Origin of the sequence: Nostoc sp. LEGE 06077, from assembly GCF_015207705.1 — a bacterium.
In the GTDB taxonomy this organism is placed as follows: Bacteria; Cyanobacteriota; Cyanobacteriia; order Cyanobacteriales; family Nostocaceae; genus Nostoc_B.
This window is the reverse complement of record NZ_JADEWI010000011.1, coordinates 1-115,343: the sequence shown is the minus strand read 5'-3', so window position 1 is coordinate 115,343 and position 115,343 is coordinate 1. Positions and strand designations below refer to the sequence as shown.

The window sequence follows — 115,343 nt, the reverse complement described above, 5'->3', positions numbered from 1 at the left end:
TGTGATAGCCAAAAAAGGAATTAATATAATTCCAGCCATTGCGCCAAATTACTAAGGCATACCAAGGAACTGATAAAGCCAAAATTATTAGTAATCCTAGCAGCGGCCGCATTTCTCGCAGCACTTCGCCTAATTTGCCTAAATACAGCAAAAAAGCCAGAATTACTATCCCCGGTAAAACTATACCCACAGGGCCTTTAGTTAAAATCGCCCCAGCAATTAATACATAACAAGCTAAATACCATTTATTTGGGAGTAGGGAATGGGAGACTTTTGTGCCATTTTCCTCTTTACTCGCATATCCGAGGAAAAAACATAACAAGGAAGAGGCGATGCACCCAGTTAGTAGCATATCCGAGACACCGGTTCTCCCCCAGACAATCATTTCTGGATTGAGCGCCATAACAGCGGCGGCGATCGCAGCTGTTATGTAGCGCCGGGTGGGGCGTTCAACTTGTTCGGCAATGTCTTGCTGGCCCAGATGCCACTGTACAGTATAAAAAGCCAAACTAATGACGGCGATCGCCGCGATCGCTGAGGGGAGACGCACCGCCCACTCATTCACGCCCATAATTGAATAAGCGATCGCCTGACACCAGTAAATTAAAGCAGGTTTATCAAACCGAGTTACACCATTAAAAAACGGCGTAATCCAGTCACCAGTGATAAACATTTGTCGGGATGCTTCCGCAAACAATGGCTCTGTTTCATCAACTAAGCCAACACTACCTAAATTCCACCCGTAGCCTATCCACCCAATCAGCATCAACCACAAAACTGATAAAGTCACTGCTAGGGATGGACGCTGTGCTATCTTGTTGAACCATCGGTCAACAGTGTGGAAATTACTCAATTTCATCTTCATTTAGTTTTTAGTCAGCGCTCAATAGTTAATCGTCAATAGTTATGAGTCAACAGTCAATAGTTATTAGTCGTTAAATAGCCAGATTTTGTTCTGGATTATTGCTAATTCGCACTATTGATCAACTCAAAACTATCAACCTGAGAGTAATTGGGAATTGCTCTCAGGTACATACTAACTAGCCTCTAGCCCATAACCAAATAAGAACCGCGATAACTATTGACTAAGTACCAACAGCCATTCTTTTGTTTGAGCATTCCACGTCGGTAGGGAAGTTTCGCCAACAACATACGGCCCCCAGTAGCGTCGAGAACCATCCTGGGCAAAAGCAACTAAAATATCTCCTTTTTCTAGCTGTAAGTTGCCATTAGGTAAAGAAAGTAACAAACCTTTGCTACTCCCTTCCTGGGGCGCAAAATCCCAATGGGCTGGAAGATCATAGTTAATCTTGCTAGTAGTCGAGCTTTTACCCTTTAATTGCCGTGCGAGTAAGGCCAGGCGCACAGGCTGATCCGTTTGATTACTCATTCGCAAAATTCCTGGTTTTTTGGCACTACTAGCTCCATTTGGCCGATTTACCAGGATAGACTGAACTTTGCTAGTGCTTTGTTCTACTTGGGTGACTGGTATTGTTGTGGTACTGGAAACATTTGTCGAAGTAGCTGTAGCATCTAAAATAGGCAATTCTGAATTACTTTTTGACTGAGGAATATTAGTAGATGCTGTATCCGATGTATCAGGATTAGTAGTCTCAAATGAAACACTTAAATCTAAACATCCTACCAGCAATCCAAGCAGCCCCAAGCAACAAGCTGTAACAGCAGCCTTACGATACACCTGAGATTTCATTTTGATATTGGTTAGAAATAATTTTTTGTTTAGTCTTGGCCAAATATTAGCCTATTCTCTGCCGTCAGGATTAGAGAAATTTACTGATTTCTCTACACTAGACTCTCGTGAAATCAAGCTATGCAATGTATCATACTTATCATTTTTCTAAAATAACCATTGGAATGATTAGTTACCTTAATTTTACTTAAAGAAGCTTTCTATAGGTTATTGTTCCATTGGGTTTTACAGTAGGTTAGCAACCTTAGGCAAATAATATTACATAAAAATAAACATTCAACCGTATAATTACATCTAAATATTTTTAGCCTTGGCGTAATCTGAACAACAAGATGTCTGTTGTTAAACCCTGAGAGATATGAACGCAAAAATATTTATATTTATTAACAATCCATGATTAATCATGCCAAGATTCTGCTGCTCATGAGGCAATGAAATAAAATATACATCTAAGTAAGTATTCAGGAGTCAGAATCCAGGAGTCAGGAGTGTTAAAAAATCAGGAGAAATATTTGATAAATAAATTTATTAATTCTATAAATACTTGGGTACTGAATTCTTACCATCTAAATTTAGCAGTATTGATTTTTTTTAATCTCAGTAGGGATGTAGGCTATGGGAATCCGATTTGATTATTGAAATTACTTGTGTAGGTAAGGAACAGGGAACAGGACAAGAAATAACATAGGTATACTGAGTTTTTTCTCCAAATCAAATATGATTCCTATATGTATGATTTTTTGATAAAAGTAATTTGAATAATTGAGAATATTTGATTGATGCAGAACACTAGAATTAACAATTTATTAGATGCAATTGCCAAGAGTTTAGGACAATTATTTCGCAATCCTTGGCGGCGACTATCACTATTGATTATTAGTTTTTTATTCGGCTTTTTTCTGGGTACAGCTATTTCTACTATAGCGGGACAAAAGGCAGAATTAGATATTGTTGTAGCCGCATTTTTAGTATTATTAACTGAGTTAACAAGCAGGATATTTTATAGTCGTAACTTGTTTGCTAAAAGAGCGCTGTGGCTGGAATGTTTGAATATTTTGAAAGTGGGATTTACTTACAGTTTGTTTGTGGAAGCTTTTAAGTTAGGCTCTTAGAAAATTTGTGCATAGTGGTGGTGAGGAAAATTAGCAATGTATTCTTGGCTCGGAGAAATTATCGCAGAGGATATTCCAGAGTTGACTTGGCAGCAAATACGAGTTGCAGCACTGGCTGATCCTTTAAAAGCAAAGGCTTTTGGGATTACACAGACAAATGTTGATGAAATGATCCAAGAGCGATCGCAGTTACTCAAATTTGTTTTACCAGCTTTTCGGCAATTCTGCCAAACTAATCTGCGTGCCAACTTTGAAGAAATGTTAGAGGTGTTGTGGGATTTATGGCTACCTCTAGGAATGAAATTAGCCGCACACCGCCACAGCTTAAACCGTCCTTTGATTCAAGGAATCTTAGGAGTACAAGGTACAGGCAAAACTACAATGTGCCAAGTTTTATCCTTAATTCTTCAGCAGTTGGGATATCGCACTCTCAGTTGGTCATTAGATGACTTATATAAAACTTACAGCGATCGCCTAATTTTATTACAACAAGACCCCCGCTTGATTTGGCGAGGGCCACCAGGAACCCATGATCTAGATTTAGGCTTAAATGTGTTAGAGCAAATTCGCCAAGGAGAAACGTCTGTAACTGTTCCTCGGTTTGATAAATCGCTTCATACAGGTGCAGGCGATCGCACCACTCCAGAAATTATGACAAATATAGATATCCTATTATTTGAAGGCTGGTTTGTGGGTGTGCGACCAATTGATCCAATGTTTTTTGATTTAGCACCGCCACCGATTATTACCGATGCAGACAAAGCATTTGCCCGTGATATAAATCGTCAATTGAGCAATTATCTTCCATTGTGGGAGCAATTAGATAGCTTGATTTTGCTGTATCCCACAGATTATCGCAGTTCCCTAGAATGGCGTAAGCAAGCGGAACAACAGATGGTGACTGCTGGTAAATCAGGAATGAGTGATTCAGAAATTGAAGATTTTGTCAACTATTTTTGGCGATCGCTCCATCCAGAATTATTTCTCAAACCCATGCTGCGATCGCCATCGGTTGCTGATTTGGTAATTGAAATTTCTCCAGATCGGACTTTTGGTGCAATTTACAGTTTATAGAGCATCAGAATGAATTTGTTGTAATCGTGGTTGAATCGAATCAGTCAACAGAATACTTTGAGGATGCTCCTGAAAATTTTCCCAAAACTGCCATCAGATTCTGGTAGTTGGGTATGCTCTGGTAGGACAAGGCGGACAACTTCACTAGTCATCGTGTTCTCTCCCTGATGCCTGACAGTACAAAGATATCATGTACCCCAACGAGGAATAGAGAAATTGTAAGTTGATTGCTTGTTAGACTGCTGAAAGCGATCGCGCCCTTCAATTTTGGCTTGATATAATGCGCGATCGGCAGCAGAAATCATATCTTGAAAGTCAGAACCAGGTTGAGGAATATCCGCTGCTACCCCACCACTAATGGTCACATAACCACTGACTTGCGAATTGCTATGGGGAATGGCCAATTTTCTCACCACTGAGCAAATTTTTTCTGCTAAATTCGCGGCTCCCTGCATCTCTGTTTTGGGTAAAATCACAGCGAATTCTTCACCACCATAACGAGCAACTAAATCCGCCGGACGTTTAACTGTATCTTTGATGGCTTGTGCTACCTTTTGCAAACAGCGATCGCCTGCCCGATGTCCATAAGTATCGTTGTAAGATTTAAAGTAATCAACATCACACAAAATCAAAGACAAAGGTAATTGTTCTCGCGCCATCCGTTGCCATTCTTGGGAAAAATATTCTTCAAAGCGTCTGCGACTAGCTACTTGAGTTAAACCATCAATAGTCACCAATCTTTGCAATTCTTGATTAGCAGCTTCTAGTTGTTTTTGAAGCTGAGATTGCTGAATTAAGCGTTTGACCCGCTGGCGTAAGACTGGCCAGTGAATTGGTTTAGTCACATAATCAATTGCACCCGCATCAAAGGCTTGGTCAACGGACTCTTGATCTTCTAATCCCGTAATCATCAACACTGGCGTATACTTGCCTTGGTCTAAAGATTGTAACTGCATACAACACTCAAATCCGTCCATCCCCGGCATAATGGCATCCAACAGGACAATCTGGGGTTGCAATTGCTGAAACATAATTAACGCTTCGATGCCATCTCGTGCCTCCGCTATCTGATATCCATCTCGCTCTAAGGCTAGTCGCAGCTGGGTGCGGATAAATGCTTCATCGTCAACAATCAAAACTAGAGATTGGTTTTTGTAAAAGTTAGTTTTCATTATCCCCCTCCTCCAGTTCTAATTGCAATCCCGTTTTGACTTGCTCATACTCTTGCTGAAGTTGTGACAAGATATCTGCACACCCGACAGGATCATTACTTCTACCCTTTGCTTCTAACTGCTTACACAGTTGAGCAAGGCTGGTGGCTCCGACAGAAGCACTACTAGACTTGAGTTTATGAGCCGTCTTCCATAAAGTTTCGGCATCTTCTGCTGCCACAGATGACTGAATTTCTTGTATGAGTTTTGGAGCTTCTAAAAAATAACAGTGCAGTAGTTCTATAAATGCTACCTGATCCCAGGCCAACATCTGACGCAAAGATTGCAAAACTTTGTGATCAATTGCAGATATTACTAAATTTGGCGTTTTAGATTGACTCTGGGATGGCAGAAATGTTTGTATTGGTGGTTTTTCCGTAGGGATAAAAGGCTGACATTTCCGCAGTGCTTTGACTAACTCTGCCATCTGGATGGGTTTGCTGATGTAATCATCCATCCCAGCGGCTAAACAAGCTTCGCGATCGCCGCGCATAGCGTTGGCTGTGATGGCAATAATATAAGGACGAGTACTCGCTTCCCATTGTTGAGAAATAATTTGGCTGGTTTCTAGCCCATCCATTTCGGGCATATGTATGTCCATCAACACTACATTATATGGTTGACGTTGCAATGCTTGAATGACTTCTCGTCCGTCAGCTACTACATCTGCTTGGTAGCCAATTTTCTGCAACATTAATAGTGCCACTTTCTGGTTCACCAAGCTATCTTCTGCCACGAGAATCTTGAGGGGTATTTTCTCGGCTAAATGAACATCAAAGGGAGAAATATGTGAACGAGAAATATAGGACGGGAGTAAATGATGTCCGCAGGTATGAGTTAGAACGTAGTGGAGTTGAGATTGTTTGATGGGTTTAGTTAAACAGACAACTAGTTCCAGATGATTAAACTCTCTCACTATTTCTGGGGTGCTTAAAGAAGCCAACAGGATTAATGGCAGATTTTGACCACCCAGCTGCTGACGAATAGCTTGAGCTAATTGCAGTCCGTCAGTTTTGGCCATTGGCAGATCGAGAATGGCAATATCAAACTCCATTCCTTGTGCCAGTAAAGCTAAAGCTGCTTCACCTGATTCAGCAATGTATGTTTGCATTTGCCAGAACTGTACTTGCAAGCTGAGAATTTTGCTGTTGGTAGGATTCTCATCCACGATTAGCAGTCGCTTACCAGCCAATTGAGCAAAAGAAGTAGTCACTTCTGATGATGCGGGCTGGGTCAGGACTTTGCTGGTAATTGTAAAGTAAAAAGTAGAACCATCAGGGGAGAAAGTTGCAGACACAGGCTTGTGATTTTGCCAGCCAGGATCAGGATTGCCACCAATACAGCCACGACTCTCAACCCACAAACTACCATACATCATCTCACTCAAGCGTTGGCTAATAACGAGTCCCAGTCCCGTACCGCCGTAAAGTCTAGTCATGGAGGCATCTGCTTGGATGAAGGGTTGGAATAGCCGGGCCATTTTCTCTGGAGTGATACCAATACCTGTGTCCTGGATGCTAAAGAGAATTTTGCAGGTGGTTTCGAGATGGGGCGTTTCTAATTGGTTAGCGTATACAGAGAGGACAACTTCGCCTTGCTGGGTGAATTTAATTGCATTGTTGAGCAAGTTCATCAACACTTGGCGCAAGCGTGTGATGTCGCCGATAATATGTGTCGGCACTTGGGGATGGATGAGGTAAATTAGTTCAATCTGTTTTTGGGCAGCTTTTGGCGCTAATAGGTCAATTACCTGTTCTACACAGGCTTTTAAATCAAAGGATTTTTCTTCTAGTTCCAGCCTACCGGACTCAATTTTGGAGAAGTCGAGGATGTCATTAATGATGGTGAGTAAGGCATCGCCACTAGTATGCACGGTTTCTACAAGGTCTCGCTGTTGGGGAGTCAAGTCTGTATCCAATAACAGTTCTGTCATCCCAATCACAGCATTCATCGGGGTGCGAATTTCATGGCTCATCATGGCCAAGAATTCACTTTTGGCGCGGTTAGCTGCCTCTGCTTGACGTTTGGCCTGTTCTAGGGCAAAGTTCTTTAAGGTTAGTTCTTCCCGTTGACGAGTTTCTTGTTCTAATAAATGGGCTTGGGCGAGAGCAATGCCGACTTGGGCTGCGACTGCTTCTAATAATTCAATTTCTGCTGTTGTCCATTGGCGAAAATAGCTGCACTGATGTAAGCCGATCGCACCATTCGCTTCTCCTTGATAAGATGTGCGGACTGCTAACATAGACTTTAAGCCCATTTCTCGGCAAATTGCTTGCGATCCTTGGAGTAAAGGGTCAGCATATACATTATTAGACGCGATCGCTTTATCCTGGGTCATCATTTGCTCGGCATGGGGATTACCGATTACAGGAATTTTCACTGTTTCCCGACTGGCGTAGGTGGGAAAATTATTATACTCTGCCACCAAGGGAATGTAGGGTATGGTATCGCTAATATAAGAGTGAATTAGGCAGCGTTCAGCTTGAAATGCTTGCCCAATTTGGACGGCGGCAGTGGCAAAAATTTCTTTGCTATCCAGACTTTGCCGGATTTGCTGGGTAATTTGTTTTAATAGTAGTGTTTGATGTAATTGTCGCTGCAATGCTTGTTGTGCTAGTACTCGTTCTGTGATATCGTGATTAAAAATTACACTGGCAATAGGTTGGCCTTGTTCATCTTGTAAAAGAATGACTGTAGTTTCACAAATTCCTTGACTGCCATCTTTGCGGATAAATTTAATTTCCCCAGCCCAACGTCCTTGCCGCTGAATCTCTGGCAAAATCTGGGGTATGAGTTTAGTAACTGCCTCCGGTGTATATAAAATACTCGTAGTTCTGCCCAATATTTCGGCTTTGCTATAGCCAAACATCCACTCAGCCGCACCATTCCAGTCAATAATTGTGCCGGTTAAATCAGTGATAATTACGCCATCATACATATTCTCAAAGATCAGGGCTTGGCGTTGCAAAGTTAATTCTGCTTGTTGGCGATCGCTAATATCTTTATGAATCCCAATAAAATGGCTTAATCTCCCAGTGTCATCATGAATTGGAGAGATGCTCAATTCATTCCAAAATAAACTGCCATCTTTGCGGTAGTTACGCAACAATACTTGGCAAATCTTCCCAGCTTTCATGGATGATTGCAGTTGTTGAATTGCTGGTTGTAGAGGATCTGTTCCTGGCAAAAAAGCACAGTTATAGCCAATAATTTCCGCAGCACTATAGCCTGTGATTAATTCAAAGGCAGGGTTAACATAAATAATTGGTTGATGCGGAAGTCTGGCATCAGCAATTGTGATTCCATCACTAGCTGCGGCTAGGGCGCGTTCTCGCAATCGGAGAGTTTCTTCAACTAGCTTCAAATCTGTAATCTCAAACATAAACCCCCTGAGCATCATGGGGGTTGCATTATTCTTGACAACATTTACAATGTCCCGCAACCACACTACTCGTCCACTAGCGGTTAACATCCGATATTCAAATTCGTGGTTTTCTGCTTTTGCAGCGGCTTCTTGGCAAACTCGCATCGCCTGTTCTCGGTCGTGGGGATGCAGATGATTCAGCCAAAAATTTTCTTGATACCATTCTTCTAGAGGATAATCTAATAAAGCTTCTGCTTGTGGGCCAATATATGTAAATCGCCAAGTTTTGACATCGAATTCCCAAGGAATTACTTTTACTGTTTCTAATAATTCTCGCAAGTGAGTTTCACTAGCACGCAGAGCAATTTCAGTTTTTTTATGCTCATAAATGCGGTCTGCTAATTCTTGATTAATGGCAGCTATCCGTTTGTTTCTGCGTTCGGTACTCTGAGCAAAATAAATACATAATGCTAATATGCTGGCGATAAATAACCCAGAAACTAAAACCACTAATGGCAGCGGCGATCGCAAGTTGGTTAATAATTCTAAAGAAGGATAGACTGCTATTTGCCAGTTGCTTCCATATAAATCAAGGCTTACTTGCTGTTGCCAATTTAATAGCTGGGTTGGTAATAGGTTCTGTCCGTAAATTAATTGTCCATCCTCAAAGACTCTAATTTGATACCCTGGTGGCAAATGCACCAAAGAATCTAATAATGGTTGAATCTGAAAAACTCCGACGATCAAGCCATTAAACTGTTCGCCAATCCATAATGGCAGGTATGCAAAAAATCCTTTCTTACCTTGAAGCAGTTCAAATGTGGGCGTAAAAGTTGTTTGCCGGCGGTTGCGTGCTGTTTCTAGTGCTGTGCGTAGTTGAGGTTTTTGAGTTAGCTCTAAAGTCTGGGTGATTTGATAGTTAACTTCAGGTACAGTCCATCTAACACGCAATGATGGATCTATCCATCCCAGAGTTTGATATCCTCCAAAATCTTGGATGTAGGCGGCTGCTTCAGTGCGCCATTTTCTCTGATCAAAGTTATCATGCAATTGCCAGTTTTTGCCCATCCGCTCTAGTGCCAGAATCCGCATCTTGACTTGGGCTGTTAATTCTGTTCTAATGGCGATCGCTTGTTGTTGAACCAGTTGTTTAATATTATATTGCTCTTCAATTACTAGCTTCTGCCAAAGCAGAACTACGGCAACTGCAACAATAATACCAACCAGTAATGGCAGCAACTCTCGTTTGCTGAAAATTTCTCTTGCTGGGAACTGATGATATCTGTGCTGCCTAACCACTTATTCATCCTCTAGCACTTTCAGCATTTGTCTGAATGATTATTACTGTTAATTAAAATTATGAATATTTATTTTACAATATCGAGATTTTTAAAATTAATTTTTTCTTGTATTTTTTGCAGAAAATGCTTAAATTTTACTTATATTTTTTCTTTTGTAACTATCTAATGCCTATTTAGAAACAAAAATGATTTATTTTTGGCAAATAAATATTAATAAAAGTTTATGTTTGCTACTGGCATTTTTGCTGGCTGTTAAATTGTGAGTTTTCAACTAATACATCTATCATGTTGTTAACTGGCTATTTGATGGTTTTTAAAGCTCTCATTTATCCATTTCTGACTATCATCGTAATAACTGCTCTTTATTTAATGAAAAACATGACAACAAAATTTAAAAGCTAATAGCCAAAATCTATAGCAGTCTTATTTTATATCTGAATAAAAGAGACAAGGAGGAGAAATGTTGGGAAATCATTGAGGATTGCTATGGAAGTAAAAAAGCTGTGATGATTGGCTTTGACTCCAAATACCATTTAGAGGAGTTTTCTTGTTTATAAAACCTAAATTTTTAGGGTATGAAGTATAGCGCAGAAGCATAATTCCTGTTTTGAATTTTTAGATTTTTATCGCATTAATTTGCAAAATACTGTAAAGTTAATAACAATATCTCAGACTCATCTTTGATTTTAGCCAAAAATCAGTAAATTTCTAGCCAACTTCTTGGCTGTAGACTATTCTCCCTTCCCTGCCTACGCAAATAATTTTCAGCATCAAACCGGATTTCTCTACAAAATTTGGATTTAGCATTGCTCAAAAATAAGTATGAATATAGGTACAGACATGAAAATATCTGTACCTATCCCAATAATGTTTGATCAAAATTAAATTCGGTGCGGATAGTGAATAGCTTCTGAATTCTTCTCCAAGTGAAAGTTATGCTACTGTTTCGATTGAATTTGATGAATTAAATCCATAAAATCTTGCCAGTCATCAGCCTCAGTAATGGGTTGCCAAATTGATTCAATTACGGGTCTAATCGGTACAGTTTTAGGGTTATGATTGGATAAGCTTTGGGCGATAACTGCCATCTCATCTAAATCAAAATGATTTAGGATTTTATGGTAGGTTATGCACCAATTATCAAAAATGGCAGAAGTACCTGCGGCTGGAACAATTTCTGAATTGTTGAGTACACAACCGGGATCATCTCGCCACTTAGAAGAAAAAGTCCGAGCCATTTCTGAGAAAAAGAGATGATAACCAACTTGGCTTTCTTTTAAGAATGTAATGGTTAATTCTAAAAGTTCGTCTGCTTCTGGATGGTTCAACTGCTCAAAACCCAATTTTTTCAGCATTAAATAGCGATATTCTGCACCATAATAGTTATCAAAGCTGGCTAATCCAGCTTGCATATCAGTTAACTCAATAATTGCCTTGAGTGGTTCCTGAAGCATTTCTAAATTCCATTGGCAAATATTGGGTTGATGTCCATAACAATAACGTTTGTAATAGTCGAAATAAGCAGCTGTGAAATAAGGGTCATAAGTAGGAATAAAAGCATAAGGGCCATAATCAAAGCTTTCCCCAGTAATTGACATATTGTCAGTATTGAGAACTCCATGACAAAAACCTGCGGCCATCCACTGTGCGACTAGTTCGGCAACTCGCTGGACTAATTCGGCATAGAATAAGGCGTATTTATCTTGTTCGGTGACTAAATGGTGGTAATAATATTCAATTACATGATCTAACAACTTTTTACTTAGATCAGGACGCTGCAAATAATGGAAACGCTCAAAATTACCAAAACGAATATGAGAATTGCTCATTCTCACCATAACGGATGAACGTGTGGGGGAAGGTTCATCACCCCGCCATAGAGATAACCCAGTTTCAATCATGCTGAAACAGCGAGAGGTGCGGACTCCCATTTGGTGTAATGCTTCAGCGGCCAAAACTTCCCGTACCCCGCCTTTGAGTGTCAGCATCCCATCACCACCACGAGAGTAAGGTGTTCGACCAGAACCTTTGGTACCAAAATCGTATAATTCACCATCACTGGCGCGGACTTGACCGTACAAAAAGCCTCTACCATCACCTAAATAAGGGTTATAGTTACCAAACTGATAACCGTGGTAACGCAGTGCTAACAAAGGCTTGCGTCCCTGGAATTTGCCAAAAGCGGTAATAAAATGCTCATCTGTAACTGCTTGGGGGTTTAGTCCTAAATCAGATAACAGTGCATCATTACGCCAGCGCAAAATATGCTGAGGGAATTCCTCTGCGGCTACTTCATCGTAGTAATCATCCCCCAAAGATTCTAAGGCTGGTTCATAGTTGAGGGTGAGCAAAGGATTGAGGGAGTTTTCGTGGTTGGGAGTTTCAGCCAGAGTCATTACGCGCCAATTTAAAAGGATTATTCCCTTCATCCTACCTCTGACATCAGCAGAGCGCCTTATCTCGTTGCTTTGAGAACTGCACGAAGACCAAAATGATCGGATGGATAAATTTTCCCCTCTGTACCGGTTACTGGTTCACAACCGAACAAGTCAATTGACTGCGCTTGCCAATCATGGTTTTGACTTCGTAATAAAATGCGATCAAGCCTAGCTGGTATTCCCTGTAAACTCATCAACGCCGCTAAGGAGTTGCGTTGGGGGTCAAATGTATAACCTGCTGCATCTGGATGTAGTTTTTGCCAGATATCGATATATCCAGCACCTGTTAATATCTTTTCTTGTTCGTTACCTCGCGGATTGAAATCACCAGCTATCAAGCTATTTCCTGGTAGTTGTTGGAGATATCCAACTATGGTAGTTAGCTGATGCTGGCGTTTTTCTAGGGCATTTTGAGAGCGATGGCTGGTTAAATGCACTGCGGCAATGTGCAATAATTGACCATTAATTTCATAACTGCCTACCAATACCCGCTTGCGTCCAAAAAATTGATGGTCAACGAGTGTAAAAGGCAGACGCGACAATAATAAATTACCGTAAGGTCGCACTGTTGCAGCTGTGCTGGATTCGCAGATGTAATAATTGCGTAACCAAGTTTGCGATAAAAGTAAATCTAATAAATTTGGTGTGGCTTCTTGGATGGCGATAATATCGGCGTTACATTGACGTAACTGCTCAACAATTGCGGGTAATCTTTTTTCAGTGGCGATTTTCTCCTTTTCGTAGAGGTCACAAAGGACGTTAAAATTAGCGATTGTCAAAGTTGCTAAATTGACAGATGCCACAGGTTGTGTATTTGCTTGCCAACCTTGGATATCGTATTTATAAACGGGTCGCGGAGTGAATATTTGCTTTGCTGATTTTGACATCTGCGCTTTTTCTTGATTATCTATAGGCTAAAAGCAATACTTAGCATAAGTAATTATCAATTATTTCCATTACATTTTATTTTGAAGACAAAATATAAGATTTAGATAATCGTATACATAGTAAATTATTGATGGTTGATTGCATAAATCGAGTTTTTCTCAATCAATCATTGTATAAAGTTAATTGTTATCATCAATAACCCACCATATATTGTCATTCTTCGTTGATTTTGCAGCCTAGAATAAATTTTTACTTATATGATCAATCTAATATTTATTTAAGAATTATGGGTTGGGAGTTAACCAATTTGACGTTAAAACCTGTAAACTAAATTTCAACGAATTAAGTGATCCCCAAACAAAGCCCTGAAACCCAAGTAATTATTTTTAGTTATCTCAGCCTTTTATGAGAAGTAATTGGGATGAGTTAACTATTTTGAAAATAGCTTGAAATTATTTTGTGATTCCCACAAGCGAAATTATATTCGACTTGCGTTAATTTTCATGCCTAAAAAAATTTAAATTCAAATTTGAGGAGACATTTATGTCAGATTTTTTTAACCAAGTTTCTCGCCGTAAATTCATCTTAACAGCTGGAGTATCTGCGAGTGCGGTATTTCTTAAAGGCTGTTTAGGCAACCCCCCGGAAAATCTGACTGGTGGTAATTCTCAAGCTGCACCTACTGCTCAATCTGTGGCTAATATCAGCCCAGAGCAAGCACCAGAAACCACTACAGTGAAGTTGGGATATGTGCCGATTGTAGAAGCAGCACCGTTAATTATTGCTCAAGAAAAAGGCTTTTTTGCTAAGTATGGTATGACCAAGGTAGAGCTTGCAAAACAAGCTTCTTGGGGTTCAGCGCGAGATAACGTAGAAATTGGTTCGGCTGGTGGTGGGATTGATGGTGGACAATGGCAGATGCCTATGCCGCATTTAATTACCGAAGGTTTAATTACTAAAGGTAATCAAAAAATCCCGATGTATGTGTTGGCGCAGTTAATTACACATGGAAATGGGATTGCGATCGCCAACAAACATAAAGGTAAAATTGGTTTGCAACTTGCTCAAGCCAAGTCTTTATTCAAAGAACTAAAGTCTTCTACACCCTTCACCGCAGCCCAAACTTTCCCTCACGTTAACCAAGACTTTTGGATTCGCTATTGGTTAGCAGCTGGTGGTATTGATCCTGATGCAGATGTGAAATTATTGACTGTACCTGCGGCGCAAACCGTAGCCAACATGAAAACCGGGACAATGGATGCTTTCAGCACTGGTGATCCTTGGCCTTACAGAATTGTGACAGATAAAATCGGCTTTATGGCTGCATTAACCGCAGAGATTTGGAAGAATCACCCTGAAGAATACTTGGCGATGCGGGCTGACTGGGTTGATAAAAATCCCAAAGCCACCAAAGCACTTTTAAAAGGCATTATGGAAGCGCAACAGTGGTTGGATAACTTTGATAACCGCAAAGAAGCCGCGCAAATTCTCGCTGCTAGAAATTATTTCAACTTACCTACGGCTGAAATTCTAGCTGAACCTTTCCAAGGGAAATATGATATGGGTGATGGGCGCAAAATTGATGATAAATCAATGGCTGCTTATTACTGGAAAGATGAAAAAGGTAGCGTGTCTTATCCCTATAAGAGTCATGATTTGTGGTTCATTACTGAAAGTGTTCGCTGGGGATTCTTACCGAAAGATTATCTGGCTAATAATGCAGCTAAGGCTAAAGAACTCATTAATAAAGTTAACCGCGAAGATATTTGGAAAGAAGCTGCAAAAGAAGCGGGAATTGCTACGGCTGATATTCCGACCAGTACATCTCGTGGCGTAGAAGAATTTTTTGATGGAGTTAAATTTGACCCCGAAAAACCAGAAGCATATCTCAAGAGTCTCACGATTAAAAAAGCGGGTGTTTAATCTAGAACGAAGGCAGGAGTCAGGAGGCAGAAGGCAGGAGGAAAGATAATTTTTCCTCCCCAACTTACTTGCGTTTATCTCTGTTTATCTGCGGTTCATTATTCATTTAAGGGAAACAAAATTTATGACGATCGCACAAAAAAGACCAGCTAGTCCAAGGTTAGATAACAGTTTTATTGCACAGATACAAAAACAAATTCCGAATATTGTACCGCCAGCGATCGCGATCGCAATATTTCTCGTAATTTGGCAATTATTTGCTTGGATTCCTGGTGCAACCTTACCAGGGCCGATTCAAGTTATCAGCGATACTTGGATTTTGATTTTGTATCCTTTCTACGATAAAGGCGGTATCGATAAAGGTCTTTTTTGGCAGATTTTAGCTAGTTTGCAACGGGTGGCGATTAGTTACACTTTAGCGGCGATCGTTGGTATTGGTGTAGGTGTTTTGATTGGTGTGAATCAAACCATGTCTAAAGCTTTAGACCCACTATTTCAACTATTGCGGACTGTCCCTCCTTTGGCTTGGGTTCCTATTTCTTTAGCAGCATTGCGTCAAAACGAACCAGCAGCATTATTCGTAATTTTCATCACCGCAATTTGGCCGATTTTAATTAACACTGCGGTGGGTGTAACCCAAATTCCCCAAGATTACAATAACGTTGCCAAAGTTCTGCAACTCAGCCGCAAAGAATACTTCCTCAACATTTTAATTCCCTCGGCTTTACCTTACATTTTCACGGGCTTAAGAATTGCGATCGGTTTGGCTTGGTTAGCAATTATCGCCGCGGAAATCGTCATGTCTGGGATTGTCGGTATCGGCTTCTTTATCTGGGATGCTTACCAAAATAACAACGTCAGTGAAGTAATTTTGGCTCTAGTTTATATCGGTGTCGTTGGTTTAATTCTCGATAAATTCATGGCTTGGTTGCAAAACCTGATTTTACCAGCAGAACAAAAGTAGGTTAGAGGTTACAGGTTATAGAGCTATATATAGCAATTCCCAAGCACATGAAATACACCCCACCCGCGCTGTCGCGCACCCTCCCCTTGCCAAGGGGAGGGTTGGGGAGGGGTGATTTTGTACCTCACTGGAGTTGGAAACGCTATATATCCTGTCACCTGTCCCTGTCACCTGTCCCCTGTCATCCCCACTTCACACTTTAGAATCCCCACTTTAAAGCCATGTCAGTATTTGTTGCTGTTGATCAAATTGATAAAGTATTTAACTTAACTGGCGGCGGTCAATATATTGCTTTAAAAGGTATTGACCTGGAAATTAAAAAAGGTGAATTTGTTTCTTTAATTGGTCACTCTGGTTGCGGTAAATCCACATTATTAAATATGATTGCGGGTTTGGATTTACCAACCGAAGGTATTGTGACGCTGCAAGGACAAAAAATCACCAAGCCAGGGCCAGACCGGATGGTGGTATTTCAAAATTATTCCCTATTGCCTTGGCGGACGGTGAGAGAGAATATTGCTTTGGCGGTAGACTCAGTGATGAATGGTTTACCCGCGGCTGAACGCAAAGCAATTGTTGATAAACATATAGATATGGTGGGTTTGCGTCCCCACGCTGACAAACAACCAGGAATGTTATCCGGTGGACAAAAACAACGGGTAGCGATCGCTCGTGCCTTGGCAATTCGTCCTAAACTATTACTGTTAGATGAACCCTTCGGTGCGTTAGATGCCTTGACACGTGGTAATTTGCAAGAACAGTTAATGCAAATCTGTGAAGAAAATGAAGTCACAGCGGTTATGGTGACTCATGACGTAGATGAAGCAGTGCTGTTGTCAGACAGAATTGTCATGTTGACCAACGGCCCCGAATCCAAAATTGGCGACATCTTAGAAGTTGATATCCCCAGACCCCGCAAACGCATGGAAGTAGTGGAACATCCCAGCTATTACAGCCTGCGGAGTGAAATGATTTACTTCCTTAACCAGCAAAAACGCATTAAGAAACTGCGGGCGAGAAAAACAGCGGATGTTGCCCGTCATGGTTTAGAAAAAGTTAACTTAGAAATTGGCTTCTTACCTCTCACCGCCTGCGCCCCTCTGGCTGTAGCGCAAGAAAAAGGTTTCTTTGCCAAGCATGGGTTAGATGAAGTCACCCTCGTGCGGGAAAGTAGCTGGCGGGGTATCGTTGACGGTATCTCTGGGGGTTATTTAGATGCAGCCCAAATGCCTTCCGGGATGCCAATGTGGTTAACCTTGGGCGGGAATAAAAACCAACCTTTACCCGTAGTTACCGCCCTCACCATGACCCGTAACGGGAACGCAATCACCTTAGCCAGACGCTTTTATGATGAAGGTGTCCGCACCTTATCTGACTTTAAAAATTACTTACTCCGCACCCGTGACCAACGCCACACAATGGGCGTAGTCCATCCCGCATCGATGCACAACTTATTGTTGCGTTATTGGTTAGCGGCTGGTGGTATTGACCCAGATACTGATGTGGATATGCACACCATTCCACCCGCCCAGATGGTCGCGGACTTGCAAAACAAAAGTATTGACGGTTATTGTGTGGGTGAACCTTGGAACTACCGCGCCGCCGTGGAAAATGTCGGCTTTACCATCGCTACTGACTTAGAAGTTTGGCTAGGACACCCCGGTAAAGTTCTCGGTGTGCGGGAAGATTGGGCAGAAAAATATCCCAACACCCACATTGCTTTAACTAAAGCTTTATTAGAAGCTTGCCAATACTGTGCAGATCCTCAAAATGCAGAAGAAGTCAGAAGAATTGTGGCGGGGAGAGATTACGTCAGCACTGATTTAGAGTACATCCAACTCGAAGATCCAGATAACCTAACTTGTGACTTAGACCATCCGCTGCGGGACTACGCCCATCACCAGTTTTACTCTGAATCTGCCATTAACCGCCCCAGTCGCACAGAACAAATCTGGATTATGAGTCAGTTGGCGCGTTGGGGTGATACTCCCTTCCCCAGAAATTGGGTAGAAGTTGTGGAACGAGTTTGTCGGGTGCGCGTTTTCAGTACCGCCGCACGGGAATTAGGTCTAGATATCAGCTATACTCGCCAACCCATTCAGTTATTTGATGGTACTCCCTTTAATGCTGATGACCCCATCGCCTATCTCAACAGTTTAGACATTAAACGCGACTTTTCCATTGCTGAAGTCATTCTTGATTCGCCCACTAGAAGAGTTGCATAACTGACAGTTGAGCCTCGGAACTCCATTGTTGAGCCTCAAAGGTTGAATGTTGAACCTCAAAGGTTGAATGTTGAACCTCAAAGGCTGAATGTTGAGCCTCAAAGGTTGAATGTTGAGCCTCAAAGGTTGAATGTTGAGCCTCAAAGGCTGAATGTTGAACCTCAAAGGCTGAACGATGAGCCTCAAAGGCTGAATGATGAGCCTCAAAGGCTGAATGATGAGCCTCAAAGGTTGAATGATGAGCTTCCAAGGTTCATTCACGAAGCTGAGAACCTCATTGATGTCAAATTACCCCCCTTAATCCCCCCTTGGAAATGGGGGAAACCTGAAGAGCAAGTTTCCTCCCCTTTCCAAGGGGAGGGTTAGGGAGGAGTAAAACTAAAATTTCACACTTCACCCCCCATTCCCCGCCATGCAAAACCGCAATTTGTCCACAGCTACCAACACCTCCAGAAGACCATTACCAACTCTGACAGACAATAGCAGACATTTCCTCGAATTCAGAGACGTTAGCAAAGTTTATCCCACCAAGCAAGGCCCTTTCACGGTTCTTGATGGTGTTAACTTGAATGTCAACCAAGGTGAATTTATTTGTGTAATTGGTCACTCTGGCTGTGGTAAATCTACACTGCTAAATATGGTCTCTGGGTTTAACTTTCCTACAACTGGGCAAGTGTTACTCGAAGGTCAACCCATCACCCAGCCAGGCCCAGACCGGATGGTTGTGTTTCAAAACTATGCGCTGTTACCTTGGCGGACTGCATTTGAAAATATCTACTTAGCTGTCAATGCAGTTTACCCCAACAAAATGGAAGCCGAGAAAAGGGCTATTGTGCGGGAAAACTTGGCAATGGTGGGGCTGGGTGATGCGATGGACAAAAAGCCGATGCAAATGTCTGGCGGGATGAGACAGCGGGTTTCCATCGCGCGGGCTTTGGCAATTCGCCCGAAAGTTCTAATTTTAGATGAACCTTTTGGGGCGCTAGATGCGATTACCAAAGAAGAATTACAAGAAGAACTGCTGAAAATTTGGAATGATAACCGCTGCACAGTGTTAATGATTACCCATGACATTGATGAGGCGCTGTTTTTAGCCGATAAATTAGTGATGATGACTAATGGCCCTCATGCCAAAATTGGCGAAGTCATGGAAATTCCCTTTTCTCGTCCCCGCGATCGCGCCCGCATTATGGAAGATCCACAATATTACAAGCTGCGTAACTATGCCTTAGATTTCCTCTTCAACCGTTTCGCCCATGATGACGTAGGTTAAGAAAATTTTCCCGACGACAAAGGTTAGCCTGACAGCAAAAGATAAAAGGTATAGTATTTTTACCTTTTGCCTTTTGCTTTCTTTTTTACCCAGTCTCTACTGCCAAATACTATGTCTCCAGCCTTTGATTCATCTTTAGCGAGTGCCAGAATTAATAAGTTTTGGGAACTATCGGCCACATTTGGACAAGAAGATAGTGCCAAAAATATCTACTTAAATGAGATTGTCAGCGATCGCTATACTCTAGTGAATGGTCTACAAGTACTTCGAGATGAATTACAATTCGCTGGGGCGAGTATTTCGGATTTAAAAGCTTGTGCCGCAGATTTGAGTTTGCCCAGTGTCATCACCACATTGGCATATACCAACTGTGGCGATCGCATTCACCAAGGAGAGTCAACCAGAACCTATCGTGATGTGGTGGCTACTCGGTTTGCGACCTTATCGGAAATTGGTGAGTTAAAAACAGAGACTTTTTTCCCCACTGGTGGCGGTACTGATGATGGTGCAACTTTAGCCCATGTCACCATAGCCCATCAATTAGACGACACTTGGCGCACCCAAATCTATGCAGGTAATCCCCAGTCTTTTATTCTCGCCGCGATAGATTTAAAAACCCATGTCGGCCGGTTAGATATGGGCGAACAACTCATCTACGGCAAAACTCAAGAATCTTTATGGCGGGAACCCCGCGCAGCTTGTGGGGCAATTGTCGGCGCACTCACCCATTACAATCCCCGTAACATCGTCCATCAACGCCTGCGCCGCGACTTAGGCGAAGAAAATTATGAGTTTCTCTCTTCCCAGCAAATTTTAGCTGACGATGGTACAGATATTACAATGGCTGTTGCTGCGGCGATCGTTGCCATTCGCGGATTAGAAAAAACAGCGATCGCTTTAGGTAAAGAAATGGACGAAAGAGGTATGGCGCATCTCACCGCTACAACTACCGTCAATGTTCCTTTCCGTGATGACCCAGTAATTTATTTAGCTAGGGCTACCGTATTCAATGGCCTAATACGCATCCAAGGTTTAGGCGCAGATGCCAGTAAATACAACGGTAAGATCATTCATCATCTGGGCGAAAAACATTTGCGGCTAATTTATGATGACCTCGATAACGATAACTTGCCCATTGAAGAAATTCCTTATAGAACCCGGAAATCTGTTTTAACAACAGATAATCAACACTTGGAAACTACTGTTTTAGATATAGGGAATGGCTGTGAGGGTGTAGGGGTGTAGGGATGAGATTACATATCATGATTAATCCTTGACAGGCTTTATTTGTAATATATATACTACAAAGAGATTGAGTAAGGAAGTTTCTCATGATACAACCTAAACTACAAATTACAGAACCACCTTTTTACTAGCTGGCGGCGTTGAATTTTCTGAATACGTATCACTACACAGGCACATTTGAAGCACACATCACCATCTGTGCAGAGTCGTCAGCTACAGTACAGCGCTTTCAACAGATTTGTCAGCAGTTAAATCTTAAATGTATTCTGATTAAATTACCCAGTGGCTTAGTGCGATCGCAACCGATGACTGCATCCCATCATTGGGGAACTCTACCTCAAGTTTGTACAGAAGTTCACAGCCTAGCCCAACAACTTTGGCAAGCAGGTTATCAGGTGAATCGGGTGAAAATTGAGGCGATGGTTTATAACCAAGATATCCCGGTGACAGATAGCGCAGTTTTGCAGCATCCAACGACAAATTACTTTGAGTTTCACATCAAAGCCTTGCTGGCAAAGAATACCGACTTGGAAGCTTTGCGTCAATATTGTGCAACCCAAGGCGCACATCTATCTACGAATGCTTTTAAGCGGAAAGCTAACGGTCAGCACCAGCGATTTATTACCTTGCGGTTGTATGGAGTGGGACGAAACTCGGCACAAGACCGCTTTCACACACTGCTGACATCACTACGCGCACAGGGCATTCCTCTACTACAACCACAGCAAGAATATACAGTTTTCGATAGCAACATCGAGCTTGATGCTGGTTGGTTAGAAAAACTTGGAGGTGTGAATGACAATGCTTGAGCAAAGTTTACAGGACATCTCTCAAACAAGCGATCGCCCAATTGATGAAGTCCTAACTTATCACATCTTAGAAAGTTTGCTACGCCGTGTTGCTTACTCTGCTGACACCGCAGATTTAGTCCTGCGTGGGGGAATGTTGACACGGTTATGGGTTCCCCCAGGACATCGTATTGCGGTGGATGTTGATTTTCTAGGCTTATATCCCTTTGATATTGAGTCAAGTACTAAACGCTTTCGGGAATTATTGGCTACTGATGGTTTCAGCGATGGCGTTGTTTTTCATCTGGAATCTTTAGAATCTCATGGTATCTGGTTGGAAGATCCATTTCCTGGTGTGCGCCTCCAAGTTGATGCTTCGGTACTAAATTACCGCCAACAACTGCAAATCGATGTCGGCTTTAACGATCCTCTAGTTCCCCCCGCTCAGTGGCTAGACTATCCTACCCTAGTGACAGCAGAACCTGTAAAACTTCAAGCGGCTCGACCAGAACTGATGGCGGCTTGGAAACTGCACGGTTTAATTGAGCAGGGTGCTAAACGCTGGCGTGGCAAGGATTTGTATGACCTTATGTTGTTGGCGACAGTAGTTCCGTTAGATAAAATATTATTGCCAGAAGCCATCAAAGTCGCTTTTAGCAGTCACAATGATGACATCTTGGAAGTACAGACTATTCTCAGCCAGCCCCAATGGTGGGATACAGGTAAAAATCGCCGTAATTGGCGATATTACTGCCGCAAAGTGCCTACGCAAATCATGCCTGATGATTTTTTGAGTGTAGTAGAAACTGTCATTAATTATTGGCGGCCGATTGTCGATCAACTGTCTTGAAAAGAGAGGGTAGGGGTTAGAGATGATGTTGGGTTCCGTTCCTACTCCCTACTCACCACTATATTTTGCCGTTCAGCAACTAGTCGCAAGTCTTCTTGGTGCTGCCAAGCCCATTCTGCCAAAGTAGCGATCGGCTCAATTAGCTTTTCACCAAAAGCAGTGAGTTTATATTCCACCTTTGGCGGCACAACTGCATACACAGTTCGTTCCACAACACCAGCTGACTCCAACCTTCTCAGGGTTTGTGTCAGCATTTTTTTTGATACACCAGGAATTTGACGTTGAAAATCGGTATATCGCTTAGTACCAGAAGATAAGAGATACATTACTGGCGGTGTCCATTTATCTCCTACTAAATCGAGCATCTGTCGCACAGGACAGTCTCCACTCAAGATTATTTGCTCATTTTTGGGAACCATGAAGTAACTATATCACCAGGAAGTTCCTACTTGTAAGCAGCATTCAAATCAGGCAAACTGCTTTATTGATGGAAATTATAGTGAGATTTAGATGAAATCGTTAGAAAACAAAGTAGCCCTCGTTACTGGTGGTACTTCTGGAATTGGACGCACTACTGCGATCGCTTTTGCTGGTGCTGGTGCTAAAGTTGTTGTTGTGGGACGGCGAGAAGAAGAAGGCAATGAAACCGTCAACTTGATTCAGCAAGCAGGCAGTCAAGGTTTGTTTGTCAAAGCTGATGTATCTCAAGAAGCAGATGTAAAAGCAACTATTGCCACTGTTGTCAATAAGTTTGGTAAGCTCGACATTGCCTTTAATAATGCGGGGATGCTGGGGCAAAACGCTTTGCTGGCAGAGCAAACAGAGCAAAGCTACGACCAAGTTTTTGCCGTCAACGTCAAGGGCGTATTTCTGTGTATGAAGCATGAAATTAGCCAAATGTTGACGCAAGGTCATGGTGGTGCAATTGTCAATACAGCTTCAATCAATGGTTTCCGTCCCTTAGCACCTGGTTTATCAATTTACGATGCGTCTAAAACCGCGGTAGTGATGCTGACAAAAGCAGCAGCCCTAGAATACGCCGCGCAAAAAATTAGAATAAATGCGATCGCACCAGGGCCAATCGAAACTGAAATGCTCAGTCAGGCTACTGGCGGTAATACCAAAGCGTTTGAGAGTGTCGTCCCCGCCGGACGTTTAGGTAAACCGGAAGACATTGCGAATGCAGTGCTTTGGCTATGTGCTGATGCTACAGATTTTGTCAACGGCCATACCCTAACTGTTGATGGTGGGATCTTGGCAAGTTAAGCAGCAACAAATTTAAGAAAATTAGCAGGATGCAATCATGAATCAATTAGAGAACAAAGTTGCATTAATATTAGGTGGTGCAGGCAATGTTGGCGAAGGCGTTGTCAGAGCGTTTCTCAAAGCTGGTGCTATAGTAGCGGTGCCATCCCGCAAACCCGAAAAACTAGAAGAATTACGAACATATTTAGGTGAACTGGCTCATCCAGAAAAGTTTATTCCAATTGTGGGCGAAATTACTCAAATTGAGAGTGCTGAGAGTATTCGTGATCAACTACTTCAGCAATTTGGTCAGCTTGATGCTGTAGTTGCTTCTCTTGGTGGTTGGTGGTTTGGTAACAAACCTGTAACGGAAGTCTCAATTACCGAATGGCAACAATATTTAGATAGTAATTTAACCAGTCACTTCATCGCTGCTCGTACCTTTTTACCTGTGTTAAAAGAAAATAAAGGTACTAGTTACACATTTATTGGAGGAGCCGCAGCCGAAGTTCCAATACCCAATGTCAGCCCCGTGAGCATTCCCGCCGCTGGACAACTCATGCTGGCTCAGGTGTTGATGCAAGAAAATAAGGGTAGTACTGTGCGAATTAATGAAGTCATTGTTCATAGCTGGGTAGCAACTCGCACTACTAAAGAACGTAGTCAATCAACGTGGATTAGTGCTGATGACATTGGTGAATTTACAGCTTGGCTGGCTTCTGATGCAGGCGCGATGGTGAATAGCAGTCTCCTGCGCTTGTACGAAAAGCCTGCAATTTAATTAAACTAAGACTAATATGGTTCAGTTAAAAAAATTTGTTTGTAGAAGCAATGACATAAGAAATGGGGAACATGGAGAAAACAGGCTTAATTGACCTGGGAGTATGCGGGTCAATTAATTGTTAATGTAGGTTGATGAATTGTTAATGCAGGTGCTGCATTCTTAATGCAGGTGCTGCATTCTTAATGTAAGTCGATGAATTGTTAATGCAGCTGCTGCATTCTTAATGCAGGTCGATGAATTGTTAATGCAGCTGCTGCATTGTTAATGCGGATGAAACATTACTGATTAAAAGGCTTGTGTATACAAAGTAGGTTTGTAAATGAAGGGAATCAGGCTCTTGAAGTCCTTTTTTTAAGAGCGGGTTTCCAACGCAATGCACTGGCTCCCCTGCGTCTTAATCATAAGTCTTTCACAGGACACAATATTACTAGCCCTGGTAATGTTGAGCAGAAAGAGGTGGTACGTAACGTTTACGCCGACTTTGCAGACTTTTGCCCAGTAAGACGCAGCCAAAAATGAAGGTTGATAGCAGAACCACACTCGCGCCGGAAGCAATATCTAAGTAGTAACTGAGGTAAATTCCGACAAAGGCGATCGCTGCGCCTAAAATTCCTGAAATAATCATGATATAACCAAAGCGATCGCTCAACAGTCGGGCAATGGATGCCGGAATCACCACCGCAGAGATAATTAATGTCACGCCTAAAATGTTCAGTGTGGCTACTAGCAAGGTTGCCAGCATTAAGGCAAACAATGTATCCATCGCCACTATAGGTACACCATGTACCTGTGCCACTTCTCGGTCAAAACACCAAAATAGTAAAGGGCGATAAAACACAAATACTAAGCCCAAAATTATAATTGTTACCCCAGTGACAAAGTACAAATCTGTAGGGGAAACGCCGAGGACATTACCAAATAAAGCCGCTTCAAAGTTTTGGCTAAATTTACGATAGGTGCTAATTACGGCTACACCTAAAGCAAAACTAGCAGTTGTCACAATGCCAATAGCCGCATCTGAGTAGACTTTACGCCCGGTTAAATATTGAATGAGTAAGGCTGCCGCAAATCCCCAAATCCCAGAGCCGATGTAAAAATTCAGCCCTAAAACATAGCTCAATACAGCCCCACCCAAAATGGCATGGGAAAGACCATGAGCAATGTAACTCATGCGGCGGCTGATGATATATACTCCCATTACACCGCACAATAACCCCGCCATCATTCCCACAGTTACGGCACGGCTGAAAAATTCATACTGAAAAGGTTTGAGCAAAAATTCCATGTATTTAATAAGTTTGGTAGTTATTGCATTTACCAATAACGAGTAACTGCATAATTGTCTAAAACTGCGTCTGCGCTAATGATTGGAATCTTTTCTGTGAGTGCTTGAGCAACTAAAAGCCGATCAAAGGGATCTTTATGATGGAATGGTAAATTAACAATCGTGGCTGTATGAGAAACTTTAATAGGTAATATTTCCAATTCGTTGACCTGGATTTGACGCTCAATCCATGTAGTAAAATTTTCAGGAATTTGATACTTACCAATACTAACTTTGATAGCAATTTCCCAATAGGATGCAGGACTTAGTAAGATGTCATTTAACGGATTGATAATCAAATCACAGGCAACTTGACTAAGAGCGCGATCATTCAGTACGAACCAAAGAAATGCTTGAGTATCGAGCAGCAACCTCATGGTATGTAATTTTGAAAGTCGTCTAAGTGGGTTTCATCGTCGGACAAAATAGTTAGAGTTCCGATTGCACTACCAGGTTGGCGCGGTTGACGCGGCGGTGGGAGTTCGGGAATTAGTCTGGCAACAGTGCGATCTCCTGTAATAATTTCCACTTCTTCACCAGGTTGTAGACTAGCAATCAATTCGGGTAAACGAAGTTGCACTTCTGTTAATGGAATTCGTGTCATTGTTTTGGGTTTTGATACCATTGCTTTTGTGCAATTTAACAGTTATCGATAATTGGCCGAATAATTGTCGACAAGCTAACAAAATAAACATTTTTGGGTTAATTTTGCCTATCGCTAATACTTTAAGATTTAGAATTATGTCCGTTGTGGTTTGAGGGAACTTTTCGCAAAATATCCGGCAAATTGTCTTGCATTTGATGGCGTAAAGAAGTACCTGCGTTAGCGATGAGAATATGATCGCTTTGATGAAACACCACCATTTCTGCACCAAAGGTCTCTTTTAAAATTGCCGGGGTGAACACATCACTCGGTTCACCTTGGGCAATCATACTGTGATTAAAACACACTACCCAAGGCAGATGCGTTGCTACAGAGTTGAGGTCATGAGTAGACAGAAGAATGGTCAAACCTTGTTGATTGAGTTCGGCTAACAAATGTAACAATTCGTGCTGTACACGCAAATCTGAACTACTTGTCGGTTCATCTAACAGCACGATTTCTGGTTCACCTACTAGCGCCCTAGCAATAAACACCCGTTGCTGTTGTCCGCCCGATAATTCACCGATGGGTCGATGGGCGACGTGCGCTATTCCCACCCTTTCTAATAGCGCTTTGGCTAAAATGCGATCGCGTCGTGATGACCAAGGTAAAAACTGCTGTTGGCGATAACGCCCCATCATCACGACTTCTAGTGCTGTTACTGGAAAATTCCAATCTACTGTTTCTACCTGTGGTACATAGCCTACTTTTGCTGGGGCGGTTCCCGGTTTTAAGCGTTTTCCTCGGAACCAAATTTCCCCCGCCCAAGGCTGAACCAACCCTAATATGGCTTTGATTAGGGTTGTTTTTCCACTACCAGAAGGCCCCACTAAACCAGATAGTTGCCCAGGATACAAGGACAAATTGACGTTCGTCAATACTGGTTGAGCTTGGAAACCACAGGTAAGATTTTTAATTTCTAATATTCTTTCCATGCACTAGTTTGATAAATATTATTGAGTCGTTGTCGTAGCTGTTGCGGTTGGGCCAACGACATTGGTAGTGTTCAGTTTGTCAACCAACTGAGCATTTCCCCCCAGATTTTCGGCAATGATTCGCAAATTATTCGCCATCATGCCAATGTAAGTATGTTGAGGATTCGTATTTTCTATAGCATTAGCTGATCCTGTTCCGGGTAATTCATCATCAGCGGTGTTCGCTATTTTGACTTTTGCTTCTCTAGCAATTTGCTCTTCTACTTTGCTGGGGTAGACTTCCGAGCCAAAAATCGCCGGTACACCAGTTTTGCGAATCTGGTCGATGAGTTTAGCCACATCTTGGGCGGAAGGTTCTTTAAAATCTGAGGGTTGGATTGCACCAATCACCTCAAAACCATATTCTTTAGCCCAGTAAGCCCAAGAGTCATGGTATGTCAGGAGTTTACGATTTTTAGCCGGAATACTCGCTACGACTTCACGGGTAACTTTGTCTAATGCGTCCAGGCGTTGCAGGTAGTTATTTAAGTTTTTCTCGTAGTATGCTTTGCCTTCGGGATCTAACTGTGTTAACTGTTTAGCGGCTAATTTGGCGTAAGCTTCTGCGTACTTGGGGTTTACCCATAAATGGGGATTAGGGTCTCCTTTTTCTTTGGGAAAGCTAAAATCATAAATCCATTGAGTTTCCGTGATGGTATTGTTACCTAGCTCATAAATGTTTGTTTCCTTGGGTTTGGAAGTTTTTGCGAGTTTTTCAGTTGGGGCTTCTAAGCGGAGTCCGTTAACGATAATTAAGTTAGCCTTAGAGAGTAAATCGGCATCGCTAGGACGTGGCTCAAAGGTGTGAGAATCCGTACCTTCGGGAATAATGCCTGTGATTTCAGTGCGATCGCCGGCAATGTTACTCACAATATTAGTGATGGGGGCAACTGTTGTCACAACAATGAGTTTGCTTTTGGTTTGATTCTGTACTGGTTGGGCAGTCGCATTGTCTTCTGAGGGAGTAGGAGTCACTGCTGCATTTTGAGTTGCATTACAAGCCGTCAGTAATAAACCAAGTATTAATAAAAATGCGGATCTTTTCATTACTTCAATAGTAGTAATTTCTTAGGTGTTAATTCATCCCTTAGTAAATATTGTCGCTCCTAGCTAATACAATCCCCTAATAGAGGATTTTCCATTAACTTTTAGGTTTTTTTAACATATCGCTGGTCTGAGGATTATTTCTGGCTGAAAAACCTGGCTAAATTCACGCTTAAGATAGATGTTTCTATATGCAAATGTCAAATTTTGAAGATAAATCTAACTCAATAATTATTTTTTGAGCGGAATATTCCACGGCATTTACTAATTAATAAAAATATAATGGTTACATAGTTAGCTCTTTAATTCAAGCAAATATCTTAAATTCTAAATTCAATTAATATTTAGATGCATTATGACTCTTAATAAACTTATTATTTATTCACAGCCAGTAAATATTATTCGTGATTTTAAATATTGTTTGGGATTTATTCAATTTAACTTTAAAATAAATAAATATTTCTTCTTCAATTAGATATAGTTGAAAAAGCGATACATCAAAAATGGGTAGGAAGGGTATTGTAAATTTTGTGACTATTTTACAATAAGTACATTTAGCAGTTTAGGCAACATCAATACAAAAATATTAAACTTCCTCAATATATCTAACATTGCTCTAAGCAAGTTATGTTTCCCCCTAGATACCTATCAATAAATCCAGCACACAATTTTGAGATGCTTTAATGAATAGTTATTTTATGACATTATTCTCAATATATTTATTATACAATAAGACTGAGTTAGGCAAAATAAATTCAAAAGTTACAAATATAACAATAAACTAATCAAGTTAAAAATCACTTAAACCTTATATTGTTCAAATGAATTAAACTATATGGAAGCGGATAATTGGACACAAACACGACAAAGGTCACTCCCTGTAAATTCTCGTGCATTATTATTAGTTAATCGTCATTCTCGCCAAGGGCAAAAGCGGTTACTAGAAGCTACTTATTATCTGGACAAACTCGGCTTTAAGTTAATAGAAGAATCTACAGAAAATCCCAAACATCTGGCAGAAATTATCCGGCGTTACCAAAATGAAGTGGATTTAGTAATTGTGGGTGGCGGTGATGGAACTCTCAATGCAGCAGTAGATGGCTTAGTAGAAACTCAATTACCTTTAGGCATTTTACCTTTGGGAACGGCAAATGATTTAGCCAGAACATTAGCAATCCCTAATTCCTTAGCTGAAGCTTGTGAAATTATTGCCTACGGAGAATTGCGCCGCGTTGATTTAGGCTGGGTAAACGGTAAGCACTTTTTTAATGTTGCCAGTATGGGACTGAGTGTAAAAATTACGCAACGACTGACAAAAGAGATGAAACGTCGTTGGGGAATATTTGCTTATGTGGCAACTGCGTTACAAGTAATTTGGGAGTCTCGCCCTTTTAGTGCAGAAATTCGCGTTAAAGATCAATCATTTCGTGTCAAAACTGTACAAATTGCTATAGGTAACGGTCGTTATTATGGTGGTGGGATGGCAGTGGTTCACGATGCCACTATTGATGATCAAAGATTAGATTTATATAGTGTGGAGATAGAACACTGGTGGCAAATCATTCCTTTACTCCCGGTAATGCGTCAAGGTAGACATATTCATTGGCGGAGTGTACGTGCGCTTCAAGGACAGAAGTTTGAAATTTATACTCGTAAACCACGGCCAATTAATACTGATGGCGAAATCACAACTTATACTCCGGCAACTTTTCAAGTTATACCCAAGGCAATAACTATTTTAGTACCGCCAATTTAGCAAGTAGAGAGTATTAGTCTTTATATTTACCTTGATATACTGAATAAAGCTGGGTCTTGTGGCAATTCACTCTAACTCACGCCAAATGCATCTGAGATTTTCTCAAGAAATTAAATCGTTGCTAGAACGCTTATCTAGCCATCACTTAACTTTAGGTGATATTTTGGCAGAGACTGCGGAACGAGGTTTCAGCCTAGTCATAGCTTTATTAGTTTTGCCTTTTTTGTTTCCCATGCCTCCCGGATTGGCTGGGCCTTTTGGTGCTGCCTGTTTGCTGGTTTCTGTGCAGATGATTTTTGGCAGGCGATCGCCTTGGCTACCCAAACAAATCGCCAGATATAAATTTCCCCGTCCATTTGCCCAACTTATCTTAAAAAATCTGCAACGTCTCACCAAAGTAGTCGAAAAAATTACTCGCCCTCGTTTGAAAAAAATAGCGAGAAATCCTTGGACTTGGCGGCTCAATGGGCTGTGTATCTCTTGGCTAACAATATTATTAATGTTGCCAATTCCTTTCACAAATCCTATTCCGACTATCGGGATTTTACTATTAGCAGTTGCTACTATCGAAGCAGATGGGTTACTAATTTGTATTGGCTATATCATCACTGCTTTAATTACTTCATTTTTTGCTTTTATAGGCTATGCAGTGTGGTTAGCGCCTGGGTTATTACCGTCTATTTTCAAGTAATTGATAGCTTAATTATATAGAAAAAAGCCCTCAGTCATTCGCTGGGGGCTGTTACTTAATAAGGGTGCATCTACTACTATTTGTGTTTACATATCAAGGCTGACTCTATCCGGAATATTTATAAGTGATATCTTAAGAGGATGTTTGAAAAGTCGAAAAGTCTACCAAAAACCCCTCTCCAAACCTATTCTCGCAATGGAGAGAGGCTTTAAAACTCCATTCCATCATAGAGAAGAGGAGGCTTAGGGGATGAGGTTTTTAAGATTTTGATGTTAGCAATCGTACTTTTACAATGACCTCTTAGACTATTTGCAATCAGCATAGGGTGAGTATTTTTCGTAAAACTATTTCAAATACTTATAATTGAGTTTGGACAAAGAGATTAAAGCTGAGGGCAATTTTTAATGAAGATAAGCAGAGATAATTATCACCTATCTTTTAATTACATTTAGCGCCTTATATCTAATTTGATCAAATATTAACAAACCTGTTGCTAATAGTAATGGTAAAAAGTAGTATATGCCACGATAAGCTAACATTGAACCTAAAATTGCCGCCGCTGAAACTTTAGCTGCAATAATTAATAAAATCACTGTTTCAAATATGCCTAAACCCCCAGGAAGGTTACTGACAATACCTGCAAACATTGCTAGTAAATAAATCCCTAAAAAGTCTAGATAAGATAAATTTGTGTTATTCGGTAATAAGCTATACAGTACTGCTGCGGCAAACATCCAGTCAAAACTAGAAACAATTATTTGCATCAGCGCTATCTGAAAAGATGGTAAACAAAATTCATGTGTACGAATTATGAATGGTTGTTTAATAGTCAGACTGCTGATTAAATAAACACCAATCAAACTGAGAAATATTACACCAATAGGACGAACATTGGTAAATGGTAAATGTAGCTGTGGGGGAATAACTAAAGGGTGAATTAGAAAAAGTACCCCAGCAACGGCAAACATCCCCAACCAGAATGTGAAATTAACAAAAGCAATGATTTGGGCGATCGCAATTCGTGAGATTTGCCATCTAGAATAAAAACGATAGCGAATAGCACTGCCAGTCAACAAGGCAAAACCGATGGTATTACTAAAGCTAGAACTAATAAAGTTAGTCCAAGCAATCTTTGACCAGTGTAAGGAACGATGAATGTAGGCAAAGCCTAAAATATCGTAGCCCATCATGACTAAATAGCCTAAAGCTGTCAACCCAGTTGCCCAAATCAAGCTTTTTTTGGGAATTGCCGCGATCGCCCGGAGAATATCATCATAATGATACTCTCGTAGTTCGTTGGCGATCGCCCATACAGAAAGCATCAGCAACAACAAACCAAATAGAGAACTAATTTTGAGTTGCAGCTTTTTAGACATTATTTAATTCCTATTCGCAAATTTTCCATTACCTTGACACAGCATTGTCATATCACAGGCTTAAGCTTTAAATGTACAACCATCAAAGTTTAGACCAGTAATGTAGCAATTTTCCATGACAGATGATGACTGTTTTGCAGATGCTTTAGTCGGTTCCTCACTTCACCTACGGCGAGGAGTCAATTTACAAGTTTGTCATAGTCCAGGTATGACTCCGCCGATAGTTTTTATTCATGGCGGAATGGGCAATCATTTTAACTTTAGAACACAGTATGAGTTTGCCCACACCCAAGGTTGGGCAGTTCTCGCCTATGATTTGGCTGGACATGCAAAGTCTAGCCGTTACTCACGCTATTCAATTGGGCGACATTGCCGAGATTTACAGCGATTGTTGCACAAGTTCAGCATTGAATCACCTGTTTTATGCTGCCATAGCTATGGTGTTCCTATCGGTTTAGAATTTGCCCAAAATTATTCCGTGAGTGGCATAATTGCCATTGCTGGTGGTACTCACGATTTAGCACCTTGGTGGGAAATTCCCCTGATGAAGTTGATGGCTTGGGGTGGAAGATATCTCTACCATTTACCCATTGTGCAAGTCTTCAATAACTTCCTTTCTACTACTTACCGCCATAGCGTTATGGAACGGTTTTTTACTGAAAACCCAGTACCTACAGATTTTGATGCGTACAAAGCCTTAGAAATTTTTTGGGACTATAACTTTTTTGTCCGTCACACACTACCGCAGAATTTGCATATTCCCACTTTAGTCATTACTGCGGGGAAAGACCAGATGTTTACCCAAAAAATGGGGGATGAGTTAGCGAGTCATTTTGTGAATGCTACACATTTGCATTTTGCCGATGCTGGGCATCTGGTAATGGCAGAGTGTGCAGATTCAGTTAATCAGGCGATCGCAAATTGGTTAACACAACAAGTATATTTTTAATTGCGGAAGATGAACTACAAAAAAATCTTACTCCTCGTAATTTCTGTCTCTACTTTAGTTGGCTGTAACTATTCTCAAGGTATAGCTGCCAAACCCACACAAATCAAAGTTTCTCTCTTACCACCGCAGCCAAATGCTAATACTTTAGCAACCCCCTTAACTTACCAAATCGAATCTTACGATAGCCAAGTAATGTCAGGAAAACGCACCTATGGTGTGTCCTTACCTCCTGGTTACGCACAAAATCCCCAACAACGTTATCCGGTAGTTTTTCTCCTTCACGGTGGCCACGGTGAACCAATTGATTGGTTTAGCGAAAAAAAAGGACAAGCTCTCAAAACTCTGACAAACCTATACACTACAGGTAAATTACCACCCAGTATTATTATCACGCCCGATGGTAACGATAAACGCGGTTCTAGTCCCTATTTTGATCCCCAATATATCGACGGCCCCAATGGTAACGTTGCCACAGCAGTAGGAAATGAATTAGTAAAAGTAGTGCAGAACCGTTATCGCACTTTACCTAATCCTGATTTTTGGGCGATGGGTGGATTATCTTCTGGTGGTTGGGGTGCAATGAATGTGGGATTACACAATTTACAGAACTTCTCTATTTTATTTAGTCATAGTGGTTATTTTAAAGATAAAAGCAGCCCGCAAAATAGCCCAATAACTTATATCAAAACTCTGCCAACCCCAGCGAAAAAGAGACTGCGAATTTATTTAGATTCAGGTACATCTGATACTGAAGAAATTGATGACGCTAAAGAATTTGCTCAAGTTCTTAACCAACAAAAAGTTTACAATCTGTTTCGACAGTTTCCTGGCAGTCATACTTGGCAATACTGGCGTGAACACTTAGCTGATTCTCTGACATTTGCCGGCGAACAATTTCGGATTGCAGAAATCGCTCATGCTGCTGATCATATAGGTGTTGTTCAGCCAAAAAAACAACCAATATTGAACCAGATGATCAAAAAGTAAATTTGAGTTAATCTGACAGTAAATTTAGTTTATTGAATTGGATGGACATCTCTTTTTATCAGAAAAATCTATGAAAATTCCTAAATTATTTTGGAGTTTTGCGGGAGCGATCGCTATTTTGACAAGTGCCGCATATTACTATGTTTTTATCTTAGGTGCGCCCCAATTAGATCCACCCCAACAACAAGCTAATACAGGCTTAAAATTTCAGCTAGAAACTTTTAATTCACTAGCAATGGGTACTATCCGCCAGTATGGTGTGATTTTACCGCCTAACTATCAGAAAAATCTGCAAACCCGCTATCCTGTAATCTTCTTATTACACGGCGGCCATGATGATGCCCGTGCTTATGCTGACAAATATGCAATTATCAGTGTATTAGATAAATTATATAAAAGTGGCAAATTACCACCTTCAATTATCATTACCCCTGATGGCAATGATAATCGTGGTTCTAGCCCTTTATATGATCCCGATTATTATGACGGGCCGAATGGCAAAATTGGGACTTTAATTGGTGCAGAATTAGTCCAAGTTGTGAAGTCACGCTACCGCACTCTAAAAAAACCAGAGTTTTGGGCATTGGGTGGTCTATCTTCTGGTGGATGGGGCGCATTTAATATTGGGTTACGCTACCTCAACAACTTCAATATATTATTTAGTCATAGTGGTTACTTTACCGACAACAGTGGGTTGCAAAATAGTCCGTTACAAATAGTCCAACAGTTATCAATTGCCGATAGAAACAAACTCCGAATATATCTTGATGCCGGCTTAAATGACTCAAATTTATTAGCTTCTACTAAAACCTTTCACCAAACTTTAAATAAGTTAGGCATAGCTAATGTCTTTTATGCTTTTCCTGGAGGGCATGGTTTATCTGGTGCAGATGTTGGCTGGAATTATTTTCACAAGCATTTACAAGATTCTCTGGCTTATGTGGGGTCACAATTTAAAACCTATCAAAAATAATTAAATATACAGATAAATGTATTAAATTTTTAAGTTTAAATTCAGAAATAAATTAACTATTAAGTGTTAGCACTTGTGGCAGTTCGTAACAAATTTATCCGAAAATACTATTTTAAAATCAATAATGACTAATAACCTAAAAACTAATATTGGACTTTGGAGTGTAGCTGTCCTTACAGGGTTGGTCGGAGTAGTAAATGTTTTATCTGCTGTGACACCAACTTTATATGGACGTAATCATTGGTTAAGAGAATTTTTACCGTTTGAAATTCGTGCTAGTGGTCATATATTTGCAGCATTAACAGGCTTTATTTTGTTGACGATGGCAACAAATTTATTACGCCGCAAGCGAGTTGCTTGGTTATTGACAATTGGGTTACTAGTTATTTCAATTTTTAGCCATTTAATTAAAGGCTTAGATTACGAAGAGAGTATTTTGTCGGGGATTTTGCTAGGACAATTGATTTTAATGCGCCATGTTTTTACAGCTAAATCAGACCGACCTTCAATTGCTAGAGGTGTGCGCGTATTAATTGGGGCTTTGATATTTACATTGGCATACGGCACAATTGGATTTTATGTATTAGATGGCAAATTTACAGAGAATTTTAGTTGGAAAAATGCCATACTTCAGACCTTGGCAATGTTTTTTACAGAAGATAATTGGGGATTACAACCAAAAACTAGATTTGGCGAATTTTTTGCTGATTCTATTTATATTATTGCTGCTAGTACGATTACCTTTGCAGTGGTGATGTTGTTACAGCCTGTGTTTTTACAGCATCCAACAACTCTAATTGAGCAGCAAAAAGCTAAAAAAATAGTTGAAAATTATGGTTGTTCTTCTTTAGCTGCGTTTACGCTTTTGAGCGATAAAAGTTACTTTTTTAGTCCTTCTGGTAAAAGTGTAATTGCTTACGTGCCTAAAGGACGAGGTGCGATCGCTCTTGGTGACCCTATCGGCCCGATTGAAGACCGTCAAGAAGCAATTGTCAGTTTTCAGCAGTTTTGCCAACGCAATGACTGGTATCCTGCTTTTTATCAAACTTTACCCGATGATCTTGACCGTTATATTTCTCTGGGATTTAGAATACTGAAGATCGGCGAAGAAGCGATCGTTGACCTCAAAAACTTTACTTTACAAGGTAAGGCGGGAAAAAACTTTCGGCCATCAATTAATCGTTTAACTAAACTCGGCTATCAAGTGAGTTTTTATCAACCGCCAATAGCAAATGACTTATTACATCAACTCAAACCAGTCAGTGAGGAATGGCTAAAGATGGCGCAAGGTTCTGAAAAACGTTTTTCTTTAGGATGGTTTGACGAAACTTATCTGCGTAATTGTGAAATTGCTGTTGTACATACTCCTGACGGTGAGATTGCTGCTTTCACCAACATTTTGCCAGAGTATCAACTAAATGAAGTTACTATTGATATGATGCGCCATCGTGCATCTATGGAAAACGGAATGATGGATTTTCTGTTTACTTCTCTGCTGCAAAATTTTAAAGAGAAAGGCTACGATACTTTTAATTTTGGACTTTCTGCCTTAGCTGGAGTTGGTGATGATTCAGCGTCGCGCCGCTTAGAAAAAGTTCTGCATTATCTTTACGAACACTTGAACCGCTTTTATAACTTTCAAGGCTTGCACGCCTATAAAGACAAGTTTCACCCCAACTGGGAACCGCGTTATTTGGTTTATCCTAGCTTAACAACCTTACCTGATGTAGTTGTAGCATTAATTCGCGCCGATTCAGGCGATCGCCTCCTGGATTATTTCAAACCTGGAGCATAATATCGTTTAAAGGCCTTGTAAAACAAATAAAACTAGCCCACGCAACTTATTTGATTAAGTCTACGTAGGCATACTACTCTATAAGAAGTCATAAATTGTGATTACCTCATAGTTTTTTTACCCCGTACTATATCCACATAACCAACTAGCGAATATTTACTTCTTGTAGTTGATTTTCTAAATGGGAATTGATCAATTTACTGGTATTTTGTTGAGGAGCAACTAGATCAAAAGCTAAATCTTGACTGCGAGTTTGCCAACGTTGCTTTTGAGCATATTCTTGCAGTTTAGTTTGAGCTTGAGCATATACTTTTGTATCTTTAGGAATTTGGTGCAGAAATTTAACCGCACCATCAAAGTCGCCAAAAGCTGCTTTTTTATAAGCATTTTGGAGAAAGTAAGCGGCTCTAACTTGCCGTTTTTGATTATACTCAGCTAATTTTTTCTGCACTATGGCTCCAGCAGAACTTTCTTGGGGAATTTGGCTCAGATATGCTAAAGCTGTCGAAAAATCTCTCACTGCTGCTTTTGCATAAGCCTTAGCGAGTAAACTTTGTGTTTGGGTTTCGATATTAACTTTTGCTTGTTGAACAAGTTGCTCTGTTTTCGATTGCCAATATAAAATATCTGGAACTTGAGTAGCTGTTTTTAAAACATCAGACCATCTACCTTCATTCAAGGCTTGTTCTGCTAATAAATATTGTTCCGCAGCTTGAAGCCATTGTTTTTGCCAAACTTCAATAGTGGCTTGTACTTCTGGATAAACATTACTATAGGATGGAATTGATTTAGCTAGTGCGATCGCGCCTTGCAAATCCCCAGCTTGATAGTTCTCTGTTGCTTTATATAAAGTTTCGCTTTCTGAATATGCAGGAGAATTATTAAGTAAAGAATAAACACCAAATCCCATCAACAAAGAATTAGCCGCCAGTCCGATTTTCATTCCGGTCAGTAACGGCGATAATTTATCACAGGTAGAGTTTTGCTCAGTCTCATCACTGGTACGTAACATTAGGGATGGCTCATTGTACTGCGTTGGTAAAACTTGAGATGACTGAGTTTCTCGCCGCATTTGTTTGAGTACTCGCAGTACTTCACCCGCAGACTGAAAGCGTTCTTGAAAATCGTAGCGGATCATTTGGCTGAGAATAGCAGCTAAATAATCACTAATGAGAGTGTTGGGTGAACGCCAAATAATTTCATTTGTTTGCGGATCAACTTTAAACTGTAGTGGTTCTAAACCTGTGAATGCTTGGATAGCAATCATCCCTAACGCATAAAGATCACTGTTGGGTCGCGTTTGACCAATAAATTGCTCTGCTGGAATGTAACCCAATGATGTTACAGGAATCCAATCAATTGGCAATTCTGTATCTAGAGAAAACTTAACAGACTGAATAGATCCAAAGTCAATTAAAACTAATTTGCCATCAGTACAGCGTCTAATTAAATTTTCTGGTTTGATATCACAATGAATCACACCTTGAGAGTGGACAAATTCTAAAATTGTTAAGACATCCTCTAAAAATTCTACAACTTCGCTTTCCGTCCATAGACATCCCCACTGTTGATGAATTGGTAGTTCGGCTGTTAAATCATGTCCTTCCACAAACTCTTGTACAAGATAAAGTCGCTCATGTTCTTCAAAGCAAGCGATGAGTTCGGGAATTTGCGAATGGCTACCCAGACGCTTAAGAGTCTCAGTTTCTGTCAGAAAATGTAACCGTAATGTCTCTAAATAGCTAGTTTGGCAATTGCTGGTTTTCAACTGCTTCACGACATATTTAGGGTTCTCTGGGTAATCTATATCTATAGCAGTATATGTCTGTCCAAATACGCCTGCACCCAGACTTTCAACGATTTGGTACCGTGAGTGTAGTACTTTACCGATCATGTAGTGGCTCATAAGCTGGTTACTTAGTAAGTCCTCATATAACTTTTCGGACATCATCTCATTGTTTCCGGATGTCCTGAAAAATAAATCACTTGAGCTTTAATTACGGTCTTTTTAGCTTGTTAATTTTTACGTATTTTTATCAAAAAAATAAAGTTACTTTGCTATCTGAACTACATATAAATCTAAATTAGACAAATATTGACCATAGTATCGAGAAAATAGGCATCAATGCCGTGTTTTCACTAGCAGCATCCTCAAGATCAAAGAAAAGGGGTTCCTTGCGAGGAGATGAGGAACCCCTGTGCGTATTTGCGTAGAAAAGAACTCTGCAATCAAGCTAATCCAGTTTATGAATTATCCCTGTCTTTCAGGAATGCAACTATGCTACGGGAGCTTTTTGTTTACGCTTCATCCATAAACCCATAGCACCAGCAACTGCAATACCAGCAGTAGAAACAGGCTCAGGTACGGGTGTAGATTTGATGGGGATTTGTCCAGCAACTATAGTATTAGAGAATATTACACTACTGAACAGTCCATCAGTTGGGCCATTTCCGGGTGAGCCTGTAAATCCTGGAGTAAATACAACTCCTAAACTTGCTGTTTCTGCACCTGTGGATGCAGCGACAAAATTGGTAAAGCGAACACCATTATTTACGGCTATACCAGTGTTACCAACGATCGCACTAGAAAAGGTTTTTAAAATATTGTTGGAAGCATCTCGTACATTTACGAGCCAACTGGCCAAATTCACTTGTGTTGCAGTAGGTAGTTGATCTACATCTACAGTATAACTTCCATCAAAAGAACCATTTTGCAAAGCTACAGATACTCCACTGGAACCAGGAAGCGCTAGGGATTCAAATTGACCAGAAAAATTATATGTGGTCAAAGTTGCAGCTTGGGCGGGAGCATTACCCACAGCAGCTAACATAGCAGCACCAAGAGCAATACCAGCAGTAGCTTGAGATAGTTTTTTGTAGGATGTTTGAAGCATGAGTTGAGTTTCTCCAAAAGTAGGTTTCATAAATCGGGGGAGTGCTGACAAAATTTTTCCAAGTTACTTCTGCACTAGAGAAAAAATCTCTAGCATTAAACAATGGGATTAGTAACAAGTTTTACTTCAGCAAGCTGATCTACCTCAGTAGTTACTTCTAAGTCATTTCTTGATATCTGCATAATGCTTAGTTAGTCTGATACTAGACTAACAAAAGCTGTACTTACAGAAATTTACGGAAATCAAGTTATAATTTTGAGTAACTTTTTTCGATGTCAGCAATATTTTTTGGCTACGCACTTGATTAAGTTGAGAATAAGTACGGTATTCAGCTTGCTGCATTTTACATCTCTAATTAACTCCCTAGTTCAATGAAGCTCGATTATCATTGTTGCCTTTGCACATTTCTATACTGTCAGTAGAAAAAAAAAATGGCAATAAAAATAGGGTTATTTTACGAAAAGATTAAATTCCAAATTCAGTAGTATCTAAGTGAAAACTACCTCAGTATTTGATTCTGTAAGGATTTATAAGTACTGACATCAGAATATGTCACAGTGCTTACATAAAATTTCCTTGGTGGAAAGTTTACAATCAAGGAAGCTAGAGGCTAGGGATGATTATTTTTACTCAGCACCCAGCACTTTTACTGCTGAACTTCTTCATCTTTTTCAATGGCTTCTACTTTGTCTTGTAACGGTTTGACAACTCTGGCGATCGCTTCTTGAATAAAAGCTTTGATAAACTCATCTCGGCGGTTCATTTGAAACTGACGCTGTACTACCTCGGTCATTCCGCCGTCACCCCAATCTTGATCATGGCGAAAATACTCAATAAAGCTTTTTCCGGCAATCCGGGTTAAATATGCGGCTGTGATACCTTGAATGGCTCTGCCAATAATAAATGTGGCAACATTAAGTTGCAAAGCTGTAGAGACTAATTGAATCGCGCCTTTGACTATCCCTAAACTGGCAATAGTTTTCGCTAAAGATAAGGCTAACTCTCTTCCCCGTTCCATGTTCAATTCACAGCCGTAGACTCTGCCAATTTCCACAACCATTTGGGCATTGACGGCGGCTGTTGCAAGCAAATCTACTACTGGTAAGGGTGTGACTGAGACGACACCAGCACCAATCCACTGAAATCGCTCAACAATTTTATCGGCTTGACGACGACGCTGGGCATCTATGAGTTTACGCGCTTCTTCTCCTAGGCGTAAAGATTGCAGCAAAATGTTATCTGCGATTAAATCTTCACCTTCAGCCCGTAAAACAGCGGCCATCCGTCGCAGTAACGGGACAATATCTGGTTCTGGTTCGTAGAGTTCACCTGTTTCTAGTTGCGCCGATTGGGGATTAGCGGCGATCGCTACAACATCGTTAGTTGCAATAAAGCCCCGGACTCGTTCTCGCAACCGCGCCAAAATTACTTCTTTATTTTCATCGGTGTAGAGGTCAGTTTTATTGAGAATTAACAGCGATCGCTTGCCTATTTCGGCTAAACCCCGCAAAGGTTCATATTCGGAGCGCCGTAAATCATTATCCACCACAAATAACAACAAATCTGCGGCTGTCGCCAATTCTCTCGCTAACTGTTCCCGTTCTGTACCGGCGACTCCTGCTTCTAAAATTCCCGGTGTGTCGGTAATTAAAATTTTGCGTTCCAATCCCTTTAACCGCAGACAATAAGTTTCGCCTGCTGTGGTTGTCCCCATTGGTGCATTTACTTGCCCGACCATCCGCCCCATAATGGCATTGACAAGGGAAGTTTTGCCTGCACTCCCTGTCCCAAATACCACAACTTGAATTTCACCCCGTGCTAAATTAACTTCAATTTCCCGCGATCGGCTTAATAAAGCTTGTCGTGCTACTTCATCTTGAATTTGTGATACTTGTTGGCGTACAGCTTGGAGTGTGGAAGAAGCCGCATCCGATTTAGCTGCGGGGATTTGCGCTGGGGTAACGCGCCTGCGCCCTTGGCGGGAACGTTTTTCTCCACTCTGAAGCACCAACACATAATAAACAAAAGCCGCAACTAAGCCGCCAATCAAGACAACCAGCAGCAACAGCAGCAAATTGCCGAGTAATGGCGAATAAGATAATTGCCAATAAAGGCGCGATAGGGAATCTATCAGCCACAGGCTCATGGCCAAAATGACGATGAGACCAACAATTAGCGTTACTATGCGCGATAAAGGCATGGGTAGCGGTAGTTAGTATTCAGTAAGCACTTTTAATCTTAATAGTAGGACTAATATAGGAATCCGACTTGATTGTTGAAATTACTTGTGTAGGTAGGGAATAGGGAACAGGGAATAGGGAACAGGAAAAAACGAACTATACTAAAACCCTCTTCATTCGTGCCTTCTGCCGCCTGCCTTCCGCCTCTGGTTGGTGAGCGTAGCCGAACCACTGCCGCCTGCCTTGTCCTAGCAATAAATATTCACACCGACTTACTATACAAATGATGTGTGTTGAGCGTGGGTGGAATCAATCTTCATGGATATGGCGGATCACTTCAGCTACTGACCAAGCTTGAGCGATCGCACCTCTGGGTGTGTGTGGTGGATCGCCATCAAAAATTTCGGAGATTGAGCCAAGACAACCATCAGAGAGAAAATGCTCTTCTAGCGGTTGCCAACTAAATGGTAGTGGTTCTTTGGGGTAAAAACGCTGCCAAGCGCGACTAAACGGGCCAATTAACCAACTCCAAACTGTACCTTGGTGGTAGGCGCGATCGCGATCGTGAGGCATACCTGTATACTTACCAACATATTCTGGATCAATGGCATCCAAGCTCCGAAGTCCATAGGGTGTCAATAAGCGATAAGCAGCTAAGTCAAGTACTTGACGACCTTGCTGTTGGGAAAATCCACAATGATATAGAGACAGTGCAATCACAGCATTGGGACGAATTTGGAAATTGCGGCGATCGTCTGGCTCAATGGTGTCGTACAAATAGCCCAACATTGGATTCCAGAATTTTTGCAGGGAAACTTTTACCTGTTGAGCTTGCTGTGCATAACGTTGCGCCTGTTTTGCTAAACGGGCTGCATCATCCACTGGCATTTGGCTTAAGCGTTTTGCCCATTGGCTCATCCAACACAAAGCAGAATACCACAGGGCATTGATTTCTACTGGTTTCCCATGACGGGGTGTGACAGGTTGACCGTTCACTACTGCATCCATCCAAGTTAAGGCTACACCGCGAGCATACCAACCGACTAATCCATCAGTGGCATCGACCTGAATGTTATAACGTGTCCCACCCACAAAGGCTTTGTGGATTTGCTGCACCACAGGGAATTGATCTGCCAAAAACTCCCAGTCTTGGGTGGCTTCTAAGTACAGCCCTAATGTTTCAATCCACCATAAGGCGGCATCAATACTGTTGTAATATGGCTCGGTGTCAACGTCAGGAAAATTATTCGGAATTAACCCGTGGCGACAGTAACGCCCAAAAGTTTGTAATAGCCCTTTGGCTAATTCATAACGTTGCGGCACTAATGCTAAACCAGGTAAGGCAATTAAAGCATCACGTCCTCTGTCATTAAACCAGTGATAACCAGCAATGAGTGTAGGGCCAGCAATAGCAGGCCGATAAACAATAAACTGATCGCTGGCTTTGAGTAGTTGCTGGCAAATCAGAGATTGGGAAGAAACGGTAGGGATAAAATTCCCTCTTTCCCCTTGCTCCCTTGCTCCCCCAGCCCTTAACCCCCCCCAGTCTCTATTTGCTGTTTTACTGCATCCAAAAATCTGGCAGAGCCTTTCTTGTTCTGCTTCTACTGCTTCTGCAAAGCTTTCCGATAATAGCAGGCTTTGCTGTGGGTCAGGAAAACCCAAGCGTGCTTCTAAAGTTACGGTATCTCCAGGCTGGAGCCTAACTGTTAAATAGCCAGGGCTATAAAGGTCTTCATAATTACCTAATCCCCGGCGTGTCTCTTCGGGTAGGATGTAATTCCAATACCAAAATGCGTCTGCTTGATATTTGCCCTGCGTCCAACGTAAATACCAGGGTTTACCAAATTGTCCAGAGGCGATCGCTTGTAGGCAAACTTGTTGTTGTCCTAGCAATTGGGAAAATTGTAAGCCTGCGGCTTTTTGCTGATGATGAAAGTCGCGATCGCAAACGAGTAGCCGCAGTTTGAGAATAGCCGTTTCCACGCCATCATAACGATAGTGAATTAAAATCCGATGGCTGAGATGGGCATGAGGCGGAGGGCTATCGTGTCCATTTCCTTCCCATCCGTATGGCATCAGCATTTGTCTGCTTAACTGCCAGTTATCTTCACCCCAAATCCATTTGGGAACTGGGTTAATGTCAAAAGAGCGCAGTAGTTCGTAACCTGTAGGCTTAATCTCACCACTGCCCCAGATATTTGTCCCCAGAGCAACAATTCCCTTTGATACTTCTAAACTCGCTTCTAAATGCGATAACAACAAAGTGCGCCCAGAAGGTGGATTTGTAGCGGCAAACAACCAACCGTGGTAAGTGCGTGTGCGGACATCAGAAACTGTACCACTGGCAAAACTGCCTAAGCCATTGGTGAGTAACCATTCTCTTGTATCTAAATTGGTCATTTGCTACTCAGAATCGTTATGACTATGATATAGTCGTAACAGATCGTAATTAAACTGTGAGTCAGCCCTACTGGGGGACTGTGTTCCCTGAAGGGTTTCTCGACGAGTACCCGAAAGGGTGAGACAGCGTGGATGGGTAAGTTTTACCTGACCCGAATTCTAACGCTACTAAAACTGATATAAGTTGAAGGAGAATAAGGTTAATGTCCCTCACTTACGGAACAGAAGGAAGCCTCCGCGTTGGTCAACAAGCTCCCGACTTTACAGCAACCGCTGTAGTAGATCAGGAATTCAAGACAGTGAAACTTTCCGACTATCGCGGCAAGTATGTTGTCTTATTTTTCTACCCCCTAGACTTTACCTTTGTTTGTCCTACTGAGATCACAGCATTTAGCGATCGCTACGAAGAATTCAAGAAACTTAACACTGAAGTTCTCGGTGTTTCCGTTGATAGTGAGTTTTCCCACCTCGCTTGGATTCAAACCGATCGCAAATCAGGTGGCGTAGGCGACCTCAATTATCCCCTAGTTTCCGACATCAAAAAAGAGATTAGCGCAGCTTACAACGTCCTTGACCCAGCCGCTGGTGTTGCTTTGCGTGGTCTATTCTTGATTGACAAAGATGGTATCATCCAACACGCTACCATTAACAACCTAGCTTTTGGTCGTAGCGTTGATGAAACCTTACGGACATTACAAGCTATTCAGCACGTTCAATCACATCCAGACGAAGTTTGCCCCGCTGGTTGGCAACCAGGTGATCAGACAATGAATCCTGACCCTGTGAAGTCTAAAGTTTACTTCGCTTCCGTCTAGAATTTTCTAGCTTTCAATTCCAATAATATTTGTTGGCATTGAAGGCGAAATTCATCCGCACCACAGATGAACCACAGATCAACACAGATTAAAATCAGTGTTAATTTGAGTGTAAATCTGTGGTTTTGTTTTTGAAAGTGCTGTGTGCTGAGTATAAATACAGTGCCTTTAAGTTTTTATATTATTCACTAATAAAAATATGCTAACTTCAAATGATTTTACTGGCTTATTTAATGAGCGATTCTTCCGTAACTTTTTGCCAATACCCGCGACTAGTTATTTTCGGATAGAAATAGGCACGCCAGATTTTCAATTACCAGATATTACTAACGGGACTGTAGTTAAATTGTCAGATTATCGAGGCAAGCAACCAGTATTACTTGCCTTTACAAGAATTTTTACGGAAAAGCAATACTGCCCATTTTGCTATCCGCATATTAAAGCTTTGAATGAAAACTACGAGGAATTTACAAAGCGCGGTATAGAAGTTTTGATGATTACTAGTACCGATGAAAGGCAAAGTCAAATAGTTGTACAAGATTTAGGCTTAAAAATGCCTTTATTAAGTGACCCTAGTTGTAATATATTTCGGAGATATAAAGTAGGGCAAGCATTGGGAGCGCCTTTACCAGCACAGTTTGTCTTAGATCAAGATGGCAAATTACTTTATACACATTTGTTTTCGTTTTTAGATCACAATGCTAGTGTGGAAACATTATTAGCACAATTTAATGTCGCCAAACTTGATGAATAATATTGCCATCGACGGCTACTAATTGAACTTGTAAAGGCATTTGTCCGGCGGCGTGAGTTGAACAACTTAAACAGGGGTCAAAAGCGCGGATTCCGGCTTCTACACGATTTAACATTCCTTCAGGAATTTCTGTACCTTGGATGAAATGACGAGCAATTTGAGCAACTGTCCTATTCATTGCTAAGTTATTTTGACCAGTGGCAATGATGAAATTGACTTTTTGTAGTAACCCATCTTCATCAACTTGATAATGATGAAATAAAGTGCCGCGTGGTGCTTCGCTGACACCGACTCCTTGTAGTTGATTAATGCCAGCTTCGGCACGGAGTCGAGTTGATAATATGTCTGGGTCATCGAGTAAGATTTCAATGTGTTCAATACAGGCGATGATTTCGATTAAACGGGCATAGTGATAAAAGAAAGATGACTTGACTGTACCTTGACCGCGATCGCGGAATTCTTGTAATTCTTGATCAGCTAAAGGTGTGCCAATGCGATTACAAATATTTAGCCGTGCTAGTGGCCCTACTCGATACATCCCACTATTTATTCGGCAATGATCATTTTGGTTCGGATAACCCAAGGGTCGATAATAGGGCGATTTTAAGTAAGAATCTGGTTGAACAGCTTCCCCGATAAATTCTTGATAGCGCGTCGGGTCAAGTTTATCGGCAATGATATTACCTCCACTATCTACAAAGCGGATATTTCCGTCGTAGGTTTCCCACAAACCATTAGGAGTAACTAACCCCATAAATAAACTACGGAAGTTGCCAAAAGTTTGGACTTCTTTGGCATATTCATCAAGCAAGTTTTTAAATCGCGCTAAAGCATTCAAGATAGTAGTGCGTGCTTCAGGAATGCGGTTTTGGATGTGGCTGCGTTTCTCTGGAGTTAATGGTTCTCGCACTCCACCGGGAACCGCCCAAGCTGGGTGAATTTTTTGTCCTCCCAACAACTCAATAATTTCTTGCCCAAATTGGCGTAAGCGAATTCCACCACGGGCAAATTCTGGTTCTGCGGCAATTAAACCAAAAACATTGCGTGTTTGGGGATCGCTATCCATTCCCAGTAAGAAATCAGGGGCGCTGAGATGAAAGAAACTCAAAGCATGGGATTGGAGAATTTGCCCTAAATTCATCAACCTACGGAGTTTAGCCGCCGTTGGGGGAATAGTAACAGCCAAAATGCGATCGCCTGCTTTCGCAGAAGCCAACAAGTGACTTACCGGACAAATACCGCAAACTCGTGCAGTAATTCCCGGCATTTCCCACAGCGGCCGACCTTCGCAAAACTTTTCAAACCCGCGAAATTCGGTGACATGAAAGTGAGCATCACTTACTTGACCAGCATCATCTAAAAAAATACTAATCTTGGCGTGTCCTTCAATGCGGGTAACGGGATCAATAACGATTTTTTTAGTCATTGGTCTTTAAGAGTGCTGAGTTTTGAGTGGTCAGTGATATATTCTCCCTTCTCCCCCACTTCAGACTTCATACTTCAGACTTTCTGAGTGATCTTCAAAAGCTGTTATGTCAATTTTCTCGTCGATTTGGTGTGCCATTTCTGATTGCATTTCGTTGACTGCATCCCAAGCGGCGGCGCATTCTTCTGAGCGCACACCTTTGTCTACACAGACGGCGCGAGCTTTTTTAATTTCATCTTGTAGCTGTTGTTCTAACAGAAGTGACCGGGGTTGTTCGATAAAGTCGCTTAAAGCCAAAATGTCTGTGAGGGAGATGATTCCGACTAATTCACCTTGAATCACAGGCGCTCTATGCAGATGGTGTTGGGCAAATAACCGTGCAACATATTCCAGACCTAAGTCGGGATTAATCGCGATACAAGGTTTAGTCATCACCTCATACACGCGCGTTTTATTTGGGTCTTTACCATAAGCAATAACTTTATAGACAATATCGCTCTCGCTGATAATGCCGTAAGCGTCTTGTTCGTGGCGACGGTCAACAATTAATGCTCGCCAATCTCTAGCCCGCATTAAAGCCACGGCTTCTGCGACTGTGGCGGAACTACGAATGGTAGCGACATCTTTTGTCATAATGTCTGCGGCTTTTAACATAATCAATCTCCTATATTTAAGTGCTGAGTGCTGAGTTTTGAGTGAAGGATAATCACTATTCCCTCCTGCCCCCTGCTTTCTGCCTCCTGCTTTCTGTTCAACCAAATTTGATGAATTCGCGTCCTGCTAGTTGTGGTTTTTCACCTTGCAACAGTGGCTCTAATGCGGCACGGATGCGAGTTGCTGAGGGTGGACAACCGGGTAAATAAATATCAACAGGGACTACTGAATGTACAGGGGTAACTCGATCTAAGAGTGGGGGGACAATGCCGGGTTCTTGGGGTATTTGAGGATGAAGATCGACTAATTCGATGTAACACCGCTGAAGGACTGGCTCGGCGCTACCTAAAGGATTGCGTAAGGCGGTGACATTGCCAGTTACAGCACAATCGCCAAAGGAAATTAAGATTTGGGAACGTTCTCGAACGGTACGGATTGTGGTGAGGTGTTCTTCATTAGCGATCGCACCTTCAACTAAAACTACATCGACATCATGGGGATATTCTTTAATATCCGCAAAGGGACTGTACACAAAATCAACTTGTCCAGCTAAATCAATCAGCCATTCATCTAAGTCGAGAAAGGACATATGACAGCCAGAACAGCCGCCTAACCATACTGTTGCTAGTCGCAAGCGAGACATAATTTTTTAACCGCAAAGGTACGCTGAGTAAACCGCAGCGAAAAGTTCTCAAAGAGGGTCTCCCTCCGTAGGAAACTTTTCAAAGCAGAGTGGCGCTGAGTTGGAGGTATGTTGTCAGGTTGAAGATTTGGCAGTGAGGACTTTATGCCACTCTTGCACGACGGATTGGGGGACGGAGATGTTAATAAATTGTTGTTTGGGTAATGGTATAGCTAGTTGTAGGGGTTCGTTGGGTAATTGGGGCAAAATATCTTTGAAGTTGTATTGACCGATAGTTGGTGCTGGGGCTTCATCTAAGAAAACGTCAGCAGCAGTGAAAATTTTGCCAGAAGCGGTGGTGATTTTTAGCGGTTGGGGATGAATTAATTCGGCTGAGTTGGGGAAACCTACGAGCCGCAGATTTAAACTGATGTTTTGTCCAGGATAAACTTGCTTAAACAGAATCGCTTGCCAGACGTGTCCTGATTGATCATCTAATTTTGTCTGTGAGCGATAAAGTATTTCGCCTGGTGCTGCTTCTAAACGTGTGACAGCAGCGATCGCCGTTTGTGATGTGGGGTTTCCTAAAGCCAGGAATATATATATTGTCAAAATACTTCCCAATAGCAGCCACCAGAATGTTTGTTGGATGCGACGGAGTTTCATATTCACCTCCTGACGTAGACTCAAAATCAACGGCTAAAAATTCCATTGCTGTTTTTCCCTTGCGGTAACTAAGAAATCGAGTTTGGCACGATCATGTTTCATTTCCCCAACGCTGGAACCTTGGTAGAAAATAGCACCTGTAGGGCAAGCGTTGACACATTTACCGCAAGATGTACAAGTTTGAGATGTTCCCCAAGGTTGATTCAAGTCGGTAATAACGTGGGAGTTTGTACCCCTACCTGCCATATCCCAAGTGTGAGCGCCTTCGATTTCGTCACAAACACGGACGCATCGAGTACACAACACACATCGGTTATGGTCAAGACCGAAGCGATCATGGGAAACATCTACTTGGCGATTGGGGAAATGATATTCTAAACGTACATGATCCATACCCATTTCAATTGCTAAGTCTTGTAATTCACAATTACCATTGGCGACACATACCGAGCAAATGTGATTACCTTCTGCAAACAGCATTTCTACAATTGTGCGACGATATTTTTGCAGGCGATCGCTAGTTGTGTAAACCTCCATTCCTTCGTTAACTTTTGTCACGCAAGCAGGTTGTAATTTATTACTTCCCGCAATTTCTACTAAACACAGCCGACAAGCACCCACATCTCCCACACCTTCTAAATGGCACAATGTGGGAATATGAATTCCTGCCTCTTGCGCCACTTGTAAAACTGTTTCTTCTTCACTGGCGCTAACCAGTTGACCATCAATTGTCAAAGTTTTTACAGTCATAACAATAGGTGATAGGTGAGAGGGGACAGGTGATAGGTTATGTAGCGTTTCCGACTCTAGTGAGGTACAAAATTACCCCTCCCCAACCCTCTCTTTGGCAAGCTACGGTGTACACACAAATGTTCGTTGAGTGCATCTGTCCCGCCTCGGAATAAATTCCGAGTCTCATAGCGCAAGTCATCTGAAGATGACTCAAGCAAAAATATATTCCAGTCCACGTTTTGTGGACTTTGGCTATGAGCCTGGAACTTTAGTTCTAGGCGGGATACGGTTTTAGACGGCAAATTTTCGACTTGTGTGTACACGGTAGTGGGAAGGGGAGGGGGTATTTCATGTGCTTGGGAATTGCTATAGGTGATAGGTTGTAGGTGACAGGTGACAGGTTATAGGTGAGAGGAAATAACAAAACAATTGGTAAATTTTGTTTGATTATTTAAAACGGTGGCTTGCATTGTGAATGTGATGGCTAACATTAAGAATGCAATGACTTACATTGCGAATGTGATGGCTGACATTGCGAATGCGATGGCTTGCATTGCGAATGTGATGGCTGACATTGTTATACAAACCAAAAAACTTTTAAACTTGTCACTTGTTGCCTGTAATTAACTCTAAATATTCCTCCCGGAAATAATGCAATGTACTAAATACTGGATTGGGTGCAGATTGTCCTAAACCACACAAGCTGGTGTGTTTTACCATATCTCCTAATTCTTCTAGCAATTGCAAATCAGTGTGGGTGGCTTTACCTGCAAGAATTTTGGTTAATAATCCATGTAACTGCACAGTTCCCACGCGACAAGGAATACACTTACCACAGGATTCATCCATACAAAATTCCATGAAGAAACGAGCAACATCCACCATGTTGGTAGTTTGATCCATGACAATCATGCCGCCAGAACCCATCATAGAACCGAGGTTTGTGAGCGATTCATAATCTACAGGTGTATCAAATGCTGAAGCAGGAATACATCCCCCGGAAGGGCCACCTGTTTGTACGGCTTTAGCAGTACCACCATCGGGAATACCTCCACCCATTTCTTCGACAATTTGTCGCAGAGAAGTTCCCATTGGGATTTCGATTAACCCTGTGTTGCAAATCTTGCCAGCAAGGGCAAAAACTTTTGTTCCTTTGCTTTTTTCTGTACCAATACTGGCAAACCAGTCAGCACCTTTACGAATAATTGGTGCAATATTGGCAAAGGTTTCGACGTTATTAATTAAGGTGGGATGACCCCATAAACCGGATTCAGCGGGATATGGCGGGCGGGGATGAGGTAGGCCGCGTTTGCCTTCAATTGAAGCCATTAAGGCGGTTTCTTCGCCGCAGACATAAGCCCCTGCACCAATGCGAATATCAATTTTGAAGTCAAAGGGAGACTCAAAAATTTGGCTACCTAATAAACCGAGGCGTTGAGCTTGATGAATTGCTGTTTGCAAACGATGAATAGCGATGGGATATTCTGCCCGAACATAAATATAACCTTGACTGGCTCCAATGCTATATGCGGCGATCGCCATTCCTTCTAAAACGCGATGGGGATCACTTTCTAAAACACTCCGATCCATAAATGCGCCAGGATCACCTTCATCGGCGTTACAGATGACAAATTTGCGATCGCTTTTTGCTTTAGCAACAGTTGCCCATTTAATCCCCGTGGGATAACCTGCACCGCCTCTACCACGCAACCCACTACGGGTAACTGTCTCAACTACTTCGCTGGGAGTCATCTCCCGCAAGACATGGTAAAGAGCTTGATAACCTTCAGCCGCAATATAAGATTGAATCTTTTCTGGGTCAATTTTGCCACTATTTTCTAAAACAATAAGCTGTTGATAGGTAAAAAATGGCTGGGATAAATCTATCTCAGAAACATGGGTTTTACCGCCATCTAACGCTTCAATAATTGCTGGTGCATCTTGTTGAGTAACTTTTTTATACAGTTTGCTTCCCGCAGGAGTGTCAACTTGTACTAATGGCCCTTGACAGCATAAGCGCATACAGCCAACACTAGAAACTTGCACATCTTTTTCTAAGCCTTCGGCCTTGATACTTGCTTCTAGTTGTTGTTTAATTTCTTGGGAATTAGCTGATAAACAACCAGCCGCTGTACAACAGCGAATATTCACTGGTTTAGCTTGAGAGCGTTCTTGTTTAGCGATTTCTAATAATTCATTTAATTCCATTTTCCCACTATCCTTGGATGCGTTCGGCAAAGCAGTGGTTTAGCCATTCGCAAACTGATTCTGGGGTTTGATTACCTAAAACTGTGCCATCAAACACCACAGCAGGCGCAATTCCGCAAGCACCTAAACATCTTGCTGTCATTAGTGATAATTGATTATTGGCTGTAGTTTCACCCGCCCGAATATGAGCAGTTGCTTCTACACTTGCTAAAATTGCCTGAGCGCCTTTGACATAACAAGCCGTTCCTGTACACACCACACAACTATGAACACCTTGAGGCGCTAGAGAAAATAAATGGTAAAAAGTGGCGACTCCATAAACTTGGCTGGGGGGAAGTTTTAATTGACGGGCAATATAAAGTAATAAATCGGTTTTTAAATAACCGTACAGTTCTTGAGCTTTGTGGAGAATTTCAATTAAGGCATCTTGTTGATACTGGTGACGCTTCATCGTTGCGTCTAGCATCTTCAGGCGTTTATCACCACTGGGATGGAGCAAAGCTACAGGAGAAGCGGGTTTCATTGTTGTAGCAGGGGACAGAGTTAAAAGTCTTTGATTGTCTAAGTTTTATTTGGCGATCGCACTCTAAAATTTAAGAGACGCTGGCATTTTCCGTGGCTTTCTCAACAGTTTTTTCTGCGCTTTTTAAATTGCGAGGATAATGCACGATATAAACTGAATAGTTCGCGTGGTGAAGCACATAGTTACTCACACTACCTAAAAAAAATTCTGCCAAGCCAGAACGCCCCCGATGTCCCATGACAATTAAGTCTGCATTCCATTGAGTAGCCAGTTTACAAATAGTATTGCCAGGGTTGCCTAAAATTTGGCTAAACTCAGCTGTAACATCAGCTGCATTTGCTTGAGCGCAGAAAGACTGCAACATCCGCACGCCTTCATCTTTAAAGCTATCCCACTGTTTTTGGTATAAATCTAAACTTTGACCACTCAAGCCTGGATAGTAGTCAACGTTAGATAACATAGGAATATAAGGACTACCTTCTTCTTCTGGAGATAAAACATGGAGCAACAATAGTTGGGCTGTCATAGCCTTTGCTAAAGCCAATGCTTGTTTAAAGACCTCTTGTCCTATGTCCGAACGATCCAATGCGACTAAAATCTTTTTCACCATATAGACCTCTGGCTGTGATTGCTAATAACTAATGAGTGATTAAAGTTTTCTGTCTTTAGGTAAAGAACCTCAGCAATTGATAATTTTGAATGGATTTTTTGGCAACAATCGAGAAAATTATTCTCTTTCATTAGCTGTGATCATCTAGCTACCTGCAAATGACATCTATACTTTTTTATATAGAAAGAATTTGAGGAACTTGTGAGGATGCAAAAGACATTTTTAAATTTCTATCTGACCGAGAAAAGCTTTGATGGGATGTAGCTAAGTTTATGGCTGAATTTCTTTAACAACTATTCTCAAAGATTGATAATTGTTGACAATTATGAATTAAACTTAACATTGATTAGATAAACATTTTAATACGCTCTAAAGCGCAAATCTAAAATATTCTTGTGTTTTTAATTTAAATTTTTCAACTCATTATCCAATAATATAAACATTAGGAAATGTTTGGACATGAAAATTTTAGTTGTCGAGGATGACGCTCTAAATGCTTATGCACTGACCGCCGTTCTCACCAACCAAAACTATGCAGTTGAAGTCGCAAGTGATGGTGAAACTGCTTGGGATTTAATTCAAACTTATAGTTATGATTTAATTTTATTAGATGTAATTTTGCCAAACCTGGATGGCATTAGTTTGTGTCGGCAAATTCGCTCTCATGGTTGGCAAATGCCAATTCTGCTATTGACAGGCCGTGATAGTAGCCATGAAAAAGCAATTGGTTTAGATGCAGGCGCAGACGATTATGTAGTCAAACCATTTGAACAAGAAGAATTAGTTGCCCGTGTGAGAGCTTTGCTACGTCGTGGTGGCGCATCAGCACAACCAGTTTTAGAATGGGGAAATTTGCGCCTTGATCCTAGTAGTTGTCAAGTCACATACAGAGAAGATTTCCTATCATTAACGCCTAAAGAATATGCACTTTTAGAGTTATTTTTACGCAACAGTCGCAGAGTATTTAGCTGTGGCATGATTTTAGAACATCTTTGGTCGTATGAAGATACACCGGGAGAAGAAGCGGTGCGGACTCATATCAAAGGATTACGCCAAAGATTAAAAGCGGTGGGAGCGCCGAATGATTTAATCGAAACCGTTTATGGAATTGGCTATCGTCTAAAACCGCAAGAAGAAGAAAAAGTAATAGCAAAAGCAATTGTCGATGAATCAAGCAATGCCAAATTTAAAACAACCAAACCCCAAGAAGAACACTCATCTCAGCAGCAAACACTCCAAGCGATCGCGGGAGTTTGGCAAAGATTTCAAGGACGCGTCAATGAACAAATTAAAGTCCTCGAACAAGCAGCAATAAATCCCGAATTTCTCAACCAAGCACAAAAAGAAGCTCATACCCTAGCCGGCTCATTAGGAACATTTGGGTTTCCCACAGGCTCAAAACTGGCGCGGAAGATTGAGCAATTACTCAAATCTGCTCAAGTGCTAACACCAGAAGAAACAGCCAAGCTGCAAACTTGGGTAAAATCATTGCGTCAAGAAATTCAAACTCAGGGTGAGCAAACAAGCTCATCATCAATTAAGAGTAGATTACCTTTAGTATTGGTAGTTGATCGAGACAATACCGTAGGGGAGCAACTCGCACAAATTACGGTTAACCCAGAATTTCAAGTTAGCATTGCCACAAATCTAGAGTTAGCGAGAACTCTGCTTTACCGAGAGCATCCTAGTGTAGTGTTGCTTGACCCCAGTTTTTCTGAGCAACAAGAAGATAGTTGGAGCTTTTTGGCAGAATTGGCACAACGAAAACCACCTGTGCCAGTGTTAGTTTTTACCGAGCAAACAGATTTAGGTAATCGCTTACAACTGGCGCGTCAAGGTGGACATACTTTTTTACAAAAGCCAATGACTGCGGAAAAAGTAGCCGAGGCGATCGCTCAATTACTCCAACAATCACCCCTAGGGGAAGCCAAAATCTTAGCGGTGGATGATGATCCAAAGATTCTCGCTTTGTTACAAACGTTACTCGCTCCTTGGGGTTTACAAGTAATCTGTTTAGATGATCCGCGGCGTTTTTGGGAAACCTTGGAGGCTGTCAAACCAGATATGTTGATTCTGGATGTAGAAATGCCTCACAACAACGGTATTGAGCTTTGCCAAGTCGTGAGAAATGACCCGAATTGGAGTGAGCTACCGATTTTATTTCTCACAGTCCACAGCGATGCCGACATTGTAAATCAGGTGTATAGCGTTGGGGCTGATGATTTTGTCAGCAAACCAATTGTCGGGCCAGAATTGGTGACTCGAATTGTGAATCGCCTAGAACGGATAAAATTGTTCCGGCGGATGGTGCAAACTCAGCAACAGCAAGCAAAAGATGAAATTTCGCTTTCATCTGCCAATTCTGCCTTCTCGGCTGATTGGCGGATCATCTTTGAAGATGAACCGGAATTTGTGATAGTTGTTGCCACTGATGGCACATTATTAGAAATAAATCCCGCCGGACTGGCAATTATCGAAGCCACAAACAAAGCTACGGTAATTGGCACATCAGTTTATACTTTGATTGCGCCAGCATATCAACAAGCATTTCGCCAACTTCATGAAAGTGTCTGTCAAGGTAATAAAGGCACTTTGCAGTTTGAAATGATCACCCATCAAAGTAATCGTCGCTGGATGGAAACTTATGCTGTCCCGCTGCAAAATAAAGCTGATGGGAAATTTGTGCTATTGGCATTTTCCCGCGATATCACCCACTACAGACAAGTAGAAACAGAAATTCGCCGGATTAATCGCACACTCCAAACATTGAGTAATTGCAATCAAATTATTGTCCGTACTCAAGATGAATCAGAGTTACTCCAGAAAATTTGCCAAATCATTGTGGAAGTTGGCGGTTATCGACTGGCTTGGGTTGGTGTTGCGGAAGATGATGAAGAAAAAAATATTCGCCCAGTTGCTCAAGCTGGCTATGATGAAGGCTATTTACAAACCCTGCAACTTACTTGGTCGGATACAGTGCGTGGTCAAGGGCCAACAGGTACAGCCATTCGCACCGGGAAAACTTGCATTATTCAAAACATTTTAACTGACCCTAAATATGATGTTTGGCGCTGTCAAGCCCAAGAACGTGGTTATGCAGCAGCGATCGCTTTACCTCTGAAGATACAAGCACAAGCTTTTGGGGCGTTGAATATTTATGCAGCTGAAGCCAATGCTTTTGATGATGATGAAGTGCAGCTATTAAAAAAACTGGCAGAAGATTTAACTATTGGGATTTTCGCATTACGCAATCAACGCGATCGCGCTTCCGCCCAAGCCGCATTACAACAAAGTCAAGCCGCCTTACAAACAGCTAACAATGAATTAGAATTACGCGTCGCCGAACGCACCGCCGAATTAATCACCGTCAACCGCCAATTACACTCAGAACTCGATGAACGCCAACGCATAGAAAAAGAACTGCGGGTTTCTCAAGTGAAATTAGCCCGGATTTTAGATATAGCTGATGATGCCATTATTTCTATTGATAGCAACCAATGTATTACCCTGTTTAATCAAGGAGCCGAGAAAATCTTTGGTTATTCTGCTCAAGAAATCATGGGGCAGAAGTTAGATATACTTTTACCACTGCGATTTACCCAAGTTCATCGCCAGCACGTCTCTGACTTCGGCACATCTGCAAACTTAGCCCGACGCATGGGAGAACGAAGGGAATTATTTGGTCAACGCAAAGATGGAAGTGAATTTCCCGCAGAAGCTTCCATTTCTAAATTAAATATGGGCGAGGAAATTTACTATACAGTGATTTTGCGTGACGTGACAGAACGCAAACAAATTGAGCGCATGAAAGATGAATTTGTCTCTGTTGTTAGTCACGAACTTCGCACACCTTTGACATCAATTCATGGTTCCTTGGGAATGTTGACCAGTGGTTTATTACCAGCAGATTCAGCCCAAGGCAAACGACTCTTACAAATTGCCATCGATAGTAGCGATCGTTTAGTCCGGTTGATTAATGATATTTTAGACATCGAACGCATTGAATCAGGCAAAGTCAAGATGGCGCGGGAAATCTGCGATCTTGCCGAATTAATTCAGTCAGCCGTGAATGTCATTCAACCTTTAGCTAATAAACAAGGCGTGAAATTAAACATTTCTAGTTTATCTATCAGGCTATGGGCTGACCCTGACCGAATTGTCCAAACTTTAACCAATTTATTAAGTAATGCCATTAAGTTCTCCGCCACAGGAGAAACAGTATGGCTAGAGAGTCAAGAACAACAAAAAGAAGTATTGCTAACAGTCAAAGATACCGGGCGTGGTATCCCCGCAGATAAACTGGAAAGCATCTTTGAGCGTTTTCAACAAGTTGATTCTTCCGACTCGCGTAACCATGATGGCACAGGTTTAGGTTTAGCAATTTGTCAAAGCATTGTGCAACAACACAGCGGGCGCATCTGGGCGGAAAGTACTGTAGGCGAAGGTAGTACCTTTTACTTAACTCTACCTATTTATCAAGCTCCCCAAATTGTTGACTCAGCACTTCCCGTTCCCCATTGCCCATTACCTACTCCTTATTCTCCCTTAGTTTTAGTTTGTGATGATGACCAAGCAATCAGCACCGAACTGGAAACCTTATTACAAAAAGGGGGATATCGCGTAGTCACAGTTGCTACCGGAGAAGAAGCGATCGTCACCGCATCGACTCAACAACCAGATGTAATTTTACTTGATCTGCTCATGCCCAAAATGAACGGCTGGCAAACAATGGCCATATTAAAAGAACGTGCCGATACTCAACACATTCCCATCGTTATTTGTAGTGTTTATCAGTCAGATACTAATAACCAACCAATTTCCGATTTCGCTGATTGGGTAAGCAAACCAGTTCAAGAAAGTTATCTCTTACAATCCCTCAAGCAAGTTGTCGCCAAACCATCTCAACGCGCCCGCATTTTAATTGTGGAAGACGACAACGACTTAGCACAATTGCTAATTACTTTATTTGAGCAACATGACATCGAAACCTGCTTGGCACAAACCGGACGAGAAGCCATTCACCTCAGCCAACAATTGCAGCCTGACTTATTAATTCTTGACTTAATTTTGCCCGAAAGCGACGGCTTTGTGGTAATTGATTGGTTACGCCAACACAATCATTTATGCACCATGCCAGTAGTAGTTTACTCTGCCAAAGATTTAGATGAATCCGAACGCCAGCGACTCAAATTAGGATACACAGAATTTTTAACTAAAGGACGTGTCACAACTAAAGAATTTGAACAAAAAGTGATGGAATTACTTCAGCGAATAACGCATCATTCGGTGGAGAGTGCTGAGTGCTGAGTAAAAAAGAGTTTGACTATAACCCAATACAATTTAGATAACGCGATGTGCGACTTATTCTTGAAACCCCTCTCCAAACCTCTCTCCGCTTCGGGGAGAGGCTTTGAATCTTGCTCCCCTTCCCTCGTAGGGAAGGGGTTGGGGGTTAGGTTTGAGATAAAGTTGCACACGGCGTTAGATAAGCTTTTTTATCTTTTACTGTTCCCCTCGATGCACTGAGCTTGTCAAAGTCTTTCCTATTCCCTGTTACCTATTCCCTGTTACCTATTCCCTGTTACCTGTTCCCTCTATATTGGTATGAGTTATGACCGTAAAACGGATTCTTGTAGTAGATAACGAGCAATACATTCAAGAAGTTGCCAAAATTTGTTTAGAAACCGTTGCAGGTTGGGAAGTAGTCACGGCGAGTTCAGGAAAAGAAGGGATTACCCAAGCCGAAACTTATCAACCAGATGCCATTTTACTAGATGTAATGATGCCCGATATGGATGGGATAACAACCTTTGAGAAACTCCAGGCGAATGCAGCCACCAAAGAAATCCCTGTAATATTATTAACCGCTAAAGTTCAGTCCAGCGATCGCCGCCGCTATGCTCAAATGGGAATAGTAACAGCGATCGCTAAACCCTTCAACCCCCTAGAATTAGCAAATGAAGTTGCGACAGCCCTGGGCTGGAAGTTGGGAAGTTAAAAGTATAAAACAAAATATTAGACAAATTATTTTAGCAAAGGAGTTGTGCCATTATCGTTAGTGGGCAAGGGGTTATCGCTCGTTAACCAAAGCACTTCGTTTTGTCTGTCATGATCTCGACAAACTTTTTTCTTTTTTGACAATGAATTAGCCCTATCGTAGAAAAGGGGATCGCCGTAGGCGGGGGGATCTGAATTTAGGATTACCCAACCTTTATCCAAAAAGTATTAGATTGGGACTTACTCACAAACCTGTCGTCAGAGAGAAGCTAAGATTTTTTAGGAATGATAGGAATATTCTGGTATGTTAGCGATCGCTGCTTAAGATTAGACTTTTATGAATCGTTCCGCCTGCCTCATCTTTAATCCAGTTGCGGGTCAAGGCAACCCAGAACAAGAACTGCTAGAGATTCGCTCATTATTAGAACCCACTATTGATTTAGATATTCATTTCACCACAGAAGAAGTCGATGCTGATCAACTAGCTAAAGCCGCAATACAGCGGGGAGTTGATGAGATTATCGCCTCTGGGGGTGATGGTACACTCTCCGCAGCGGCGACGGCTGTGATTAATAGTAAAATTCCTTTTGGAATTATTTCGCGGGGGACAGCCAACGCTTTTGCCACAGCTTTGGGAATTCCCGACACAATTGAGGCGGCTTGTCAAACAATTTTACAAGGAGTAACTCGTGATATCGATGTAGCTTATTGCAACGATCGCCCATTAATTTTACTAGCAGGTATCGGCTTTGAAGCGGAAACTGTGGAAAAAGCTAACCGCGAAGCCAAAAACCGCTTTGGGATTATTGCTTACATCTTAGCTGGCATTCAACAGCTACGAGAATTACAGAGTTTTGATGTCGAAATTGAGACAGACGAAAAAATCATTAAAACCACAGCCGCCGCCGTCACCGTAGCCAATGCTGCACCACCAACATCAGTTTTGGCGCAAGGGCCAGCAGGAATTATTTATAATGATGGATTGCTAGATTTAACAATAGTCGCACCAGTGAACAAAGCAGGAGCGATCGCCGCAACATATCATTTATTTCAAAGTGCTTCGGCGGGTAATGCGGCTGAACGCGATGATATTGGTTATCTCCGCGCCAAACAATTTAAAATCACTACTGACCCAGTACAAAAAGTTGTTGTAGATGGCGAACTAGTCGGGACAACGCCGATAGAAGTTAAATGCGTTCCCGCCGGCTTAAAAGTGTTTGTTCCAACAGTGGAAGAAGCTGAACTCGCGGAAAAACTCGAAGGACTGCCGAATTTAGTAATTGAGTTAAAAAATCCCCCAGAAAAAGAAGCAGAAACAGTAGAGTTAAAGGAGTAAAATGTTTTGAAGCTTGTTTCTGATCCGGCAATCGCCAAAAAAATTCACAAGATGAACCAGCGCGTCCGCTGGCAAGATCCTTTAATTAAACAGCGGGGTATTGACCAAACTCAGCTTGTACTAGAAGATGGTCAAGCTGATAATCCTGAATTTTCGTTTTTGGTAGTGGGAGATAGCGGTTCTGGTAGACATGGCGGCCAAAATCCCCAAAGGCGAGTAGCCGAACTGGCGTTACCTCATCTAAATGACTGTCGTTTTATGCTGCATACAGGCGATGTCATTTATTTAGTCGGGTCGAGTGAATATTATCAGCAAAACTTCATTCACCCTTACAAAGAATATCTTGTTGGTGGTGAGCATCCCAAAAAGATTGCTTACGACAATATGACTTTCCGTGTACCAATTCTCCCTGTACCGGGAAATCATGATTACTATAATTTGCCTGTTGTTTTTAACTTGCTATCAATTACAACATTACCAATTCGGCGGTTATTGCGATCGCGCCTGGATATGGATGTTGGTTTACATGGTTCAGCAACAGGCGATGCTTATGCTAAAGCATTTCTTGATTACCTCAACGCCTTTAAGTTTCCCGGCGATTTAGACCGACATTTAGACACACACTACACAGCCAAAACAGATACAGGTCGTTGTTTAGCTTATCAACCAGGACAGTTTACGCGGTTGCCTAATCGTTATTACACTTTTCGTTATGGTGACATTGACTTCTTTGCTTTAGATTCCAATACATTCAACAATCCGCCACCAATACCAGAAACCGCCGAAGGCGACGCAGAACGCATCATTTTAGAACAACGCCGCCAAGAATTTGAACAAGAGAAACAGCAAATCTTAGACAAATCCAGCCAGTTAAATCCTGACAACCCCAACGAAGCCGAATATTTAGATGATTTATACGTCAAGCTGTCGCAAATTGAAGAATTAATTGTTGATATTGACAAACAATTAGCACCACAACAAACAGCCGATACCGATGTAGAACAGTTGGAATGGCTAAAAAACAGATTAATTGCATCTTGGCATAACTCCCAAGTGCGCGGACGCGTAGTTTATTTCCACCATCCTCCCTACGTCACCGAAGCAACCAAATGGGAACAAGGACAAACATTAGCAATTCGGACTCGCTTGCGTGAAGTATTTAACGCAGTGGCGGAAACCATCGGTGATTTGCCTCAAAACCGTGCTGTAGTGGATTTAGTCTTAAACGGTCATGCTCATTGCTTAGAATATCTGCAAACATATAATACTGGCTACGCAGATTCTTCAATGAACTGGATAGTCTGTGGCGGAAGTGGCTTTAGTTTGCGCCGACAACGAACCGAAGGCGCTGATTTAGTAGAGAGAGATAAATTAATTGCGCGATCGCATTTATTTGTTGGTCGCAACGGTCACGGTTCAGCAAAACGCCGTCCTTACTCATGTTTGCGAATTGATGTCACAGGCGAAAATCATCCTCGATTTATTGTCCGCCCGTTAGTTGCCGAATGGTATCAAAGAGAATGGCATAATTATCAAATAGAACCTTTTGTGATTTGATAATTAATTAACCGCAGATAGACTTAGATAAAAACCGCGGCGTTGTATGAATGTCTCACGCAGAGGCGCAGAGGCGCGGAGAGGATAAAGAGTTTTACATTTAATTCATTCAGTGACTTTCTTCTCTTTCTTAGCGCACTTTGCGGCCTTTGTGGTTCGTTTAAAAAATTCCCATAAACTACGACTTTCGGAAACATACTTTACCCCTTAAGAAAGTGTCAACTAAAGAATTTAGTAATTAGCGTAGGAAGTAAGCCAGTTGCTTTTTGAGTAACTGGAATTAAACGAGCATGAGTGAGAAAATACTATGCTTCAAATTTTCGAGAATTCTTTAGGTTTAAATTGGCTGGGTGGTAGATTAGCAGCCATGACCAGAGTCCAAGAACTACTAACTCCAGAACAAGCATCATTAGTTTTTTCTGGGCCTAAATTTTTAGTTTCATTAGTGGCTGGTGTCTTAATGGCATTTGCCTTTCAACTATTACTAACTAACTTTGCAGTCGCTTTCAGAATTTCTGCAACGGGAGATGATTCATCTTCTAGCGATGATGATGAAAGTTTAGGGACTACAATTCGCAAAATAGAAAATAAAGTTGGATTTTTGGCATTAATTAGCGTTACTATTGCATTATTTATTGCTTGTTTTTTAGCAGTAAAACTCAGCTTAATTGATAGTGCATTATTAGGCGCAATTATTGGTGTAGTCATCTGGTCTGCTTACTTTTCAATCATTGTTTGGTTTGGTTCCTCAACAGTTGGTTCCTTAATTGGTTCAGTTGCGAATACTGCTAACGCTGGTTTGCAAGCCTTAATGGGGACTGCAACTAGCGCCTTGGGTGCGAATTTAGCACAAAAACAGATGGTTTCTACGGCGGAAGATATTACAGCCGCAGTGAGAAAAGAATTAACTTCTGGTTTTGATGTTGAAAGTATTCAAAATACGCTGCAAAGTTCATTAAGTACTTTGCCAAAACCGCAACTAGATTTCAAAGATATTCGCAGTCAATTTGATAAAATATTCAGTGATATAGATTGGAAGTCTATTCCTGATAGTGGTTTAGCGCAAAATTTCAATCGTCAAACCTTTGTCGATTTAATTAGCGATCGCACAGATTTTTCTCAAGCTGATGTCAATAAAATTGCTGATCAACTCGAAGCAGCTTGGAAACAAACTGTCAATCGACGCAATCCCGCACAGCAAGTAATTGACTTACTCACATCAGCAAGTCCCGAAGAATTGCAGTCAGATAAGTTAGGCGATCGCTTGCAAGAATTGGTAACTGTTGGCGGTAACGGTAGTAATGGCGGAATGAAGCAAGCCATTCAATCGGGATTAACTGCTGCTTTACCAGTAGTTTTAGAAAGAGTAAATACTTCTAATCTAGATGTGAACAAAATCACCAATCAGTTACAAAAGCTGAAAGATAAAGTTCAAGATTTAGACATTGAGGATATTACTCACCAATTGCAAGAGACTATTGCAAAAACTACCAAAACCAGAGGTAATTCATCAACCTCTAATTACCGTCAAGATATAGAAGCTTACATTCAAAGTTCTTTACCTTGGCACTTTAACCGCATCACTATTAAAGATGAATTCCGCGATGTCATCTATGACCCGCAAGCAGATGCGTCCACTATGCGCCGTGAATTAGAAGCATTTAGCCAAGAAGAGTTTGCTAATTTGCTAATTCGCCGCAGTGATATTAGCGAAGTCAGAGTTAAAGAAATTGCTCAACAGATGGAAGAAATTCGCCAAGAAGTTTTAGAAACTTTGCAACAGGCGGAAGCGAAAGATAAAGGTCAAGATTTACGGAACCGCATCGAAAATTATTTGCGTTCGACTGGTAAAGAAGAACTGAATAATGAAGCTGTTGAACGAGATTTTACTAATTTACTCACAGAATTGAATACTGATGTTGAAGATTTAAATGAACGCTTACAGGGATTTGACCGCAATGTTTTGCAACAAGTCCTATTGCAGCGTCAAGACTTCAGTGAAGAGGAAGCGAATAATCTGCTAAATCAGCTAGAAAATGTCCGGGGTTCTGTCTTAAATCAATTAGAAGAACAGGGGAGAAGCAAAACAGAAGAACTACGGCAAAAAGTAGAAGACTATCTCCGCAATACTAATAAGGAAGAACTCAATCCTGAAGGTATTCGCCGTGATTTCAGCACTTTAGTGCAAGACCCCCAAGCGGGATTTAACTTGTTGGGTAAGCGTTTATCTCAGTTTGACAGGGATACTTTAGTTAAACTGCTAACTCAGCGTCAAGATTTGAATCAAGATGAAGTTAATCAAATTCTTGATCAGCTTGAAGCCGTGAGAGATAATATCTTGCAAACACCGCAAGCTGTAGCCGACAAAGCTAAAGAACAGTACGCGCAAACCACAACTAAAATTGCAGAATATCTCCGCAACACCAACTTAGAAGAACTCAACCCTGAAGGTATCCGCCAAGATTTGGAAAAATTGCTGGTTGATCCGAAAGAAGGAGTTTCTGCAATCCGCGATCGCTTATCTCAAGTTGACCGAGAAACTTTAGTTAAACTCGTGACTCAACGCGGTGATTTAAGCGAAGAACAAGTTCAAAAAACTATCGACCAAGCGCAAGATGCAATTCAAGATATTATCAAAGCACCGCGCCGCTTGGCAAAACGTACGGTTCAGCGAGTTGTCGATTTTGAAGCAAATCTAGAAGATTACCTGCGTAACGCCAACAAAGAAGAACTCAACCCCGACAGTATCAAGCGTGATTTACAACTGCTGTTACGCGATCCTCGCGCCGGAATTGGTCAATTAAGCGATCGCTTTTCTCAAGTTGACCGTTCCACAATTGTGGCGTTATTATCCCAACGTGAGGATATTTCGGAAGAAGAAGTTAACCGCATTGCCGATCAAATAGTATCTGCACGTGATTCGATCGTCAAACAATACCAGCAGATTCAGCAAGGAATTAAATCAGCCACAGATCAGGTAACAGGGAGAATTCGCAATTACCTGAATTCTCTGAATCGTCCTGAACTTAATTATGAAGACATCAAACATGATTTTGCTAAATTGTTTGATGACCCCCAAGCTGGATTTGAAGCCTTGCGCGATCGCCTGAGTCATTTTGACCGTGATACTTTAGTCGCGTTGATGAGTTCACGGGAAGATATTTCCCAGGAAGATGCTAACCGCATTATCAACCAAATTGAAGCCGCACGCGATAGTGTTCTGCAACGCGCCGAACGCATTCAGCAAATCACCAAGGAACGTTTACACAGCATTAAACACCAAGCGAAAAAACAAGCCGAAGAAACCAAAAAAACCGTTGCTAACGCCGCTTGGTGGTTATTTGGGACAGCACTCACCTCACTTGTCGCCAGTGCAATTGCAGGTGCAATCGCTGTAACAGGTGTAACGATCTCAGCTATTGGCTAGTACAACAAGGCAAAAGTAAAAAGTCAAAAGGAAAAAGAAAGAATAGTCATACCACAAGCCTTTTAGCAATTCCTTATTGTCGGTTTATTTACGCCGACCTGTACTAGTTTCTGATTAGTTAGAAATTATTGCTTGTGACCACAAGCTTAGAGCCATCACAATACAGATTACTAACATTATGTATCTGGGTGATGGCTTTTTTTATTACCGCTATTTGTAATTGAAATAAAAACTTAGACGCAATAATCATGTCAGTGAATAATAGCAGCGATTTTTTGTGTGCCGTTTTGCGATCGCGCCTACTATATACTCTGTATAGGCAGCTAGTTATTGAGAAATTTAAAAATGTCTACTGAAAATGGTATTGTTACTGATATTAAAGAAGGTGAATTTGATACTCTTTTAACTCAAGAAAAAATTCTGGTTGTTGATTTTACTGCTACTTGGTGCGGCCCTTGTCGCCTAATCAGTCCCTTAATGGAGCAACTCGCAGAGGAATACAAAGGACGTGCCAAAGTTGTGAAAGTAGACGTAGATAACAACAAACCACTATTCAAACAATTTGGTCTTCGCAGCATTCCCGCTGTTTTAATCTTCAAAGATGGTGATTTAGTCGAAAAAATTGTGGGAGTTTCACCCTACGAACAATTCAGCGGCGCTGTTGAAAAGCTTCTTTAATAAAGTTTCACATCTCATTAATGAAGCCAAAATACTCCTTCACGAATTCCGCAAGGTAGACAATACAAGTAGGGTGCATTATAGCCTTTAATCCATAACGCACCCTAAGTCTAGTTAACGAAATTAAACGCTAGATTTCGCTTTTTTACCCTGAGATTGGCTGTTAAATCCTTTATTATTGCCATAATACCCAGTCTTAAATTCCACTTGATTCGCGCCAGGGTTGTAGAGAGTATAAGTTGCTTGGCCTGGTGTACATCCCACATTACCCACTTCAATTACTTGACGAGGGGAAACAGTAATGTTTTCCTGGGACTGTTGCACAAAGATTGTTGTGGAAACTGGGTGTAGGGGTATAGAGGTGTATGTATCTAAAACCCTTACACGAGTAATTAGTCCACAAATTGCCACCAATAAGAGCAGAGGAGTATAGAGGTGTATGTATCTAAAACTCTTACACCCCTATACCCTGATACCCTCGCCAAAACACTTGATTTTTCGTTTTTATGCGTAAGTCTTAACATACTACTCTGTGGCTGTAATTTGGGGTTAATCTGGATTTTCAATTAACTTGAAACCCCAAGGTTTTAAAGCGGCGATCGCAATTTCTGGATCTACCCCTTCATAAGCCTCCCATTCATAGGGATGATCTTTCGGGTGTCCGTCACCGACATTACCTGCAACTTTGACTACCGGAAAATTCGCCACGCGATCGCGTTCTAACTTTTTTGGTACTACAAGCCGAATTTTATGGCCAATAAACTTCGTTGTACTTGCATTCGCTACAGATTCCCGGATTAAACAGATATCACCAGTCTTTCCCCAAGTAGTTTCATAGATGTAGAGAAAAGATATATAAGTGGCTGGTTTGATGGGTCTTTTTATAACTGACATTATCTGTAATCCTTACAAGATGCGTGAAAAATCATACAACTGCTGTCTATCACTAGCTACAGCCATTTTAATTTTAAAACTCTAATCAAAATAACGTTTATAGCGTTTTGCTAACAATCGTAGAGAAATCGTAAATCACAATATCTCCAACTTCTGTGAGAAGTCAGGGATCTGCACCTCTCATGTGCAATTCAAGATTATAAGCGATCGCTCATTCTCCCTCACAATTATGGAAAATAATAGATCTAAGTCGAGTATCACAAGACTCACTTGCTTTCCTCATTTCTTCTAGGAAAATATGACTCATTCTTTCCTTGAACGCCTGCGTAGTCCCGATAGCCCAGTTCTTGTCTTTGATGGGGCGATGGGTACTAACTTACAAACCCAAAATCTCATCGCTGAAGACTTCGGTGGCGCACAATACGAAGGTTGTAACGAATACTTAGTTCACACAAAACCCGAAGCCGTCGCCAAGGTGCATCGAGATTTTCTCGCCGCTGGTGCGGATGTGATTGAAACCGATACTTTTGGTAGTACCTCAATTGTCTTGGCAGAATATGACTTGGCAGATCAAGCTTACTACCTCAGCAAAAAAGCCGCTGAACTTGCCAAAAGCGTCGCCGCTGAATTTTCTACACCAGAAAAACCCCGATTTGTTGCAGGTTCCATCGGCCCGACAACCAAACTCCCCACCTTGGGACATATTGACTTTGACACAATGAAAGCGTCTTTTGCTGAACAAGCCGAAGCCCTAATAGATGGTGGTGTAGATTTATTACTGGTTGAGACTTGCCAAGATGTGCTGCAAATCAAAGCCGCACTGAATGGAATTGAAGAAGCTTTTGCCAAAAAAGGCGATCGCCTACCTGTGATGGTTTCTGTGACAATGGAAAGCATGGGGACAATGCTGGTAGGCACAGAAATCAGTGCCGTCCTGACAATTTTGGAACCGTACTCAATTGACATTCTCGGTTTGAACTGTGCCACAGGGCCAGACTTGATGAAACCACACATCAAGTATTTGGCAGAACATTCGCCGTTTGTGGTTTCTTGTATTCCTAACGCGGGTTTACCGGAGAATGTTGGCGGTCAAGCACACTACCGCTTAACACCGCTAGAATTACGGATGTCGTTGATGCACTTTGTTGAAGATTTGGGTGTCCAAGTGATTGGGGGTTGCTGTGGGACACGTCCAGAACACATTCAACAATTGGCAGAAATTGCCAAAGAATTGAAGCCAAAAGTCAGACAGCCAAGCCTCGAACCTGCGGCTGCATCAATATATACTACTCAGCCTTACACTCAAGACAATTCTTTCTTGATTGTCGGTGAACGTCTCAACGCCAGCGGTTCTAAAAAGTGCCGCGATTTACTCAACGCCGAAGATTGGGACGGACTGGTGTCAATGGCAAGGGCGCAAGTTAAAGAAGGCGCACACATCCTCGATGTCAACGTCGATTATGTGGGACGTGACGGCGTGCGAGATATGCACGAACTCGTTTCGCGCATCGTTAATAATGTTACGCTGCCCTTGATGCTTGACTCCACCGAATGGGAAAAGATGGAAGCGGGGTTAAAAGTTGCTGGCGGTAAATGTTTGTTGAACTCCACCAACTACGAAGACGGCGAACCGCGCTTTTTGAAAGTGCTGGAATTGGCGAAAAAGTACGGTGCGGGTGTAGTCATTGGTACTATCGATGAAGAAGGCATGGCGCGGACAGCCGAGAGAAAATTTGCGATCGCTCAACGTGCCTATCGTCAAGCTGTAGAATATGGCATTCCCCCCACAGAAATATTCTTTGATACCTTAGCCCTACCAATTTCTACAGGGATTGAAGAAGACCGCGAAAACGGCAAAGCCACTATTGCAGCCATTCGTCGCATTCGCCAAGAATTACCAGGATGTCATGTAATTTTGGGTGTCTCAAATATTTCCTTTGGACTTTCCCCCGCATCCCGTATTGTTCTTAACTCAGTGTTTCTCCACGAAGCAATGGCGGCGGGAATGGATGCAGCAATTGTCAGCGCCAGCAAAATCTTACCACTGTCAAAAATTGAATCTCAGCATCAAGAAATTTGCCGCCACTTAATTTATGATGAACGTAAATTTGAGGGGAATGTCTGCGTTTACGATCCTCTAGGAGAACTTACCACAGTCTTTGCTGGAGTTAGTGCCAAACGTGACAAAGGTGTTGACGAAAATCTCCCCATTGAGGAGATTCTCAAACGCCACATCATTGACGGCGAACGCATCGGGTTAGAAAAGCACCTGACAAAAGCCTTAGAAACATACAAACCACTGGAGATTATCAATACTTTCTTGCTGGATGGGATGAAAGTAGTCGGTGAATTGTTTGGTTCAGGACAAATGCAGTTACCCTTTGTTTTGCAGTCGGCGGAAACCATGAAAACGGCGGTAGCTTATTTAGAACCCTTCATGGAAAAATCCGAGGCGGGTAATAACGCTAAAGGAACGATGATTATTGCCACAGTTAAAGGCGATGTCCACGACATTGGTAAAAATTTAGTAGACATTATCTTGTCAAACAACGGCTACAAGGTAATTAACCTGGGCATTAAGCAGCCAGTAGAAAACATCATCGAATCTTACAATCAAAATAAAGCTGATTGTATTGCCATGAGTGGTTTGCTGGTGAAGTCAACCGCCTTCATGAAAGAAAACTTGGAGATATTCAACGAAAAAGGAATTACTGTCCCGGTAATTTTAGGCGGCGCGGCGTTAACACCCAAGTTTGTTCATGATGATTGCCAAAAAGCCTACAAAGGTAAAGTCATTTATGGCAAAGATGCTTTCTCTGACTTGCATTTCATGGATAAATTAATGCCAGCTAAAGCTGCACATAATTGGGATGATTTGCAAGGATTTTTAGATGAAGTCATTGATGAACCAGAAACTACTAACGGAAAATCAACAGCCATCACTGAAGACTCAACCCTCAGCACTCAACCCTCAGCACTCAGCACTGAAGTAGACACCCGCCGTTCCGAAGCCGTCGCGGTAGATATTGAACGTCCCACACCGCCATTTTGGGGAACGCAGTTATTACAATTGACTGATATTCCTTGGGAGGAAATATTCTGGCATTTGGATTTACAGGCTTTGGTTGCGGGACAATGGCAATACCGTAAACCCAAGGAACAATCTAAGGAAGAGTATCAGGCTTTCTTGGCTGAGAAAGTCTACCCCATTTTAGAAACTTGGAAGCAGCGCATTCTTGAGGAGAATTTATTACATCCTCAAGTAATTTATGGTTATTTTCCTTGTCAGGCTGAGGGGAATACATTGTATGTTTATGAAACGAACAACTCAGCACAGATAAAAGCCAGTTTTGAGTTTCCCAGACAGAAGTCTTTAAGAAGGCTGTGTATTGCAGATTTCTTTGCGCCGAAGGAGTCAGGGATAATTGATGTCTTCCCTATGCAGGCGGTAACTGTGGGGGATATTGCGACAGAATTTGCTCAAAAGCTGTTTGCAGATAATCAATACACAGATTATTTGTATTTCCACGGTTTAGCGGTGCAAGTAGCCGAGGCGCTGGCTGAGTGGACACACGCCAGAATTCGCCGCGAGTTAGGTTTCAGTGCTGAGGAACCTGATAACATTCGGGATGTTCTAGCCCAACGCTATCGTGGCTCACGCTATAGTTTTGGTTATCCAGCTTGTCCCAATATTCAAGATCAGTACAAGCAACTAGATTTGTTAGAGACTGGCAGAATTAATCTGTATATGGATGAAAGTGAACAGCTTTATCCAGAACAGTCGACAACGGCGATTATTACCTATCACCCAGTAGCGAAATACTTCAGCGCATGATTGAACTAAGAGTGTAGGGCTTTAGGGCTTTAGGGGTATAAGGGTGTAGGGGGAATAAAATATTCGTTGTCTACCATACTCCTTATCCCTTTGCCCTACACCCCTCACAAGTGTAAGTTTTTAACAGAGTGATGAGTAAGGACTCTAAACACCACGATTTAATCAGGATTCCATCACCCCTACACCCTAAATCAATGCTTTTGGGACAGAACGTAAAAAACTTACACCTGTCAGCACCCCCTATTTCCCTTACACCCCTTTTTCTGATAGGTCGCATTTGGTCTTGTAGTATTTAGTGTGGCGTGTTAAAAGTGTGTACTAGTTGCATTCTGAAAAGAAGTCACAGCAGTGTCTCTTGAATGTTTATGCTGCACCAACAGTATCTCAAGATTCAACTGAATGCTCTGTAAGGAAACATGGTCAAAGCAATGTCTGAAAAGTTTGAAGAAAAATCATTCCCAGAAGAACCAGAAAAATTTTATCCCACACAACACTTAAAAGTTTATCAAACGAGTGATGCGGGGCAGCTATTAATTTGTGAGTGTCGTAACTGCTTGACTGCATTATCTATTGATGTGGTTTTTCTCACACCACAAAATTCCAAACCTAAACCAAAAAATAAACCTGACACTCAGCAAGATGATGTGATGAAATGTCCTAATTGTGGGCGAGTTCCCATCTTTTTGGAAGGCTGTGTTGTCCAATCTATCGCCCAACTACCTTCTTCACCGTGGACATAGTTTTTCTACTCAATCATTAAAGCTGGTTGAGTATATGTAAAGTGCTGAGTATAAAATTATTAGCAACGGCTGTTGTCAATGATAAGTAAGTCGGTGTTGAAAATTGTCGTGATGACAAGGCAGAGGGCAGAAGGCAGCAGGGAAGAGGTTTTCAAGCCACTTTACTTTTCATTACATATTTCGGTTTATTTGCACCTTTTTACTTAAAACTATGATGGGTATTCCTGTCTCTTTGGCAGGTAATACAAAAATCGGTGTTGCTGATTAGTGGGATGTTTTTTGTTTCGCGCAAAGGCGCAAAACATCGATAGTTAACTTTTGGTAAAAAGACTGAATTCATCCTGCATTTATGCAACACCCAAAAATCATTATGGGATTACTGATAAATCTCAGACGTTGCTATGCACAAAATTACAAATATACTTGAGAACGTAAAATTAATATTTATATGGGTCTTAGCAAAACCCAGTTTACTTGTAAGCATACCTTGAGTATCGCAATAATCAAGGTAGTTATCCCACTTTTTTTACTGGCTAAAAATTTCTATGATTCCCCAGGAAACTGATGCAAAAGAAGCTACTGCGTCATCAAAAATATGGCGTAGTTGGCGAGAAAATTTAACTTTAGTGGCGATCGCTTTATTGTTGGCAGTGTTAATCAGAACTTTTGTGGCGGAACCTCGCTATATACCTTCTGATTCAATGGTGCCAACTTTATATGAAGGCGATCGCTTGGTGGTAGAAAAACTCTCCTATCATTTTCAACCTCCCGTAACTGGGGATATCGTAGTTTTTCAAGCCCCCGCAGAACTCCAACGCCGCGGCTATCCCAAAGACCAAGCCTTTATTAAACGGGTAATTGGCACACCAGGCGAAATTCTCAAAGTTACTGATGGCAAAGTTTATCTCAATGGTCAACCTTTGCAAGAAGATTACATCGCCGAACCACCAAATCAGCCATTCCCCGCCGTGCAAGTCCCAGTCGATGAATTGTTTGTGATGGGAGACAACCGTAACGATAGCAATGACTCGCGTTACTGGGGATTTCTCCCCAGACAAAATATCATCGGTCGCGCAGTGTTCCGCTTTTGGCCGCTGAACCGCATTGGGTTTATTTAATCACTTGTAAGTCTATTTATGACATTGCTGATTGCTCAAAGCTTTGAAAACACTGAATTAATCCTCAGCACTCAGCACTTTACAAAAATTACGGAAATTTCCGTTCCCGCACCTCTACAGCGTAATCCTGTACAGCTTGAGTAATTGTCTCCCGCAGGTTAGTGTAAGTTTTGGCAAATGGTGGTTGCTTGGCGGAAAGACCGAGAATATCCGAAGTCACTAACACTTGGCCATCGCAGTACGATCCAGCACCAATCCCAATTGTGGGAATGCTGAGTTTTTCGGTTATTTGTCTTGCCAAATCTGCGGGGATATGCTCTAACACAATGGCGAAGACACCAGCTTGTTCTAAGGCGATCGCTTCATTTAAAATTCTCTCTGCCTGTGCTTCGGTTTTACCTTGTTGGCGCAAACCCAATTGATGAACTGATTGCGGTGTCAAACCAACATGACCCATCACGGGAATTCCCGCTTGGACTAAACGTGCGATCGTCTCTACCATTGCTGGGTAGCCACCTTCTAACTTGACTGCTTGCGCCCCAGTTTCCTTCAATATTCTGCCGGCTGAATTCATGGCTTGGGCGACGCTTTCTTGATAAGTCAAGAATGGTAAATCAACCACAACTAAAGCGCGTTTCACTCCACGACGCACAGCTTTAGCATGATAAAGCATCTCATCTAAGGTAATGGGAAGTGTGGTTTCATAGCCTAAAACCACTGCCATCGAGTCTCCTACCAGGATTAAGTCTACACCAGCCGCGTCGATGAGTTGGGCGATCGCATAATCCCAGGCGGTTAAAGCTGCGATCGCACGTCCCTGTTGTTTCCATTGAATTAATTGCTGGGTAGTAACTGGCATAGAGGTTACAGGTTAAAGGTTACAGGGTATAGGTGATAAGTGAAAGTTATTTACTATAACCTTTTACCTATCACCTGTAACCTCATTTCACAGCGCGACTGAAAGCAAGATGGGGTTTTGCACCGTTCATTTTTGGCATTAACCAAGCTAAACCTTCACTAGTGCCAATCCATAATTTATTACCAATATCCGGTACAAGGGCAAGAACTCGACTAGAAGGAAGTCCCGCAACTTGATCTAAAAGAGCGCCTGTATTTGGATTTAATCGTAACAAACCATTGTTCGTCCCTACCCAAACACTACCATCTTGGGCAAAGTTGACCGCTGTTACATTCCGTCCCCGCAATGGCGTGACAGATCGTAGTACTTTATCTGTTTTTGGGTCAATGACTAGTAAATTATTCGCCATTCCTGCCCAAATTAACCCTTCTGGACTAATAGCTAAGGTTTGCACGGTTGTACCCGGTAAACCGTCAATCCGCTTCATAATATACGCATTGGTAGTATTTATCCGCACCAATCCATCTAGAGTTCCCACCCACAATTGACCTTCCGCATCTAAAGTCAAGGTATTAGCACTGACTCCAGGCAAATTTTTCACTGTCGTCATAATTAACCCTTGGTCGGGACTAATTAAAGCTAAACCGCTATCAGTTCCCACCCACAAATAGCCCCGCTTGTCAATTAACATTGACAGTACCCGTTTAGAAGGCAAAAACAAATTCTGCGCCGTAATCTCATTAGTCCGAGGGTCAACGCGCATCAGTCCTTCATAAGTTCCCACCCACAAACGCCCTACTTTGTCTTGGGCTAAAGCACCAATAGCAATATTCGGTAAATTTACACGCGCCAGTATCTTACCTGTTTTGGGGTCAATCCGCGATAACCCCCGCCAAGAACCCACCCACAGATTGCCTTTAAAATCTTTCAGCAAGTTACTCACACGGTAATCTGTTTCTATCGACCTTTCTTCTATAATCCGTTCATCCGGTAAAGGTTTGACTTGTGGCGGTGGTGCAGAAGCTGGGTAATAAGGCGCTAACTCAGATGGCTGAATTTCTGGAGTTTTCGGTGATGGAATACCATTGGTTTGCGCCTTTGCTGGATTTGTCATCATTACAAAGCCAATATTTGGCAAGGTCATTAACCCCAGCAAAATCGAAGTCATCAAAAAACTAGTACGCTTGCGAAACAATACCACGGTGATATTTCCTCAAAAGACAGTAAGTTTAGCCATTGCCTAAACTGGCTGGCGGTTAAACTCAGTGTTCCCGTTGTTGGGATTGTTTAAATCGTCTTCAAGAATTTTTCCGATAAATTACTGAGCAATGGTCAATAGTCCTTTGTACTCAACTCACTGCTCCTCTACTCCCACCCAAGTGGGTACATTTCTATACAGTTAAAGATGACTTTTGTAAAATAGTCTTAACAAAATGTTTAAAACTTTATGTAATAACAAATTTAAATAAATAAGTTAAGAACTTTCAAAGAATAACTTATGCAATTTATTGATATATTGTGAGACAAGTTACAAATTACGTCGTGTGCAATTTTGTCTTTAGCTCACTACTCGACTAAACAGCATCCAGCAAAATTCTCTCCTGGTCTGTTTTCTATAAATGGAAACACAGCAAGAATGCGGATGAGGAAATGTCAGCTAGAAAGCGTATTTCCTAAAATAACCGGATGTAAAAGAGAATAATCTCATACTTTCTGCGAAGTAGAAAGTTTTTAGTGGGGCTGAGACAGTTTAGCGAGTTAAGAGGAACAAATAAAAGAAATTTTTTCATCAAACGAGGGCGCAAGCGCTAGGATATGCAATCCTGGGCGGAAAAAACACTGGCGAAGAACCAAGTGTTAATTAAAAAAACTGCTCCCCTCTGGCGAAGACAACCTCTAACAAAAAATTAGGCTTAATCTTCTCCTCTGTTAATGAGGATGAGAAAAATAGTGAGAGGAAGTTGCACAAAACGTGATTTGATAAGTAAAAAGAGTGACATCTTGGAAGGATAGATATGTCTTACGCTCAAACGAAGACTCAGGCAAAAGCTGGGTATAAAGCCGGGGTTCAAGATTACAGACTAACTTATTACACACCCGATTACACACCTAAAGATACAGATATTCTGGCGGCGTTTCGTGTAACACCTCAGCCCGGAGTTCCTTTTGAGGAAGCAGCAGCAGCAGTAGCGGCTGAGTCTTCTACTGGGACTTGGACAACCGTATGGACTGACTTGTTAACCGATCTAGATCGTTACAAAGGTCGTTGCTACGATATCGAACCAGTTCCTGGCGAAGACAACCAATTTATCGCTTATATTGCCTATCCTTTGGATCTGTTTGAAGAAGGCTCTATCACCAACGTATTGACCTCAATTGTCGGTAACGTGTTTGGTTTTAAAGCGTTGCGCGCATTGCGTTTGGAAGACATTCGCTTTCCCGTTGCTTACATCAAGACCTTCCAAGGGCCTCCTCACGGTATCCAAGTTGAGCGTGACAAATTAAACAAATACGGTCGTCCTCTGTTGGGTTGTACCATCAAACCAAAATTAGGTTTGTCTGCTAAGAACTACGGACGCGCTGTATACGAGTGTTTGCGCGGTGGTTTGGACTTCACCAAAGACGACGAAAACATCAACTCTGCACCATTCCAAAGATGGCGCGATCGCTTCTTGTTTGTCGCTGATGCTATCACCAAAGCACAAGCAGAAACAGGCGAAATCAAAGGTCACTACCTAAACGTGACCGCTCCTACTTGTGAAGAAATGCTGAAGCGGGCTGAGTACGCTAAAGAACTCAAACAGCCCATCATCATGCACGACTACCTAACAGCAGGTTTCACAGCTAACACCACCTTGGCTCGTTGGTGTCGTGACAACGGCGTTCTACTGCACATCCACCGCGCGATGCACGCAGTAATCGACCGTCAAAAGAACCACGGTATCCACTTCCGTGTATTGGCTAAAGCCCTACGTCTATCTGGTGGTGATCACATCCACACCGGTACCGTAGTAGGTAAATTGGAAGGTGAACGTGGTATCACAATGGGCTTCGTTGACCTATTGCGTGAAAACTACGTTGAGCAAGACAAGTCTCGTGGTATCTACTTTACCCAAGACTGGGCTTCTTTACCTGGTGTAATGGCAGTTGCTTCCGGTGGTATCCACGTATGGCACATGCCAGCGTTGGTAGAAATCTTCGGTGATGACTCCGTACTACAATTCGGTGGTGGTACACTCGGACACCCTTGGGGTAACGCTCCTGGTGCAACCGCTAACCGTGTAGCTTTAGAAGCTTGCGTCCAAGCACGTAACGAAGGTCGTAACTTGGCTCGTGAAGGTAACGACGTTATCCGTGAAGCTGCTAAGTGGTCTCCTGAATTGGCTGTTGCTTGCGAACTGTGGAAAGAAATCAAGTTCGAGTTTGAGGCAATGGATACCGTCTGATCATCAACTAAAAGGTAAAAAGTTAAAAGGTAAAAGAACTCTTTTTACTTCTAACTTTTTACTTAAATTTGGGCTGGGTCAAGCATGAATCTCAAGCAAATAGCTAAAGATACAGCCAAAACTCTCCAAAGCTACCTGACTTATCAGGCGCTAATGACTGTGTTGGCGCAGTTAGGCGAAACGAATCCACCGTTAGCACTATGGCTGCAAACCTTTTCTGCCGGCAAAGTTCAGGACGGAGAAGCTTATATTAAACAACTTTTCCGAGAAAAACCAGAGTTAGCCTTGCGGATTATGACGGTTAGAGAACATATAGCTGAAGAAGTAGCCGATTTCTTACCAGAAATGGTTCGTAGCGGGATTCAGCAAGGCAATATGGAACAACGCCGCCAGCATCTAGAACGCATGACGCAGTTGAGTTTATCAGACCCCAGTCCTGAATCAGAACAGCAGACAATTTCCGAACCTGACTGGGATCACTAATCCAGCTAGGCAAGTACTAAGTAATTATTTACAAATAGCAACCCATTATCACCAGCTATGCAAACCTTACCAAAAGAGCGTCGTTACGAAACCCTTTCTTACTTACCTCCCCTCACCGACGTTCAAATCGAAAAGCAAGTCCAATACATTCTGAGCCAAGGCTATATTCCAGCCGTTGAGTTTAACGAAGTTTCTGAACCTACCGAACTTTATTGGACACTGTGGAAGCTACCTTTGTTTGGTGCTAAAACGTCTCGTGAAGTATTGGCTGAAGTTCAATCTTGCCGTTCTCAATATCCTACCCACTACATCCGTGTTGTAGGATTTGACAACATCAAGCAGTGCCAAATCCTCAGCTTTATTGTTCACAAACCCAACAGATATTGAAAAAGTTACGGGTAAAGGGTGAAATTCCTCATACCTGTGGTTTAAATCCTTAAAAGAGGAGAGGTAAAACTATTTACCTCTCTTTTTTTGCGTCATAAAATTTTGTTTATTATTTTATATCTGGCTTAATTGATGACACGCTCTAGTGCGATCGCCCTCAGAAATACGGCATGATTGTAGAGTGCGATCGCTCCAACTTAATCAACATTAATAGTTTACTGATGGGTTGTATCTTGCTGTTGACTTAACCAAACTTCTAAATCCGCCACTGTGGCAAAATCTAATAATGCTTCCCCTAGTGGTTCTAATTGTTCAATAGATAATCGTTTAATTTGCTCGATTAAAGATATCTCGATTTCTCCAAAACGCCGATTTAACAGCCGCAGAATTAGCTGTTGTTCCCCTTGCTGTAACCCTTCTTGTCTAGCGCGTTCTCTGTCTTGTTGATACAGTGGTGCTAATCTCATCACTAACTCCCGATCATCGACTTCTATATCTTGATTGATGCTCAAGTTTTGTTGCAGGCTATAAAGTAATTCTAACGTCACTCTCTGAAAAGGGTGATTTGCTGGTAGTGCTGTTAATTCATCAATTGCTTGACGTTGTACTCTACCACGTCCCAAGAGTCTTACCCACAGAGTTTCTGGTGTAAATGCTAACTGATGAATTACTACTATTACTGTGCGGAAATGTTTTGGTAAAAAGTATACGCCTTCTCCCCAGTCTAAGTTTAGTTGTCCACCAAACCCAGAAATGATACTTTTTGAGCAAGTAGGTGTGAGTATCCATAGTTGGGGAATTTCTGAGTCTGGTATTTTGTTCTTGCTGCGCTTTGCTTCTCGCTGGATTGCGCTTTTTACTTCTGATAGTTTTGAGATACAATCGTTAATCTCTTCGATTGATGCTGGGTTACGGAAGGGTTCAAAGATGGCTGGTGTTTTTGCCATTTTTCCTAATATTCCCAATGTGGCTAGATTAGCTGTTTGTGTGGGAATTGGTGTAAATAATACGTCTATTTCTCGAACTTCGGCGGCTACTCGACTTGGTGCTTGGACTTTTCCATAAGGCTTTAGCAGTTCTTCTAAGTAATCTTTAGAGAATTGATCATGGATAAATCTCGTCATTTAATTAGCTGAAGCAAGGATAAGTTATGTTATTTTACCAAAGCGATCGCTCGGAAAGATTCTTGAGCAATCTGGAGGGCGATCGCTCAAAATATATCTTTATCTGTTGGATAATTGGAATGTGTAATTAATAGTAAAAACCAGGAGGAAAGCGTTGTGAAAGCAGTCTTAATGACAGCAGCAGGTAGTCCAGAAGTACTGCAATTACAGGAAATACCAACTCCCAGTTTTTCTTTAGAAAATACGCAACTTTTAGTCCGCTTGGTAGCGGCTGGGGTTAACCCTATTGATACTAAACTTCGCAAACGTGGCACTTTTTACCCTGAAAAAATGCCGGCAATTTTAGGATGTGATGGTGCAGGTATTGTGGAAGCTGTGGGTGCTGGCGTACAAAAGTTTCGTCCGGGAGATGCAGTATATTTTTGCTACGGTGGTTTGGGTGGACACCAAGGTAATTATGCAGAATATACAGTTGTCGATGAGCGATTCGTAGCGCGTAAACCCGCTTCTGTGTCTTTTGCCGAAGCCGCCGCCGCACCTCTAGTATTAATTACGGCGTGGGAAGCTTTATACGAACGGGGAAGATTAGAACCTGAGGAAAAGGTGCTAATTCATGCAGGTGCGGGTGGTGTTGGACACGTAGCAATTCAACTGGCGAAACTGAAAGGTGCTACTGTCGCCACCACGGTTAGTTCTCAGGAAAAAGCGAATTTTGTCCAACAACTTGGTGCAGACTACCCAATATTTTACAAACAAACAGACTTTGCCCAAGCAACTTTAGATTGGACTGGTGGAGAAGGCGTAGATTTAGCTTTTGATACTGTTGGTGGGGAAACTTTTCCAAAAACCTTTCCCGCAGTGCGGGTGTATGGCGATATTGTGTCGATTCTGGAACCTGATGCGAATACGGTGTGGAAAATTGCAAGGAACCGGAATCTCCGCATTGGGTTGGAATTGATGCTAACACCGATGTTGTTGGGACTGGATGAAAGTCTGCAACATCATGCAGAAATTTTAGAACAGTGCGGGAGTTTGATGGAACAAGGTAAGTTGAAAATTCAAGTGAATCATCAGTTTCCGTTAAAAGATGCAGCAAAAGCTCATGAATTAATTGAAACTGGTGCGATCGCGGGTAAAATTGTCCTGCTGATTAGTGATGAATGATTGAATAAGTTATTTTTTCAACGCCAAGATACGCTGAGGGAAATGCAGCGGTTCGCTGAGAATTTCGCCCTTGTGTTCCTCTGCGTTTTATTTTTGAGCTTTTTTCTCCCCTCGCCTGTGTTAGCTGCACAGACGCAAGTAGAACGTACACCCCTAACTCTGGAAATATTACAAGAAAGATTAGGCAAACCCACACTCCGCGAAGGTAATTTAACTGTGGATTTGCGGCAGATGGTGATTGATTTGCGTCCAGAGAATAGCAGTTTTCGTGATACTTTTTATCAGTTGCTACGGAAAGAATTGCAAAAAGCTGGCGCGAAACCTTTGGGTTTAGACCTGAGTTATTCTGTGATTCAGGGAGATTTTGTCGGTAGTGATTTGGGTTTACGCACACCTTTATATGCTCAAGCGATCGCACCGATTTTTACTGCTACTGAACAAGCACAATTAGAAAGTTTACGTCTAGTTTGTTTACAGTCACTAGCGATCGCTTTACCTAACTCTAAAGATTGTCGTTCACTTTTGGCAACGGATGCAAATTCCTCTGGTGAAATTAATGTTTTTCGTGGGACTTTAACTCTGGTAAATACTCGCTTTAATGGGCAAGTACAGTTCCTCAATACTTTCTTTCTCCAGTCTGTAGATGCCCAAAATGCCACATTCCTGCAACCGATAAATTGGAGTGAAGCCAGATTTAGCCGTTTGGTTAGCTTTATGAATGCTACGTTCCGTCAAGCTAGTAATTTTTCAGGCAGTATTTTTTTTGATAAAGCTAATTTTAAACAAGTGCAATTTCTCGAAACTGCTGATTTTCATGGCAGTTTTTTTCAAGAGAATGCTAACTTTAATCAAAGTTTGTTTAAACAGTTGGCAAAATTTAATAAAGTCCAATGGCAAGGGAATGTAAATTTTTCTGATGTACGCTTTGCGAATCAAGTTCAATTTACCAAAGCAAACTTTAATCAGTTTCTGTTGTTGACAGAAGCAACTTTTGAACAAGCTGTGAGCTTTAGGGAAGCCCAATTTAATCAGTCGGTAAATCTTCGCGGTGCAAGTATTCTCAATTTAGCAGATTTTAGTGATGCGAGTTTTACTAAAACTGCTTTTTTAAATGTACCTGGCTTAAGTTTTAACTCTAACCAAGCCAAAATATTAGGTAATCTTGGTCAAATTGGTAAAATGTTTTGTGTACCCAATTTATTTGGTAATCAGAATGTTCTGCGGAATTTAGGACAAAATTTTCGTCAGCAACAGCAAATTGCCGATGCTAACCAAATAGAGTATACCAAACAGCGACTAAGATTAATTGAGTTAAGTCAAAGTTTGCTCAGAACAAATATTAATAGTGCATCAATAACTCGTTTGATAAATTTGGGTTTTTCGGCTACGCAAGCAGAAGCAATATCTAACCGCCGTACTCTGAGAATGTTTCGTTACGGCAGTGAGTTATTAACTTTAGCAGATATTGATTTAGAAACATATAATAAACTCAGCAATCGCTTGAGTTTTGGTGAACCTCTAGCTTTAAGCGGATGGATATTACAAGCTTGGAGTTGCTTCGCTTTAACTCTCCTATTATTATTAAGTGGCTATGGCACAAATTTTTGGTTAGCTTTTGGTGTGGGTGGTGTGGCGATCGCTTACTTCGGGTTACTATTTTGGTTAGTAGATCGTTATCGTCGTCTTCGTCCCGTACCAATTATTCCCACATATTACGAAACTGTTTCTATATTGTTAGGTTTTAGCTGTGTAGAATTTTTTAGTTTGTTAGCTATCTTCCGTAATGCTGAACAGCCTTGGCTAACATTGGGATGTTTATTTATTATTATTATCCCTGTACCAATCACTTTAATATTCCGACTCTATCAACAGGGACGCTATCACGATTTAATGGATGTTTCTTACTTCACAGAAGATGGAACTTTTCGACAGTTAAGATTATTGATTGGACGCTTACCAGTGATTCCCAGAAATGCCACATTTCGGGAAAGATATATGCCATTGTTGAGCGATCGCCGTTGGAATTGGCTGAATTATTATGACTTTAGTCTGAATAATCTAGTGCGACTAGGCTTTAACGATATTCGGTTGCGTGACCAACATTTACCTGGAATTATTGCTGCGCTTGCTTGGTATCAATGGAGTTTGGGTGTAATTTATATTACGCTTATTTTGTGGACTCTTTCTCGCACAATTCCCGGATTGAATTTACTGATTTATCTGAAATAATGCTCATCAGTAAATAAATATCTAACTCAACTAACGGAGTTTTTTGTGTATACCTTAAAAACCTTGCAACCTGGCGATGAAGCATTCCTCGAAAACTTCCTGTTGCAACACGCCGATACTTCGATGTTTTTGCGCTCAAATTGGCGCGAAGCTGGACTACTCGACCAAGGTGCAAGGTTTCAAGGAACTTATGTAGCAGCGATCGCCGATGCAACTATGGTTGCAGTAGCCGCCCATTATTGGAATGGGATGCTTATAGTCCAAGCGCCAGTGCATCTAACGGAAGTAGTGCAAGCAACGGTAGCCCAGTCCCATCGCCCGATTTCGGGAATTGCAGGCCCAGCAACACAAGTTGAGGCGACTAAGCAAGTATTAGGACTGGTGAAGCGACCAACTCAGCTTGATGAAAGCGAGATATTGTTTTCTCTAGCATTGCAAAATTTACAAGTCCCTCTAGCTTTATTGGGAGAAGTGGAATGTCGATTACCTTATCCTGAAGAGTTTGATTTACTCAGCCAATGGTCTGCTGACTTTAATGTGGAAGCATTAGGACACACTAAAACCTCTGATTTAATTTTAAGTTGTCGCCGTGACTTGGAAGCACGACAAGCTAGAGCTAGACACTGGGTGTTGGTATTTAAAGATACCCCAATAGCTTATACTACCTTCAATGCTTGGCTGCCAGACATTGTGCAGATTGGTGGAGTCTGGACACCGCCACCACTACGCGGCAAAGGTTATGCCAAATGTGTAGTAGCTGGCTCATTATTAGAGGCGCGATCGCACGGTGTTGAACGTGCTATCTTATTTACCAATCAAGAAAATCACCCAGCCCAAGCAGCATATCAAGGTATCGGTTTTCGTCCAACTGGGAAAAAATTTGGTTTAGTAATTTTTAGCGATTAGTTATAGCTGTAGCCAAGATAAGTAGAAAGACTCAGAAAAACCGAACTATGCGGAGAAAAATTAACTATACTAAAACCCTCTTCACTCCTACCTCCTACCTTGTCCTAGCCATAAATATTCACACCGACTTACTTAGTTAGAACATCGGTAAGTGATAAAACTTAGACAATAAAAGACTTTTAACCCTGTCCTCTGCTATAAATCGAAAAATACTGCCAAACTTCTAAATCCACTCAAACCCCTGTGCTGCTAAATATTCCTTTACAGGTTCCAAAATCTCTTTATTAATCACTAACTTGACTTTTGGGATACTTAGGTAAAGTCGAAAACGTTCTACAAACCAACTATTAGCCGGTTCAATTTTTCTAATCGCACTCCAAGGAATCAACAACGACGGTAGTCCAAAACGAAATAAAGGAAAGATACTCAAATAAATTCCTTGGCGACTAACACCAACATTCAAAGTTCCTTTGTAATAAATCCAACCCACAGAACCATGTTGCATCCGCCAGAAGTTGGCAGGTGGTGATTCATAAGTGCGATAGTGCTTCGCCAGACGATTCCAGTTAAGATGTAACACAAATATCGTCAGTAAAGGAAAAAATAGACCAAGCACCGTGAAATACCAATCAGGTATACGTGACATTTATTTGTCAAGATTTATGTTTTAACTGTCATAACATTTCTACATCAAAGTGCATATAGCGTTTCTAGTTTGACTCATGATAAGTAACAAAATTCTGAGGTAAATTAATATAAATTTTCTCGATACTTTTACTTAACAATTGGTTATAAACTATTTCCAGTTAGTTCTATTTACCGACTGTAGATCATTTATTTTGTACATGTATCTTAATGCCTGATTGAAACCAGAAATTTAAATTTTATTTGCATTATGATAATCGCCATTTTAACAACCTGTAAAAATTTATGGTTAGGCAAAAAAGCTTAATAAAATATTTAGGAAATATCCTGTAAAAGACATTTAAAAAAGCGCATAATTTTTCTTAAAAGGAACTATTATTTAGCCTTGCTAGTTCTGTGAAGAGTTTTGATTGTTAGTGCAAACACTAGGGCTGAAATGACGTGGTTTAAGCTTTTTTGCTTCGTACTATCTATGCTGAACAGACATATCTAAAAGGAACTAGTAGAAAAGCTACTCAAAATTATAGATAGAGGCTATCTTATTGGCATTAATTAGTTGATTTCTGTTCACAGTAGAGTGAATGCCAAAATTGGCGATCGCTTAGTTTGTTTTTCAGGAGAATATCTGATATGGCTCGTAAGAAAAAATCATCTGGTTCTAAATTTCAGCATTTACTGCATACTAGATGCCCTATCTGTTGTATTGTTCCACCTCATATGCTGGAACACGTAGCTGTGAATGGTAATCCTCAGCAACGTGCTTGGGCGTTTCATACATTAAATGTTTCTGCACAGTTACGGGGAAGACGGGATGTTGTGGGGAATATTTTCTTGTCTCCTTCCCCTGGTGAGAAGCGACGGACTATCTACGACGTGAAGAATGGACAGCAACTTCCTGGTACTGTAGTACGACATGAAGGTGATCCTCCAAGTACTGATGAAGCAGTGAATGAAGCTTACGATGCTGCGGGTGCTACTTATGACTTATATTATGAAGTTTTTGAACGCAACTCTATTGATGATAAGGGTTTGCGTTTAGACTCTACCGTACATTATGGTGTTAAATATGACAACGCCTTTTGGAACGGCGACCAAATGGTATACGGCGATGGCGACGGTGAACTATTTCAACGCTTCACTAAATGTATTGATATTATTGGGCATGAGTTAACACATGGAGTCACTCAATACGAAGCGGGTTTGCAATATTATGGGGAACCAGGGGCTTTAAATGAGTCATTTTCCGATGTTTTTGGTTCCTTAGTCAAACAAAGGCTAAAAAATCAAACAGCCGACCAAGCCGACTGGATTATTGGTGAAGGTCTTTTAGCGCCTGGTGTTAAGGGTATTGGGATTCGCTCGATGAAAGCCCCAGGAACAGCTTATGATGATGCTGTATTGGGCAAAGATCCACAACCAGCACACATGCGGAATAAGTTTACTGGCTGGGAAGATAATGCAGGAGTGCATATAAATTCCGGTATCCCCAACTATGCTTTTTATTTAGCAGCAGTTGAGATTGGGGGCTATGCTTGGGAAAAAGCTGGGAAAATTTGGTATGTTGCATTGCGCGATCGCTTGCGTAACCAAGCACAATTTAAAACCGCAGCCAATATCACTATCCAAGTTGCTGGTGAACTTTACGGTACTGACGGTCTAGAACAAAAAGCAGTGCAGAATGCTTGGCAAAAGGTAGGAGTGCTTTAGCTGATAGTAATGAGCAATGATGAATCATGAATCAAAAATGGTTTCATAATTCATGATTGATCATTCCGAATTTTTACTGTATTTTTCATTGTTGCTAAACTGGGGGAAGATAGTCATTTTCTCCCAGTTTTTGTATACAACGGAGACTTAACAATGCGGATCACCTTTGAACGCACAGGCGGCTTTGCTGGGATAACTAAAAAAACCACCCTTGATACCAGCACTTTGCCAGCAAAAGAAGCGAAAGAACTACCATTATTAGTCCAAGCAGCTGACTTATTTCGCTTACCAGCACAAATTCCCGCGCCGAATCCCCAAAGCGATCGCTTTCAATATAGGTTAACTGTAGAAGACAACGATAAACAGCACACCGTAATTGTCAGTGAAGCAGCCTTACCAGGAACTTTAAGGCCTCTCATTGAATGGCTAAATAACGCGTCCAAGCAAAAATAAGCAAAAGGGCTAGAGGCGATAGACTGGTTTTATTCCCCAGAAAAATACATACCGCTTCCTTTTTTCATTTATTCTGACTCCTGAATTCTGACTTCTTCTCATTCAGCACTTTTACAATTCTTCCCAAGCTGTACCTTTGTAACCATAGTCAAAAATTTCTGGATGCAGCATTTCTGCCAGAATTTCCAAAGAATCTACTAATCTTGGCCCTGGACGGTTGAAGAAAGAATTCCCATCAGTAATATAAACTCTGCCTGTTTGATTAGCGTGAAGTTGTTGCCATTGTGAACGTTGAGTTAATAACTCAGCCTCTTTGCGAGTGCGAATTAAATCAAAGCCACAAGGCATAAATATAATCACATCTGGATTGGTGGCGATGAGTGCATCCCATTCTAATAGCACCGAAGGTTTACCTGGAACACTAAACAGTGACTGTCCGCCAGCCAAGTTAACTAATTCAGGAATCCAGTTTGCGGCTGTCATCAAAGGATCTGTCCACTCAATACAAGCAACTTTTGGCAGTTCGTTGAGTGAAAGTCCCTGAATTTTTTGTTGAGTAATTTTAACTCTTGCTTCTAAATTTTCCAGTATTTTTACTGAATCTACGTCAAAAATATGACCAACTTGTTCAATATCAGCCCAAACATCTTCAAGTATATTAGGCTGTAAAGAAATAATTTTTGGTGAAGTTGAGACAAAATTCGCCACAGCCTTTTCAACTTCTGATAAGCTAACTGCACACACATCACACTGGTCTTGAGTAAGAATGTGTGTAGGTTGTAACTGCACTAAAACATCAGTTTTGATTTGATAAATACTCAGTGCCGATTGCAACAAATCATTAACTTTAGTGTGAATATTGCGGCTAGACTCATCAGTGTTAAAACGGGCTTCTGTGCAGACAGGCAGATTTTTAATTTCTGGAGGGTAATCACACTCATGCGATCGCCCCACAATTGCATCAGCTAACCCTAGTGTAGCTAAAATCTCTGTTGCACTTGGTATTAAAGAAACAATCCTGATATTGCTATTAGTCATTACGCCATCTCCAGAACATCTGCTTACAGTTCAATTTTTACAAACTTTAAGTAATTAAGTATCTTTCTGGAGGAGAATGCCCAACGTTGTTATCGGTATGATCAACTAAATAAATTGACTATTTAAGAAAGTTCCATAAATTAATATATTTTTGCAATTGCTTGCCGTTCATTTTAGGAGATATCTTCTTCGAGACTGATGATATTTTAGTACCTTCTATGGTATTCGATTGTAAGCATCATTAGTATTTACTAAAAAAGGCAAATTTTGAAAGTGTATGAGCTTATTAATAGCATAATAGCTATATGGTATTTTCTCTTGAAATCATCAAATTTTTAACAAACAGCCATTCCGCACGTAATTATATACACGATGATTGCCAAAGGTGGAGGTTAATAATAATGTAATTTTAGTGATAGGTATTGCACTGATATCCAAGACTTTAATGAAAAAAAATATACTATCCGGGTATGAAAAATCCTGTGGAGTAATTGTAGTTACACAAGATAGTTATGTTTCTGTGATAGCTTCGCTAGACATGGTAATTACTTAACAGGTGTAATAGATGCAGTTAGCAGTGGTGAATGATAGTAAACCAGAAAATGTGCCAATCAAGGAAAGCGAGCAACGCCAACAAATCCAATCCCTAGTGCAATTGGCCAGGAGTAAGACATTCCACACAGACAATCTCAAGACAACATTACAAGAAATTACAGAAGTAGCAGCAAATACGCTGGCTGTAGAGCGAGTTAGCGTCTGGTTATACAGTCCAGATCGCACCGCAATTGAATGTAGCAATTTATATGATTGTCGGAAAAAAATCCACACATCAGGTCAAACTTTATTAAAAGCAAGTTATCCTAATTATTTCCAAAGTTTAGAAGTAGAGCGCAGTCTGGCAATAAATGATGCCATTAATGACAATAGAACCCAAGAATTAGCCACATCTTATTTAAGAGTATTTGGCATCACATCATTACTAGATGTACCAATTTGGCTAGGAGGGCTGGTGATAGGAGTCGTATGTCATGAACACATTGGCGAAATGCGCCAGTGGACTGTAGAGGAAGAAAATTTTGCTAGTTCAATTGCCGATTTTGTCGCCTTAGCAATTGAAGCCAGCGATCGCCATACTGTCCAAGAAGCTCTGAGAAAAAGCGAAGCACAGTTTCGAGCGATTTTTGAGCGTTCATCTATTGGTATTGGGCTGGCAAATATCAAAGCCGAGATAGTAGATATTAATCCGGCCTTATGTCAAATGCTGGGATACAGTCGGGAAGAGCTTTATGGTAAATACTTTATCGATTACATTTCCCAGCAAAAAGGAGATTTAGAGGTATATAAACAACTAATATTAGGAATGCGCGATCGCATTGAAATCGAAAAGTATTTTCGCCATAAAAATGGTCAGTTAGTTTGGACTAACCTCTCGATTTCGATGATTCCTGGGAGTAATGGTACACCAGAGTTTTTTCTGGCAATTATCGAAGATATTACTGAGCGCAAACAAATAGAGTTAAAACTGCGTGCATCTCAAGCAGCCGCAGAAGCAGGTAATCGCGCCAAAAACGAATTTTTAGCCACAATGAGCCATGAACTCCGAACTCCTTTAAATGCAATTATGGGTTTATCACAGTTGCTGCAACAAGGAATGGTCGGTTCTTTAAATGAGAAACAACAAGAATATATCAGTTGTATATATAGTAGCGGAGAAAATTTACTGGCAATCATTAACGATATTCTTGATTTATCCAAAGTGGAAGCAGGTAAAGAAGAATTACATTTATCAACGGTATCAGTATTAGATTTATGTAATTATGCTCTTTCAACAGTAGGTGAGCAAGCTAAAGAAAAGGGTTTAACACTGATCAGCAAAATTGACCCACAAGCTGATACTTGCAAAGTGGATATTCGCCGGATCAAACAAATGTTAATTAACCTGTTGACTAATGCGATTAAATTTACGCCAGCAGGTCAGGTAAGTTTAGAAATTAAAAAAGTCCCTGAAGGAATTACCTTTACTGTTGCAGATACGGGTATTGGTATAGATAGTCATCAATTTCAGTTTCTCTTTGAACCATTTAAACAATTAGACAGCCGCTTAAATCGCCAGTATGAAGGTACAGGCTTAGGTTTAGCCTTGACACGTAAATTAGCCCGGTTACATGGTGGAGATGTCACAGTCGAATCAAAATTGGGGGAAGGAAGTCGTTTCTCGTTATTTCTGCCAGAGCAAGTAGATTTAATCAAAGAGATAAATATGATCTATGAAGATGTAAATAAATCGTCTCCATTTCTTAATCAATTAAATCAAAAACGGATTTTACTTGCTGAACCAGAAGCAAATATAGGAATATTTTTGCAAGACTACCTCCAACTAATTGGCTACCAAGTTGAATGGATAGATATTGCCGATCAAATTTTGGAAAAGATGCAAAATTTTCAGCCAAATTTAATTTTACTAGATACACATTTTTTAGAGAGTAATGACACAAGGTTACTCCTAGCGTTAAGTCAAGCATCTAAATCACAAAATACGGCGGTGGTATTCATGGGTGTGCAGAAAAATGATTTACCAGAATTAACCCAAGGGCAATCAGATAAATATGACTATATTTTGAAGCCAATTCGCCTAGTTCAGCTTGAATCAATTGTGATGCGATATTTCAGCTAGTACAAAAAGGCAAAAGGCAAAAGAAAAAGTACTTATTCTCGCATCTTTTAGTCTAGCGCATAATTTTATAGCAATTGATATGGCAACATGAAAAAATATTTAAACTGAGCATCTAAAATTTCACAGTAAAATCATACTCAGATTGATAGTTATAAATAGGTAATTGTAGGCTAAAAACAGGCTATTTTTGGCTTTTTATCAGAAAAATATCGCAGTATCTGGCTTTTGGACACTTGGAGTAATCCGTAGTGGGTGTAGCATTTCCCAAAGAATACATTGTCCACGCCAAAGTAATAGTGACATGAACTATTGACCCTTGACTATGGATTAAATGAAAAATTGCTACTGACGATCCACTGATCTAGCGAAGTAAACTAGAAGGAATCTTATGACTCCTGTGGTGTAACACCGACCTATGTCGCTAAAAATAGATCGTGGACTGTTTAAATATGACTTCATAGACCATCATGCAGTTTTGTGCGTTTCCGTGGATGCGGATGTGAAAGATATCCGTAAGCGTTATCTGCAAATTGCTCGTCGTTTGCATCCTGATAGTAATGCTTCTGCCACTCCTGGGGAAAAAAAGCTGGCTAGTGAATTATTATCTAAGTTGGTTAACCCAGCTTATGAAGCACTATCTGGCGATCGCACCCGCACAGAATACATGATAATTTTGTCTCAAATGGGTAAGCGTTTGGTACAAGATTCAGCTTCCATAGAGCTTACCACCGATTTAGCCAGACAGCTGGCAGCGGCTCCCAATATTGATCATTCCTATAAAACTGCGATCGCTAAAATTGCGGAAACTCAATACAATTCCTTACAGCAAGTAATACCTATCATTGCTCAAATTAGCGAGTTGAACTTAGTCTATTTAATGCGGAGTGCGGGTAAAGCTTTATCTAGCCCACCGCCTGCGCCTAAATCTGCACAAAATGGCAACACACCCCCAAACACAGCCGCAGCCCCACCTCCACCAGCGCCACCGAAAGAAGACTCAGCCGCGGAACAATATATTCGTCGGGCGCAAACTTTAATTGAGAAAAACCAATTTGCTCAAGCTAAAGTCGAGTTACAGGATGCGTTGAAACTCGCACCCAAGAGTGGCCGCTGTCATAGTTTGATTGCTTTAGTCTATTTAAAGCAAAATCAGCTAAAAATGGCCAAGATTCATTTTGACAATGCTTTAAAATTAGACCCGAACGACCAAATAGCGTTGTCATGGAAACCTAAAATAGATAAAGCTTTAGCTCAACAATCAGGTGGTTCTAAAGCGACTCCATCTGCCAAAACTGGGAATACACAACCAGAGAAATCGGGAGGTGGAGGTTTATTCGGAGGTTTGTTTGGTGGGAATAAAAAATAATGGTGTATCAACCAGCAGCGGGAGCGAGGGATTTATTACCTTTAGATGTGGCTCAAAAACGCTGGATTGAAGATAGGTTACAGCAAGTGTTCCATCGTTGGGGATATCACAAGATTATTACCTCAACTTTGGAACGAATGGACACTTTGATGGCGGGGGAAGCAATTCAACGCCAGATGGTGATTCAACTGCAAAATTCTGAAGATGAAGAATTAGGGTTACGTCCAGAACTAACAGCTTCGATTGCGCGTGCTGTAGTGACGCGGATGGAAGCTGTTACCTATCCGCAACGACTTTATTATCATGCCAATGTCTTCCGACATATTTGGGAAAATCGGCACAATCGTCAGCAAGAATTTTATCAAGCTGGTGTAGAACTTTTAGGCGTTGGTGGATTGCGGGCTAATGCCGAAGTCTTACTGTTGGTGGGTAATTGTTTAGACGCACTGGGTTTGCGAGATTGGCAAATAGTCTTAGGCGAGGCGGGAATTACCCGATCGCTTTTGCAGGCTTTTCCTGCTAATATCCAAGCAAAAGTACGTCAGGCGATCGCTCACCTTGACCGTGTAACTATCGATACTTTGCCTTTGAGTGAAGATTTGCGCGATCGCGCCAGAATCATGCTCGACCTGCGCGGCAAAAGTCAAGATGTCTTACAAAAAGTCAGTAGTCTGGGTTTAGATGCCGAACAGCAAGCAGCCGTAAATAACCTCAAATCTCTCGTAGAGTTACTGGAAGTAGAACGGAATTTTCCGGTAATTTTGGATCTGAGTTTGATCCAGACCATTGACTATTACACAGGTATTGTCTTTGAAATTGTCAGCAATAACGATTACCCAGCCAGAGTTTTAGGGCGGGGTGGTCGCTATGACCAACTTTTAGGACTGTATCATCCCCAAGGCGAAAACATCCCCGGAATTGGTTTTGTCCTCAATATTGAAGATTTATACCAAATTCTGTTAGCTAGTCAGCAATTGCCACAAGATATCCCTGCCAGTAACTGGTTAGTAGTACCAGAAACAGAAAATGCTGAGGCGGCTGCTTTTGCATATTCCCAAAAACTCCGTGATTCTACCCATCTAGTCATAGTGGAAATGGAACTAGGAGGCAGAGATGCACAAGCTATCCGTCAGTATGCCAGCGATCGCCGAATTGCCCAAATCGCTTGGATTAAAGCCGATGGCTCCCCCACAATAGAAAGTATTAGCCAATAGTCAAAACTCAAGCGTCAGTAGTCAACGGTTTTTGCTGTTGACTATTGACTATTGACCATTGACCACTAAAGAGAGGGAATCTATCAAATGCCACACACAATTGTGACTGATGTTTGTCAAGGCGTTGCCGACTGCGTAGATGCTTGTCCTGTAGCTTGCATCCATGAAGGGCCTGGCAAAAATGTTCAAGGAACCGATTGGTACTGGATTGACTTTGCTACCTGCATTGATTGCGGGATATGTTTTCAAGTATGCCCCGTAGCAGGTGCGATCGTTCAAGAGGAACGTCCAGATTTGCAAAAAACACCTTGAAGCAGAATTCAGCAGCCAGAATTCAGAATTAATTAGGTGTGATTTGGGTGTAAGGGTTTTGGTGAGGGTATAAGGGTGTAGGGGTATAAGGGAAAGAAGAAAAACGACCAATTCCATTAGATAGTTACAAATTAGTACTCTTCCCCTACACCCCACAGCCCTATACACGCCAGTTTGCTCAAGTCGAGCCAGTGCGTTGCGGAGGTTCCTTCCGTTGTAGCGCCTGGCTACCCTACACCTATTCTCCACAGACAATCTTGGTGGATAAGTCCTACATCAAACTGCAACTCAGTATGTATAAAAAATTTATATAATCTTGATAAATTCTTTGTAAGAATTGATAGACTGTCTAGTTGATTACCTCAGTTAGCGTTCTCAGCTAAATATTAAAATTCATGAAAGAACTAAGTAGTTTTTCTAGTGTTAAATTTTTAACTTCTAGTATAGCTACGTTAGCTATTAGCTTGATCTCAAACCAAAGTGCTACAGCTGCAACAATAGCTCTTGGTTTTACCAAGCTAACAGGTTTAATTGGTGGTTCTCCGGCAACTACTGCCGTTTACCGCGCCGAAATTCCGGTTTTAAGCTTTGGTGAGATTGCTTCCATTGTGATTAAAGATAACAGCAATGGTACTGGTGGATCTCCTGGTAATGTCAGTGGTTTTGATTTAGATGCAATCAAACTTAGTTACGTTTCTGTTAATAGCGCAGCAGCAGCAAAAAACATTCCTACCTCAGATTTAGTAGACGTTTTTGATTTTAGCCCCACTGGAACTATCTTGAATCCGGGAAGCCAGCGTCCTCCTACGGCTCCGCCATTGTTTGGGACTACAGGCGGTAATATCAATAATGCTGTAGCCACACTGGGAAATTTTGATGCCAACTCCACTACTGACCCTAGGCGAATTTTTGGCTTTTTCAGCTTGGGTGACAATGGTCAAGTAAGATTCAAACTCAAAAGTCCGGTTTCTACAAATAGTCCGTTATACCTTTACATCGGTGAAGTCGGCGACAATGGCGAGGGCGCAACGGGAGAAGTTGTTGTTTCACAGCCAGCCAGTGCGGTTCCAGAACCTAGCGGTCTAGCTGTATTATCTTTGGCAGGGATATATTTGGCAGTTCGTCACCGCAGAAAAAATAAGTCTCAATAATGTTGATGGAGCGATCGCAGGTGATAGTGTTGAAAGGATTTCGCTGTTTAAGTTTTATCCACTGCTATATATAAAAAATCTGTCAGGTGGGCATTTACTCTATATTCTTAGTTGATTAAGAGTTGGGATGAAAATGCCCACCCTACGTATAGTAGGACTATATGTTTTCTGTTAATTTAAGGATTCTATGTCAGGTTCAGTTGATCACTCTGCCCCAATACTCGAAGTCAACAATGTCCATGCTGGTTACATCAAAGATGTCGATATCTTGCAAGGTGTGAATTTTCGGGTAGCAGCAGGAGAATTGGTGACAGTAATTGGCCCTAACGGCGCGGGGAAATCCACCTTGGCAAAAACCATTTTTGGACTGTTAACGCCGCATACAGGCACAATTACTTTTAAGGGCGAGAATATTGCTGGACTCAAATCAAATCAAATTGTCAAGAAAGGCTTGTCCTACGTACCACAAATTGCTAATGTCTTTCCTTCTTTGAGTGTGGAAGAAAATTTAGAAATGGGGGCTTTTGTCAGTAACGCGCCTCTCAAACCCATCAAAGATAAAATATTTGCCATGTTTCCCAAATTGAGCGATCGCCGTCGTCAACGGGCTGGTACACTTTCTGGTGGGGAACGACAAATGCTGGCGATGGGTAAAGCATTGATGTTAGAACCTAGTTTGTTGCTGTTAGATGAACCATCGGCGGCTTTATCTCCGATTTTGGTGACTCAGGTATTTGCCCAAATTAAACAAATTAACCAGAGTGGTACTGCGATCGTACTTGTAGAACAAAATGCTCGGAAAGCTTTGGAAATGGCTCATCGCGGTTATGTTTTGGAGTCTGGAAGGGATGCGATTTCTGGCCCTGGTCAAGAGTTATTAACAGACCCGAAAGTGGGTGAATTATATTTAGGTGCAGGTAAGGGTCATTAAAAAAATTCCGAATAGATTAGTCAGAGATTGTTCATAGATTCTTCAGATATTGCATTAATTTGAGCAAACTGGAGTTTATGATTTGGTGTGCATACTAAAAACAAATATAAATAAATGCAAATAGCTCAAAAATGGTTGACTAGCAAAGCTAATCAATCAGTGCTTATTTTACTGGTCGGAGGATTATTATTTCGAGCCATCATTGCTTTTTGGCTTTACCCTACTTTTGATGAAGCTTACTACTACCTATACAGTTTGCATCTCAACTGGAGCTATTTTGATCATCCGGCGATAGTTGCTTTTACCACTGGTTTTGGGACTTGGTTAACAGGAGACGTATCACAATTTACTATTCGTTTAGGTGCAATACTTTGTCATACAGGTAGTTTGATATTTTTATATCTAACTAGTCAGAAAATATTTTCTCCCAAAGCTGCTTACTTTACCTTGGCAATTGCTACTATCTGTCCGATTTTTCAAATTGGCTTTGGTATCCTGAGTTTACCTGATAGCCCACTGATGTTTTTTTGGTCGGCTAGTTTATATTGTGCGGTGACAGAATTTCTGCGTCAGCCTTTGCAAAATGAATCTTACTCTTCTAATTCATATACCCCCAGTTACCGTTTAGCTATTTTGGGAATTTTGGTTGGGTTAGCCTGTAATAGCAAATATCACGGGTTTATTTTGGGGCTAGGGTTACTTGGGTTTTGTTTAACGAGTCCACCGCATCGGGTGGTAGTGCGATCGCCTTGGGCATGGTTCAGTTTAGGATTATTTATCATCACCATTTCCCCGATTGTGTTTTGGAATATGCAGCATGATTGGGTATCGTTTAGTTTTCAATCAGCACGAGCCGTACCGAAAACTGGCTACAACTTACTGAATGTTTTATTAGTTTATTTAGCTCAGGTAGCTTATTTGTTTCCAACCCTGGGTTTTCCTCTCTGGCGTGTCAGTTTGCAACCAATACTCAGAAAAATCAAGCAAATTTTTACGCAAAAACCAATCACTTACCAAGATAATTTCAAGACAGAAAAACTCTTAATTTTATGGGTTTCTCTCCCCTTAATTTTAGGCTTTACTTTTATTGGCGGATATCGGCAAATCTTACCAGCTTGGACAATGCCCGGATTTTGGGGAATTACTTTATTATTAGGACAACAAGCTGTTATTTGGGAGCAAAAATCCCGGCTTTGGGTGCGGCGATGGCTCTTAGGTTCGGGAATTATGGTTGTGAGTATCGTCCTCATTTTACTGTTGCAATTAACTTTAGGAATTTTCCAAAAACCTAGCCAATACGCCTTGTTGGGAGGATTCTTACCTGTTCAGAATGACCCTTCCACAGAACTAATTGATATTCAACAACTGCGGCGTAGTTTTAGTGAATCACCAATTCTCAAAACAGCACTACAAAATTCTAGCTTTATCTTTACCAATCGCTATTATTTAGGCGGCCCCATTGCTATGTCTCTGGAACCTGTAGTGCAAATTCCGATCACTTGCTTTGATATTGGTAATGATAACCGTGGCTTTGCTTTTTGGTCTAGGGCTGAACAATGGGTAGGAAAAGATGCACTATATATTACTACTGCACCTTTTAATCTCAGACAAGATTTAATGGCTAGTTATCGAAATCATTTTCGCAGTGTGGAAGAGATTGAACAAATAGTAATTCGCCGTGGTGGTGTAGCTGTGAATATTGTTTATGTCTATCAGGCGAAAACACTCCTCAAACCCTATCCCCGTTCTTATGGAGTTTGAGCTTTTACAACGGTTGGCGATAATAAAACATCTATGATAAATTCCTCACAAGTGCTGAGATTTATCGGATAGTCCAAATATTAAGGGTTCTAGCAGCGCACTTAAGGCATTTTCGATGACTAGCAAACTAGCTGCTAAAGAGGTGGAAAAACCAAACTGTGTTAGAAGTTGGGGCAATATCAATGCGGCTAACGCCAATACTTGCAGGCATAAAACTTGTGCAGGCGATCGCGCAATACTCATAATAGAGAAAAGGGAGGTAACTTATATTACCTCCCCGCTGATTTCCACTGCTGTAAATGTGGATAATTATTAACGCAATGTGTGACCTATATTGATAACCGTGTTGATTAATATTCAGGAACCGAAGGATCAACTTCTCGACTCCAAGCGGTGATACCGCCTTTGACATTTGTCCCCGTAATCCCTGCGTCTTTAAGGATACTCAGGGCTTTGGCAGAACGACCACCCATCTTACAATGAGCGATCAAACGGTGTCCGTTAAGGATTTCTTTCACTTGAGCTACACCATTACCATTTTCAATATCTGGTAATGGGACTAAAACCGAACCAGGAATTTTGGCAATGTCGTATTCGTGAGGGTTGCGGACATCCAACAGAACAAAATCTTTTGCACCGCTATCTAGTAAGGCTTTTAAGTCTGTTACAGTCATTTCGGCAATTTCTTGCTGTTGTTTTGCGTCCTCAGCCTGAGCTTGGGGAATACCACAGAATTGTTCGTAGTCTATCAGCTTTTCAATCACGGGGCGAATTGGGTTAGGACGCAGTTTCAATTCCCGGAATTTCATCTCTAAGGCATTGTATAGTAACAGCCTGCCGCTTAAAGTATTACCATTGCCAAGAATAATTTTGACAGTTTCTGTGGCTTGGATGACACCAATAATTCCTGGTAAAATCCCCAACACGCCACCTTCTGCACAAGAGGGAACCATTCCTGGTGGTGGTGGTTCTGGATATAAATCGCGGTAGTTCGGCCCACCTTCGTAGTTAAATACTGTTGCTTGGCCTTCAAACCGGAAAATGGAACCGTAAACATTTGGCTTGTTTAGCAACACACAAGCATCGTTGACTAGATATCTGGTGGGGAAATTATCAGTTCCATCCACAACGATATCGTAAGGACGAATAATATCGAGGGCGTTTTCGGAACTCAAGCGAGTTTCGTATAAATCAACCTGACAATGGGGGTTAATTTCGTGAATGCGATCTTTGGCTGATTCAATTTTGGGTTTACCTACCCAAGAAGTACCGTGAATAACTTGACGTTGCAGGTTAGAAGTATCAACAACATCAAAATCCACAATACCAATGCGTCCGACACCTGCTGCGGCTAAATATAACAGCAGTGGCGCACCTAAACCACCTGTACCAATACACAGTACACTGGCAGATTTTAAGCGTTTTTGTCCGTCTACCCCCACTTCTGGCAAAATCAGGTGGCGGGAGTAACGTTCGTAGTCGTCTTTAGTCAGCTGGATTTCTTCCAGGTTGGGATTTAACATAGCAATTTTGCTGTGGACGAGCGAATTATTAATGGTATCGAAAAACGATGTCGTTATTTAACTTAAGTAGCTAAATTTATAGTATCAATTGTCTCTAGTTGAAACTGATGCTGGTCGTCAAGACTCCAACTGAGGAGTTCATTAGCTTTGCCATTTTGGACGGAAACTATTATATACGAGTATGCAGGCCAAGCATACTGGCGATCGCATTCGGAAGGAATCGCTGGATTGTCAGGATGGGAGTGATAAATCCCAATAATATTTAACGACTTATCCCTGGCAGATTTTTGTACTTGTAACATAACTTGGGGTGCGATCGCATATCTTCGTCTTTCGCTGTATTCTGTTTCGTTATGAGCGAAGTTGCTTGACTCAGCACTCCAGGCATTTTCAGTAGGGATAATTTCGATGACGGTTTTTGTTTGATTCTCTAGATAACCAAGGATGATACCGCAGCATTCTTCGGGGTATGTGTTTTCAGCGTGGCTGCGGATAATTTGGATGTGTTGTGGAAGGATATTAATAACTGCTGTATTCAAAAGTTCCGATTCTGCTTGTCAATAAACGAGACTAAAAGTTGCTTGACTTCTACTACACTGCTAATCAGGCGATCGTAATTAGATGAATTGAGTATATAGCAATCCTAAATGAGTCGTAAAAAAATATAGATAAGGAAACGAACCGCCAAGAACGCCTTCGCGTAGCGTCTCGTAGAGAAGGACGCAAAGGTAAGAAAGAAGAATCAGATATAGAAATTTCACAAATGATTTAGGACTGCTATAGGACTCATATTTGATATTTGAAAAAACTCAGTACAGTTTCTATTCCCTATTCCCTATTCCCTGTTCCCTACCTTCACGAGTAAGTTCAGAAATCAAATCAGATTCCTATATATCTAACTCATAACAGAGCATAAGTCCTAGTTTAACGTTATTTAAACAAATAGGGTGAGCAATGCCCACCCTAATAGTCTCTACACTTTGTTATGCAAAAATGCTCACTTAGCAACTCAAGTTGACTATAATCTGAGCCTATCAAAATTTGCACTCTTTATTAACTAGATGCGGAACAAATCAAGCTACCAATGTAACTTTTCCTGTTGCTATCTCATAACGACCACCAGCAATTTTTAGTTTCTTTTCTTTGATCAGTCCTCTTAAGATTGTTGAGCTTTCTTCTAACCTTTTTACCTGGTATTGAACATTAGATATTACAGAATTATCTTCTAAATTACCTGGTTTATTTCTCACAAGTTCTACGGCTGGTTTTATTTCTTCCACAAAAGCACCAATTCTACCTGGAAGTGGATCACCTTTAACAGCAGCTGAGACTGCACCACATTTTGTATGTCCTAAAACTACTATTAATGGCGCACCTAATACAGCCGTGGCAAATTCTAAGCTGCCAATGCCTTCTGGGCTAACAATATTACCAGCTACCCGTACAATAAATAAGTCTCCAAATCCCTGATCAAAAACTATTTCGGCTGGAACTCTAGAATCTCCACAGCCTAGTATTGCTGCAAACGGATATTGACCCGCAGAAATTTCTTGTAAACGCAATTTTGATTGATTTGGATTCATGCGTTTATCTTCTATAAATCTTTTGTTACCATCTATTAATCTTTTTAAAGCTTCTTGGGGATCTACTATTTGAGGTTTTGCTTCAGGCTTAGATGGTTCTTGGGCAATAGCTTTTTCTCCTTGCCAAATTATACTACCAGTGGCACTAGCACCAACAGCAACACTGCCTATACCTGCTAATTTAATAAAATTCCGCCGCCCAACAAATCCATTAGTTCTACTCATTAATCAACCTCACTCCCAAAAGTAAATTTATCCTAAATTGCTGTTTTCAAAATCAAGTTAAATCCTGTTACCTGAAACTGCGATTGCCACATAGCATATCGCGTTATCAAGGTAAAGAGAAATTAATTGATTTAACTTAGTAATTTCCAATCTTTATCATCAACTGAAATATATCAGAGTAATGTATCTCTACTGAACTTAATTTGCATACAAGAATAATATGGTTAAGTGTGGTGTTAGTCTATGGTTGATTTTCTTTGTATAGAAGCAATAAGTAGGGTTTATGATATTCCTAAATATTCTTCAACTACAAGAACCCCGACTTTTTCCAAAAGCCGGGGTTCTAAGTGTCTCAATTTTCACAAATTAAATAGGCTTGCTAAATCTAGCTATAAACTAAGGAATGAGATTAACTTTGCCAGTATCGATATCGTAGCAAGCACCAATAATTTTGAGTTTGTCTGATTGCAACCTCTGACCTAATATGGTGGAACTTTGTTGCAATTTTTTCGCCTGATACTGCACATTGGCAATGACGGCATCATGAGAATTTAAGTTGGTTAATGCAGGTTTGATACTTTCTGCCATATAGCCCATCCTACCAGGCAGAGGTTCATTTTTACCTGCTGCTGCAACAGCACCGCATTTTGTATGACCTAAAACGACAATCAGTTGTGTGCCTAATACGGCTGTAGTATATTCTAAACTACCGATAACCATATCACTGGCGACATTACCAGCAACTCGTACCACAAATAAATCTCCTAGTCCTTGGTCGAAAATAATTTCCGCTGGAACTCTGGAGTCAGCACAACCTAAAATAGCGGCAAAAGGATACTGTGCTTTAGCTACTAATTGTAAACGTGCCAATGATTGATGGGGATATTGACGTTTGTATTGGATAAATCTTTGATTTCCATCCAGCAAAAGTTTGATAGCTTGACCAGGGTTGACTGGATTAAAATTAGCTGGACTAACATCAGCGATCGCAGTTTGCTCGATACTACCTGTTAAACTACCACCAATAGTTGTAGCGGCGATCGCTAAACCACTTGTTCCGGCAAATTTCAAAAAGTTACGGCGACCAATAAATCCATTAATTCGCGTCATTAATCTACCTGACAACATTTTCGTTGTTATCAGGAAGATATCAAAATTTAGTTAGTCGCAAGAGTACCTTCGGACACTGTTTTACAGTTATTTAACTCAGAAGCTTTTCACCTGACCATCTGCATCGATAACAAATTCGACCCTACTCCCGGATTTCTGCGGTGAAAGTGATTTGTCCAGTGTCAGTAACTGTCGTGCGGAACATTACTAGGATACCTGCGAAGAAGCTTGCATTTATATTTTAACTAAGTCAATCGCTACTAAATTTATCTATAGACAGCGCGAATTAATTAGCCGCAGACTGAGCTTCTTGATACATGATTTCCTGAAATTGAATCATGTCTTTTTGCGGATCGGCGATGCTCACTTTTACTAATAACTGTTCACCTAATGTTGCAGGACGTTTAAAAATCATTGGTAACTGCAAGCCCAAATCTTCTAATAAAATTAGTGCTAAGTTACTGTCTTCTCGCAGCCACATTAAAACGGTAACTGACCAAATTTGCTCTGGATGACGGCGGAGATATTCTAAAGCCCAATATCTATTAGTTTGGCGTTCCACCATTGTTACTTCTTGGGTAATGCTAGAGACAGTCATCATCACTTCTTTGAGTTGGTCGGCGGAAAATGGCAAAACTTCACCCCGCAAGTGGGCTTTGAGTTGAAAATGGGTGAGTAAATCACTGTAGCGGCGGATGGGAGAAGTTGCTTGAGTATAGGTATCTAAACCCAAACCTGCGTGGCGTAAAGGAGTGATGCTCATTTCGCTTTTGGGCATACACCGCCGCATCGCACAAGCACGGACGAACCCGGCTGGTAATTGAATTAATTCTTCTTCTGGGGGTAATTCTGGCTGTGGCTGACCGCGAAAGGGCAAGGGTATGTTATGAGTTTTACCGTAACGGGCGGCTACTTCACCAGCAAGAATCATCATTTCTGCCACCAGTTGCCGCGATGAGGAATCATCTAAAATATCAATGCTGATCTCATCGCCTTTAACTTTAATCATCGCCTCTGGCATATTAATGCTGATGGCTCCTTGGTTGTAGCGCCAAGATTTTCGCTTTTTTGCCCAATTAGCGATCGCTTCAATTTCTGGTTCAGCTTGCACGCCTATTTGCACCATCTCATCCACATCTTCATAGGTAAGGCGATAAGTTGGTTTAATTAAGCTGGCATGAATGCTGTAATCTTCTACTGCTCCGGTACTATCTAAAATAATTCCAAAACTCAGGGCGCAACAAATTCTCCCCTGTACCAGACTCATTGGCCCAGTTGCCAAGATTTCCGGGAACATGGGAACCATCCCTGTCGGCAAATAAACGGTACTTCCGCGCTTTCTGGCTTCTAAGTCTAAATCATCTTCTGGCTCTAACCAGCGTGTTGGGTCAGCAATATGTACCCACAATCTTTCCCTACCATCGGTCAAGGATTCCCAACTCAGACCATCATCTATCTCAGTCGTACTTTCATCATCAATTGTGTAAACTTTCAGATGGGTCAAATCTAGGCGATTTACATCTAAGTCTGTGGTTGGGGAATCCAAACGCTGTTGCGCCACTTCTAATACCTTGCTAGGAAACTGAACTGGAATTGACGAACGACGCAGGAACAAGTTCTCATATGGACTCCACCAGCCCAGGTCTATTAATAATTGAAAAGCTCCTTGGGGGGTTGCAGGCCGCCCCAGCATATTCATCGTTTCTAAGACTGGTGCTGGAGGAGGGTAAGCCCTAGCTAGGGCATCATATTTTACTCCCTCCCGCACAATATCAGCCATTAAGGCTGCGTATTTTTCTAATGCTTCTAGGCGATGGCGGTCATGTCTTTGCCATTCTACCGCCTCACCTTTGAGTGCTTCTTCTACCCGGACTAAAAATTCCTGCTGTCCCTTGGCTTTGAGAGTTTCTACTTCTATTTGGTGCTTACGTTCTGCGACTTGAGCCGTTGTGCGCGGTTCATAAGCATCAGCTTTTTGCTTGAAGTAGAGTTTGTCATCTGATAACAAGCAATGGGCTGCATAACAAGGGGTTGGGTCTGATGCGGAAAACAGCAGATTTGCCATTTGCGATGGTGTAACGGTTTCCCCATCTTCCACCAATAATTCCCACGCCACTTCTAAGCTAGATGGGTCTAAATATGGCTTGACTTCATCTAGAAATTTGGCGATTTCTGAGGACTTGTAAGTTTGTCCGTTAACTGTATAAGTAATTTGTCTCGGCGCGAGGCTGTGGGATTGACCACGTTCATCTACCACAAACCAACGGGTCTTACCATCTGGGCGATCTACTACACCCAGACGGCGATCGCCTTGAACCCTAAATTCAACTAGCGTCCCCTTCTCCACAACTCTCGCACTCTTATAATTTTAGATATTAGATGTTGGATTTAATAATTTTTAAATCCCAGAATTTTTATGTAGCAACCAATTTTACACTTTATTATTTCAGATTTGAGATTTTGGACTCAGAAAGACAAAGCTTTTCTTAATTAATCCAAAATCTAAAATCCTAATTTTAAAATTGATTTAGCCTTCAGCGTTGATGAATGGCAACAATGCCACAATCCGCGATCGTTTAATTGCTAATGTTAACTCTCGCTGTTGCTGACAAGTCAGCCCAGTAATCCGCCGAGGTAATATTTTGCCCCGTTCGGTAATAAACTTCCGCAATAAATCAACATCTTTGTAATCGATTGGTTCTCCTGGCTTAATGGGAGACAGACGACGGCGATAGTAACTCATCTTTACTTGATTTCCTTGTGAACGGTATGTTTGTTGCAGTGGGTACAGAACTTGCTCAGTTCTAAACGGTTAGTCGTATTACGACGGTTCTTCATGGTGGTATACCGGGACACACCAGGAGAACGCTTGTCTGGATTACTACGACATTCGGTACATTCTAGTGTCACGATAATGCGAGCACCTTTACTCTTAGCCATAATCTTACAAACAGTAAAGCCTGAAGAGAAATTTACACAAATGACTATCTTCGCACATTTCGTTGCAAAGTATCAACTAAACGCTTAATTTTTAAATCAAGCGAGTAGCCCCGCCGCGACGAAACTATGAACGTTCTAGCGTAACGGTCATGCAACGCTTGTCGCAACTGGGTATCAGAGAAAGCTGCACCACAGTCTATTGCCAGAGGAAGCAATAGCAGTATAGCAGTGGGATTAGCTCGAATGTTGCCAAGGGCGATCGAGACCAACAAAGCACCAAAGCCAATTATAGCTTCTCGCTTCACCAGTGCCAGCAACTGAGGAATTCTCCCCACGACTTGGCCATTTTCCACTTCTAAGATTTTCAAGTCAAAAGCCCAGCGTCCTAAACTTTGCCCTCGATTGTTAAATACCACTACTACCCGCAAAATCAGCCAACAAAAGATAAAAACTAAAATTTGAACGAATTGAATACCGAAACTATTACTACCAAATAACGAACTGATTAACCAAGCACCCAAAAAATCCAGTCCCAAAGCCATACCGCGCCGCCAAATCTCAGCTTTGGGATAGTGTTTTTGCGGAATCCTTTCGATAGTCATATAAAATAAGTATTTTTATTTAGAGGTTGGGAAATAATCTATGCTTCTATTTTTAATATTAAGGTGACATCTGAGGTGTTTGCTTTGCTGCAAAAGCCCAAAGTCACACCAACTAAATCAGGACTTATGCAGAGGCTACGGAAAATCTAACCACTCCAGACACAGAGGTCACAGAGAAATGAGAGTTTGAGAGTTTTTTGCGTAAATCCTGTAAACATAAAACTTCATCTTACTATTGTTCTAATGCCAGAAATTAGCCGTTTTCTAGGAATTATTATTACCATGTATTATAACGACCATCCACCGCCACATTTCCATGTTCGTTATAATCAACAAAAAGCAATTATTGATATTGAAACTTTATCTATATTAGAAGGTAAACTATCTTCCAGAGTATTAGCACTTGTACTGGAATGGGCGAATTTACATAAAGCATAATTGATGGATAACTGGGAAAAAGCTAGACTCAATAGTCCTCTAGAAAAAATTGAACCACTGGAATAAGCCATGCTAAAAGATATTATTGCAGTCGAACCAAAAGAAGGTTATCAACTGTACATCAAATTTGAAGATAATAAACAAGGAATTATTGATATTAGTAAATTAATTTCTTTTACAGGGATTTTTGCGCCACTAAAAGATATTAACTATTTCCAACAAGTGAAAATAAATTCTGAGTGGGGAACTATTTACTGGGAAAATAGTGCAGATTTTGACCCCGATGTACTTTATGCAGAAATTACGGGAGAAGCAATCAGTAATTATCAAATTGCCAAAACAGCAAATGAACACTGATAAAGTCAATATTTTTTAATAAAACTGGGTTAGATGTTATGTTATCGGTCAAGGATGCAGAAGTAATTATTTTAAATTTAGTCAAACCGTTAGATGATCAGCAGGATATAGAAATTGTAGATTTATTGGCAGCAAGCGATCGCATTCTGGCAAACCCCATCACCAGCCAGCTAGATTTTCCCCATTGGGATAACTCCGCAATGGATGGCTATGCAGTCCGTTATGCAGATTTACAGCAAGCTAATGCTGAAAAACCAGCTATCTTAGAAATTATTGAGGAAATTCCGGCGGGATATCAACCTAAATCGACAATTCAACCAGGACAAGCAGCGAGAATTTTTACTGGTGCGGTGATTCCAGAGGGTGCAGATACCGTAGTGATGCAAGAGAGGACAAGCCGCGAGGAAAATCGCGTGTTTATTCAAGCCGCACCCAAACCACAAGAGTTTATCCGCCGTAAAGCATCTTACTATCAAGCTGGAACCCAACTTTTACCAGCCGGAATTAAATTAAAGGCGGCGGAAATTGCTGTATTAGCCGCAGCCCAGTGTCCCCAAGTCAAAGTTTACCGCCGTCAGCGAGTAGCGATTTTTTCTACTGGCGATGAATTGGTGACACCAGATACACTACTACAACCCGGTCAAATTGTCGATTCTAATAATTATGCCTTGGCAACTTTAGTCAGAGAAAGTGGGGCGGAACCTATATTATTAGGCATTGTTAAAGATAATCCAGTTGCTTTACAAGAAACAATTGCTTACGCCATAGCTAATGCGGATATTGTGCTTTCTTCTGGTGGGGTTTCTGTTGGTGAATATGATTATGTTGATAAAATTCTCGAAACTTTAGGAGCAGAAATTCAGATTCGGGCTGTAGAAATGACACCCGGAAAACCTTTAACTGTGGCGAATTTTCCGAATCAAGATTCAGCAATTTACTTTGGTTTACCAGGAAATCCTGTTTCGGCTTTGGTAACTTTTTGGCGGTTTGTACAACCAGCAATTAAAAAACTATCTGGACTTGCTGAAGGTTGGGAGGCAAAATTTATTAAGGTGCGATCGCATGATGAATTACGCACCAATGGCAAACGCGAAACTTATATTTGGGGTCGCTTAAATTTAGTTAACGGTGTTTACGAATTTCACAAAGCTGGCGGTACTCATAATTCTGGTAATTTAATTAACTTAGCTCAAACCAATGCCTTAGCCGTTTTACCTGTAGGTCAAACATTAATTACACCAGGAGAAGAAGTTCACGTTTTGTTAGTTACTGCGGTGTAAATTATGAGCTTTGGCAGAAAAATATCCAGCAGAATTTGTGAATTGATTACTTGCTGAAGAACCAACAAAAGTTAAAGTACTGAAAACAGAATTAAGTTAAGAACCAATACGTGCAGATTAGGTGGCTTTTTTACAAACAGCCAAGGGAATTTTGCATATTTTGTCTTTTAGTGGAAATTTTTGACTTGATGCTTTCTTTATACGTAGGTATTTTAAACTTTGGACTCAATTGCTGGTTGTGATGTTTGTAAAGACTGGGGGAGACTCCAGTCGGGACGTAAGTTAGAAGCGTGGCGCAAATATATATGATGAATGGGGGTAGAGGTTGGCAGATAAGCGTGAATTAAGAAGCGGATACAACGTTGTAAACTGCCCTCAACATGCATTTGCTGTACATCTAACATAGGTACATTATCCCACCCAGAACGCGCGCGGGCGATCGCTGCCGGAAAAATCGCATCTAAATCGCGGGTGACAGAGAACGTCACGCTAATCATATCCTGGGGTTGAATTTTATTGCGTTGTTCTAGTTCATCTAGCAGTTCTATAACTGCTTCTCGCATTGCTTCAATTGTATTTTCTGCAACTGTTGTTGCTCCACGAATCGCTCGCATTTGCCACTCCACGCCAAAAATCCTCCTTAATTCAGTTAACAGTTAACAGTCAACAGTCATTAGCCAATGACTAATAACCGATGACCAATGACCAATGAGATTTATGGTCGATATAACCACAATGGCAGACCACTGGTAGACATTTCAAATTCTAGCCAGTCAACACCTGCACCCAATCTTGATGAAACCTGACGACTCCCCGGTAGAATGCGACTTAACAAAGGTTTTGGTTCTTCGAGAGTAAAACATTGGGTTTTTTCGGGGTCAAGACCAACTAGTTCTGCTGTCCAGCGACGAGCATCTTCTTCTGTTCCCAGGCGGTCTACAACACCCAATTCTAGAGCCTGTTGCCCAGTAAAAATCCGGCCATCGGCGAAACTTTTGACAGTCTCTACAGCTAAAGAACGACCATCGGCTACGGTTTGGACAAACTGTTGGTAGCTTGTGTCAATCAACTCTTGCAGAATGTGTTGTTCTGGTTCAGTTAATTCTCGATCAAATGCCAATATGTCTTTGTAAGGGCCTGACTTAATAACTTTGAAGGAAACACCGATTTTTTCCAGCAAGCGTTCTAGGTTATTTCCCCGCAGAATTACACCAATGCTTCCGGTGATGGTTCCGGGGTTAGCCATGATGTGTTCGGCTCCCATCCCGATGTAGACTCCACCAGAGGCAGAAATATTACCAAAACTAGCGACAATTTTGATTTTGTCACGTAGCCGCTTGAGAGCGCTGTAAATCTCTTGGGAATCGCCAACTGTTCCCCCAGGACTATCGATGCGTAAAAGTAAAGCAGGAAATTTCTTTTCTTCTACGGTTTTAAGGGATTCTAATACACGTTTGCGAGTAGCACTTGCGATCGCACCAGTAATTTCAATCCGCGCAATTTGTTTACGAAACTTGGATTTAAACGGCCAAACCATGAGCAGTCAAAAAACCTCGTATATAATCTCACTATAAAATGCCCAGAGATTAAATTGAATGGGCATTCTGCTATTCAAGCATTTTATAGCAGACACCGATTAGACTGCTGGCAGTTACCTGGCGCTGGATGTAGACTATCTCAAATTTTTTAGATAAATTCTGCTGTTACAGTTACTAAATTTTGCCAACCTCTGAGGATGGCTATGAATAATTGGGTATTTAATTTAACAATATTAATTTATCATCCCAAACCCATATCTGATTTTGGGGGAATTCTCAAATGCTGACTATAAATGCGTTTTCTACTTTTTACTAGCCGATCAAAACCTGGCGATCGCATAATTTATTCAAGAATCGATGCGTAGAATCTGACATCGGTAATACGCATAAGTGTCAAACAACGCACCAACAAAACTCCAAGTCAAACCAATAGTTACCAGTCCCCGTAGAGGTGTACCGCTACCAAAAATTGCAAGAAAATGTAATATACCTGTAGCGCTGGCTTCTGTTAAGGCTTGTAATCCTGGCATATAACCGATCACTGCTAATAGCAACAATATGCCGCCAACTAAAAATATCGGCGCAACAAAGCTAAAAATAATCGTGACTAATAGGGAACGGAGAAAGTTTGTCAAAAAAGTCATGAAAGACAACCTCCAGGAAGACAACGCACAACAGCCAACTAACTATCTGTCATCTTCTACAATACGAGCGATCGCCACCTAGAGGCCAATATGTCAAAAATCTTAAGTTTTCATTAAAAAAACAGACAATAACTACACAAGCTGCATCACGGAAAAATCAGCCTGTGAAGTGATGGAAGGATTACTGATTAAGGCTTTGAGCTTATATATATTAAATAGCACACATCACAATATGTATAGATCAAGCGTTACTTTATGAGAGTAACTTTAAAGTAAGTTAACGTAAACCAGTGACAAAAATCTCAAGTGTGAAGTGGGGAGTATGAAATTCATCCTGGAGTATCCAGCTTACTGCCTAGTGACAAATGACCATTGACTATTGACTATTGACCATGAACTTTCGCTATTCTTAAGGCAATTACCGAGTTAGCTACAGAACATTGAGCCAGATTACATCTAATTCCAGTTTAGCAGCATGGGGTCAGCGCTTGCTGGCAGCGATTTTTCTGGGGGGACAAGTGATAGTTCACCTGCTGCGGGGCAAAATTCATTGGCGGAATACTTTAGAACAAATGGCCGCCGTAGGGCCAGACTCTTTGTTTATTGCGCTGTTAACGGCAATTTTTGTTGGTGCTGTGTTTACTATCCAAGTAGCGCGAGAGTTTATTAACTTTGGTGCAGGTAATCTCGTCGGTGGCGTGCTGGCGGTGGCGTTAACAAGAGAACTTTCACCTGTACTCACAGCAGTTATTTTAGCCGGGCGAGTGGGGTCTGCTTTTGCCGCAGAAATCGGGACGATGAAGGTTACAGAACAAATTGATGCGCTTTTGATCCTCAAAACAGACCCCATCGATTATCTAGTCATTCCCAGGATGATTGCTTGTTGCTTCATGCTGCCAATTTTAACTCTCCTGTCGTTAGTAACAGGGATGTTTGGCGGATTATTAATTGCCACTCATATATACGGACTAGCAGATACAGTATTTTTAGACTCCGCCCGCAACCTACTAGACACTTGGGATATTTGTAGTGCCTTGTTTAAAGCAGTGTGTTTTGGTTTGTTAATTGCTGTTATTGGTTGCAGTTGGGGCTTGACAACCACAGGCGGCGCTAAAGGTGTAGGACAATCAACGACAACCGCCGTAGTTACTGCTTTGCTACTGATCTTTATTAGCAATTTCTTTTTGTCGTGGTTAATGTTTCAAGGCGCAGGTAGTGCATTTGTCCAAGGGTTTTAAAAGTGCTGAGTGCTGTAAAGCCCTGCGGGCATGGCTGCGCTTAGAGCGGTAGCGGGGCGTTTAGCCCGTGTTGTCTGCTCAGAGAAAACTGTTAACACCTAAAATAGAAAAGATGTCTACTAACGAAACAGGATTTGAAACAGTGACCAGTTCATTTGCGCCTAATTCCGTAGCAACAGTGGAACTCAAACCTAGTTACAATATCCCTGTTGTGTTGGTGATTACAGGGATTCCCATAGTGATTGTGCAACCTTTGGTGGGAGGAGCGATCGCACTTTTTGGCTTATTTCTTTTGTTTCAAACTGTAACATTACGCTTGCAATTTACCGCCAGCGACTTAGATATTTACAGAGGTGAAAAGTTAATTCGGCGTTTTCCTTACCGAGAATGGCAAAACTGGCGAATTTTCTGGAATGGGTTTCCAGTTCTGTTTTATTTTAAAGAAATTAACAGTATTCACTTTTTACCAATTTTGTTCGACCCCAACACCCTAAAAGCTTGTTTGGAAGAACGTTGTCCCCGAATTTAAGTCTGAGTCAATGGTCAATAGTCAATGGTCAATAGTTAAGAGCTTTGAATAATACAACGGACGAATGACAAATGACAAATGACGAATGACAAGTAACCAAAAATTTATTCGCGTCTAAAAATTACACTATCGTTTATGAACCCTGATGCATCTCAAACTCCAGAACCAATAGATGAGTGGTTGGAGCAAATACAACCAGAAAATCCAGAAACAGAACACCCAGAAAACTCATCTTTAGAGTCAGTTCTGGAACCAGAAGCGCCAGTTTCAGCAGTTGACACAGAACCGAGCGATGTAAATTCAGAATTGCTGAGTTTGATAGATGAGCCAGCTGCTGAGGTTCCATTAGTAAATAACACAACTGCATTAGGGTTAGAAAATAATTCCTTATACGCCGAAGCAGAGCAAAGGTTAACTCAGTTGCAAGAAACTGAAGCCGCACTCAAAGCCGAAATTGCTACTTTGCAAGTAACTTATAATACGCTGCAAACACAATTAAGTGATACTCAAAGCGCACTAGGACGCATTGTTCAAGACTCATTGGGACAATTAGAACAACGCAAACAAACACTACAAATTTCTATAGAACAGTTAGAACGCCGTCAAGAACGCATCCGTAATGAAATGCGGACTACGTTTGCAGGCGCATCACAAGATTTAGCAATTCGTGTCCAAGGTTTTAAAGATTATCTCACTGGTAGCTTACAAGATTTAGCCGCCGCCGCCGAGCAATTACAACTATTACCAGAAGTTAGAGAACGAGAAAAGCCAGCTGTTAAAGAAGCTAAAACCGCCGAACCAGAAGCAATTAACCCACAATTTGCCCAGCAGCAGTTTCAAGAGACTAGTAAGCAAGTCCGCCGCCTAATTGATCAATATCGCAACAAACCGGATTATTATGGCCCTGCTTGGCAACTACGCCGCACCTTTGAACCAGTTCATGCAGAGCGAGTCTCAAATTGGTTTTTCGGACAAGGGGGACGGGGTGCTTTGCGGACAATGGGTAGCCGTTTGCAAAATACGTTGATTGCTTCAGCGATTATTTCGATACTACATAAATTGTATGGCGATCGCGTCCGTACTCTGGTTTTAGCCAATACACCAGAACGCTTGGGTGAGTGGCGGCGAGGTTTGCAAGATTGTTTAGGTATTGGTCGCCCAGATTTTGGCCCTGACCGGGGAGTTGTATTATTTGAAGCGCCAGACGCTTTAGCGCAAAAAGCCGAACGTTTGGTGAAAGCTAATCAACTACCTTTAATCATCATTGACGATTCCGAAGAGCAAATCAGTTTAGGAATATTGCAATTTCCTTTGTGGTTGGCTTTTGCGCCTGACCCCAAAGCCATGAAAAATTATGATGATGACTTTTAAGTACTTTTGAGTTTAACTCTAGCAGGGTGCGTTATAGAAATTAGTCCTAACGCACCAAAAACCCAGTTTGCGGAAGTGATATTAAAAGTCTTCATGAGATGACCATTCAAAATCTTCATCTCTCAAAAAGTTGATATCTTTTCCATAAGACTCGATAGAGTCTATCAAATTTTTGATGGAATTTTCTAGTGCTTCATCAATTGATTCTCCTGTTCCGCCAACCCATTCAGGAGAATCATCTCTAGAGTTTTTAATAGCAAGATTCACGCGTCCTGAATACTTACCATAAATATCCTCAGTAATTTTCACTCTAAAGTAGATGTTGGGAATATACTTCACACATGATACATAAAATTCCGCAACTACTTTTTCAATACTTTGAATCTCAGCAAATCTAATATTTTGCCAACTCATAAACCTGAGATGCTTACGCTGGTAAACCTTGAACTTGGAGTAAATCTAACTCGCGCTCAAATATTTCATTAATGGGTAACATTTGACCATCGATGGTCATAAATTTATGGTCTTTAGTGGCGCGAATGACGGAACCGTCCTCTAAACCATACTCGAATACTTCTTGCTGTCCTCGATTATGCCATTGAGCGATCGCCTGCGTATATACATGACCATAACTATCAACGCTGAAGACGTTGCATTCAAGCTGTTTTTCGACAATTTCGCCAATTGGTACTAAGCCATATTCAACTGTTAATACTTGGGTGTCGTAGCTGAGGCAATATTCAGCGAATTTCAACATATCATCAAATAGCTTTTCTGCTACTTGTTTTCTCACGCCGTTCTTTGTTGAACCATCAATGAATTTTTCCTGCTGCTTCTGCATTTCGGAAACTTTCTTTTTCCCCATTGCGCGGCGCAGTAAATCAGCTTGTCCTAATGAATAACCAGCCATATCTTGAGCAATTTTCATAATTTGCTCTTGATAAACCATGATTCCGTAGGTTTCATTTAATATTGGCTCTAAAAGCTGGCTTTCATAATCAATATTTTCCCTTCCATGTTTGCGGTTAATAAATTTAGGAATCAAGCCTGCATCTAACGGGCCTGGTCTGTATAATGCGAGAATTGAAGATATATCTTCAATATTAGAAGGTTTCAAATCTCGGACTATCTGCTTCATCCCCGATGATTCTAATTGAAATATACCTTCTAATTCTCCAGATTCTAGTAATGCATAAGTTTTCTGCACATCTTTGGGCAGGGTTTTATGTTCACCTTTGGCTAAAATCTTTTGCGCTTTTCTTTCTTGATTAGTTATTTCGTAAGGGTCAACTCTATAGCCTTTGCTTTTTTCAATTAAATCAATGGTTTTTTGAATCATGGTTAGGTTTCTTAAACCTAAGAAGTCCATTTTTAACAAACCCATTGATTCCAAATCTTCCATGAAATATTGGGTAATAACTGAACCGTCATTATTGCGTTGTAGAGGCACAATTTCATCAAGAGGGTCAGCAGAAATTACCACCCCAGCGGCGTGAACACCGAAGGTTTTGTTAGTTCCTTCAATCCGCATTGCCATATCAAGCCAACGGCGGACTGTCGGGTCATTATCATATTTTTCTTTAAACTCTGGTTCGGGGGTATCATCAGAAATCATCACCTTGAGTTTTGTTGGTTTCCCTCGTACCACAGGAATTAATTTCGCCATTTTGTCTGATTCCCCATAGGGAATATTCAACACTCTGGCGACATCTTTTAATACAGCTTTTGAAGTTAAACGGTTAAAGGTAATGATTTGAGCTACTCTATCTGTGCCGTATTTTTGAGTAACATAATCAATAACTTTATCTCGTTGTTCAATACAAAAATCTGTATCAATATCCGGCATGGATTTACGTTCTGGGTTCAAGAAACGCTCAAATAGTAAGCCATGATGTACGGGGTCAATGTTAGTAATTCCCATTGTGTAAGCTACCAATGAACCAGCCGCCGAACCTCGCCCTGGCCCTACAGGAATATTATTATCTCTAGCAAATTTGATGTAGTCCCACACAACTAAAAAGTAGGTAGAAAAACCCATTTGCTGAAGCATTTTTAATTCATATTCTAATCTTTCTTTATAGACTAGTTCGACTTCAGCGCGAGATTTGCGGTTTAATTTATCTAACAGTCCATTCCATGCAACTTCTTCGACGTAAGTATCAGCAGTGTGACCGGAAGGAATGGGATAATTGGGAATGCGCGGCTCACCCATAATTTGGTAAGGCTCGACTTTATCCGCGACTTCTTCGGTAGTGGCGATCGCTTCCTCAATCACATCATCGGGTAAATGGTCACGAAATAGCATTCTCATCTCATCAGCAGATTTGAGATATTCTGTGCCGCTATAACGCATCCGGTTTTCTTCGACAATTAGCTTACCGGTTTGAATACACAGCAAAGCGTCGTGGGCTTCGACATCAAAACAAGAAACAAAATGAGAGTCGTTAGTGGCGACAAACTTAATATTTAATTCCCGCGCAATTTTGATAATTTCAACATTAACAATCCGGTCTTCTTGAGAGCCGTGGTCTTGAATTTCTAAATAAAAATCATCACCAAATACATCTTTATACCACTGAGCAACTTTCCGCGCTGCATCAGGTCTATTACTAAGAATTGCTTGGGGAATTTCACCCCCTAAACAAGCACTAGTGACAATTAAACCTTCATGATATTGTTTGAGTAATTCTTTATTAATACAAGGACGAGAAAAAATACCTTTACCTTGGACACCTTGGAGGTGAGAAATAGTAGTTAATTTAACTAAATGTTTATATCCTTGATTATTTTTAGCTAAAACAACTTGATGATATTTGGGACGACGTTCTTGTTTTGTAATATCACCGTTAATGATATACATTTCGTTGCCAATAATTGGCTTAACATTTTTGCTGCGGCAAATTTTCAGCAGTTCCACAGCACCATACATGACACCATGATCGGTAACTGCGATCGCTTTTATCCCCAGTGAGATCGCACTATCAATCAAGTCTGGTAGCTGACTCGCCCCATCCAGCAAACTGTAATCACTGTGAATATGTAAAGGTACGAAAGACATAATTTTGTTAATAGTCAATAGTTATTTGTTATGTTCACCCCTGCTCCTCTGGCCCTCTGCCCCCCTGCTTCCCCCTACTC

96 protein-coding genes and 1 pseudogene (1 of these 97 running past the window's edge) are annotated in these 115,343 nt (G+C 41.3%); 50 read left to right on the top strand and 47 right to left on the bottom strand.

Translation table 11 applies throughout. The annotated features are described in order from the left end of the window. Window positions 1–865: the 5' end (the start) of an ArnT family glycosyltransferase gene (locus tag IQ244_RS10595; protein WP_193893320.1), read on the bottom strand. 1,037 nt of this gene lie to the left of the window's left edge; 865 of the gene's 1,902 nt are visible here — the first part of the coding sequence; its start codon is at window positions 863–865; its stop codon lies off the left edge, out of view. A gap of 213 nt (window positions 866–1,078) precedes the next feature. Further along, a complete protein-coding gene (locus IQ244_RS10590) occupies window positions 1,079–1,711 on the bottom strand; it encodes a hypothetical protein (protein WP_193893318.1) in 633 nt (210 codons plus the stop codon). A 779-nt stretch (window positions 1,712–2,490) separates the two neighbouring features. On the opposite strand from IQ244_RS10590, the gene IQ244_RS10585 reads away from it, so the two are divergent. Further along, complete coding sequence (locus IQ244_RS10585; RefSeq protein WP_193893316.1) at window positions 2,491–2,823, top strand: DUF565 domain-containing protein; 333 nt, start codon at window positions 2,491–2,493, stop codon at window positions 2,821–2,823. A gap of 36 nt (window positions 2,824–2,859) precedes the next feature. After that, window positions 2,860–3,897, top strand: coding sequence for a glycerate kinase (locus tag IQ244_RS10580; protein WP_193893314.1), 1,038 nt, complete (start codon window positions 2,860–2,862; stop codon window positions 3,895–3,897). Between the two features lie 3 nt (window positions 3,898–3,900). Here IQ244_RS10580 and IQ244_RS10575 read toward each other — a convergent pair. From IQ244_RS10575 to IQ244_RS10555, 5 genes and pseudogenes are all read right to left on the bottom strand, one after another. Further along, window positions 3,901–4,049 (bottom strand): annotated as a pseudogene (locus tag IQ244_RS10575) (Uma2 family endonuclease); the annotation flags it as partial. A gap of 36 nt (window positions 4,050–4,085) precedes the next feature. Further along, entirely contained in the window at window positions 4,086–5,069 is a 984-nt protein-coding gene (locus IQ244_RS10570; RefSeq protein ID WP_193893312.1) for a response regulator, read from the bottom strand. Beyond that, window positions 5,059–9,771: a PAS domain S-box protein gene (locus IQ244_RS10565; protein WP_193893310.1), complete on the bottom strand. Its 4,713-nt coding sequence runs from the start codon at window positions 9,769–9,771 to the stop codon at window positions 5,059–5,061. The genes IQ244_RS10570 and IQ244_RS10565 overlap by 11 nt, the downstream gene beginning before the upstream one ends. 940 nt (window positions 9,772–10,711) lie before the next feature. After that, window positions 10,712–12,169 (bottom strand): protein adenylyltransferase SelO, encoded by a 1,458-nt coding sequence (locus IQ244_RS10560; protein WP_193893307.1) that lies wholly within the window; start codon window positions 12,167–12,169, stop codon window positions 10,712–10,714. Window positions 12,170–12,228: 59 nt separating this feature from the next. Beyond that, the gene (locus IQ244_RS10555) at window positions 12,229–13,098 is read right to left on the bottom strand and encodes an endonuclease/exonuclease/phosphatase family protein (RefSeq protein WP_193893305.1); all 870 of its coding nucleotides are present in this window, start codon (window positions 13,096–13,098) and stop codon (window positions 12,229–12,231) included. A 544-nt stretch (window positions 13,099–13,642) separates the two neighbouring features. Between IQ244_RS10555 and IQ244_RS10550 the strand changes: the two genes are divergently transcribed. From IQ244_RS10550 to IQ244_RS10515, 8 genes are all read left to right on the top strand, one after another. Continuing rightward, window positions 13,643–15,022 carry a CmpA/NrtA family ABC transporter substrate-binding protein gene (locus IQ244_RS10550; RefSeq protein WP_193893302.1) on the top strand — a complete coding sequence of 460 codons (1,380 nt, stop codon included), beginning with the start codon at window positions 13,643–13,645 and terminating at the stop codon, window positions 15,020–15,022. 124 nt (window positions 15,023–15,146) lie between these two features. After that, window positions 15,147–15,986, top strand: a complete 840-nt coding sequence (gene ntrB / locus IQ244_RS10545) for a nitrate ABC transporter permease (protein ID WP_193893299.1) — start codon at window positions 15,147–15,149, stop codon at window positions 15,984–15,986. A gap of 221 nt (window positions 15,987–16,207) precedes the next feature. After that, the gene (locus tag IQ244_RS10540) at window positions 16,208–18,211 is read left to right on the top strand and encodes a nitrate ABC transporter ATP-binding protein (RefSeq protein WP_193893296.1); all 2,004 of its coding nucleotides are present in this window, start codon (window positions 16,208–16,210) and stop codon (window positions 18,209–18,211) included. Window positions 18,212–18,253: 42 nt separating this feature from the next. Next, the gene (locus tag IQ244_RS10535; protein ID WP_193893280.1) at window positions 18,254–18,577 is read left to right on the top strand and encodes a hypothetical protein; all 324 of its coding nucleotides are present in this window, start codon (window positions 18,254–18,256) and stop codon (window positions 18,575–18,577) included. A gap of 46 nt (window positions 18,578–18,623) precedes the next feature. After that, a complete protein-coding gene (locus tag IQ244_RS10530; RefSeq protein WP_193893277.1) occupies window positions 18,624–19,484 on the top strand; it encodes a nitrate ABC transporter ATP-binding protein in 861 nt (286 codons plus the stop codon). Window positions 19,485–19,595: 111 nt separating this feature from the next. Further along, window positions 19,596–20,729: a hypothetical protein gene (locus IQ244_RS10525; RefSeq protein WP_193893274.1), complete on the top strand. Its 1,134-nt coding sequence runs from the start codon at window positions 19,596–19,598 to the stop codon at window positions 20,727–20,729. A 140-nt stretch (window positions 20,730–20,869) separates the two neighbouring features. Further along, a complete protein-coding gene (locus IQ244_RS10520) occupies window positions 20,870–21,538 on the top strand; it encodes a hypothetical protein (protein ID WP_228058844.1) in 669 nt (222 codons plus the stop codon). Further along, complete coding sequence (locus IQ244_RS10515) at window positions 21,525–22,367, top strand: nucleotidyl transferase AbiEii/AbiGii toxin family protein (protein WP_193893270.1); 843 nt, start codon at window positions 21,525–21,527, stop codon at window positions 22,365–22,367. The genes IQ244_RS10520 and IQ244_RS10515 overlap by 14 nt, the downstream gene beginning before the upstream one ends. Before the next feature lie 41 nt (window positions 22,368–22,408). Here IQ244_RS10515 and IQ244_RS10510 read toward each other — a convergent pair whose 3' ends face one another. After that, window positions 22,409–22,786, bottom strand: a complete 378-nt coding sequence (locus IQ244_RS10510; protein ID WP_193893267.1) for a winged helix-turn-helix transcriptional regulator — start codon at window positions 22,784–22,786, stop codon at window positions 22,409–22,411. Between the two features lie 91 nt (window positions 22,787–22,877). On the opposite strand from IQ244_RS10510, the gene IQ244_RS10505 reads away from it, so the two are divergent. Then, window positions 22,878–23,633: a glucose 1-dehydrogenase gene (locus IQ244_RS10505; protein ID WP_193893265.1), complete on the top strand. Its 756-nt coding sequence runs from the start codon at window positions 22,878–22,880 to the stop codon at window positions 23,631–23,633. Window positions 23,634–23,670: 37 nt separating this feature from the next. After that, the gene (locus IQ244_RS10500; RefSeq protein ID WP_193893262.1) at window positions 23,671–24,393 is read left to right on the top strand and encodes an SDR family NAD(P)-dependent oxidoreductase; all 723 of its coding nucleotides are present in this window, start codon (window positions 23,671–23,673) and stop codon (window positions 24,391–24,393) included. 430 nt (window positions 24,394–24,823) lie between these two features. On the opposite strand, the gene IQ244_RS10495 is transcribed toward IQ244_RS10500, so the two are convergent. The 5 genes from IQ244_RS10495 to IQ244_RS10475 form a co-directional block, all read right to left on the bottom strand. Further along, window positions 24,824–25,717: a metal ABC transporter permease gene (locus IQ244_RS10495; protein ID WP_228058843.1), complete on the bottom strand. Its 894-nt coding sequence runs from the start codon at window positions 25,715–25,717 to the stop codon at window positions 24,824–24,826. Next, window positions 25,711–26,097, bottom strand: coding sequence for a type II toxin-antitoxin system VapC family toxin (locus tag IQ244_RS10490; protein ID WP_193893259.1), 387 nt, complete (start codon window positions 26,095–26,097; stop codon window positions 25,711–25,713). The genes IQ244_RS10495 and IQ244_RS10490 overlap by 7 nt, the downstream gene beginning before the upstream one ends. Further along, window positions 26,094–26,324 carry a type II toxin-antitoxin system Phd/YefM family antitoxin gene (locus IQ244_RS10485; RefSeq protein ID WP_193893256.1) on the bottom strand — a complete coding sequence of 77 codons (231 nt, stop codon included), beginning with the start codon at window positions 26,322–26,324 and terminating at the stop codon, window positions 26,094–26,096. Before IQ244_RS10485 ends, IQ244_RS10490 begins: the two co-directional genes overlap by 4 nt. A gap of 122 nt (window positions 26,325–26,446) precedes the next feature. Next, the gene (locus tag IQ244_RS10480) at window positions 26,447–27,298 is read right to left on the bottom strand and encodes a metal ABC transporter ATP-binding protein (protein WP_193893253.1); all 852 of its coding nucleotides are present in this window, start codon (window positions 27,296–27,298) and stop codon (window positions 26,447–26,449) included. A gap of 18 nt (window positions 27,299–27,316) precedes the next feature. Further along, the gene (locus tag IQ244_RS10475; protein WP_193893249.1) at window positions 27,317–28,384 is read right to left on the bottom strand and encodes a metal ABC transporter substrate-binding protein; all 1,068 of its coding nucleotides are present in this window, start codon (window positions 28,382–28,384) and stop codon (window positions 27,317–27,319) included. A gap of 832 nt (window positions 28,385–29,216) precedes the next feature. On the opposite strand from IQ244_RS10475, the gene IQ244_RS10470 reads away from it, so the two are divergent. Then, complete coding sequence (locus IQ244_RS10470) at window positions 29,217–30,137, top strand: lipid kinase (protein WP_193893246.1); 921 nt, start codon at window positions 29,217–29,219, stop codon at window positions 30,135–30,137. 85 nt (window positions 30,138–30,222) lie between these two features. Beyond that, window positions 30,223–30,828 carry an exopolysaccharide biosynthesis protein gene (locus IQ244_RS10465; protein ID WP_193893401.1) on the top strand — a complete coding sequence of 202 codons (606 nt, stop codon included), beginning with the start codon at window positions 30,223–30,225 and terminating at the stop codon, window positions 30,826–30,828. Window positions 30,829–31,259: 431 nt separating this feature from the next. On the opposite strand, the gene IQ244_RS10460 is transcribed toward IQ244_RS10465, so the two are convergent. Further along, window positions 31,260–32,204: a lysylphosphatidylglycerol synthase domain-containing protein gene (locus tag IQ244_RS10460; RefSeq protein ID WP_193893244.1), complete on the bottom strand. Its 945-nt coding sequence runs from the start codon at window positions 32,202–32,204 to the stop codon at window positions 31,260–31,262. A gap of 115 nt (window positions 32,205–32,319) precedes the next feature. Between IQ244_RS10460 and IQ244_RS10455 the strand changes: the two genes are divergently transcribed. From IQ244_RS10455 to IQ244_RS10440, 4 genes are all read left to right on the top strand, one after another. Further along, window positions 32,320–33,153 (top strand): alpha/beta fold hydrolase, encoded by an 834-nt coding sequence (locus IQ244_RS10455; RefSeq protein ID WP_193893241.1) that lies wholly within the window; start codon window positions 32,320–32,322, stop codon window positions 33,151–33,153. A gap of 9 nt (window positions 33,154–33,162) precedes the next feature. Further along, window positions 33,163–34,140, top strand: a complete 978-nt coding sequence (locus tag IQ244_RS10450; RefSeq protein WP_193893238.1) for an alpha/beta hydrolase — start codon at window positions 33,163–33,165, stop codon at window positions 34,138–34,140. A gap of 70 nt (window positions 34,141–34,210) precedes the next feature. After that, window positions 34,211–35,113, top strand: coding sequence for an alpha/beta hydrolase (locus IQ244_RS10445; protein ID WP_193893235.1), 903 nt, complete (start codon window positions 34,211–34,213; stop codon window positions 35,111–35,113). A gap of 124 nt (window positions 35,114–35,237) precedes the next feature. Beyond that, window positions 35,238–36,908 (top strand): phosphatidylglycerol lysyltransferase domain-containing protein, encoded by a 1,671-nt coding sequence (locus IQ244_RS10440; RefSeq protein WP_193893233.1) that lies wholly within the window; start codon window positions 35,238–35,240, stop codon window positions 36,906–36,908. A 145-nt stretch (window positions 36,909–37,053) separates the two neighbouring features. Here IQ244_RS10440 and IQ244_RS10435 read toward each other — a convergent pair whose 3' ends face one another. The 4 genes from IQ244_RS10435 to IQ244_RS10420 all read right to left on the bottom strand — a co-directional run bounded on the left by IQ244_RS10435 (window position 37,054) and on the right by IQ244_RS10420 (window position 44,385). Beyond that, window positions 37,054–38,814, bottom strand: a complete 1,761-nt coding sequence (locus IQ244_RS10435; RefSeq protein WP_193893230.1) for a serine/threonine-protein kinase — start codon at window positions 38,812–38,814, stop codon at window positions 37,054–37,056. A 370-nt stretch (window positions 38,815–39,184) separates the two neighbouring features. After that, a complete protein-coding gene (locus IQ244_RS10430) occupies window positions 39,185–39,802 on the bottom strand; it encodes a PEP-CTERM sorting domain-containing protein (protein WP_193893398.1) in 618 nt (205 codons plus the stop codon). A gap of 646 nt (window positions 39,803–40,448) precedes the next feature. Further along, a complete protein-coding gene (locus IQ244_RS10425; RefSeq protein ID WP_193893227.1) occupies window positions 40,449–42,002 on the bottom strand; it encodes a YcjF family protein in 1,554 nt (517 codons plus the stop codon). A gap of 289 nt (window positions 42,003–42,291) precedes the next feature. After that, window positions 42,292–44,385 (bottom strand): amylo-alpha-1,6-glucosidase, encoded by a 2,094-nt coding sequence (locus tag IQ244_RS10420; RefSeq protein ID WP_193893224.1) that lies wholly within the window; start codon window positions 44,383–44,385, stop codon window positions 42,292–42,294. A gap of 203 nt (window positions 44,386–44,588) precedes the next feature. On the opposite strand from IQ244_RS10420, the gene IQ244_RS10415 reads away from it, so the two are divergent. Both IQ244_RS10415 and IQ244_RS10410 read left to right on the top strand, forming a co-directional pair. Then, window positions 44,589–45,200, top strand: coding sequence for a peroxiredoxin (locus IQ244_RS10415; RefSeq protein ID WP_193893221.1), 612 nt, complete (start codon window positions 44,589–44,591; stop codon window positions 45,198–45,200). A 199-nt stretch (window positions 45,201–45,399) separates the two neighbouring features. Beyond that, window positions 45,400–45,954 carry a peroxiredoxin family protein gene (locus IQ244_RS10410; RefSeq protein WP_193893218.1) on the top strand — a complete coding sequence of 185 codons (555 nt, stop codon included), beginning with the start codon at window positions 45,400–45,402 and terminating at the stop codon, window positions 45,952–45,954. On the opposite strand, the gene IQ244_RS10405 is transcribed toward IQ244_RS10410, so the two are convergent. The 8 genes from IQ244_RS10405 to IQ244_RS10370 form a co-directional block, all read right to left on the bottom strand. Then, window positions 45,929–47,380 (bottom strand): Ni/Fe hydrogenase subunit alpha, encoded by a 1,452-nt coding sequence (locus IQ244_RS10405; RefSeq protein ID WP_193893215.1) that lies wholly within the window; start codon window positions 47,378–47,380, stop codon window positions 45,929–45,931. The genes IQ244_RS10410 and IQ244_RS10405 overlap by 26 nt on opposite strands. Window positions 47,381–47,440: 60 nt before the next feature. Beyond that, a complete protein-coding gene (locus tag IQ244_RS10400) occupies window positions 47,441–48,034 on the bottom strand; it encodes a CBS domain-containing protein (RefSeq protein WP_193893212.1) in 594 nt (197 codons plus the stop codon). Between the two features lie 97 nt (window positions 48,035–48,131). Continuing rightward, window positions 48,132–48,677 carry an oxidoreductase gene (locus IQ244_RS10395; protein WP_193893200.1) on the bottom strand — a complete coding sequence of 182 codons (546 nt, stop codon included), beginning with the start codon at window positions 48,675–48,677 and terminating at the stop codon, window positions 48,132–48,134. A 114-nt stretch (window positions 48,678–48,791) separates the two neighbouring features. Next, a complete protein-coding gene (locus tag IQ244_RS10390; RefSeq protein ID WP_193893197.1) occupies window positions 48,792–49,322 on the bottom strand; it encodes a DUF3122 domain-containing protein in 531 nt (176 codons plus the stop codon). 33 nt (window positions 49,323–49,355) lie between these two features. Then, on the bottom strand, window positions 49,356–50,072 hold the full coding sequence (gene hoxU, locus IQ244_RS10385) for a bidirectional hydrogenase complex protein HoxU (protein ID WP_193893194.1): 717 nt from the start codon (window positions 50,070–50,072) through the stop codon (window positions 49,356–49,358). Window positions 50,073–50,660: 588 nt separating this feature from the next. Further along, a complete protein-coding gene (locus tag IQ244_RS10380; protein ID WP_193893191.1) occupies window positions 50,661–52,262 on the bottom strand; it encodes a NuoF family protein in 1,602 nt (533 codons plus the stop codon). A 7-nt stretch (window positions 52,263–52,269) separates the two neighbouring features. Beyond that, complete coding sequence (gene hoxE / locus IQ244_RS10375; RefSeq protein ID WP_193893188.1) at window positions 52,270–52,785, bottom strand: bidirectional hydrogenase complex protein HoxE; 516 nt, start codon at window positions 52,783–52,785, stop codon at window positions 52,270–52,272. Between the two features lie 70 nt (window positions 52,786–52,855). Then, on the bottom strand, window positions 52,856–53,395 hold the full coding sequence (locus tag IQ244_RS10370) for a universal stress protein (RefSeq protein WP_193893184.1): 540 nt from the start codon (window positions 53,393–53,395) through the stop codon (window positions 52,856–52,858). A 459-nt stretch (window positions 53,396–53,854) separates the two neighbouring features. Here IQ244_RS10370 and IQ244_RS10365 point away from each other — a divergent pair, with 459 nt between their 5' ends. The 6 genes from IQ244_RS10365 (at window position 53,855) to trxA (ending at window position 66,390) form a co-directional block, all read left to right on the top strand. Continuing rightward, entirely contained in the window at window positions 53,855–58,702 is a 4,848-nt protein-coding gene (locus IQ244_RS10365) for a response regulator (protein ID WP_193893181.1), read from the top strand. Window positions 58,703–59,006: 304 nt separating this feature from the next. After that, window positions 59,007–59,393, top strand: coding sequence for a response regulator (locus tag IQ244_RS10360; protein WP_193893178.1), 387 nt, complete (start codon window positions 59,007–59,009; stop codon window positions 59,391–59,393). 336 nt (window positions 59,394–59,729) lie between these two features. After that, window positions 59,730–60,728: a YegS/Rv2252/BmrU family lipid kinase gene (locus IQ244_RS10355; protein ID WP_193893175.1), complete on the top strand. Its 999-nt coding sequence runs from the start codon at window positions 59,730–59,732 to the stop codon at window positions 60,726–60,728. A gap of 6 nt (window positions 60,729–60,734) precedes the next feature. Beyond that, window positions 60,735–62,285: a metallophosphoesterase family protein gene (locus IQ244_RS10350; RefSeq protein ID WP_193893157.1), complete on the top strand. Its 1,551-nt coding sequence runs from the start codon at window positions 60,735–60,737 to the stop codon at window positions 62,283–62,285. Window positions 62,286–62,592: 307 nt separating this feature from the next. Further along, window positions 62,593–65,712 carry an MFS transporter gene (locus tag IQ244_RS10345; protein ID WP_193893154.1) on the top strand — a complete coding sequence of 1,040 codons (3,120 nt, stop codon included), beginning with the start codon at window positions 62,593–62,595 and terminating at the stop codon, window positions 65,710–65,712. A gap of 345 nt (window positions 65,713–66,057) precedes the next feature. Then, window positions 66,058–66,390 (top strand): thioredoxin, encoded by a 333-nt coding sequence (trxA, locus tag IQ244_RS10340; RefSeq protein WP_193893149.1) that lies wholly within the window; start codon window positions 66,058–66,060, stop codon window positions 66,388–66,390. Between the two features lie 123 nt (window positions 66,391–66,513). Here the strand turns inward: trxA and IQ244_RS33195 are convergent, their stop codons facing one another. Continuing rightward, window positions 66,514–66,801, bottom strand: a complete 288-nt coding sequence (locus IQ244_RS33195) for a hypothetical protein (RefSeq protein WP_322746048.1) — start codon at window positions 66,799–66,801, stop codon at window positions 66,514–66,516. Window positions 66,802–66,939: 138 nt separating this feature from the next. Then, window positions 66,940–67,284, bottom strand: a complete 345-nt coding sequence (locus tag IQ244_RS10330; protein WP_193893146.1) for a hypothetical protein — start codon at window positions 67,282–67,284, stop codon at window positions 66,940–66,942. Between the two features lie 298 nt (window positions 67,285–67,582). Here IQ244_RS10330 and metH point away from each other — a divergent pair, with 298 nt between their 5' ends. The 3 genes from metH (at window position 67,583) to lepB (ending at window position 72,977) form a co-directional block, all read left to right on the top strand. Further along, a complete protein-coding gene (gene metH / locus IQ244_RS10325; protein ID WP_193893143.1) occupies window positions 67,583–71,119 on the top strand; it encodes a methionine synthase in 3,537 nt (1,178 codons plus the stop codon). A 428-nt stretch (window positions 71,120–71,547) separates the two neighbouring features. After that, window positions 71,548–71,859, top strand: a complete 312-nt coding sequence (locus tag IQ244_RS10320) for a hypothetical protein (protein WP_193893141.1) — start codon at window positions 71,548–71,550, stop codon at window positions 71,857–71,859. A 545-nt stretch (window positions 71,860–72,404) separates the two neighbouring features. Beyond that, complete coding sequence (gene lepB, locus IQ244_RS10315; RefSeq protein ID WP_193893138.1) at window positions 72,405–72,977, top strand: signal peptidase I; 573 nt, start codon at window positions 72,405–72,407, stop codon at window positions 72,975–72,977. Between the two features lie 88 nt (window positions 72,978–73,065). On the opposite strand, the gene panB is transcribed toward lepB, so the two are convergent. Both panB and IQ244_RS10305 read right to left on the bottom strand, forming a co-directional pair. Further along, window positions 73,066–73,836, bottom strand: a complete 771-nt coding sequence (gene panB, locus IQ244_RS10310) for a 3-methyl-2-oxobutanoate hydroxymethyltransferase (RefSeq protein WP_193893135.1) — start codon at window positions 73,834–73,836, stop codon at window positions 73,066–73,068. An 82-nt stretch (window positions 73,837–73,918) separates the two neighbouring features. Continuing rightward, window positions 73,919–75,004 (bottom strand): ligand-binding sensor domain-containing protein, encoded by a 1,086-nt coding sequence (locus IQ244_RS10305; protein ID WP_416209769.1) that lies wholly within the window; start codon window positions 75,002–75,004, stop codon window positions 73,919–73,921. Between the two features lie 847 nt (window positions 75,005–75,851). Between IQ244_RS10305 and IQ244_RS10300 the strand changes: the two genes are divergently transcribed. The 3 genes from IQ244_RS10300 (at window position 75,852) to IQ244_RS10290 (ending at window position 78,152) form a co-directional block, all read left to right on the top strand. Next, window positions 75,852–77,282 (top strand): form I ribulose bisphosphate carboxylase large subunit, encoded by a 1,431-nt coding sequence (locus IQ244_RS10300; RefSeq protein WP_190409487.1) that lies wholly within the window; start codon window positions 75,852–75,854, stop codon window positions 77,280–77,282. Window positions 77,283–77,366: 84 nt separating this feature from the next. Further along, window positions 77,367–77,765 (top strand): RuBisCO chaperone RbcX, encoded by a 399-nt coding sequence (gene rcbX / locus IQ244_RS10295; RefSeq protein WP_193893130.1) that lies wholly within the window; start codon window positions 77,367–77,369, stop codon window positions 77,763–77,765. A 57-nt stretch (window positions 77,766–77,822) separates the two neighbouring features. Then, window positions 77,823–78,152: a ribulose bisphosphate carboxylase small subunit gene (locus IQ244_RS10290; protein ID WP_193893127.1), complete on the top strand. Its 330-nt coding sequence runs from the start codon at window positions 77,823–77,825 to the stop codon at window positions 78,150–78,152. A gap of 215 nt (window positions 78,153–78,367) precedes the next feature. Here IQ244_RS10290 and IQ244_RS10285 read toward each other — a convergent pair whose 3' ends face one another. After that, window positions 78,368–79,276 (bottom strand): DUF4351 domain-containing protein, encoded by a 909-nt coding sequence (locus tag IQ244_RS10285; RefSeq protein WP_193893124.1) that lies wholly within the window; start codon window positions 79,274–79,276, stop codon window positions 78,368–78,370. A gap of 156 nt (window positions 79,277–79,432) precedes the next feature. On the opposite strand from IQ244_RS10285, the gene IQ244_RS10280 reads away from it, so the two are divergent. The 3 genes from IQ244_RS10280 to IQ244_RS10270 are packed head-to-tail and all read left to right on the top strand — an operon-like array spanning window position 79,433 to window position 83,575. After that, window positions 79,433–80,440, top strand: coding sequence for a zinc-dependent alcohol dehydrogenase family protein (locus IQ244_RS10280; RefSeq protein WP_193893122.1), 1,008 nt, complete (start codon window positions 79,433–79,435; stop codon window positions 80,438–80,440). A gap of 42 nt (window positions 80,441–80,482) precedes the next feature. Then, window positions 80,483–82,669 (top strand): pentapeptide repeat-containing protein, encoded by a 2,187-nt coding sequence (locus IQ244_RS10275; protein WP_193893396.1) that lies wholly within the window; start codon window positions 80,483–80,485, stop codon window positions 82,667–82,669. Window positions 82,670–82,714: 45 nt separating this feature from the next. Next, window positions 82,715–83,575: a GNAT family N-acetyltransferase gene (locus IQ244_RS10270; RefSeq protein ID WP_193893119.1), complete on the top strand. Its 861-nt coding sequence runs from the start codon at window positions 82,715–82,717 to the stop codon at window positions 83,573–83,575. 223 nt (window positions 83,576–83,798) lie between these two features. On the opposite strand, the gene IQ244_RS10265 is transcribed toward IQ244_RS10270, so the two are convergent. Further along, on the bottom strand, window positions 83,799–84,221 hold the full coding sequence (locus IQ244_RS10265) for a hypothetical protein (protein ID WP_193893116.1): 423 nt from the start codon (window positions 84,219–84,221) through the stop codon (window positions 83,799–83,801). Window positions 84,222–84,850: 629 nt separating this feature from the next. Between IQ244_RS10265 and IQ244_RS10260 the strand changes: the two genes are divergently transcribed. After that, on the top strand, window positions 84,851–85,927 hold the full coding sequence (locus IQ244_RS10260) for a M4 family metallopeptidase (protein WP_193893113.1): 1,077 nt from the start codon (window positions 84,851–84,853) through the stop codon (window positions 85,925–85,927). A 153-nt stretch (window positions 85,928–86,080) separates the two neighbouring features. Continuing rightward, on the top strand, window positions 86,081–86,380 hold the full coding sequence (locus tag IQ244_RS10255; RefSeq protein ID WP_193893110.1) for a protealysin inhibitor emfourin: 300 nt from the start codon (window positions 86,081–86,083) through the stop codon (window positions 86,378–86,380). A 111-nt stretch (window positions 86,381–86,491) separates the two neighbouring features. On the opposite strand, the gene IQ244_RS10250 is transcribed toward IQ244_RS10255, so the two are convergent. Beyond that, a complete protein-coding gene (locus IQ244_RS10250; protein WP_193893106.1) occupies window positions 86,492–87,418 on the bottom strand; it encodes a cobalamin-binding protein in 927 nt (308 codons plus the stop codon). A 565-nt stretch (window positions 87,419–87,983) separates the two neighbouring features. On the opposite strand from IQ244_RS10250, the gene IQ244_RS10245 reads away from it, so the two are divergent. The 7 genes from IQ244_RS10245 to IQ244_RS10215 all read left to right on the top strand — a co-directional run bounded on the left by IQ244_RS10245 (window position 87,984) and on the right by IQ244_RS10215 (window position 96,827). Beyond that, complete coding sequence (locus IQ244_RS10245) at window positions 87,984–90,092, top strand: ATP-binding protein (RefSeq protein ID WP_193893103.1); 2,109 nt, start codon at window positions 87,984–87,986, stop codon at window positions 90,090–90,092. A 415-nt stretch (window positions 90,093–90,507) separates the two neighbouring features. After that, complete coding sequence (locus IQ244_RS10240) at window positions 90,508–91,458, top strand: J domain-containing protein (protein WP_193893099.1); 951 nt, start codon at window positions 90,508–90,510, stop codon at window positions 91,456–91,458. Continuing rightward, the gene (locus IQ244_RS10235; RefSeq protein ID WP_193893096.1) at window positions 91,458–92,672 is read left to right on the top strand and encodes an ATP phosphoribosyltransferase regulatory subunit; all 1,215 of its coding nucleotides are present in this window, start codon (window positions 91,458–91,460) and stop codon (window positions 92,670–92,672) included. Before IQ244_RS10240 ends, IQ244_RS10235 begins: the two co-directional genes overlap by 1 nt. An 87-nt stretch (window positions 92,673–92,759) precedes the next feature. Continuing rightward, a complete protein-coding gene (locus IQ244_RS10230; RefSeq protein ID WP_015112677.1) occupies window positions 92,760–92,984 on the top strand; it encodes an indolepyruvate ferredoxin oxidoreductase subunit alpha in 225 nt (74 codons plus the stop codon). Window positions 92,985–93,379: 395 nt separating this feature from the next. Continuing rightward, window positions 93,380–94,135: a PEP-CTERM sorting domain-containing protein gene (locus IQ244_RS10225; RefSeq protein ID WP_193893091.1), complete on the top strand. Its 756-nt coding sequence runs from the start codon at window positions 93,380–93,382 to the stop codon at window positions 94,133–94,135. Between the two features lie 187 nt (window positions 94,136–94,322). Further along, window positions 94,323–95,066: an ABC transporter ATP-binding protein gene (locus IQ244_RS10220; protein WP_193893088.1), complete on the top strand. Its 744-nt coding sequence runs from the start codon at window positions 94,323–94,325 to the stop codon at window positions 95,064–95,066. A gap of 114 nt (window positions 95,067–95,180) precedes the next feature. Next, window positions 95,181–96,827: an ArnT family glycosyltransferase gene (locus IQ244_RS10215; protein ID WP_193893086.1), complete on the top strand. Its 1,647-nt coding sequence runs from the start codon at window positions 95,181–95,183 to the stop codon at window positions 96,825–96,827. Window positions 96,828–96,872: 45 nt separating this feature from the next. Here IQ244_RS10215 and IQ244_RS10210 read toward each other — a convergent pair whose 3' ends face one another. From IQ244_RS10210 to IQ244_RS10170, 9 genes are all read right to left on the bottom strand, one after another. Continuing rightward, entirely contained in the window at window positions 96,873–97,070 is a 198-nt protein-coding gene (locus tag IQ244_RS10210; protein ID WP_193893083.1) for a hypothetical protein, read from the bottom strand. Between the two features lie 107 nt (window positions 97,071–97,177). Beyond that, window positions 97,178–98,350: a molybdopterin-synthase adenylyltransferase MoeB gene (gene moeB / locus IQ244_RS10205; protein ID WP_193893080.1), complete on the bottom strand. Its 1,173-nt coding sequence runs from the start codon at window positions 98,348–98,350 to the stop codon at window positions 97,178–97,180. 62 nt (window positions 98,351–98,412) lie between these two features. Beyond that, complete coding sequence (locus IQ244_RS10200; RefSeq protein WP_193893077.1) at window positions 98,413–98,889, bottom strand: Mov34/MPN/PAD-1 family protein; 477 nt, start codon at window positions 98,887–98,889, stop codon at window positions 98,413–98,415. A gap of 534 nt (window positions 98,890–99,423) precedes the next feature. Then, window positions 99,424–100,158: a carbonic anhydrase gene (locus IQ244_RS10195; protein WP_193893074.1), complete on the bottom strand. Its 735-nt coding sequence runs from the start codon at window positions 100,156–100,158 to the stop codon at window positions 99,424–99,426. Between the two features lie 396 nt (window positions 100,159–100,554). Further along, entirely contained in the window at window positions 100,555–101,268 is a 714-nt protein-coding gene (locus IQ244_RS10190) for a carbonic anhydrase (RefSeq protein ID WP_193893071.1), read from the bottom strand. Between the two features lie 286 nt (window positions 101,269–101,554). After that, complete coding sequence (locus tag IQ244_RS10185; protein ID WP_193893068.1) at window positions 101,555–103,615, bottom strand: ribonuclease catalytic domain-containing protein; 2,061 nt, start codon at window positions 103,613–103,615, stop codon at window positions 101,555–101,557. 180 nt (window positions 103,616–103,795) lie between these two features. Further along, window positions 103,796–104,011: a 30S ribosomal protein S18 gene (gene rpsR, locus IQ244_RS10180; protein WP_015111164.1), complete on the bottom strand. Its 216-nt coding sequence runs from the start codon at window positions 104,009–104,011 to the stop codon at window positions 103,796–103,798. Window positions 104,012–104,013: 2 nt separating this feature from the next. Then, complete coding sequence (gene rpmG / locus IQ244_RS10175; RefSeq protein ID WP_015111165.1) at window positions 104,014–104,208, bottom strand: 50S ribosomal protein L33; 195 nt, start codon at window positions 104,206–104,208, stop codon at window positions 104,014–104,016. A 44-nt stretch (window positions 104,209–104,252) separates the two neighbouring features. Further along, complete coding sequence (locus IQ244_RS10170; protein WP_193893065.1) at window positions 104,253–104,810, bottom strand: RDD family protein; 558 nt, start codon at window positions 104,808–104,810, stop codon at window positions 104,253–104,255. 243 nt (window positions 104,811–105,053) lie between these two features. Between IQ244_RS10170 and IQ244_RS10165 the strand changes: the two genes are divergently transcribed. The 3 genes from IQ244_RS10165 (at window position 105,054) to glp (ending at window position 106,885) form a co-directional block, all read left to right on the top strand. Next, window positions 105,054–105,248, top strand: coding sequence for a DUF4160 domain-containing protein (locus tag IQ244_RS10165; protein WP_228058842.1), 195 nt, complete (start codon window positions 105,054–105,056; stop codon window positions 105,246–105,248). Between the two features lie 69 nt (window positions 105,249–105,317). After that, window positions 105,318–105,605: a DUF2442 domain-containing protein gene (locus IQ244_RS10160; RefSeq protein WP_193893062.1), complete on the top strand. Its 288-nt coding sequence runs from the start codon at window positions 105,318–105,320 to the stop codon at window positions 105,603–105,605. 38 nt (window positions 105,606–105,643) lie between these two features. Then, window positions 105,644–106,885 (top strand): gephyrin-like molybdotransferase Glp, encoded by a 1,242-nt coding sequence (gene glp, locus IQ244_RS10155; protein ID WP_193893060.1) that lies wholly within the window; start codon window positions 105,644–105,646, stop codon window positions 106,883–106,885. 212 nt (window positions 106,886–107,097) lie between these two features. Here glp and aroH read toward each other — a convergent pair whose 3' ends face one another. The 3 genes from aroH to IQ244_RS10140 form a co-directional block, all read right to left on the bottom strand. Further along, the gene (gene aroH, locus IQ244_RS10150; protein ID WP_193893057.1) at window positions 107,098–107,511 is read right to left on the bottom strand and encodes a chorismate mutase; all 414 of its coding nucleotides are present in this window, start codon (window positions 107,509–107,511) and stop codon (window positions 107,098–107,100) included. Between the two features lie 89 nt (window positions 107,512–107,600). Then, complete coding sequence (gene sppA / locus IQ244_RS10145) at window positions 107,601–108,422, bottom strand: signal peptide peptidase SppA (protein WP_193893054.1); 822 nt, start codon at window positions 108,420–108,422, stop codon at window positions 107,601–107,603. Window positions 108,423–108,770: 348 nt separating this feature from the next. Further along, a complete protein-coding gene (locus IQ244_RS10140) occupies window positions 108,771–109,067 on the bottom strand; it encodes a hypothetical protein (RefSeq protein ID WP_193893052.1) in 297 nt (98 codons plus the stop codon). Window positions 109,068–109,507: 440 nt separating this feature from the next. On the opposite strand from IQ244_RS10140, the gene IQ244_RS10135 reads away from it, so the two are divergent. The 3 genes from IQ244_RS10135 (at window position 109,508) to IQ244_RS10125 (ending at window position 112,205) form a co-directional block, all read left to right on the top strand. After that, window positions 109,508–110,305, top strand: coding sequence for an MlaE family lipid ABC transporter permease subunit (locus IQ244_RS10135; protein ID WP_193893050.1), 798 nt, complete (start codon window positions 109,508–109,510; stop codon window positions 110,303–110,305). A gap of 112 nt (window positions 110,306–110,417) precedes the next feature. Continuing rightward, window positions 110,418–110,834, top strand: coding sequence for a DUF3119 family protein (locus IQ244_RS10130; RefSeq protein ID WP_193893048.1), 417 nt, complete (start codon window positions 110,418–110,420; stop codon window positions 110,832–110,834). A gap of 135 nt (window positions 110,835–110,969) precedes the next feature. Continuing rightward, entirely contained in the window at window positions 110,970–112,205 is a 1,236-nt protein-coding gene (locus tag IQ244_RS10125; RefSeq protein ID WP_193893046.1) for a DUF3086 domain-containing protein, read from the top strand. Between the two features lie 81 nt (window positions 112,206–112,286). On the opposite strand, the gene IQ244_RS10120 is transcribed toward IQ244_RS10125, so the two are convergent. Together IQ244_RS10120 and IQ244_RS10115 are read right to left on the bottom strand one after the other, a co-directional pair. Beyond that, on the bottom strand, window positions 112,287–112,619 hold the full coding sequence (locus IQ244_RS10120) for a hypothetical protein (protein ID WP_193893044.1): 333 nt from the start codon (window positions 112,617–112,619) through the stop codon (window positions 112,287–112,289). 13 nt (window positions 112,620–112,632) lie between these two features. Further along, on the bottom strand, window positions 112,633–115,263 hold the full coding sequence (locus IQ244_RS10115; protein ID WP_193893042.1) for a DNA polymerase III subunit alpha: 2,631 nt from the start codon (window positions 115,261–115,263) through the stop codon (window positions 112,633–112,635). Between the last annotated feature and the right edge of the window lie 80 nt (window positions 115,264–115,343).

What these genes read in the sequence shown, in the direction of transcription:
- rpmG (WP_015111165.1), bottom strand. Translation starts at nt 104,208, where the DNA reads ATGGCTAAGAGTAAAGGTGCTCGCATTATCGTGACACTAGAATGTACC.
- IQ244_RS10485 (WP_193893256.1), bottom strand. Translation starts at nt 26,324, where the DNA reads ATGACACGAATTCCATTAACAGAAGTGCAACTTCGTTTACCCGAATTG.
- hoxU (WP_193893194.1), bottom strand. Translation starts at nt 50,072, where the DNA reads ATGACTGTAAAAACTTTGACAATTGATGGTCAACTGGTTAGCGCCAGT.
- IQ244_RS10170 (WP_193893065.1), bottom strand. Translation starts at nt 104,810, where the DNA reads ATGACTATCGAAAGGATTCCGCAAAAACACTATCCCAAAGCTGAGATT.
- IQ244_RS10450 (WP_193893238.1), top strand. Translation starts at nt 33,163, where the DNA reads ATGAACTACAAAAAAATCTTACTCCTCGTAATTTCTGTCTCTACTTTA.
- IQ244_RS10125 (WP_193893046.1), top strand. Translation starts at nt 110,970, where the DNA reads ATGAACCCTGATGCATCTCAAACTCCAGAACCAATAGATGAGTGGTTG.
- trxA (WP_193893149.1), top strand. Translation starts at nt 66,058, where the DNA reads ATGTCTACTGAAAATGGTATTGTTACTGATATTAAAGAAGGTGAATTT.
- IQ244_RS10470 (WP_193893246.1), top strand. Translation starts at nt 29,217, where the DNA reads ATGGAAGCGGATAATTGGACACAAACACGACAAAGGTCACTCCCTGTA.
- IQ244_RS10255 (WP_193893110.1), top strand. Translation starts at nt 86,081, where the DNA reads ATGCGGATCACCTTTGAACGCACAGGCGGCTTTGCTGGGATAACTAAA.
- lepB (WP_193893138.1), top strand. Translation starts at nt 72,405, where the DNA reads ATGATTCCCCAGGAAACTGATGCAAAAGAAGCTACTGCGTCATCAAAA.
- IQ244_RS10260 (WP_193893113.1), top strand. Translation starts at nt 84,851, where the DNA reads ATGGCTCGTAAGAAAAAATCATCTGGTTCTAAATTTCAGCATTTACTG.
- glp (WP_193893060.1), top strand. Translation starts at nt 105,644, where the DNA reads ATGTTATCGGTCAAGGATGCAGAAGTAATTATTTTAAATTTAGTCAAA.
- IQ244_RS10415 (WP_193893221.1), top strand. Translation starts at nt 44,589, where the DNA reads ATGTCCCTCACTTACGGAACAGAAGGAAGCCTCCGCGTTGGTCAACAA.
- IQ244_RS10250 (WP_193893106.1), bottom strand. Translation starts at nt 87,418, where the DNA reads ATGACTAATAGCAATATCAGGATTGTTTCTTTAATACCAAGTGCAACA.
- IQ244_RS10585 (WP_193893316.1), top strand. Translation starts at nt 2,491, where the DNA reads ATGCAGAACACTAGAATTAACAATTTATTAGATGCAATTGCCAAGAGT.
- IQ244_RS10245 (WP_193893103.1), top strand. Translation starts at nt 87,984, where the DNA reads ATGCAGTTAGCAGTGGTGAATGATAGTAAACCAGAAAATGTGCCAATC.
- rpsR (WP_015111164.1), bottom strand. Translation starts at nt 104,011, where the DNA reads ATGAGTTACTATCGCCGTCGTCTGTCTCCCATTAAGCCAGGAGAACCA.
- IQ244_RS10195 (WP_193893074.1), bottom strand. Translation starts at nt 100,158, where the DNA reads ATGAGTAGAACTAATGGATTTGTTGGGCGGCGGAATTTTATTAAATTA.
- IQ244_RS10360 (WP_193893178.1), top strand. Translation starts at nt 59,007, where the DNA reads ATGACCGTAAAACGGATTCTTGTAGTAGATAACGAGCAATACATTCAA.
- IQ244_RS10275 (WP_193893396.1), top strand. Translation starts at nt 80,483, where the DNA reads ATGCAGCGGTTCGCTGAGAATTTCGCCCTTGTGTTCCTCTGCGTTTTA.
- IQ244_RS10300 (WP_190409487.1), top strand. Translation starts at nt 75,852, where the DNA reads ATGTCTTACGCTCAAACGAAGACTCAGGCAAAAGCTGGGTATAAAGCC.
- IQ244_RS10240 (WP_193893099.1), top strand. Translation starts at nt 90,508, where the DNA reads ATGTCGCTAAAAATAGATCGTGGACTGTTTAAATATGACTTCATAGAC.
- IQ244_RS10140 (WP_193893052.1), bottom strand. Translation starts at nt 109,067, where the DNA reads ATGACTTTTTTGACAAACTTTCTCCGTTCCCTATTAGTCACGATTATT.
- IQ244_RS10580 (WP_193893314.1), top strand. Translation starts at nt 2,860, where the DNA reads ATGTATTCTTGGCTCGGAGAAATTATCGCAGAGGATATTCCAGAGTTG.
- IQ244_RS10425 (WP_193893227.1), bottom strand. Translation starts at nt 42,002, where the DNA reads ATGCCTTTATCGCGCATAGTAACGCTAATTGTTGGTCTCATCGTCATT.
- IQ244_RS10355 (WP_193893175.1), top strand. Translation starts at nt 59,730, where the DNA reads ATGAATCGTTCCGCCTGCCTCATCTTTAATCCAGTTGCGGGTCAAGGC.
- IQ244_RS10500 (WP_193893262.1), top strand. Translation starts at nt 23,671, where the DNA reads ATGAATCAATTAGAGAACAAAGTTGCATTAATATTAGGTGGTGCAGGC.
- IQ244_RS10120 (WP_193893044.1), bottom strand. Translation starts at nt 112,619, where the DNA reads ATGAGTTGGCAAAATATTAGATTTGCTGAGATTCAAAGTATTGAAAAA.
- IQ244_RS10305 (WP_416209769.1), bottom strand. Translation starts at nt 75,004, where the DNA reads ATGACTTCGATTTTGCTGGGGTTAATGACCTTGCCAAATATTGGCTTT.
- IQ244_RS10235 (WP_193893096.1), top strand. Translation starts at nt 91,458, where the DNA reads ATGGTGTATCAACCAGCAGCGGGAGCGAGGGATTTATTACCTTTAGAT.
- IQ244_RS10285 (WP_193893124.1), bottom strand. Translation starts at nt 79,276, where the DNA reads ATGACGAGATTTATCCATGATCAATTCTCTAAAGATTACTTAGAAGAA.
- IQ244_RS10490 (WP_193893259.1), bottom strand. Translation starts at nt 26,097, where the DNA reads ATGAGGTTGCTGCTCGATACTCAAGCATTTCTTTGGTTCGTACTGAAT.
- IQ244_RS10550 (WP_193893302.1), top strand. Translation starts at nt 13,643, where the DNA reads ATGTCAGATTTTTTTAACCAAGTTTCTCGCCGTAAATTCATCTTAACA.
- IQ244_RS10515 (WP_193893270.1), top strand. Translation starts at nt 21,525, where the DNA reads ATGACAATGCTTGAGCAAAGTTTACAGGACATCTCTCAAACAAGCGAT.
- IQ244_RS10480 (WP_193893253.1), bottom strand. Translation starts at nt 27,298, where the DNA reads ATGGAAAGAATATTAGAAATTAAAAATCTTACCTGTGGTTTCCAAGCT.
- IQ244_RS10220 (WP_193893088.1), top strand. Translation starts at nt 94,323, where the DNA reads ATGTCAGGTTCAGTTGATCACTCTGCCCCAATACTCGAAGTCAACAAT.
- IQ244_RS10540 (WP_193893296.1), top strand. Translation starts at nt 16,208, where the DNA reads ATGTCAGTATTTGTTGCTGTTGATCAAATTGATAAAGTATTTAACTTA.
- panB (WP_193893135.1), bottom strand. Translation starts at nt 73,836, where the DNA reads ATGCCAGTTACTACCCAGCAATTAATTCAATGGAAACAACAGGGACGT.
- IQ244_RS10190 (WP_193893071.1), bottom strand. Translation starts at nt 101,268, where the DNA reads ATGACGCGAATTAATGGATTTATTGGTCGCCGTAACTTTTTGAAATTT.
- IQ244_RS10210 (WP_193893083.1), bottom strand. Translation starts at nt 97,070, where the DNA reads ATGAGTATTGCGCGATCGCCTGCACAAGTTTTATGCCTGCAAGTATTG.
- IQ244_RS10525 (WP_193893274.1), top strand. Translation starts at nt 19,596, where the DNA reads ATGTCTCCAGCCTTTGATTCATCTTTAGCGAGTGCCAGAATTAATAAG.
- IQ244_RS10380 (WP_193893191.1), bottom strand. Translation starts at nt 52,262, where the DNA reads ATGGAATTAAATGAATTATTAGAAATCGCTAAACAAGAACGCTCTCAA.
- IQ244_RS10370 (WP_193893184.1), bottom strand. Translation starts at nt 53,395, where the DNA reads ATGGTGAAAAAGATTTTAGTCGCATTGGATCGTTCGGACATAGGACAA.
- IQ244_RS10445 (WP_193893235.1), top strand. Translation starts at nt 34,211, where the DNA reads ATGAAAATTCCTAAATTATTTTGGAGTTTTGCGGGAGCGATCGCTATT.
- IQ244_RS10435 (WP_193893230.1), bottom strand. Translation starts at nt 38,814, where the DNA reads ATGAGCCACTACATGATCGGTAAAGTACTACACTCACGGTACCAAATC.
- IQ244_RS10530 (WP_193893277.1), top strand. Translation starts at nt 18,624, where the DNA reads ATGCAAAACCGCAATTTGTCCACAGCTACCAACACCTCCAGAAGACCA.
- sppA (WP_193893054.1), bottom strand. Translation starts at nt 108,422, where the DNA reads ATGGTTTGGCCGTTTAAATCCAAGTTTCGTAAACAAATTGCGCGGATT.
- IQ244_RS10570 (WP_193893312.1), bottom strand. Translation starts at nt 5,069, where the DNA reads ATGAAAACTAACTTTTACAAAAACCAATCTCTAGTTTTGATTGTTGAC.
- IQ244_RS10590 (WP_193893318.1), bottom strand. Translation starts at nt 1,711, where the DNA reads ATGAAATCTCAGGTGTATCGTAAGGCTGCTGTTACAGCTTGTTGCTTG.
- IQ244_RS10505 (WP_193893265.1), top strand. Translation starts at nt 22,878, where the DNA reads ATGAAATCGTTAGAAAACAAAGTAGCCCTCGTTACTGGTGGTACTTCT.
- IQ244_RS10230 (WP_015112677.1), top strand. Translation starts at nt 92,760, where the DNA reads ATGCCACACACAATTGTGACTGATGTTTGTCAAGGCGTTGCCGACTGC.
- IQ244_RS10430 (WP_193893398.1), bottom strand. Translation starts at nt 39,802, where the DNA reads ATGCTTCAAACATCCTACAAAAAACTATCTCAAGCTACTGCTGGTATT.
- IQ244_RS10215 (WP_193893086.1), top strand. Translation starts at nt 95,181, where the DNA reads ATGCAAATAGCTCAAAAATGGTTGACTAGCAAAGCTAATCAATCAGTG.
- IQ244_RS10460 (WP_193893244.1), bottom strand. Translation starts at nt 32,204, where the DNA reads ATGTCTAAAAAGCTGCAACTCAAAATTAGTTCTCTATTTGGTTTGTTG.
- IQ244_RS10130 (WP_193893048.1), top strand. Translation starts at nt 110,418, where the DNA reads ATGTCTACTAACGAAACAGGATTTGAAACAGTGACCAGTTCATTTGCG.
- IQ244_RS10290 (WP_193893127.1), top strand. Translation starts at nt 77,823, where the DNA reads ATGCAAACCTTACCAAAAGAGCGTCGTTACGAAACCCTTTCTTACTTA.
- IQ244_RS10475 (WP_193893249.1), bottom strand. Translation starts at nt 28,384, where the DNA reads ATGAAAAGATCCGCATTTTTATTAATACTTGGTTTATTACTGACGGCT.
- ntrB (WP_193893299.1), top strand. Translation starts at nt 15,147, where the DNA reads ATGACGATCGCACAAAAAAGACCAGCTAGTCCAAGGTTAGATAACAGT.
- IQ244_RS10410 (WP_193893218.1), top strand. Translation starts at nt 45,400, where the DNA reads ATGCTAACTTCAAATGATTTTACTGGCTTATTTAATGAGCGATTCTTC.
- IQ244_RS10390 (WP_193893197.1), bottom strand. Translation starts at nt 49,322, where the DNA reads ATGAAACTCCGTCGCATCCAACAAACATTCTGGTGGCTGCTATTGGGA.
- IQ244_RS10330 (WP_193893146.1), bottom strand. Translation starts at nt 67,284, where the DNA reads ATGTCAGTTATAAAAAGACCCATCAAACCAGCCACTTATATATCTTTT.
- IQ244_RS10115 (WP_193893042.1), bottom strand. Translation starts at nt 115,263, where the DNA reads ATGTCTTTCGTACCTTTACATATTCACAGTGATTACAGTTTGCTGGAT.
- IQ244_RS10365 (WP_193893181.1), top strand. Translation starts at nt 53,855, where the DNA reads ATGAAAATTTTAGTTGTCGAGGATGACGCTCTAAATGCTTATGCACTG.
- IQ244_RS10225 (WP_193893091.1), top strand. Translation starts at nt 93,380, where the DNA reads ATGAAAGAACTAAGTAGTTTTTCTAGTGTTAAATTTTTAACTTCTAGT.
- IQ244_RS10555 (WP_193893305.1), bottom strand. Translation starts at nt 13,098, where the DNA reads ATGTCAAAATCAGCAAAGCAAATATTCACTCCGCGACCCGTTTATAAA.
- hoxE (WP_193893188.1), bottom strand. Translation starts at nt 52,785, where the DNA reads ATGAAACCCGCTTCTCCTGTAGCTTTGCTCCATCCCAGTGGTGATAAA.
- IQ244_RS10345 (WP_193893154.1), top strand. Translation starts at nt 62,593, where the DNA reads ATGCTTCAAATTTTCGAGAATTCTTTAGGTTTAAATTGGCTGGGTGGT.
- IQ244_RS10405 (WP_193893215.1), bottom strand. Translation starts at nt 47,380, where the DNA reads ATGACTAAAAAAATCGTTATTGATCCCGTTACCCGCATTGAAGGACAC.
- rcbX (WP_193893130.1), top strand. Translation starts at nt 77,367, where the DNA reads ATGAATCTCAAGCAAATAGCTAAAGATACAGCCAAAACTCTCCAAAGC.
- IQ244_RS10465 (WP_193893401.1), top strand. Translation starts at nt 30,223, where the DNA reads ATGCATCTGAGATTTTCTCAAGAAATTAAATCGTTGCTAGAACGCTTA.
- IQ244_RS10395 (WP_193893200.1), bottom strand. Translation starts at nt 48,677, where the DNA reads ATGTCTCGCTTGCGACTAGCAACAGTATGGTTAGGCGGCTGTTCTGGC.
- IQ244_RS10165 (WP_228058842.1), top strand. Translation starts at nt 105,054, where the DNA reads ATGCCAGAAATTAGCCGTTTTCTAGGAATTATTATTACCATGTATTAT.
- IQ244_RS10400 (WP_193893212.1), bottom strand. Translation starts at nt 48,034, where the DNA reads ATGTTAAAAGCCGCAGACATTATGACAAAAGATGTCGCTACCATTCGT.
- IQ244_RS10455 (WP_193893241.1), top strand. Translation starts at nt 32,320, where the DNA reads ATGACAGATGATGACTGTTTTGCAGATGCTTTAGTCGGTTCCTCACTT.
- IQ244_RS10440 (WP_193893233.1), top strand. Translation starts at nt 35,238, where the DNA reads ATGACTAATAACCTAAAAACTAATATTGGACTTTGGAGTGTAGCTGTC.
- metH (WP_193893143.1), top strand. Translation starts at nt 67,583, where the DNA reads ATGACTCATTCTTTCCTTGAACGCCTGCGTAGTCCCGATAGCCCAGTT.
- moeB (WP_193893080.1), bottom strand. Translation starts at nt 98,350, where the DNA reads ATGTTAAATCCCAACCTGGAAGAAATCCAGCTGACTAAAGACGACTAC.
- IQ244_RS10510 (WP_193893267.1), bottom strand. Translation starts at nt 22,786, where the DNA reads ATGGTTCCCAAAAATGAGCAAATAATCTTGAGTGGAGACTGTCCTGTG.
- IQ244_RS10265 (WP_193893116.1), bottom strand. Translation starts at nt 84,221, where the DNA reads ATGTCACGTATACCTGATTGGTATTTCACGGTGCTTGGTCTATTTTTT.
- IQ244_RS10320 (WP_193893141.1), top strand. Translation starts at nt 71,548, where the DNA reads ATGTCTGAAAAGTTTGAAGAAAAATCATTCCCAGAAGAACCAGAAAAA.
- IQ244_RS10560 (WP_193893307.1), bottom strand. Translation starts at nt 12,169, where the DNA reads ATGACTCTGGCTGAAACTCCCAACCACGAAAACTCCCTCAATCCTTTG.
- IQ244_RS10420 (WP_193893224.1), bottom strand. Translation starts at nt 44,385, where the DNA reads ATGACCAATTTAGATACAAGAGAATGGTTACTCACCAATGGCTTAGGC.
- IQ244_RS10160 (WP_193893062.1), top strand. Translation starts at nt 105,318, where the DNA reads ATGCTAAAAGATATTATTGCAGTCGAACCAAAAGAAGGTTATCAACTG.